99 protein-coding genes and 1 riboswitch (2 of these 100 only partly in view) are annotated in these 113,428 nt (G+C 70.1%); of the genes, 40 read left to right on the top strand and 59 right to left on the bottom strand.

Annotated features, from left to right (window positions below):
* Positions 1-343 carry the 3' portion of an enoyl-CoA hydratase gene (locus AC1RLW_RS26410; protein WP_493195674.1) on the top strand. 452 nt of this gene lie to the left of the window's left edge, so 343 of the gene's 795 nt are visible here — the last part of the coding sequence; its start codon lies off the left edge, out of view; the stop codon is at positions 341-343.
* A gap of 21 nt (positions 344-364) precedes the next feature.
* Here the strand turns inward: AC1RLW_RS26410 and AC1RLW_RS26405 are convergent, their stop codons facing one another.
* The 6 genes from AC1RLW_RS26405 to AC1RLW_RS26380 form a co-directional block, all read right to left on the bottom strand.
* Positions 365-1,147, bottom strand: coding sequence for an SDR family NAD(P)-dependent oxidoreductase (locus tag AC1RLW_RS26405; RefSeq protein ID WP_062478161.1), 783 nt, complete (start codon positions 1,145-1,147; stop codon positions 365-367).
* A 61-nt stretch (positions 1,148-1,208) separates the two neighbouring features.
* The gene (gene fadB / locus AC1RLW_RS26400) at positions 1,209-3,359 is read right to left on the bottom strand and encodes a fatty acid oxidation complex subunit alpha FadB (protein ID WP_493195672.1); all 2,151 of its coding nucleotides are present in this window, start codon (positions 3,357-3,359) and stop codon (positions 1,209-1,211) included.
* Between the two features lie 89 nt (positions 3,360-3,448).
* Positions 3,449-3,865 carry an EthD domain-containing protein gene (locus AC1RLW_RS26395; protein ID WP_095947981.1) on the bottom strand — a complete coding sequence of 139 codons (417 nt, stop codon included), beginning with the start codon at positions 3,863-3,865 and terminating at the stop codon, positions 3,449-3,451.
* The gene (locus AC1RLW_RS26390; RefSeq protein WP_493195670.1) at positions 3,862-4,689 is read right to left on the bottom strand and encodes an acyl-CoA thioesterase; all 828 of its coding nucleotides are present in this window, start codon (positions 4,687-4,689) and stop codon (positions 3,862-3,864) included. The genes AC1RLW_RS26395 and AC1RLW_RS26390 overlap by 4 nt, the downstream gene beginning before the upstream one ends.
* Positions 4,686-6,098 carry an enoyl-CoA hydratase-related protein gene (locus tag AC1RLW_RS26385; protein WP_493195669.1) on the bottom strand — a complete coding sequence of 471 codons (1,413 nt, stop codon included), beginning with the start codon at positions 6,096-6,098 and terminating at the stop codon, positions 4,686-4,688. The genes AC1RLW_RS26390 and AC1RLW_RS26385 overlap by 4 nt, the downstream gene beginning before the upstream one ends.
* A 29-nt stretch (positions 6,099-6,127) precedes the next feature.
* On the bottom strand, positions 6,128-7,336 hold the full coding sequence (locus AC1RLW_RS26380; RefSeq protein ID WP_493195668.1) for an acetyl-CoA C-acetyltransferase: 1,209 nt from the start codon (positions 7,334-7,336) through the stop codon (positions 6,128-6,130).
* 138 nt (positions 7,337-7,474) lie between these two features.
* Here AC1RLW_RS26380 and AC1RLW_RS26375 point away from each other — a divergent pair, with 138 nt between their 5' ends.
* Positions 7,475-10,213: a winged helix-turn-helix domain-containing protein gene (locus AC1RLW_RS26375; protein ID WP_493195667.1), complete on the top strand. Its 2,739-nt coding sequence runs from the start codon at positions 7,475-7,477 to the stop codon at positions 10,211-10,213.
* Between the two features lie 60 nt (positions 10,214-10,273).
* Here AC1RLW_RS26375 and AC1RLW_RS26370 read toward each other — a convergent pair whose 3' ends face one another.
* The 13 genes from AC1RLW_RS26370 to AC1RLW_RS26310 all read right to left on the bottom strand — a co-directional run bounded on the left by AC1RLW_RS26370 (position 10,274) and on the right by AC1RLW_RS26310 (position 28,221).
* Positions 10,274-14,107, bottom strand: coding sequence for an autotransporter domain-containing protein (locus tag AC1RLW_RS26370; RefSeq protein ID WP_493195665.1), 3,834 nt, complete (start codon positions 14,105-14,107; stop codon positions 10,274-10,276).
* 203 nt (positions 14,108-14,310) lie between these two features.
* Positions 14,311-15,204 (bottom strand): SDR family oxidoreductase, encoded by an 894-nt coding sequence (locus AC1RLW_RS26365; RefSeq protein ID WP_095746851.1) that lies wholly within the window; start codon positions 15,202-15,204, stop codon positions 14,311-14,313.
* A 41-nt stretch (positions 15,205-15,245) separates the two neighbouring features.
* Positions 15,246-16,037: an enoyl-CoA hydratase/isomerase family protein gene (locus AC1RLW_RS26360; RefSeq protein WP_493195783.1), complete on the bottom strand. Its 792-nt coding sequence runs from the start codon at positions 16,035-16,037 to the stop codon at positions 15,246-15,248.
* Between the two features lie 5 nt (positions 16,038-16,042).
* Complete coding sequence (locus AC1RLW_RS26355; protein ID WP_489062587.1) at positions 16,043-17,194, bottom strand: acyl-CoA dehydrogenase family protein; 1,152 nt, start codon at positions 17,192-17,194, stop codon at positions 16,043-16,045.
* Positions 17,195-17,233: 39 nt separating this feature from the next.
* Positions 17,234-18,793, bottom strand: coding sequence for a long-chain-fatty-acid--CoA ligase (locus tag AC1RLW_RS26350; protein ID WP_493195664.1), 1,560 nt, complete (start codon positions 18,791-18,793; stop codon positions 17,234-17,236).
* Between the two features lie 28 nt (positions 18,794-18,821).
* Complete coding sequence (locus tag AC1RLW_RS26345; RefSeq protein WP_493195663.1) at positions 18,822-20,405, bottom strand: acyl-CoA synthetase; 1,584 nt, start codon at positions 20,403-20,405, stop codon at positions 18,822-18,824.
* A 73-nt stretch (positions 20,406-20,478) separates the two neighbouring features.
* Positions 20,479-21,582, bottom strand: a complete 1,104-nt coding sequence (locus tag AC1RLW_RS26340; protein ID WP_062478197.1) for a CaiB/BaiF CoA transferase family protein — start codon at positions 21,580-21,582, stop codon at positions 20,479-20,481.
* Positions 21,583-21,688: 106 nt separating this feature from the next.
* A complete protein-coding gene (locus AC1RLW_RS26335; RefSeq protein WP_493195662.1) occupies positions 21,689-22,519 on the bottom strand; it encodes an enoyl-CoA hydratase/isomerase family protein in 831 nt (276 codons plus the stop codon).
* 20 nt (positions 22,520-22,539) lie between these two features.
* Positions 22,540-23,319, bottom strand: coding sequence for an enoyl-CoA hydratase-related protein (locus tag AC1RLW_RS26330; RefSeq protein ID WP_493195661.1), 780 nt, complete (start codon positions 23,317-23,319; stop codon positions 22,540-22,542).
* Positions 23,316-24,830 carry an acetyl-CoA acetyltransferase gene (locus AC1RLW_RS26325; protein ID WP_493195660.1) on the bottom strand — a complete coding sequence of 505 codons (1,515 nt, stop codon included), beginning with the start codon at positions 24,828-24,830 and terminating at the stop codon, positions 23,316-23,318. Before AC1RLW_RS26325 ends, AC1RLW_RS26330 begins: the two co-directional genes overlap by 4 nt.
* 4 nt (positions 24,831-24,834) lie before the next feature.
* Positions 24,835-25,986 (bottom strand): acyl-CoA dehydrogenase family protein, encoded by a 1,152-nt coding sequence (locus AC1RLW_RS26320; RefSeq protein ID WP_493195659.1) that lies wholly within the window; start codon positions 25,984-25,986, stop codon positions 24,835-24,837.
* Between the two features lie 12 nt (positions 25,987-25,998).
* Positions 25,999-27,201, bottom strand: a complete 1,203-nt coding sequence (locus AC1RLW_RS26315) for an acyl-CoA dehydrogenase family protein (protein ID WP_493195658.1) — start codon at positions 27,199-27,201, stop codon at positions 25,999-26,001.
* A 150-nt stretch (positions 27,202-27,351) separates the two neighbouring features.
* Complete coding sequence (locus AC1RLW_RS26310) at positions 27,352-28,221, bottom strand: UDP-2,3-diacylglucosamine diphosphatase (RefSeq protein WP_062482079.1); 870 nt, start codon at positions 28,219-28,221, stop codon at positions 27,352-27,354.
* Positions 28,222-28,315: 94 nt separating this feature from the next.
* Here AC1RLW_RS26310 and AC1RLW_RS26305 point away from each other — a divergent pair, with 94 nt between their 5' ends.
* On the top strand, positions 28,316-30,064 hold the full coding sequence (locus tag AC1RLW_RS26305) for a lysoplasmalogenase family protein (RefSeq protein ID WP_493195657.1): 1,749 nt from the start codon (positions 28,316-28,318) through the stop codon (positions 30,062-30,064).
* Between the two features lie 40 nt (positions 30,065-30,104).
* On the opposite strand, the gene dmeF is transcribed toward AC1RLW_RS26305, so the two are convergent.
* Entirely contained in the window at positions 30,105-31,061 is a 957-nt protein-coding gene (dmeF, locus tag AC1RLW_RS26300; protein WP_493195656.1) for a CDF family Co(II)/Ni(II) efflux transporter DmeF, read from the bottom strand.
* A gap of 10 nt (positions 31,062-31,071) precedes the next feature.
* Positions 31,072-32,136, bottom strand: a complete 1,065-nt coding sequence (gene ruvB, locus AC1RLW_RS26295) for a Holliday junction branch migration DNA helicase RuvB (RefSeq protein ID WP_062482092.1) — start codon at positions 32,134-32,136, stop codon at positions 31,072-31,074.
* Between the two features lie 168 nt (positions 32,137-32,304).
* Between ruvB and AC1RLW_RS26290 the strand changes: the two genes are divergently transcribed.
* From AC1RLW_RS26290 to AC1RLW_RS26260, 7 genes are all read left to right on the top strand, one after another.
* Positions 32,305-32,919 (top strand): CDP-alcohol phosphatidyltransferase family protein, encoded by a 615-nt coding sequence (locus AC1RLW_RS26290; RefSeq protein WP_492730744.1) that lies wholly within the window; start codon positions 32,305-32,307, stop codon positions 32,917-32,919.
* A gap of 38 nt (positions 32,920-32,957) precedes the next feature.
* Positions 32,958-34,724 (top strand): bifunctional alpha/beta hydrolase/class I SAM-dependent methyltransferase, encoded by a 1,767-nt coding sequence (locus AC1RLW_RS26285; protein ID WP_492730742.1) that lies wholly within the window; start codon positions 32,958-32,960, stop codon positions 34,722-34,724.
* A complete protein-coding gene (locus tag AC1RLW_RS26280) occupies positions 34,721-36,061 on the top strand; it encodes a phosphatase PAP2/dual specificity phosphatase family protein (RefSeq protein WP_493195655.1) in 1,341 nt (446 codons plus the stop codon). Before AC1RLW_RS26285 ends, AC1RLW_RS26280 begins: the two co-directional genes overlap by 4 nt.
* The gene (locus tag AC1RLW_RS26275; protein ID WP_062482724.1) at positions 36,054-36,494 is read left to right on the top strand and encodes a hypothetical protein; all 441 of its coding nucleotides are present in this window, start codon (positions 36,054-36,056) and stop codon (positions 36,492-36,494) included. Before AC1RLW_RS26280 ends, AC1RLW_RS26275 begins: the two co-directional genes overlap by 8 nt.
* Positions 36,495-36,565: 71 nt before the next feature.
* Positions 36,566-37,231 carry a lysophospholipid acyltransferase family protein gene (locus AC1RLW_RS26270; RefSeq protein WP_139704435.1) on the top strand — a complete coding sequence of 222 codons (666 nt, stop codon included), beginning with the start codon at positions 36,566-36,568 and terminating at the stop codon, positions 37,229-37,231.
* A gap of 5 nt (positions 37,232-37,236) precedes the next feature.
* Entirely contained in the window at positions 37,237-38,184 is a 948-nt protein-coding gene (locus AC1RLW_RS26265; RefSeq protein WP_172438312.1) for a phosphatidate cytidylyltransferase, read from the top strand.
* The gene (locus AC1RLW_RS26260) at positions 38,172-38,795 is read left to right on the top strand and encodes a YdeI/OmpD-associated family protein (RefSeq protein WP_083259329.1); all 624 of its coding nucleotides are present in this window, start codon (positions 38,172-38,174) and stop codon (positions 38,793-38,795) included. The genes AC1RLW_RS26265 and AC1RLW_RS26260 overlap by 13 nt, the downstream gene beginning before the upstream one ends.
* A gap of 25 nt (positions 38,796-38,820) precedes the next feature.
* On the opposite strand, the gene AC1RLW_RS26255 is transcribed toward AC1RLW_RS26260, so the two are convergent.
* Positions 38,821-39,444, bottom strand: coding sequence for a Crp/Fnr family transcriptional regulator (locus tag AC1RLW_RS26255; protein WP_493195654.1), 624 nt, complete (start codon positions 39,442-39,444; stop codon positions 38,821-38,823).
* Positions 39,445-39,716: 272 nt separating this feature from the next.
* Between AC1RLW_RS26255 and AC1RLW_RS26250 the strand changes: the two genes are divergently transcribed.
* The 10 genes from AC1RLW_RS26250 (at position 39,717) to AC1RLW_RS26205 (ending at position 53,632) form a co-directional block, all read left to right on the top strand.
* Positions 39,717-40,778 carry a porin gene (locus tag AC1RLW_RS26250; RefSeq protein ID WP_493195653.1) on the top strand — a complete coding sequence of 354 codons (1,062 nt, stop codon included), beginning with the start codon at positions 39,717-39,719 and terminating at the stop codon, positions 40,776-40,778.
* A gap of 23 nt (positions 40,779-40,801) precedes the next feature.
* Positions 40,802-42,913, top strand: coding sequence for an acetate--CoA ligase family protein (locus AC1RLW_RS26245; protein WP_493195652.1), 2,112 nt, complete (start codon positions 40,802-40,804; stop codon positions 42,911-42,913).
* A gap of 29 nt (positions 42,914-42,942) precedes the next feature.
* Positions 42,943-43,944, top strand: a complete 1,002-nt coding sequence (locus AC1RLW_RS26240) for a Bug family tripartite tricarboxylate transporter substrate binding protein (protein ID WP_493195651.1) — start codon at positions 42,943-42,945, stop codon at positions 43,942-43,944.
* A gap of 45 nt (positions 43,945-43,989) precedes the next feature.
* Positions 43,990-45,381, top strand: coding sequence for a DUF1254 domain-containing protein (locus AC1RLW_RS26235; RefSeq protein WP_493195650.1), 1,392 nt, complete (start codon positions 43,990-43,992; stop codon positions 45,379-45,381).
* A gap of 5 nt (positions 45,382-45,386) precedes the next feature.
* Positions 45,387-46,721 (top strand): DUF1254 domain-containing protein, encoded by a 1,335-nt coding sequence (locus tag AC1RLW_RS26230; protein ID WP_493195649.1) that lies wholly within the window; start codon positions 45,387-45,389, stop codon positions 46,719-46,721.
* Complete coding sequence (locus tag AC1RLW_RS26225) at positions 46,718-47,992, top strand: alkyl sulfatase dimerization domain-containing protein (RefSeq protein WP_070062866.1); 1,275 nt, start codon at positions 46,718-46,720, stop codon at positions 47,990-47,992. The genes AC1RLW_RS26230 and AC1RLW_RS26225 overlap by 4 nt, the downstream gene beginning before the upstream one ends.
* A gap of 25 nt (positions 47,993-48,017) precedes the next feature.
* Positions 48,018-49,016 (top strand): Bug family tripartite tricarboxylate transporter substrate binding protein, encoded by a 999-nt coding sequence (locus tag AC1RLW_RS26220; RefSeq protein WP_493195648.1) that lies wholly within the window; start codon positions 48,018-48,020, stop codon positions 49,014-49,016.
* A 126-nt stretch (positions 49,017-49,142) separates the two neighbouring features.
* Positions 49,143-50,105, top strand: coding sequence for a helix-turn-helix domain-containing protein (locus AC1RLW_RS26215; protein ID WP_062479263.1), 963 nt, complete (start codon positions 49,143-49,145; stop codon positions 50,103-50,105).
* 69 nt (positions 50,106-50,174) lie between these two features.
* The gene (gene tynA / locus AC1RLW_RS26210; protein ID WP_493195647.1) at positions 50,175-52,484 is read left to right on the top strand and encodes a primary-amine oxidase; all 2,310 of its coding nucleotides are present in this window, start codon (positions 50,175-50,177) and stop codon (positions 52,482-52,484) included.
* Entirely contained in the window at positions 52,481-53,632 is a 1,152-nt protein-coding gene (locus AC1RLW_RS26205; protein WP_493195646.1) for a serine hydrolase domain-containing protein, read from the top strand. The genes tynA and AC1RLW_RS26205 overlap by 4 nt, the downstream gene beginning before the upstream one ends.
* Before the next feature lie 34 nt (positions 53,633-53,666).
* Here the strand turns inward: AC1RLW_RS26205 and AC1RLW_RS26200 are convergent, their stop codons facing one another.
* From AC1RLW_RS26200 to ruvA, 4 genes are all read right to left on the bottom strand, one after another.
* Entirely contained in the window at positions 53,667-55,073 is a 1,407-nt protein-coding gene (locus AC1RLW_RS26200) for an aldehyde dehydrogenase family protein (RefSeq protein ID WP_493195645.1), read from the bottom strand.
* A 120-nt stretch (positions 55,074-55,193) separates the two neighbouring features.
* Positions 55,194-56,186 (bottom strand): helix-turn-helix domain-containing protein, encoded by a 993-nt coding sequence (locus tag AC1RLW_RS26195; protein WP_493195644.1) that lies wholly within the window; start codon positions 56,184-56,186, stop codon positions 55,194-55,196.
* Positions 56,187-56,221: 35 nt separating this feature from the next.
* Positions 56,222-57,118, bottom strand: coding sequence for a hypothetical protein (locus AC1RLW_RS26190; protein ID WP_493195643.1), 897 nt, complete (start codon positions 57,116-57,118; stop codon positions 56,222-56,224).
* The gene (ruvA, locus tag AC1RLW_RS26185; RefSeq protein ID WP_056577514.1) at positions 57,115-57,687 is read right to left on the bottom strand and encodes a Holliday junction branch migration protein RuvA; all 573 of its coding nucleotides are present in this window, start codon (positions 57,685-57,687) and stop codon (positions 57,115-57,117) included. The genes AC1RLW_RS26190 and ruvA overlap by 4 nt, the downstream gene beginning before the upstream one ends.
* A 20-nt stretch (positions 57,688-57,707) precedes the next feature.
* On the opposite strand from ruvA, the gene AC1RLW_RS26180 reads away from it, so the two are divergent.
* The 3 genes from AC1RLW_RS26180 to AC1RLW_RS26170 are packed head-to-tail and all read left to right on the top strand — an operon-like array spanning position 57,708 to position 59,766.
* Positions 57,708-58,658, top strand: a complete 951-nt coding sequence (locus AC1RLW_RS26180; protein WP_172438305.1) for a PhoH family protein — start codon at positions 57,708-57,710, stop codon at positions 58,656-58,658.
* Between the two features lies 1 nt (position 58,659).
* Complete coding sequence (ybeY, locus tag AC1RLW_RS26175; protein ID WP_062479245.1) at positions 58,660-59,127, top strand: rRNA maturation RNase YbeY; 468 nt, start codon at positions 58,660-58,662, stop codon at positions 59,125-59,127.
* Between the two features lie 15 nt (positions 59,128-59,142).
* Positions 59,143-59,766: a class I SAM-dependent methyltransferase gene (locus tag AC1RLW_RS26170; RefSeq protein WP_493195642.1), complete on the top strand. Its 624-nt coding sequence runs from the start codon at positions 59,143-59,145 to the stop codon at positions 59,764-59,766.
* Here AC1RLW_RS26170 and dtd read toward each other — a convergent pair.
* The gene (gene dtd, locus AC1RLW_RS26165) at positions 59,738-60,181 is read right to left on the bottom strand and encodes a D-aminoacyl-tRNA deacylase (RefSeq protein WP_062479238.1); all 444 of its coding nucleotides are present in this window, start codon (positions 60,179-60,181) and stop codon (positions 59,738-59,740) included. The genes AC1RLW_RS26170 and dtd overlap by 29 nt on opposite strands.
* The gene (locus AC1RLW_RS26160) at positions 60,178-61,092 is read right to left on the bottom strand and encodes a cation diffusion facilitator family transporter (RefSeq protein ID WP_390348432.1); all 915 of its coding nucleotides are present in this window, start codon (positions 61,090-61,092) and stop codon (positions 60,178-60,180) included. The genes dtd and AC1RLW_RS26160 overlap by 4 nt, the downstream gene beginning before the upstream one ends.
* A gap of 148 nt (positions 61,093-61,240) precedes the next feature.
* Between AC1RLW_RS26160 and AC1RLW_RS26155 the strand changes: the two genes are divergently transcribed.
* Together AC1RLW_RS26155 and AC1RLW_RS26150 are read left to right on the top strand one after the other, a co-directional pair.
* The gene (locus tag AC1RLW_RS26155) at positions 61,241-61,732 is read left to right on the top strand and encodes a FecR family protein (protein ID WP_493195641.1); all 492 of its coding nucleotides are present in this window, start codon (positions 61,241-61,243) and stop codon (positions 61,730-61,732) included.
* A gap of 4 nt (positions 61,733-61,736) precedes the next feature.
* Positions 61,737-62,354: an OmpA family protein gene (locus tag AC1RLW_RS26150; protein ID WP_390348430.1), complete on the top strand. Its 618-nt coding sequence runs from the start codon at positions 61,737-61,739 to the stop codon at positions 62,352-62,354.
* 54 nt (positions 62,355-62,408) lie between these two features.
* Here the strand turns inward: AC1RLW_RS26150 and tyrS are convergent, their stop codons facing one another.
* Positions 62,409-63,641, bottom strand: a complete 1,233-nt coding sequence (gene tyrS / locus AC1RLW_RS26145; RefSeq protein ID WP_493195640.1) for a tyrosine--tRNA ligase — start codon at positions 63,639-63,641, stop codon at positions 62,409-62,411.
* Positions 63,642-63,801: 160 nt separating this feature from the next.
* On the opposite strand from tyrS, the gene AC1RLW_RS26140 reads away from it, so the two are divergent.
* Positions 63,802-65,148 (top strand): M23 family metallopeptidase, encoded by a 1,347-nt coding sequence (locus AC1RLW_RS26140; protein ID WP_062479224.1) that lies wholly within the window; start codon positions 63,802-63,804, stop codon positions 65,146-65,148.
* 20 nt (positions 65,149-65,168) lie between these two features.
* A complete protein-coding gene (locus AC1RLW_RS26135) occupies positions 65,169-66,311 on the top strand; it encodes an anhydro-N-acetylmuramic acid kinase (protein ID WP_493195639.1) in 1,143 nt (380 codons plus the stop codon).
* A gap of 6 nt (positions 66,312-66,317) precedes the next feature.
* Here the strand turns inward: AC1RLW_RS26135 and mdtD are convergent, their stop codons facing one another.
* From mdtD to AC1RLW_RS26105, 6 genes are all read right to left on the bottom strand, one after another.
* Complete coding sequence (gene mdtD / locus AC1RLW_RS26130; RefSeq protein ID WP_493195638.1) at positions 66,318-67,751, bottom strand: multidrug transporter subunit MdtD; 1,434 nt, start codon at positions 67,749-67,751, stop codon at positions 66,318-66,320.
* A 90-nt stretch (positions 67,752-67,841) separates the two neighbouring features.
* Positions 67,842-68,207, bottom strand: a complete 366-nt coding sequence (gene erpA / locus AC1RLW_RS26125; protein WP_056577477.1) for an iron-sulfur cluster insertion protein ErpA — start codon at positions 68,205-68,207, stop codon at positions 67,842-67,844.
* A 197-nt stretch (positions 68,208-68,404) separates the two neighbouring features.
* Positions 68,405-68,797, bottom strand: coding sequence for a 30S ribosomal protein S9 (gene rpsI / locus AC1RLW_RS26120; protein WP_062479216.1), 393 nt, complete (start codon positions 68,795-68,797; stop codon positions 68,405-68,407).
* A 12-nt stretch (positions 68,798-68,809) separates the two neighbouring features.
* Positions 68,810-69,241 carry a 50S ribosomal protein L13 gene (gene rplM, locus AC1RLW_RS26115; RefSeq protein WP_062479213.1) on the bottom strand — a complete coding sequence of 144 codons (432 nt, stop codon included), beginning with the start codon at positions 69,239-69,241 and terminating at the stop codon, positions 68,810-68,812.
* A 205-nt stretch (positions 69,242-69,446) separates the two neighbouring features.
* Complete coding sequence (locus AC1RLW_RS26110; RefSeq protein WP_493195637.1) at positions 69,447-70,706, bottom strand: S1C family serine protease; 1,260 nt, start codon at positions 70,704-70,706, stop codon at positions 69,447-69,449.
* Positions 70,703-71,311, bottom strand: coding sequence for a hypothetical protein (locus AC1RLW_RS26105; protein WP_493195636.1), 609 nt, complete (start codon positions 71,309-71,311; stop codon positions 70,703-70,705). The genes AC1RLW_RS26110 and AC1RLW_RS26105 overlap by 4 nt, the downstream gene beginning before the upstream one ends.
* A gap of 162 nt (positions 71,312-71,473) precedes the next feature.
* On the opposite strand from AC1RLW_RS26105, the gene AC1RLW_RS26100 reads away from it, so the two are divergent.
* Positions 71,474-72,433, top strand: coding sequence for a 23S rRNA (adenine(2030)-N(6))-methyltransferase RlmJ (locus AC1RLW_RS26100; protein WP_493195635.1), 960 nt, complete (start codon positions 71,474-71,476; stop codon positions 72,431-72,433).
* A gap of 10 nt (positions 72,434-72,443) precedes the next feature.
* Here the strand turns inward: AC1RLW_RS26100 and AC1RLW_RS26095 are convergent, their stop codons facing one another.
* From AC1RLW_RS26095 to ahcY, 4 genes are read right to left on the bottom strand one after another with little or no spacing between them, the layout of a single operon-like run.
* A complete protein-coding gene (locus AC1RLW_RS26095; RefSeq protein WP_095746890.1) occupies positions 72,444-73,082 on the bottom strand; it encodes a septal ring lytic transglycosylase RlpA family protein in 639 nt (212 codons plus the stop codon).
* Positions 73,083-73,135: 53 nt separating this feature from the next.
* Positions 73,136-73,960 carry a methylenetetrahydrofolate reductase [NAD(P)H] gene (gene metF / locus AC1RLW_RS26090; protein ID WP_062482359.1) on the bottom strand — a complete coding sequence of 275 codons (825 nt, stop codon included), beginning with the start codon at positions 73,958-73,960 and terminating at the stop codon, positions 73,136-73,138.
* A 10-nt stretch (positions 73,961-73,970) separates the two neighbouring features.
* Positions 73,971-74,804 carry a TlyA family RNA methyltransferase gene (locus AC1RLW_RS26085; protein ID WP_493195634.1) on the bottom strand — a complete coding sequence of 278 codons (834 nt, stop codon included), beginning with the start codon at positions 74,802-74,804 and terminating at the stop codon, positions 73,971-73,973.
* Positions 74,805-74,809: 5 nt separating this feature from the next.
* Positions 74,810-76,249, bottom strand: coding sequence for an adenosylhomocysteinase (gene ahcY / locus AC1RLW_RS26080; protein ID WP_095947939.1), 1,440 nt, complete (start codon positions 76,247-76,249; stop codon positions 74,810-74,812).
* Between the two features lie 65 nt (positions 76,250-76,314).
* Positions 76,315-76,383: riboswitch (S-adenosyl-L-homocysteine riboswitch) on the bottom strand.
* Positions 76,384-76,634: 251 nt separating this feature from the next.
* On the opposite strand from ahcY, the gene phaP reads away from it, so the two are divergent.
* The 6 genes from phaP (at position 76,635) to AC1RLW_RS26050 (ending at position 81,952) form a co-directional block, all read left to right on the top strand.
* Entirely contained in the window at positions 76,635-77,132 is a 498-nt protein-coding gene (gene phaP / locus AC1RLW_RS26075) for a TIGR01841 family phasin (RefSeq protein ID WP_062482351.1), read from the top strand.
* Between the two features lie 22 nt (positions 77,133-77,154).
* Entirely contained in the window at positions 77,155-78,084 is a 930-nt protein-coding gene (locus tag AC1RLW_RS26070; RefSeq protein ID WP_493195633.1) for an alpha/beta fold hydrolase, read from the top strand.
* Positions 78,085-78,127: 43 nt separating this feature from the next.
* Positions 78,128-78,568: a hypothetical protein gene (locus tag AC1RLW_RS26065; RefSeq protein ID WP_493195632.1), complete on the top strand. Its 441-nt coding sequence runs from the start codon at positions 78,128-78,130 to the stop codon at positions 78,566-78,568.
* Positions 78,565-79,638 carry an alpha/beta fold hydrolase gene (locus tag AC1RLW_RS26060; RefSeq protein WP_307584315.1) on the top strand — a complete coding sequence of 358 codons (1,074 nt, stop codon included), beginning with the start codon at positions 78,565-78,567 and terminating at the stop codon, positions 79,636-79,638. Before AC1RLW_RS26065 ends, AC1RLW_RS26060 begins: the two co-directional genes overlap by 4 nt.
* Before the next feature lie 25 nt (positions 79,639-79,663).
* Positions 79,664-80,257 (top strand): GNAT family N-acetyltransferase, encoded by a 594-nt coding sequence (locus AC1RLW_RS26055; RefSeq protein ID WP_139706027.1) that lies wholly within the window; start codon positions 79,664-79,666, stop codon positions 80,255-80,257.
* Between the two features lie 66 nt (positions 80,258-80,323).
* On the top strand, positions 80,324-81,952 hold the full coding sequence (locus AC1RLW_RS26050; RefSeq protein ID WP_062482912.1) for a peptide chain release factor 3: 1,629 nt from the start codon (positions 80,324-80,326) through the stop codon (positions 81,950-81,952).
* Between the two features lie 4 nt (positions 81,953-81,956).
* Here the strand turns inward: AC1RLW_RS26050 and AC1RLW_RS26045 are convergent, their stop codons facing one another.
* The 5 genes from AC1RLW_RS26045 to AC1RLW_RS26025 all read right to left on the bottom strand — a co-directional run bounded on the left by AC1RLW_RS26045 (position 81,957) and on the right by AC1RLW_RS26025 (position 87,116).
* Positions 81,957-82,760: an ABC transporter permease gene (locus AC1RLW_RS26045; RefSeq protein WP_493195631.1), complete on the bottom strand. Its 804-nt coding sequence runs from the start codon at positions 82,758-82,760 to the stop codon at positions 81,957-81,959.
* 196 nt (positions 82,761-82,956) lie between these two features.
* Positions 82,957-83,997, bottom strand: a complete 1,041-nt coding sequence (locus tag AC1RLW_RS26040) for a DNA methyltransferase (RefSeq protein ID WP_493195630.1) — start codon at positions 83,995-83,997, stop codon at positions 82,957-82,959.
* Complete coding sequence (locus AC1RLW_RS26035) at positions 83,994-85,184, bottom strand: hypothetical protein (protein ID WP_493195629.1); 1,191 nt, start codon at positions 85,182-85,184, stop codon at positions 83,994-83,996. The genes AC1RLW_RS26040 and AC1RLW_RS26035 overlap by 4 nt, the downstream gene beginning before the upstream one ends.
* Positions 85,185-85,269: 85 nt before the next feature.
* The gene (locus AC1RLW_RS26030; protein ID WP_493195628.1) at positions 85,270-86,112 is read right to left on the bottom strand and encodes an ABC transporter permease; all 843 of its coding nucleotides are present in this window, start codon (positions 86,110-86,112) and stop codon (positions 85,270-85,272) included.
* Between the two features lie 8 nt (positions 86,113-86,120).
* Positions 86,121-87,116, bottom strand: a complete 996-nt coding sequence (locus tag AC1RLW_RS26025) for an ABC transporter ATP-binding protein (protein ID WP_159272795.1) — start codon at positions 87,114-87,116, stop codon at positions 86,121-86,123.
* Positions 87,117-87,211: 95 nt separating this feature from the next.
* Between AC1RLW_RS26025 and AC1RLW_RS26020 the strand changes: the two genes are divergently transcribed.
* Positions 87,212-88,036 carry an HAD-IIB family hydrolase gene (locus AC1RLW_RS26020; RefSeq protein ID WP_493195627.1) on the top strand — a complete coding sequence of 275 codons (825 nt, stop codon included), beginning with the start codon at positions 87,212-87,214 and terminating at the stop codon, positions 88,034-88,036.
* A 128-nt stretch (positions 88,037-88,164) separates the two neighbouring features.
* On the opposite strand, the gene AC1RLW_RS26015 is transcribed toward AC1RLW_RS26020, so the two are convergent.
* From AC1RLW_RS26015 to uvrA, 5 genes are all read right to left on the bottom strand, one after another.
* Positions 88,165-89,361: a porin gene (locus AC1RLW_RS26015; protein WP_062477373.1), complete on the bottom strand. Its 1,197-nt coding sequence runs from the start codon at positions 89,359-89,361 to the stop codon at positions 88,165-88,167.
* A gap of 226 nt (positions 89,362-89,587) precedes the next feature.
* Complete coding sequence (locus AC1RLW_RS26010; RefSeq protein WP_062477370.1) at positions 89,588-90,556, bottom strand: Bug family tripartite tricarboxylate transporter substrate binding protein; 969 nt, start codon at positions 90,554-90,556, stop codon at positions 89,588-89,590.
* Positions 90,557-90,662: 106 nt separating this feature from the next.
* Positions 90,663-91,709 carry a histone deacetylase family protein gene (locus tag AC1RLW_RS26005; RefSeq protein WP_493195626.1) on the bottom strand — a complete coding sequence of 349 codons (1,047 nt, stop codon included), beginning with the start codon at positions 91,707-91,709 and terminating at the stop codon, positions 90,663-90,665.
* A gap of 34 nt (positions 91,710-91,743) precedes the next feature.
* Positions 91,744-92,793, bottom strand: coding sequence for an ornithine cyclodeaminase (gene ocd, locus AC1RLW_RS26000; protein WP_307638102.1), 1,050 nt, complete (start codon positions 92,791-92,793; stop codon positions 91,744-91,746).
* A 117-nt stretch (positions 92,794-92,910) separates the two neighbouring features.
* Positions 92,911-98,661, bottom strand: a complete 5,751-nt coding sequence (uvrA, locus tag AC1RLW_RS25995; RefSeq protein ID WP_493195625.1) for an excinuclease ABC subunit UvrA — start codon at positions 98,659-98,661, stop codon at positions 92,911-92,913.
* A gap of 185 nt (positions 98,662-98,846) precedes the next feature.
* Between uvrA and AC1RLW_RS25990 the strand changes: the two genes are divergently transcribed.
* Entirely contained in the window at positions 98,847-99,977 is a 1,131-nt protein-coding gene (locus AC1RLW_RS25990) for an ABC transporter substrate-binding protein (protein WP_062477357.1), read from the top strand.
* A 16-nt stretch (positions 99,978-99,993) separates the two neighbouring features.
* On the opposite strand, the gene AC1RLW_RS25985 is transcribed toward AC1RLW_RS25990, so the two are convergent.
* From AC1RLW_RS25985 to AC1RLW_RS25965, 5 genes are all read right to left on the bottom strand, one after another.
* The gene (locus tag AC1RLW_RS25985) at positions 99,994-100,182 is read right to left on the bottom strand and encodes a hypothetical protein (RefSeq protein ID WP_056577413.1); all 189 of its coding nucleotides are present in this window, start codon (positions 100,180-100,182) and stop codon (positions 99,994-99,996) included.
* 131 nt (positions 100,183-100,313) lie between these two features.
* Positions 100,314-102,008, bottom strand: coding sequence for an MFS transporter (locus AC1RLW_RS25980; RefSeq protein WP_062477354.1), 1,695 nt, complete (start codon positions 102,006-102,008; stop codon positions 100,314-100,316).
* A 213-nt stretch (positions 102,009-102,221) separates the two neighbouring features.
* Positions 102,222-102,860: a 2-hydroxychromene-2-carboxylate isomerase gene (locus AC1RLW_RS25975; RefSeq protein WP_095746907.1), complete on the bottom strand. Its 639-nt coding sequence runs from the start codon at positions 102,858-102,860 to the stop codon at positions 102,222-102,224.
* Positions 102,857-103,126 carry a DUF1289 domain-containing protein gene (locus tag AC1RLW_RS25970; RefSeq protein WP_082818188.1) on the bottom strand — a complete coding sequence of 90 codons (270 nt, stop codon included), beginning with the start codon at positions 103,124-103,126 and terminating at the stop codon, positions 102,857-102,859. Before AC1RLW_RS25970 ends, AC1RLW_RS25975 begins: the two co-directional genes overlap by 4 nt.
* Positions 103,123-103,611: a YbaK/EbsC family protein gene (locus AC1RLW_RS25965; protein WP_062477348.1), complete on the bottom strand. Its 489-nt coding sequence runs from the start codon at positions 103,609-103,611 to the stop codon at positions 103,123-103,125. The genes AC1RLW_RS25970 and AC1RLW_RS25965 overlap by 4 nt, the downstream gene beginning before the upstream one ends.
* Before the next feature lie 449 nt (positions 103,612-104,060).
* Here AC1RLW_RS25965 and nirB point away from each other — a divergent pair, with 449 nt between their 5' ends.
* Genes nirB through AC1RLW_RS25945 form a run of 4 tightly spaced genes read left to right on the top strand, consistent with a single transcriptional unit; the run spans position 104,061 to position 109,573 of the window.
* Complete coding sequence (nirB, locus tag AC1RLW_RS25960; protein ID WP_493195624.1) at positions 104,061-106,580, top strand: nitrite reductase large subunit NirB; 2,520 nt, start codon at positions 104,061-104,063, stop codon at positions 106,578-106,580.
* Between the two features lie 24 nt (positions 106,581-106,604).
* The gene (gene nirD, locus AC1RLW_RS25955) at positions 106,605-106,946 is read left to right on the top strand and encodes a nitrite reductase small subunit NirD (RefSeq protein ID WP_062477342.1); all 342 of its coding nucleotides are present in this window, start codon (positions 106,605-106,607) and stop codon (positions 106,944-106,946) included.
* A 45-nt stretch (positions 106,947-106,991) separates the two neighbouring features.
* Positions 106,992-107,804 (top strand): formate/nitrite transporter family protein, encoded by an 813-nt coding sequence (locus AC1RLW_RS25950; protein WP_493195623.1) that lies wholly within the window; start codon positions 106,992-106,994, stop codon positions 107,802-107,804.
* A gap of 17 nt (positions 107,805-107,821) precedes the next feature.
* Positions 107,822-109,573, top strand: coding sequence for a bifunctional protein-serine/threonine kinase/phosphatase (locus tag AC1RLW_RS25945; RefSeq protein WP_493195622.1), 1,752 nt, complete (start codon positions 107,822-107,824; stop codon positions 109,571-109,573).
* Positions 109,574-109,586: 13 nt separating this feature from the next.
* Here AC1RLW_RS25945 and AC1RLW_RS25940 read toward each other — a convergent pair whose 3' ends face one another.
* The 5 genes from AC1RLW_RS25940 to AC1RLW_RS25920 all read right to left on the bottom strand — a co-directional run.
* Positions 109,587-110,507 (bottom strand): hydroxymethylglutaryl-CoA lyase, encoded by a 921-nt coding sequence (locus AC1RLW_RS25940; RefSeq protein ID WP_493195621.1) that lies wholly within the window; start codon positions 110,505-110,507, stop codon positions 109,587-109,589.
* 164 nt (positions 110,508-110,671) lie between these two features.
* Positions 110,672-110,968 carry an acylphosphatase gene (locus tag AC1RLW_RS25935; RefSeq protein WP_493195620.1) on the bottom strand — a complete coding sequence of 99 codons (297 nt, stop codon included), beginning with the start codon at positions 110,966-110,968 and terminating at the stop codon, positions 110,672-110,674.
* A 10-nt stretch (positions 110,969-110,978) separates the two neighbouring features.
* Entirely contained in the window at positions 110,979-112,148 is a 1,170-nt protein-coding gene (locus tag AC1RLW_RS25930) for an acyl-CoA dehydrogenase family protein (protein ID WP_493195619.1), read from the bottom strand.
* Positions 112,145-113,377, bottom strand: a complete 1,233-nt coding sequence (locus tag AC1RLW_RS25925; protein WP_493195618.1) for a CaiB/BaiF CoA transferase family protein — start codon at positions 113,375-113,377, stop codon at positions 112,145-112,147. The genes AC1RLW_RS25930 and AC1RLW_RS25925 overlap by 4 nt, the downstream gene beginning before the upstream one ends.
* A protein-coding gene (locus AC1RLW_RS25920) for a Bug family tripartite tricarboxylate transporter substrate binding protein (protein WP_493195617.1) crosses the window boundary here: on the bottom strand, positions 113,374-113,428 show its 3' end. Its footprint extends 959 nt past the window's final position; 55 of the gene's 1,014 nt are visible here — the last part of the coding sequence; its start codon lies beyond the right edge, outside the window; its stop codon occupies positions 113,374-113,376. Before AC1RLW_RS25920 ends, AC1RLW_RS25925 begins: the two co-directional genes overlap by 4 nt.

The raw sequence follows: 113,428 nt of genomic DNA, 5'->3' as shown, positions 1-113,428 counted from the left end.
ACTGTCGCGGCTCATCGGCATCGCGCGCGCGAAGGAGATGGCCTTCAGCGGCAACTTCGTCGGCGCCGAGCAGGCCGAGCGCTGGGGGCTGGTCAACCGCGTGACGACGCCCGATCAGTTGATGCCCCAGGCGCTGGCACTGGCCGCCGACATCGCGAGCGCGCTGCCCGAGATGCTGCCGGTCTACAAGCGCCTGATCGACGACGGCCATGCGCGCAGCTTTGCCGAAGGCATGGCGCTGGAGCAGGCCGCGACGCGCGACTGGGCCGCGTCGCTCACGCCCGAGGTGCTGCGCGCGCGCCGCGAGGCGGTGCAGGCGCGGGGGCGGGCGCAGAAGGGCTGACGACGGCCCTTCGCCCTGGCCTCAGCGCGGCGCCATCCGGATCGCGCCGTCCAGCCGCACGCTCTCGCCGTTGAAGTAGCCGTTGGTGATCATCAGCTCGGCCAGCGTCGCGTACTCGGCCGGGTTGCCCAGGCGCTTGGGGAAGGGCACCGAGGCGGCCAGCGCGGCCTTCACGTTGTCGGGCGCGCCCTGCAGCAGCGGCGTGTTGAAGATGCCTGGCAGGATGGTGTTCACGCGGATGCCCTCGCCCATGAGGTCGCGCGCAATGGGCAGCGTCATGCCGACCACGCCGGCCTTCGAGGCGGTGTAGGCGGCCTGGCCCATCTGGCCGTCCTGTGCCGCGACCGAGGCGGTGTTGACGATGGCGCCGCGCTCGCCGTCTTCCAGCGCATCGAGCGTGAGCATGCCGGCCGCCGACTTGGCGATGCAGCGGAAGGTGCCCACGAGGTTGATCTGGATGATGCGGTCGAAGTTGGCGAGCGGAAAGTGCTTGATCTCGCCCGAGGCCTTGTCGCGGCTCGCGGTCTTCACCGCGTTGCCGGTGCCGGCGCAGTTGACCAGCACGCGCTCCTGGCCGTGCGCGGCGCGGGCCTTGGCAAAGGCCGCGTCGACCTGCTCTTCCGACGTGACATCGACCTTGCAGAACACGCCGCCCAGCTCCTTGGCCAGGGCCTCGCCCTGCTCCACGTTGAGGTCGAACAGCGCGACCTTCACGCCGTGGCTGGCCAGGCGGCGCGCGGTGGCGGCCCCGAGGCCCGAAGCGCCGCCCGTGACGACGGCAGCAATGCTGGAATCGAGTTGCATCTCTTGTTGTCCTTGGATAGTGAGAGAGAAAGAGAAAAATGAAAACCGAAACGCCTGCCGTTCAGACCGGGTAGTAGCGCAACTTGCGAACCGCCATCTCGCGCATGCGCGCCGTGGGCACATACGGCGCGCCGAGCGCCGCATGTTTGTCGCACAGGGCGACCACGCGGTCCAGCCCCAGCCAGTCGGCGTACTTGAGCGCGCCGCCCGCGTAGGCCGGAAAGCCCACGCCGAGCAGCAGCGCCATGTCGAGCTCGGCCGGCGTGGCGACCACGCCGTCTTCGAGCGCGTGCGCGGCCTCGACCACCATCGGCAGCATCATGCGTTCGACGATCTCCGCGTCGGCGAAGTCGCGCCGGCCCTGCGGCTGCAGCGTGGCGACCAGCGCATGCGCCTCGGCCGCGGCCGACTTGCGCGGGCGACCCGTGGGGTCGTTCTCGTAGCGGTAGAAGCCGGCGCCGTTCTTCTGGCCGTAGCGCTTGTTCGCCACCATCAGCTTCACGGCGTTGCGTTCGATGGCCGGCATGCGCTGGGGGTAGCCCGCGGCGATCACGTCGCCCACGTGCGCGCCCACGTCCATGCCCACCACGTCCTGCAGGTAGGCCGGGCCCATGGGCCAGCCGAAGGCTTCCATCGCGCGGTCGACCGCCTCGAAGTCGGCGCCATCGGCCACCAGCTGCACGAAGGCGTTGATGTACGGCGTGAGGATGCGGTTGACCAGGAAGCCCGGGCAGTCCTTCACCACGATGGGCGTCTTGCCCATGGCCACGGCATAGCCCACGGCGGTGGACACGGCAGCGTCGCTGGTCTTCGCGCCCTGGATCACTTCCACCAGCTGCATCACCGGCACGGGGTTGAAGAAGTGCATGCCGACAAAGTCCTCGGGCCGCGCGAGCGGCTGGGCGATGTCGTCGATGCGCAGGCTCGAGGTGTTCGAGGCGATCACGGTGCCGGGCTTCACGCTGCCTTCCAGCGCGGCCAGCACCTTGCGCTTGACCTCGAGGTTCTCGACCACGGCCTCGACCACGCAGTCCACGCTGTCGAAGCCGGCCTCGTCGAGCTGCGGCACGATCGACGCTTGAATGGCATCGGCCTTGGCCTGCGCGAGCCGGCCGTTCTTCACCTGCTTGGCGAGCTGCTTGCCGGCCTCGGCCATGCCCAGGTCGAGCTGCGGCTGCGCGATGTCCTTCATGCGCACCGGCGTACCGCGCAGCGCGCTGGTGTAGGCGATGCCGCCGCCCATGATGCCGGCGCCGAGCACGGCCGCCTGCTTCACCGGACGGCCTTCGCGCGCGTGGCGCTTGTAGAGCTTCTTGAGCGCCTGGTCGTTGAGAAAGGCTTGCACCAGCGAGGCGGCGGCCTGCGTCTTGGCGACGCGGCCGAAGGCGGCCGACTCGAGGTCGAGCGCGCCCGCGCGGTCGCGGCCGGCGGCCTCGGCCATCATTTCGAGCGCGATGAGGGCTGCGGGCTGGTGCTTGCCACTGCGCGCCGCCACCTGCGTGCGCGCGGCCTCGACCAGTGCACCGGCCTCTTGCTTCGACAGCGCCAGCGGCGCACGCTTGCGTTGCTGCGCCGCCTGCCAGTCGATCTCGCCGCGCACCGCGCGCTGCAACAGCACGAGCGCACGGTCGCGCAGGGTTTCGGGCGCGGCGACCTCGTCGGTCACGCCCGCGGCCAGCGCGGCCGGCGCCTTGGCCGGCTTGCCGCTCGCGACCCAGTCGATGGCCGTGGCCAGGCCCGCCAGGCGCGACAGCCGCACCGTGCCGCCGAAGCCGGGGAACAGGCCCAGCTTCACCTCGGGCACGCCGACCTGGGCCGTGTCGGCCATCACGCGCAGCGGCGCGAGCATCGCCAGCTCCAGCCCGCCGCCGAGCGCGAAGCCGTTGATGGCGACCACGCTGGGCACCTTCAGGTCTTCGAAGGCGTTGAACAGCTCGTTGCTGGCACGCACGCCGCGCGCAATGTCGGCCTCGGCCTGCTGGAAGGTGGCGCCGAACTCGGTGATATCGGCACCGACGATGAACACGTCTTTCGCGCTCGTCACTAGCACGCCGCGCACCTCCGGTGAGGCCGCGATGCGCTCGGTGGCCTGGCGGAACTCATCGACGGTGCGCGCGTCGAGCTTGTTGATGGCCTCGCCGCGCCGGTCGAAGCGCAGCTCCACCAGACCGTCCTGCAACGGCAGGACTTCGATACTTTCGCCTTGGAACAAAGGGGGTCTCCTCGCGGCCGGCGACACGCCAGCCTGTGGGAAAAAGTTTAGGGACGCGCCCTGCGCGCAGGCATCGTCCGAAGCGACGATTACAGGCGGCCGCGCGCCTGCAGGTAGTCGCGCACCGCCTCGGCGGCGGGGTCGCCGACCACGGCGAATTCGTCGGTGAAGAAGATCGGCGAGGCGGCCAGGTCGATGAAGCGGCGCTCGTCCGCGAGCAGCTCGGCGCTCGCGCGGCGGGCTTCTTCGCGCCTTGCACCGGTGCGCGCTTCGAGGCTGTCCCACCACAGCTCGGCCACACCGTCGAAAGGCGCGGGGCTGCCGCGCGGCACGGCCAGCGGCTGCACCAGCGCGTCGTCGAGCGTGTGCGACTGCACGTAGCGCCGCAGGCCCAGCACCTCGGCACGTTCGGCAACGAGCGGTGCATGCACGTGGCGCCAGTGGTGCTGGAACTGCGCGCGGTCCAGGTGCGGCAACCGGCGCAGGCAGAAGACGAGCTTGATCATCGGCGCACCCGGATCAGGCCTTCCTGCGCGACCGAGGCCACGAGCCGGCCGGCGCGGTCGAACAGCGCACCACGGCAGAAGCCGCGCGCATGCTCGGCCGAGGGCGAGTCGGCGTCGTACAGCAGCCAGTCGTCGCAGCGGAAGTCGCGGTGGAACCACATCGCGTGGTCCAGGCTCACGCCCTGCACACCGGGTTGCTGAAACGCCAGGCCGTGCGGCTGCATCGCCACGCCCATGAAGCTGTAGTCGGAGGCATAGGCCAGCATCGCCTGGTGCAGCAGTGGGTCGTCGGGCAGCACGTCGGCGGTGCGCAGCCAGAGCTGGCTGTGCGGCGGGCGCGGGCCGGCCGTGGCCGGGTCGCGCGGGTCGACGTAGCGGAACTCGATGGGCCCCTCGACGCGCACGCGCGGGCCGGCGCGCGGCGTGAGGTCTTCGGGCGGCGGCGCCTCGGGCATGGCGCACTGGTGCGACACGCCCGCCTCGCGCCGGTGGAACGAGGCCGACATGTGGAAGATCGGCTCGCCATGCTGGATGGCGACCACGCGCCGCGTGGTGAAGCTCGCGCCGTCGCGGATGCGGTCCACGTCGTAGACGATGGGCGCGGCCTTGTCGCCCGCGCGCAGGAAGTAGCCGTGCAGCGAATGCGCCGCATGCCCGTCGACCGTGCGGGCCGCGGCCATCAGCGCCTGACCGAGCACCTGGCCGCCGAAGACGGCGGGCGCGCCGATGTCGGTGCTGGTGCCGCGAAACAGGTTCTTCTCGAGCTGTTCGAGCTGCAGCTGCGCGACCAGCGACTGCAGCGCTTGCGCGCGGCCTGCGCTCACGCGGCGTGCCCCACGGGATAGAACAGCGTGTTCGATTGCGCGCGCTGACGCAGTGCGGCCGTGGGGCGAAAGCGCTCGCCGTGGCGCTGCGCGAGTGCATCGCAGCGCGCGACGAAGGCCGCGAGGCCGACGGTCTCGATGTATGAGAGCGTGCCGCCGGTCCAGTCGGGGTAGCCCAATGCGAGCACCGCCCCGAGGTCGGCCTCGACCGGCTGCTTCAGCACGCCTTCTTCGAGGCAACGTGCCGCTTCGATTGCGAGCAGCGACAGCAGGCGTTCGCCGACGGCGCGTGCGTCGGGCTGCGATCCAGTGGCTTGTTCCGCCGTTGCATCGGCAGCCAGCGGACTCTCGCCCAGGCCGGCCTGCCGCGCGGCATTCGCAATCAACGCAGGCGACACACCTTCACTCAACAGCGCCGCGCCTTCACTGCGGTACAGCTGCCGCAGACGTTCGACATACGCAGCATTGACCGCGCTCAAGCCGCCCTTGCGCCGCAGCGCCGCGCCCCGGTTCACGAACAGCGTGCGCATCAGGTTGCGCGCCACAGGGCCGGCCAGCAAGGGGCCGAAGCACTGCGCCTCGACCGCCAGGCCCGCGTCCATCGGCAGCTGCGTGCCTTCGTACACGGCCGACAGGATGGCCAGCGGCGCGGGCAGCTGGTCGTGCGTGTCGCGCCGCACCTGCGCCAGCGTGGCGCCGAAGCTCGCGCCCGCGTGCGGCGCCAGTGCGCCCGCGCCGCCCGGCACCTGGAAGCCTTTCACGTCCCACGGCTGCTGGCCGGCATCGGGGTGGTCGAGCACCCAGCGGCGGGCCACGGCCACGAGCTGGTCGGCCGGCGCGAGCGCATCGACCATGCCCAGCGCCAGCGCCTCGGCCGGCGCCACATGCCGGCCCGACAGCAGCAGCGGCAGCGCGCGCGCAATGCCGATGAGGCGTGGCAGTCGCTGCGTGCCGCCGCCCACCGGTAGCAGGCCGACCGTGACCTCGGGCAGCCCGACCACCGCGCGCGCTTCGTCGAGCAGCACGCGGTGATGGCAGGCCAGCGCCAGTTCGAACCCGCCGCCCAGCGCCACGCCATTGATGGCCGCCGCCACGGGCTTGCCGCAGCGCTCCAGTTCGCGCAGCGCGCGCCCGCCGGGTGCGATCGCCTCGATGGCCTCGGCCGCGCCGCCGCCCGTGGCGTGAAAGCCCACGAGGTCCTTCAGGTCGGCCCCGGCCATGAAGCCGCTGGCCTTGCCCGAGGTGATGACGGCGCCGCGCACGTCGGCGCGCTGCGCGATCTGCGCCACGGCCTCGCGCAGCGCGGCCGTGAAGCCGGGCGTGAACACGTTCATCGGCCGCTCGGGCACGTCGAGGGTGAGGAGCGCGACGCCGTCGGCATCGACCTCGAATCGGATGTGGGAAGGCATAGGAAAAAAGGAAAGGGAAGACGTGCTGCTCAGACGCGCTCGATCACCAGCGCGGTCGACTGCCCCGCCGCGGCACACAGCGTGACCAGGCCCAGGCGCGCGTCGCGCCGCTCCAGCTCGTCGAGCAGCGTGCCCGTGAGGATCGCGCCGGTCGCGCCCAGCGGATGGCCCAGCGCGATGGCGCCGCCGTTCACGTTGATGCGCGCGGGGTCGATGTCGAAGTGGCGCGCATAGCGCATCGGCACCACCGAGAAGGCCTCGTTCACTTCGAACAGGTCGATGTCGCCGATGGCCAGGCCGCAGCGCGCCAGCAGGCGCTCGGTGGCGGGCATCGGGCCGCCCAGGCTCAGCAGCGGCTCGTCGGCGCACGAGGCGCTGCCGACGATGCGCGCGCGCGGCACGAGGCCGTTGCGCGTGCCGTAGTCGCGGTTGCCCAGCAGCACCGCGCAGGCGCCGTCGACGATGCCGCTCGAATTGCCGCCCGTGTGGATCGGCGCGATGTGCGACAGCTGCGGATAGCGCTGCAGCAGGATGGCTTCGTAGCCCTGCGCGGCCACGCCGGCAAACGCTGGCTTGAGCTTGGCCAGGTCGGCCATCGTGGTGCCGGGGCGGTTGGCCTCGTCCTTCGCGAGCACGGTGCGGCCGAGTCGGTCGCGCACGGGCACGAGCGAGCGGTCGAAGCGGCCCTCGGCCTGTGCCACGGCGGCGCGGCGCTGGCTTTCGACGGCGTAGGCATCGACCGCCTCGCGGTCCACGCCGTCGAGCATGGCCATGAGGTCGGCCGCCACGCCGTTGGGGATGTAGGGGTAGCGCTGGCCCACGGCGGGGTCGGTGTAGACCGCGCCGCCGTCGCTGCCGATGGTCACGCGCGACATCGACTCCACGCCGCCGCCGATCACCGCGTCGGCCTGGCCTGAGGCCACGAGGCCGAAGCCCATCTTCAGCGTGTCGAGCGCCGAGGTGCAGAAGCGGTTGAGCTGGAAGCCCACCACGCTGTCGCCATAGCCCGCCGACAGCAGCGCGACGCGCGCGATGTCGGCGCCCTGCTCGCCCACCGGCATCACCACGCCCAGGCCCACGTCCTCGATCTGCGTGGGGTCGAGCGCATGGCGTTCGCGCAGCGCCTGCAACACCTGCGTGGCCAGCTGCACCGGCGTGATGGGGTGCAGCGCACCGTCGGCGCGCCCCTTGCCGCGCGGCGTGCGCACGTGGTCGTAGATGAAAACGTCGTCGGTCATGGGCAGGGCGCTGCCCGGGTGCGCAAGGCCACCGGATGCAGGGGAATTCAGTTTGTCTGCGGCCAGTTTAGGAAGCAGAATCGGTTGCCGGAATCGTCGGAAGCGACGGAATTTCCAGGCACTCACTCCCCCTTCGCGATGCCTGCTCCAGCCCCCGTTCCCCCTTCTTCGCTCCGGATTCTCGAGACCAAGCTGAACCCGCCGGCCTTCGTGGCCACGCAGGTGCCGCGCACCGCCATCAGCGAAGAGATCGCCGCCGCCACCGTCAAGCTCGTGCTGGTGCGCGCGCCCGCCGGCTTCGGCAAGACCACCGCCATGGCGCAGATCCGCGAGCGCATGGACGCGCAGGGCATCGCCACCGCCTGGCTCACGCTCGACCGCGCCGACAACGACGTGTCGCGCTTTCTCAACTGCCTGGCCGAGGCCGTGCAGCGCATCGGCGTGGACGAGCCCGCAAGCCACGCGCCCTTCGACGCCGTGGCCGCGCTGGCCGCGCACGACTCGCCCTTCACGCTGTTCCTCGATGACTTCGAGGTGGTGCAGGAACCCGCCGTGCTCGGCCTCGTGCGCGAGCTGGTCGAACACCTGCCGCGGCGCGGCCAGATCGTGATCGGCTCGCGCAGCCTGCCCGACCTGGGGCTGGGCCGGCTGCGCGCGCGCGGCCAGCTCATCGAGATCGACACCGACCGCCTGCGCTTCTCGCTGGAAGAAACCAGCGCCTTCATCGGCCTGCGCCAGGCGCACGCGCCGCACGCCGCCGCGCAGCCGCCGCAGGCGCTGCCGGCCGACCTGCTCTCGCAGCTGCACCGCAAGACCGAAGGCTGGGTGGCGGCCATCTGGCTGGCGTCGATGGCGCTGGAGCGGCACGGCATCGAGACCGGCTTCATCGAACGCTTCTCGGGCTCCGACCGCGCCGTGGCCGATTACCTGGCCGAGGACGTGCTCGCGCACCAGCCGCCCGAGATCCACGACTTTCTGCTGCGCACCAGCATCCTGCGCCAGCTCGACGCCTCGGTGTGCCAGGCGCTCAACCCGCGCGGCGACAGCGCCGTCATCCTCGAGCAGCTGGCCGCGGCCAACCTGTTCCTCACGCCCGTGAGCGGCGATGCCGGCGGCGAGGTGCGCGCGTGGCGCTACCACAGCCTCTTTGCCGATTTCCTGCGTGCGCAGCTGGCGCGCGAGCGGCCCGGCGAACTCGCGCGGCTGCACCTCGCAGCCTCGGGCTGGTACGAATCGCACGGCCGACCCGTGCCCGCCATCGACCACGCCATCGAAGGCGGCGACCATCCGCACGCGCTCACGCTGCTCGACAGCTACGCCGAGCAGTTCCTCGAGCAGGGCCGCATGCGCATGCTGGCACGCTGGTTCTCGGCCATTCCCGAACACCAACTGCGCGAGCATCCGTTCCTGCAACTCATCGCGCTGTGGGCCACCTGTTTCACGCACGGCCCGTGGGACGCCATGCGGCTGCTCGAACAGTCAGGCTGCCTCGACAGCCCCATTCCCGAGGTGCGCGCCAACGCCCACACGCTCATCCCGCTGCTGCTGGCCATGGAAGACCAGCACGACGCCGCCTACGAGGCCGGCCGCGAGAGCCTCGCGCGCCTGCCCACCGGCCTGGCCTTTGCCGAGGGCGTGCTGCTCAATGCCATGGCGCACATCCTCGCGGTGCGCGGCGACCAGCGCGAGGCGCAGCGCCTGCTCGAGGCCGCGCGGCGCGAGCAGGGCAACAGCACCTTCAACCGCATGTACACCGAGTCGCTCGCGGGCCTGTTCGACCTCACCGAAGGCCGGCTGCGCCAGGCCACCGCGCGGCTGCGCATGGCGGTCGATTCCACGCATGCCGTGTCGTACAACCACAGCCACGGCAACGCCTGGGCCGGCGTGCTGTACGCGGGCGCCGTGTACGAGACCAACCAGCTGGTGCAGGCCGAGCACCTGCTGAACGTGTACCTGCCGCTGGCGCGCGACGTGGGCCTGCCCGACCACATGATCCTGAGCCACGTCATGCGCTCGCGCATCGCGTTCCACGCGGGCGACATCGACGCCGCGTTCCAGGCCCTGACCGAACTCGAATACCTGGGCCACCACCGCCAGCTGCCGCGCGTGGTCGCGGGCGCCAAGCTGGAGCGCGCCCACATGCTGCTGCTGCAGGGCAACGGCCCCGCCTCGCGCGACGAGTTGCAGCGCGCCGACGACCCCGAACTGTGGGAGCGCGAGCGCCGCCAGCGCCTGCCCGCGCACGACCTCGACTACCTTGCGCTCGCGCGGGCGCGCTGGGACATCGCCTTCGGCGACGCGCGCGCGGCCCTCACCGTGCTCGACGCCGAACTGCACGCCGCCGTGGCCGCCAACCGCAACCGCCGCGCGCTCAAGCTGCGCGTGCTGCGCGCACTGGCACTGCAGCGCGCGGGCGACCTCGCCACCGCCATCGAGGAGATCGGTGCCGTGCTGCAGGCCGCGAGCCAGGAGGGCTTCGTGCGGCTGATCCTCGACGAAGGCCCGGCCGTGGGCACGCTGGTGCACCGCTATGCCGCCGCCATGCAGCAAGAAGCGGGTGCCGTGGCGCCTGTGCTGCGCAGCGACCCGATCCTGGCCGACTACCTGCAGCGGCTGCTGCAGGTGCTGGGCCCGCCGCCCTCGCCGATCGATGCCGAGACGCCCTCGGGCGACGCCACCAAGGAGCCGCTCACGCGCAAGGAGATCCGCGTGCTGCAGCTGCTGGCCGAGGGCTACTCGAACAACGCGATGGGCGAGAAGCTGTTCGTGTCCGAGAGCACGGTGCGCACGCACCTGCGCAACATCCACATGAAGCTGGGTGCGAAGCGGCGCACGGAGGCGGTGGCGATTGCGCGCAAGCTGGGTGTGATCCGCTAGCCCGAAAAAAAGGGCCCGCCCGCCGACACATGGCAGACGGGCCCCAACCCTCGCCTTTCGTCAGAACGACACGTTCAGATTCGCCTTCACCGACTGGTCGCGCGCCTTGCCGCCGAACTGCCCGCCATACGACACGCCGAAGGTCGCGCGCGGCGAGAACGCGAAGTCCATGCCGAGCTGCAGCACCGCCGCGTTCTTCGCGACCGCCACACCCGCGATGTCCGAGAAGCCCGTGGCACCCGGCAATGCGACGCTGGTGAAGGGCGTCAGGTCGCCGTAGGCGCGGCGCCAGCCGACCATGCCCTTGAGCGTGGCGTCGACATTGCCCAGGCGCACCGCGGTCGATGCGCGCAGGCCCAGTGTCGACAGGCCGACGTTCGCGCTGCTGCTGCGCGCCTGCAGCGCCGCCCACGTGCCGCGCTCCGAGAACGCGTCGGTGTGCAGCGTGACGTGTGCCAGGTTGGCGAAGGGCTCCAGTGCCACATCGCCGGCCGCCAGGCTGTAGCCCACTTCGCCGAAGACCTGCGTGGTCGATGCGTCGTGGTTGCTCTTGAGCGAATCCGCCAGGCCCGCCACGCGCGCCTGGCGTGTGGTGTCCACGTCGTGCCGCGCGTAGGCCGCGCCGGCGCGCAGGGCCCACGGGCCGAGCGTGGTGCCGCCATACAGGCCCAGGTGGTAGCTGGTGGCATCGCCCGAGGACGAGCGCGCGTCCACGTCGAACTTGCTGCGGCTGTAGCCGCCGGTCACGCCCAGGCGCGCGTTGTCGCCCACGCGGGTGTCGCCGCCCATCAGCAGGCCGTCGACCGAGCGATCGAGCCGCGCGGCGTTGCCGTCGCCGCGCGCGCGGCCGGTCGAGTACAGGGCCTGGCTCCAGAAGACGGTCTCGCCCGTGGTCGGTGCGGCCATGTGCGACTGGCCGGCGCCATCGTTGATCTTGACTGGCGCCGTGGACGCACCCGCCGTGCCGGCCGAGGCGCGCAGGCGGTCCAGCGCGGCTTCGCGCACGAAGCGGCTGTCTTCGATGAGCGCTGTCTTCGCGGAGGCATGCACTTCACCCGACAGGCTGTCGAAGGCCGTGCGCGCGGCCGGCACGCTCTCCAGCTGCAGCGCAGCGGCCAGCGCCGGGCTCCAGGCGGCCGCGCCGTCGAGGTTCACGCCCATCGCACGCTGGTTGCCCGACTGCGCGACCGACGCGAACGACACGCTGTTGCGCATGGCTTCCGTGTAGACCTGCGTCGCGGTGTAGCCCAGCCTCGGCGAGAGGAAGAGGTAGTCCTTGGCCACGCTGAAGTCGGCGAAGGTACCGCTCACGCCGCCCTCGGCGTTGAGCAGCGTGTAGCGCGTGCCGAGGTTGTAGCCGCCAAGCACGCGCACCGTGCCGCCGTCGAGCGTGGCGTGGCCGCTGACATCGAGCCGGTCGGCCTGCGCGTCGGTGCCGCTCAGTTCGGCCTCGAAGGTCGAACCCGGCGCGAAGCGTGCGTTGCCGGCCACGTGCAGCGTGCCGATGGAGTTGCCCGGCGCCACGACACCGCCGGTGGCGATGGTGGTGCTGCCAACCGTGCCGGTGCCCTGCAGGCGACCGCCCGACAACACGGCCATCTCGCCGCCCAGCGTGCCGTTGACCGACAACATGCCCTGCGCCACCGAGGTCCTGCCGGTGAAAGCGCCCGAGTCGCCGGTGAGTTCGAAGCTGCCCGCGCCCGCCTTCACGAGGCCGCCGCTGCCGCTGAAGCGGCCCGCGAACTGCGTCGAACGGTCGTTGCCGCCGGTGGTCAACGTGCCGGTGCCCACGGCCACGTCGCCCGCGCCGGCGAGCGAACCGATGGTGGCGTCGAAGCCGTTGAGGTCGAGCCTGGCCTTGCCGGCCACCGTGAACGCACTGGCGCTCGACAGGCCGGTGGCCGAGCCCGCGCGCAGCGTGCCGCCCTGGACCCAGGTCGCGCCTGCGTAGCTGTTGGCACCGCTCAGCGTGGTGACGCCTTCGCCGGTCGTGCCGCCCGTGGTGCGCAGGTCGCCCGCGCCGGTGATGTTGTAGGTGAAGTCGTAGGCGTCGCTTCGGTCGATGGCGAAGCTGGCGCCCGCGTCGATGGCCACGTGGCTGGTGATGGAACCGGTGGTGCCGCCCTCGCCCAGCGCGAGCTCACCGGCCTGAATGCGCGTGTCGCCCGAGTAGGTGTTGGTGCCCGTGAGCACCAGCCTCCCGGCGCCGGCCTTCACGAGGCTGCCGCGGTAGTCTTCGTCGGTCTTGCTGCGCAGGTGGGTCAGGCGGTCCCAGTCGACGTTGACCGTCCTCGCCTTGTCCTCGACAGCCGTCATGATTTCCTCCACCGGGATGCTCAAGGCCAACGGAAGATCGCCCCACTGGGGACTTCCCGGCCCAAAGAGATTGCGCATTAGTTCGAACACCTCGGCGCTGGATTTCGCAAGCGCATTCGCCTTCGCGGCCGCCAGGGCATCAGCGTAGTCACCGCCGGAAAGCATGGCGGCGCGCAATGCATTGAGTAATGCAATGGCCTCCTCGCCCAGAGGTTTGAAGGAGTCCAGGGCCACCGGCCCCTTCACGAGCGCACCCAGGCGCACGATCTCGGCGGCTTCTTCCTGCTTGCGCTGGATCAGCCCCGTCTCCGAGATGTCGTTGCGCCACGTGTCGGCCGTGCCGCCGGGCATGTCGATGACCGTGCGCTTGAGCAGCTGGCCGGGCCCCTTCATGGCGTTCTCGAGGTTGACGAGGCCCCAGCCGATCACCGCGTCGGGCGCCGCCTGACGCGTGCCGTCGAGCTTCGTGGCCGTGGTGAGCAGCACCTGCAACGCCTGCTCGTTGGTCATGTACGGAAAGCGCTCCATGATGATGCCCAGGGCTCCGGTGGCATGCGGCGCCGCCATCGAGGTGCCGCTGTAGGCCGCATAGGCCCCGTCGAACACCGTGCTCATGATGTTGGCACCCGGGGTGGCCACGCACCAGTACTTGGCGATGCCGCATTTGTTCAGGCTGCCGCGCTGCTGGTAGCTCTTTCCGTCTGTCTGTATGCCCGTCACCGTCAACCAGTGCCCCTCCACGTCGGGCCTGAAATACGGCAGCGCCCCGCGCGCCGCCGGATTGGCCTGCCCCTGGTTGTCGGCGGCGAACACCTGGATGACCCCTTCCTTGCCATCGGCCTGGGGCTTCGTGGCGTCGATCGCGGCATCGACCCAGGACGGCCCGCGCAGGTACTGCAGGTAGTCGGCGGTGACCGCATTCTGTGTGCTGAAATTCCGATTGCTCGGATTGCCCCAGCTGTTGTTGATGACCCGCACGCCCGCGTCGCGCATGCCCTGGTAGAGGTTGCGGAAGTTCTCGGTCGTGGCGAGGGGGTAGCTGTCCGGACTCAACCCGGCACTCGAACTCAGCGCGTCGGGCGCATTGGTGTTGCCCACGACCACGTTGGCATTGAACGCTACGCCGTGCATGTTGTTCTTGACGTCCTGCCCGTCCCGGCTGGCGCCCACGGTGCCGGCCACGTGGGTGCCGTGAAAACCGTTGCCCACGTTGTTGCTGTTGAGCACGGACCCATCCGCCGCGAACTGGCTGTATGCCCCGTTGGACGTCGCCGTCACCAGCGCCGTGAAGCGCGTGAGCGGCAATTCGCGCGTGTGGCGCACGTCGAAGCCCGAGTCGATCACGCCCAGCTTCACGCCCTTGCCGGTGAAGCCCGCCGCGTAGGCGTACTCGGTCTTCATCGCCCCGAGCCCCCAGTCGGCCAGGAACTCCTTCGTGCGCCAGCTGGCCGGGTCGCCGATCATGCCGGGGTCGCCCGGATAGGCCTGTGCGCCGGCCGCGGTGGCCAGCATCGAACCCAGCACGCACACGGCGGCGCGGGCCACGGCCCTGCGCTTGAACTTCGGTGATCTCGTCATGACGGAACGAACCCTCTCTGTCTTGGTATGGAATGAAAAGACCGTCGCCCTGCCGGTGAAGCCACGTCGTGAAGACGTCGCGCACGGGCCGGTTAACGGTCGTTAAATTCTGGAAAGAGGGGTCGTTCTTTGTGATCTCGTCGGTGCTTGTTCCGATACTTTGGAATCCTGACGCTGGAGTTTTTCCCTAGGTTGCGGCGCTTTCAGGCCGCCAGCCGCTGCCGCTTGTCCTGCGCGTCGCGCCCCGCGATGTGTTCGCGCGCGCGTTTCCAGTCCTCGTCCTGCCACTGCGACATGCGCGAGAAATTCCCGCCCGTGGCCTGGAACTGCGCGCCGTCGATGGCGATGGTCTGGCCGTTGACGTACTCCGAGCCCGGGCCGAGCAGGTAGGCCGCGAGGTTGGCCAGCTCGGGCATGCGGCCGTTGCGCTCCATCGGGTTGCGCTCGGCCTTGTGCTCGCCGCCGCCGGGGTTCAGGCGCGCGCTCATGCCCTCGGTAGGGAACAGGCCCGGCGCGATGGCGTTGAAGCGGATGCCGCGCCCGGCCCACTCGACCGCAAGCGATTGCGTCATGGCATGCAGCCCGGCCTTCGACATGGCCGAGGGCACGGTGAAGGGCGAGCCGTTCCACACCCAGGTGGTGAGGATCGACAGCACCGACGCGGCCTTGCCTTCGGCGAGCCAGCGCTTGCCGCATTCGAGCGTCATGCAGAAGCTGCCGCGAAAGACGATGCTCGAGATGGCATCGAAGGCGCGCGGCGACAGGTCTTCGGTGCGGCTCACGAAGTTGCCCGCGGCGTTGTTGACGAGGCCGTCGAGCGCTCCGCCGTCGGCCCAGATTTCATCGAGCATCTCGGTGATCTGCGTGTCGTGGCGGATGTCGCAGGTCTTGGGCGTCACGCGCCCGCCGTGCAGGTGCATCAGCTCGGCCGCGGTTTCTTCGAGCACGGGCGCGCGGCGCCCGCAGATGTAGACGTGGGCGCCGAGCAGCAGCAGCGCCTCGCTCATCACGCGGCCCAGGCCGCTGCCGCCGCCGGTCACGAGGTAGCGGCGGCCGGCCAGCAGGCCGGGCTTGAACATCAGGTCGTCGAGGGTCATGAAAATCCTTGTGTGCGGTCCGTTGAAATTCGGGATGAAGCTCAGCGCCCCGTGTAGACGGGCGCGCGCTTCTCGAGGAAGGCGGTCATGCCTTCGCGGAAATCGCGGGTCTGGGTGCACAGCACCTGGTTGCGGTCTTCCATGGCAATCACCGCTTCCATGCTGCCGGCGTCCACGGCAATGCCCAGCGCCTCCTTGGTCAGGCGCAGCGCCACGGGCGTGGCATGGAGCATGTCGTCGGCCAGCGCCTGCGCCTCGGCCTGCAATGCGGGCAGCGCATCGACGCGGCTCACGAGGCCCAGTGCGTAGGCGCGCTGCGCGTCCATGAACCGGCCGGTGAGCATGTACTCGGCCGCGACCGAGCTGCCGACCATGCGCGGCAGGAAGTAGCTCACGCCCACGTCGCAGGCCGACAGGCCGATGCGGATGAAGGCGGCGTTCATGCGCGCGTCGGGCGTGGCCAGGCGCACATCGGACGCCAGCGCGAGCGCAAAGCCGCCGCCGCTGGCCGCGCCCTGCACCACGCTGACGATGGGCTGCGGGCAGCGCCGCATGGCCAGCATGATGTCGCGGATGCCCTTCTGCTGTTCGAGCATGTCGGCCACGCCGAGGTCTTCGCCGCCCAACTGTTCCTTCAGGTCGAGCCCGGCACAGAAGGCGCGGCCCGCGCCCTGCAGCACGACCACGCGCTCGGGGCTGCGTGCGTTCAGGCCTTCGAAGTACTCGCGCAGCGCGCGCACCAGCACCGGGTCGAGCGCGTTCAGGCGCTCGGGACGGTTCAGCGTGAGCCAGGCGACCTCGCCGCGCCGCTCGACCTGCAGCACCTCATTCATGATTTTCACAGCGCGCGCGAGATCACTTCTTTCATGATCTCGTTCGTGCCGCCGTAGATGCGCTGCACGCGCCCGTCGGCGTACATGCGCGCCACCATGTACTCGGTCATGAAGCCGTAGCCGCCGAACAGCTGCAGGCATTCGTCGACCACGCGGCCCTGCGTCTCGGAGCCCCAGAGCTTGGCCATGGAGGCGGTGGCGGTGTCGAGCTTGCCGGCCACGAGGTCTTCCACGCAGCGGTCGATGAAGGCGCGGCCGACCTTGATCTGCGTGGCGATCTCGGCCAGCTTGAACTTGGTGTTCTGGAAGTCGGCGATCGGCTTGCCGAAGGCCTTGCGGTCGCGCACGTAGTCGAGCGTGGCCTGGTAGGCGCCTTCCATGGTGGCCAGCGCGTTCACGCCGATGATGGTGCGCTCGTACGGCAGGTCGCTCATGAGCTGGAAGAAGCCCTGCCCTTCCTGGCCGCCGAGCAGCGCGTCGGCCGGCACATGCACGTCGTCGAAGAAGAGCTCCGAGGTGTCCTGCGCCTTCATGCCGATCTTGTCGAGCACGCGGCCCACGCGGTAGCCCTCGCAGCCCTCGGTCTCCACGATGAGGATCGAGGTGCCCTTGGCGCCCTGCGTCGGGTCGGTCTTGGCCACGACCAGCACCACGCCCGCAAGAAAGCCGTTGGTGATGAAGGTCTTGGAGCCGCGGATGCGGTAGCTGCCGTCGGGCTGCTTCTCGGCGCGCGTGCGCACGCCCTGCAGGTCGGAGCCGGCGCCAGGCTCGGTCATGGCGATGGCACCGACCAGCTCGCCGCGCGCCATGCGCGGCAGGTAGCGTTGCTTCTGTTCCTCGGTGCCGTGGTTCAAAAAGTAGTGCGCCACGATGGTGTGCACCGAACTGGCCATGCCGCTCAGCGCGCGGCGCGCCTTCTCTTCGTAGAACACGGCCTCGTGGCGGAAGTCGCCGCCCGCGCCGCCGTAGGCCTCGGGGATGTCGGAACACAGCAGGCCGAGCGCGCCGGCCTTGCGCCAGACCTCGTGGCCGACGTGGCCGCGCTTGCGCGCCTCTTCGTCGTGGGGCACGACTTCGGTCTCGACGAAACGCACGACGTTGTCGCGGTACAGCTCCAGTTCTTCGTCGCTCCACGAGCGGCGGAAATCGATGGGCATGGGGTGTCCTTCAGTGTCTTGAAATGAGGGGAATGGGGTTCAGCCGACGCGGCGTTCCTTGCCGGCCCAGAAGGGTTCGCGCAGCTGGAACTTCTGCAGCTTGCCCGCCGCCGACAGCGGCAGCGCATCGCGGAACTCCACGCTGCGCGGGCACTTGTAGTTGGCGATCTGGTCGCGGCAATGGGCGATGACGTCGTCGGCCGTGAGCGGCATGCCTTCGCGCAGCACGATCACGGCATGCACGCGCTCGCCCCACTTGTCATCGGGCACGCCGATGACGGCGGACATCAGCACCTGCGGCATCTGGGCGATGGCGTTCTCGACCTCGGCCGAGTACACGTTCTCGCCGCCGCTCACGATCATGTCCTTCATGCGGTCGACCACGAACAGCAGGCCGTGCTCGTCCATGTAGCCGCCGTCGCCGGTGTGCATCCAGCCGCCGCGCAGCGCCGCCTCGGTCTCGGCGGGCTTGTTCCAGTAGCCCTTCATGACCATCGGGCCGCGCGCGACGATCTCGCCGACCTGGCCGGGGGGCAACTCGTTGTCCTCGCCGTCGACGATGCGGATCTCGGCCACGGGCACCGGCGTGCCGGCCGCGCGCAGCAGGCGGTTGCGGTCGGGCCCGGGCAGGTGGAAGTGCGGCATCAGCACGGCCACGGTGGGCGACAGCTCGGTCATGCCGTAGGCCTGCGAGAAGCTCGTGGCGGGCAGCGCGGCCATGGCCTGCTCGAGCAGCGCCACGTCGATGGGCGCGGCGCCGTACAGAAGCATCTGCAGGCTCGACAGGTCGAACTCGGCAAAGCGCGGATGCTCGATCACGCGCTTGATCATGGTGGGCACCAGGAACATCTCGGTGGCGCGCGCGGCCTGGATGGCCTGCAGGATCGCCACCTCGTCGAACATCGGCACCACGTGCTGCGGCACCAGCCGCAGGATGCTCTGCAGCGACAGCCCGCAGCCGGCCACGTGGAACATGGGCACGGCGATGACCACGGCGGCGTTGCGCGTCTCGCGCGGCACGGCGGCCACCGAACTCAGCGCGTTGATGTAGAGGCTGCCGTGCGTGAGCATCACGCCCTTGGGCCGGCCGGTGGTGCCGCCGGTGTACATGATGGCGGCCAGCTCGTCGGCGCTGTGCGGCGCGTCGTCGATGGGCTGCGCGCCGGCCAGCAGCGCCTCGTAGCCGACCATGCCCTCGGGCACGGGGCCGTCGCCGCAGTACACCACGGTGCGCAGCGAGGTCGAGAGCTTGCGCAGCTCGCCGGCCATGGGCGCGAACAGGTCGTCCACCAGCAGGATGCGCGTGTCGCAGTCGTCCAGCGAGTAGGCGACCTCCTTCGGGTTCCAGCGGATGTTCACCGGGTTGATGACGCCGCCGCCCCACCAGGTGCCGAAGAAGAACTCGACGAAGCGGTGCGAGTTGAGGCTCATCATGCCGACGCGGTCGCCGCGCGCCATGCCGAGCTGCTGCAGCACGGCGCCCAGGCGCGCCACGCGGTCGGTGAGGGTCGCGAAGTCCAGGCGGTGGTTGCCGCAGACCACGGCGGTCTCGCGGGCCTTCTCGCGGCGGCCCTTGTGCAGGGGCTGGGTGAGGAACATGGTGTCGTCTCCTTGGTGGTTTTTTTCGTCAGGCAACCCGGCGTGCGTGGCCGGCCCAGTGCGGCTCGCGCAGGCGGTACTTCATGACCTTGCCGGCGCCCGAGATCGGCAGCGCGTCGACGAACGCGACGCTGCGCGGGCACTTGTAGCCGGCGATCAGTTCGCGGCAATGGGCGATGAGCGCGTCGGCATCCGCTTCGGCATCGGTGTTGGGCTTGCGCACCACCACCGCATGCACGGCCTCGCCCCAGCGCTCGTCGGGCACGCCGATGACGGCGGCGGCGGCCACGGCGGGGTGGCGCGCGAGCGCGCCCTCGACCTCGGCGCAGTAGATGTTCTCGCCGCCGCTCACGATCATGTCCTTGTAGCGGTCGACGATGAAGACGAAGCCGTCGTCGTCCATGCGGGCGGCGTCGCCGGTGTGCATCCAGCCGCCCTGCAACGCGGCGGCCGTCTGCTCGGGCAGGTTCCAGTAGCCCTGCATCACGCACGGGCTGCGCACCGTGAGCTCGCCGACGGTGCCGCGCGGCACCTCGCGGCCGTCGCCGTCGCACACGCGCAGGTCGATGCCCGAGAGCGCCTGCCCGGCCGAGGCCAGCTTGCCGAGCTTGCGGCCTTCGGGCGAGTGGTAGTGGCGCGTGAGGTAGCTCACGCCGGCCGACAGCTCGGTCATGCCGTAGCCCTGCGCGAACTCGGCCTGCGGGAAGGTGGCGAAGGCGCGCTCCAGCAGCGCCTCGGTGATGGGCGAGGCGCCGTAGCCGACGAAGCGCACGCTCGACAGGTCGGCCTGCGCGGTGCGCGGGTCGTCCACCAGCATCTGCAGCATCGCGGGCACGGCCATGAGGTTGGTGGCGCGGTCGCGCTCGATGGCGGCGAGCATGCCGTCCACCGAGAAGCCCGGCAGGATGATCTGCGCGCAGCCCATGAGCACGCCGCGCAGCAGGAACGACAGCCCCGCCAGGTGAAAGAGCGGCGCCACCTGCAACAGCCGCGCGCTGTCGTCGAAGAAGGCGCCGAGCATCGACACCTGCGCGTTGATCACCAGCGCCGCGTGGCTGAGCATCACGCCCTTGGGCCGGCCGGTGGTACCGCCGGTGTAGAACACGCCGGCCAGGTCGTCGCCGCCGCGCAGCGCGTCGGGCACGGGCGCGCTCTCGCGGACCAGCGCTTCGTAATCGGTCATGCCGGTGGGCGCCTGGCGCTCGCCCATGTAGACCCAGGTGGTGACGGCGCGCGCGGCGGTGCGCAGCGCGTCCGCCGTCGCCAGGAACTGGTCGTCCACGAACAGGATGTGCGTCGCGCAGTCGTCGAGCGAGTGCGCCATCTCGGCCACGCTCCAGCGCGTGTTGACCGGGTTGACCACGCCGCCGGCCCACCACACGGCCAGGTAGTACTCCAGCGTGCGGTCGGCGTTGAGCGCGAGCACGCCCACGCGGTCGCCGGGCTGCACGCCCAGGCGGCGCAGCCCGCCCGCCAGGCGCGCGACGCGCTCGCCGAGTTCGCCGTACGTGCGCGTGCGGCCCTGGAACACGGTGGCGACGGCGCGCGGGCTGCACTGCATGGCGCGGTGCAGGGCCTGCGTGAGGTACAGCGGCGGTGGCGTGGTGGGCATGGACAAGGCTCCTGTCGGTGCGGTGCGGAAATGCCATGCATGCGCGAACGCGCATGCCCGGGACACAAGGACGTCAGCGGGCTTCGGCCACGGGCGCTGCCGCGCCCCAGCGCTTCAGCAGCGCGGGCCCGTCGTCGGGCGACACGGCCGGCGGCACGACCGGCGCGGTGCGGCTGAAGCGCGGCGCGGGCGCGGGCTGCACCACGCCGCCCACGGTCGCGAAGGTGCCGCGCGCCACGTTGTGCGGGTGCTGCGGGGCCTCGTCCCAGTCGAGCACGGGCGCGAAGCAGGCGTCGCTGCCTTCGAGCAGCACGCACCACTCGTCGCGCGTGCGGGTGCGGAACACGTCGGCCAGGCGCAGCTTGAGCAGCGGCCAGCGGTCGGCGTCCATCTGGGCGTCGAAGGCCGGGTCGTCGACCAGGCCGCAGCGCTCGCGCAGCAGGGCGTAGAACTGCGGCTCGATGGAACCGATGGCCACGTACTTGCCGTCGGCGCAGGCGTAGGTGTCGTAGAAGTGGGCGCCGCCGTCGAGCAGGTTCTCGCCGCGCTGGTTGCTCCACTGGCCGGCCGACTTGAAGCCGTACATCATGGCCGACAGCAGGGCGGCGCCGTCGGTCATGGCGGCGTCGACCACCTGGCCCTGGCCCGAGGCCTTGACCTCGTGCAGCGCGGCCAGCAGGCCGAAGGCCAGCAGCATGGCGCCGCCGCCGAAGTCGCCCACGTAGTTCAGCGGCGGCACGGGCGCCTCGCCCGAGCGGCCGATGGCGTGCAGCGCGCCGCTGATGGCGATGTAGTTGATGTCGTGGCCGGCCGCGTGCGCCAGCGGGCCGTGCTGGCCCCAGCCGGTCATGCGGCCATAGACCAGGCGCGGGTTGCGCGCCAGGCATTCAGCCGGGCCCAGGCCCAGGCGCTCCATCACGCCGGGGCGGAAGCCCTCGATGAGGATGTCGGCGCGCGCGATGGCGTCGAGCACCGGCGCGGCGGCGTCGGGGGCGCGCAGGTCGACCTCCCAGGTGCTGCGCCCGCGCGCCAGGATGTCGTGGGGGTCGCGCCGCGTGCCGGGGCGCGCGATGCGCAGCACCTCCGCGCCCATGTCGGCGAACAGCATCGCGCAAAAGGGGCCGGGGCCGATGCCGGCCATCTCGACGACCCGAAGTCCTTTCAGGGGTCCTGCCATGTGTGTCTCCTCTGGCGCGCACCCGGCGGCCTGTTGTGTGAAGGCATCTTGGCGCGCGGGCGCCGGCGTCGCATCGTCGGAAGCGACGAAAGCGCGGAAAGACCGTTCAGCGCCCCGTGAAGACGGGCGCGCGCTTGGCCGCGAAGGCGGCGGCGGCCTCGCGGAAATCGGCTGTCTTGAGCGCCAGCACCTGGGCGCGGTTCTCCACCTCGAGCGCGGCGTCGAGGCTCGGCGCCTCGAGGTTGGCCCACATGAGCTGCTTGGTGTGGCGCGTGGCGTAGGGGCTGTTGCGCAGCACGTCGGCGGCCAGGGCGAGCGCGCGCGGCAGCAGGGCCTCGTCGTCCACCAGCGCGGCGACCAGGCCGATGCGCTCCGCTTCGTCGGCCGGCACGGGGCGGCCCGTGAGCATGAGTTCGAAGGCGCGCGAGGCGCCCACCAGGCGCGGCAGGTGGTAGCTGATGCCGCACTCGCCGGCCGTGAGGCCGATGCGCACCGCGCCCACATGGAACGACGCGGAGCGCGCGGCCACGCGGATGTCGGCGCCCAGCGTGAGCGCAAAGCCCGCGCCCACGGCCACGCCGTTGACGGCGGCGATCACCACCTTGTCGAGCGCGCGCAGCCGCCGCACCATGCCGGCGAACAGCTCCTGCCCCGCCATCAGGTCGGCCACCGAGGGCTCGCCGTCGAGCGGCTGGTCGTCGCGGCGCGTGAGCGGCGTCGTGAGGTCCCAGCCGGCGCAGAAGCCGCGCCCGGCGCCGGTGAGCACCAGAACGCGCACGCTGTCGTCCTGTGCCAATGCGTCGAGCGCGGCGCACAGGCGCCGCACGGTGGGCTGGCTCAGCGCGTTGAGGCGCGCCGGGCGGTTCAGCGTGAGCAGTGCGATGCCTGCGCGGCTGCGGTCGATGAGGATGTCGTCGTCTGCTTCGCTGTCGGGCATGGCGGTCTCTTTCTCGGCGTTCAGCGACCGGTCCAGCGCGGCGCGCGTTTTTCGATGAAGGCGCGCGGGCCTTCCTTGAAGTCTTCGCTCGCGGCCACGCGTTCGAAGGCGTCGCGCGTGAGGGCGCGCAGTGCGGCTTCGTCGAGTCCGCTGTTCGCCTCGCGCGCCACGCGCAGGCTCTGCCGCACTGCCACCGGGCCGTTGCGCGCGATCTCGGCGGCCAGCGCCAGCGCGGCTTCGCGCAGCCCCTCGACGTCGGGCACGAGGCGGTTGACGAGGCCGAAGCCGTGCGCGCGCTCGGCATCGAGCTGGCCGGCCGTGAGGATCAGCTCGAGCGCGATGTTCGGCGGAATGGCGCGCGGCAGCCGGTACAGCCCGCCCGCTGCGGCGATCAGCCCGCGCAGCACCTCGGGCAGACCGAAGGCGGCCTGCCGCACGGCCACGACGAGGTCGCAGGCCAGCACGAGCTCGGTGCCGCCGGCCAGCGCCTTGCCGTTGACGGCGGCGATCCACGGCTTGCTGCGCTCGCGGTACACGAAGCCCGCGAAGCCGCCGCGCTCGGTGCGCAACGCGCTGCCGCGCCCGGCCGACACTTCCTTCAGGTCGGCGCCCGCGCAGAAGGCCTCGCGGCCGGCGCCGGTGAGCACCACGGCGCGGATGTCGTCGTCGGCCTCGGTGGCATCGACGGCGGCTTCGAGGCCCGACGCCACGTCGCCGTTGACGGCGTTGCGCGCCTCGGGGCGGTCGATGGTGACGAGGGCGACGTGGCCCGGCAGACGTTCGACAGTCACTGCGCTCATGACACGCTCCAGTTCAAAAGATCGTCCGCACCAGCCGTCACCATGCCGCCGCAGCCGACAGGGCTGCGGTCGAGGTCGGTCAGCACCTTCAGCGAAGCCGCATCCGTGGCCTCGACGCGCGCCATGAGCCGTTCACCGGCCGGCGTGCGTGCGATCACGATGCCCTGCGAAGGCTGGCCGTCGCGGCCGTAGACCACGGTGAAGGTCTCCAGCGTGGCGGCGCCCGCGTACTGCAGCACCAGCGGCGGCACCGGGCCGCGCCGCGCATCGGCGGCAGCCTGCACGTCGTAGTCGGGCTTCGGAAGCCCTTGCGGCGGCGGGCTGGAGCCCAGCACCAGCGCGTGGTGCTTGGTGACGTACTCGCCCTGCCCGTAGAGCAGCGCGGCCTTGCCCTTCGGCGCGGCGCGCAGCGCGCGCACCAGGCCGGCGGCGGCGTGCGTCATGTAGTCGTTGAGCGGCGCGCCGAAGAAGCTCAGGCCGCCGGTGGAGGTCATGCGCGCCTCGGGCGCCAGGCCCAGCGTGCGGCGCGCCATCTTGGGCACGATGGGGAAGCAGCTGTACAGCTCCAGCATCTCGAAGGCCGAGGCGTCGCCGCCGACCTGCGCGAGCACGGTTTCCATCACCAGGTCCTGCGCGTGCGAGCGGTGGTACTGGTCGCGCTGCAGGTAGTCGCGCGGTTCGCGCGCGGCGGCGCCGTCCCACACGTAGACCCAGCGGTCTTCGGGAATGCCGAGTGCGCGCGCATGGCCCACGCTGGTGAGCAGCACGGCCGCGCCCATGTTGACCAGCGGATTGGCCACCATGTGCTTGGTGTACGGCCAGGCGATGAGGCGGTTGGCCGCGTCGACGCGCGCGATGTCTTCGGGCGTGAAGGGCTTGCGCAGCCAGGCATAGGGGTTGGCGGCGGCCACCTCGGAGTAGCGCGCCCACAGGCGCGACGACTCGTCCTGCGCCTGGCGCGGCGTCTGACCCCAGTGGGCGAGCGCGGCGTTCTCGTAGAACGGGTAGATGGTGGTCGGCATGGCCGCGCCGAGCTGGATCGCCACCGGGTGGCAGATGTCGGTGCCGCGCACCAGCTTCACGCTGTCGTCGCGCGGGGTCCAGGCCAGCGGAATGCCGAGCTTGGCGGCGGCGTCCACCGTGTAGCGCGCTTCGGCGCCGGTGATGGCGGCCACTTTGCTCTCGCCGCGCGCGATGCGCAGCGCGGCTTCGTGGATGTAGCGCACCGGCGCTTCGCCCCCGGTGACGCCGTAGACGCTGCGCGCCGGGTTGCAGCCCAGCCGCGCGTTGAGCAGCGCGGGCGCGTCGGTGTAGGGCCACGAGTACTCGCAGACGACGTCGAGCGAATCGAGGCCGGCCAGCAGCGCGGCGGCGCCGCTGTCCTGTGCGGCGGCGCGCATGGCGCGCGCCATCAGCTCGATGGGTTCGAGGCCTTCGGCGGCCTCCTTGGTGCGGTGCGTGATCTCGCCGACGCCGACGATGACCGGCGTGCGGTCGTCCAGTGCTGTCATGGGGTTAGTGCTGTGAGAGGGGTTGTTGTTGCTGAAGTTGCGCCACGCGGCGCAGGTGCCACGCGGGCGGGCCGAATTGGCCTTCGATGAGGGTGGCGCGGCGCACGTAGTGGCCGACGGCGAGTTCTTCGGTCATACCCATGCCGCCGTGCAGCTGCACCGCGCCCTGCCCCACGGCGCGGCAGGCCTTGGCGACCGCGACCTTGGCGGAGGACACGGCGCGTGCGCGCGAGGCCGCGTCGGCGCCCGCGGCCAGCGCCTCGCCCACGCTGGCGGTGAGCGCGTCGGCCTGCTCGAGCGCCATGTGCATGTCGGCCAGCCGGTGCTGCAGCACCTGGAAGCTGGAGATCGGCACGCCGAACTGCTTGCGCTGGCGCACGTAGTCGAGCGTGTCGCGCATCAGCCGGCGCAGGATGCCGATGGACTCGGCGCAGACCGCGAGCGTGGCTTCGTCGAGCGCCTGTTCGATCTGCGGCAGCGCTGCGCCTTCCTCGCCGAGCAAGGCATCGGCGTTCAGGCGCACCGCGTCGAAGGCGATGTCGGCCGCGCGGCCGCCGTCGCGCGTGCGGTAGGCACGCAGCCGCACGCCGGGCGTGTCCTTGGGCACGACCAGCAACGACAAGCCCTTGTCGCTGCGCGCCGTGACGATGAGATGGCTGGCCCACGGCGCGGCCTGCACCACGGCCTTGCGGCCGTCGAGCCGCAGCCGGCCGTCGGCCTCGCGCACGAGCGTCGTGCGCACGTCGTCGCGGGCATGGCGGCTGTGCGGCTCGTCGTGCGCGAAGGCCAGCACGGCCTGCCCCGCGACGACGCGCGCGAGCAGCGCATCGGCCATCGCGCCCGGGTGGCGCTGCAGCAAACCGGCGCCGATCACCAGTGTCGAAAGATACGGCTCGGCCGCGAGCGCACCGCCCAGCGTGGGCAGCAGCGCGAGGTGCGCGGCCAGGCCGAGGCCCAGTCCGCCCTGCGATTCGGGCAGGGCCGCGCCCAGCAGGCCCAGGTCACTTGCCAGGCCTTGCCAGAACGGCGGCGGTGCATCGTCGGCGGCGGCCAGCGCCTGCAGTCGCTGCTCGAAGCCGTGCTGATCATCGAGGTAGCGCGCGAGGCTGTCGCGCAGCATCGCGAGGGTGTCGTCTTGGTCGGTGAGGGTGGTCATGGCAAGCGGGCCTCAGCGGGATTGCAGCAACTGGGCCGCGATGATGTTGCGCTGCACTTCGTTGGAGCCCGCGTAGATCGACGCGGCGCGGTCGTTCAGGTAGGCCGACATCGAGAACACCGCCTCCTCGGGCACGGCCAGCGCGCCCTGCAGGCTGTCGTCCAGCGGCAGGTCGGCCGCCGCGTAGTGGGCGGCAATCTCCACACCGAGTTCCGTCAGGCGCTGGCGCAGCTCGGAGCCCATCACCTTGCCCATCGAGGGCCGGATGCCGTGCGGCTCGCCGCGGGCCTGGGCGCGCAGCGACTGCAGCTCGGTGGCCTCGACCGCGTCGATGGCGCAGTCCATCTCGGCCAGGCGCAGCGCCATCTCGCGCGCCTCGTCGGCGGCGGTGTCGCCCGCGGCGGTGAAGGCACTGTCGGCCGCGGCGCGCAGCCGGCGCAGGCGCGCGCGCAGCATCGGCGCCCAGGCCCCGCCGCGCTCGTGCTGCAGCAGGTACTTGGCCACCGTCCAGCCCTGGTTCTCCTCGCCGATGAGGCCGCTGGCGGGCACGCGCACGTCGTCGAAGAACACCTGGTTGAGTTCGTGGTCGCCCGAGATGCTGATGATCGGTCGGATGGTCAGGCCGGCCTGGGGGATGTCGAAGCACAGGAAGCTGATGCCCTGCTGCGCCTTGCCGCCCGAGGCCGTGCGCACAAGGCAGAACATGCGGTTGGCGTACTGCGCGTGGGTGGTCCAGATCTTGGTGCCGTTGATGACGTAGTCGTCGCCGTCACGCACCGCCTTGCATTGCAGCGAGGCCAGGTCGGAGCCCGACTGCGGCTCGGAATAGCCCTGGCACCAGTAGTCCTCGCCCGAGCGGATGCCCGGCAGCCAGGCCTGCTTCTGCGCCTCGGTGCCGAAGGCGATGATCACCGGCGCGACCATGCCGGGGCCCATGGGCGCGCGCGGCGGCGCGTCGGCCGCGGCCAGCTCGCTCGCGAAGAGGTAGTGCTGCATCGGCGTCCAGCCGGTGCCGCCGTGTTCCACCGGCCAGTGCGGCACGCTCCAGCCGCGCCGGGCCAGCACGCGGTGCCAGCGGTTGCCGTCGGCGTAGTCGGTGAAGATGCCGGAGCAGCGGCGCCCTGCGGCACGCAGCTCAAGCGTCAGCTCGCGCGCGAGAAAGTCGCGAACCTCGTCGCGAAACGCGGTCTCCGCCGCGCTGAGGGTCCAGGCCATGGTGTTGTCTCACAGGGGTTCACACCCGGCAAGTGTGCGGCGCGCGGGCCGGCGCGGCATCGTCGGATCGGACGAACGTGGGCGCCCCACCGCGGCGGTGAGCGCTTTTTTCTTCAGTTCTTGCGTCGGGGCCCGTGCAGGGCCGGACGTTCAGGCCGCGACCGCTTCGCGCGCCGGCACCGCTTGCGTCCCGACGGGCATGTGCTGCGCCCAGTCGATGATCTCGAGCGTGCCGTCTGCATGCTCGGCCAGCGCCGTGAGGCTTTCCACCCAGTCGCCGTCGTTGCAGTACAGGATGCCGTCGATATCGCGCATTTCGGCGTGGTGGATGTGGCCGCACACCACGCCCTGCGCGCCGCGGTTGCGGGCCTCGCGGGCCACGGCGTTCTCGAAGTCGCCCACGTAGCTCACGGCGCGCTTGACCTTGCCCTTGAGGTACTTCGAGAGCGACCAGTACGGCAGCCCCATGCGCGCGCGCAGCGAGTTGAGGTGCCGGTTGAGCTTGAGCGTGAACTCGTAGAGCGAGTCGCCCACGTAGGCGAGCCACTTGGCGCACTGGATCACGCCGTCGAACAGGTCGCCGTGGATGATCCACAGCTTGCGACCGTCGGCGGTCTCGTGAATCCACTCGTCGGCCACGTCGATGCCGCCGAAGTTGTGGTTCAGGTACTTGCGGGCGAACTCGTCGTGGTTGCCCGGAATGAAGATCACGCGCGTGCCCTTGCGCGCCTTGCGCAGCAGCTTCTGGATCACGTCGTTGTGCGCCTGCGGCCAGTACCAGTGGCGCTTGAGCTGCCAGCCGTCGATGATGTCGCCGACCAGGAACAGGGTCTCGCACTCGGTGTGCTTGAGGAAGTCGAGCAGTGCCCGCGCCTGGCAGCCGGGCGTGCCCAGGTGCAGGTCGGAGATCCAGAGGGTGCGATAGCGCAGCGCCGGACGCGCCGCATCGTCGTCCTCCGGCTCGGGAGGCTGGATCGCGGTGTCGCGCCAGGCGCGAAGGAAAGCGTCGTCGCGTTGCATGGTCCGGCAGGTTCGCAGCCGCGCGTGACCGCACGATGGCGACTCCGTGACATCCCGGTGACGCGTGGCACCGGGGCAACGCCACAATCGGACGATGCGCTCTGGCCAGATCATCGTTCTCGTGTCCCCTGTGTTCTTTCTGCTGATCGCGATCGAGTTCGCGGTCGGCCGCGCGCGCGCCCGGCGCGGCACCGGGCAGGACACCTACCGCCTGGCCGACGCCGTGAACAGCATCGGGCTGGGCATGCTGAGCCAGATCAGCGCGGTGCTCACGGGGCTTTTGCGCATCGGCATCTACACGGCCGTGTATTCGGCGGTGGCGCTCTTTCCGCAAGAGGCGGCGCGCGAGTTCTGGACCACCTGGTACGGCTGGCTGCTGGCGCTGGTGTTCTACGACTTCTGCTACTACTGGCTGCACCGCATGGGCCACGAGTCGGCCGTGCTGTGGGCCGCGCACGTGGTGCACCACCAGAGCCAGCACTACAACCTGTCGACCGCGCTGCGCCAGACCTCGAGCGGTGCGCTGCTGGGCTGGATCTTCTATTTGCCGATGGCCGTGGCCGGCGTGCCGCCGCTGGTGTTCGTGGTGGTGGCGCTCATCGACCTGCTCTACCAGTTCTGGGTCCACACCGAACAGGTCGGCAAGCTCGGCTGGTTCGACCGCTGGTTCTGCTCGCCCTCGAACCACCGCGTGCACCACGCGGTGAACGACACGTATCTGGACCGCAACTACGGCGGCGTGCTGATCGTGTGGGACCGCCTCTTCGGCACCTTCCGCGAGGAGGACGAGCGCTGCGTGTACGGCACGCGCGGCGAGCTGAAAAGCTGGGACCCGCTGTGGGCCAACGCCGAGGTCTACTGGGCGCTCGCCAGGGATTCATGGCATGCGCGCCGCTGGTCCGACAAGCTGCGCGTGTGGTTCAAGCCGCCCGGCTGGCGCCCCGACGACGTGGCGGCGCGCTACCCGAAGCCCGCCTTCGACATCGCGAAAGTCACGCGCTACGAGCCCGTGGTGAGCCAGGGCGTGCAGTGGTTCGCGGGCCTGCAGTTCCTCGCGCTGCTGGCCGGCGTGACGGTGTTCCTCTGGTACTCCGACGCCGTGCCGCTGCCGCAGGCCGCCGTCTGGCTGGCCGCGCTCACGGCCGGGCTGTGGGCCGTGGGCGCGGTGCTGCAGGGCCGGCTGTCGGTCACCGAGGTGCTGCTGGTCGAGGCCGCCGCGCTGGCCACGGCGAGCGCGGCCTTGGGCATCGGCTGGCTGCACCTCCTCTTCAAGCCATTGGCGCTGGCTATCGCGATCGCCTTCGCGGCCCGCCGCGCGCAACGCCAGCCCGGCGGCATCGCGCGCTTCGATGCGCTGCTGCTGGCCGGCCTGGTCTTCTCGCTCGCAGGCGACGTGCTGCTCATGGGGTCGGCGAACCTCTTCGTGCCCGGGCTCGTGTGCTTCCTGCTCGCGCACCTGGCGTACATCGCGCTGTTCCGCATCGGCGTCGGGCTGTTTCCGCGGCCCCGCGCGCTGGCGGCCACCTTGCTGATCGGTGCGGGCATGTACGCCTTCCTGTGGCAGGGCGGCCTGCCGGTGGCGCTGCGCATTCCGGTCGGGTTCTATGTGGTGGTGATCGCCTGCATGGCGGCGCAGGCCATCGGGCGTGCGGCAGTGCTGCGTTCCAGCGACCCGGCCGCGCTGTGGGTGGCGGTGGGCGCCTGCTTCTTCATGCTGAGCGACGCGCTGCTGGCGATCAACCGCTTCGTGTCGCCGCTGCCGCTGGCGTCGCTGTGGGTGCTGGCGACGTACTACACGGCGCAGATGCTGATCGTGCGGCACGTCCGGCGGCCGACGGCCTGACTTTCTCCCGTCCCCGCAGGGGAAGGAGCAGGCCCTCGACCTAGTCAGCGCAGCGCTGAATCTCCACCGTCGAGTGCCGGATCTCCTCGTGCATCGAGAAGCACGCCCGCACCTGGTCCGCCGTGAGCGTGGCCGAATGCGTCACCACCGTGAGCGCGCAGGCGTACGCATCGCGGCCGACGCGCCAGACGTGCAGGTCGGCCACGCGGGTTTCGGAGTCGGCCAGCATCGTCTCGACGCCTTCGCGGATTTCGGCGGTGACGGGGTGGTCCATCTCGCGGTCGAGCAGGACCTTGCCGGTTTCCTTCAGCAGGCCCTTGGCCCAGACGGCGACGAGCACGGCGCCGACGATGCCCATGGCCGGGTCGAGCCAGGACCAGCCGTAGAACCAGCCGCCCAGCAACGCCGCGATGGCGAGCACCGAGGTGGCGGCGTCGGCCACCACATGCAGGTAGGCGGAGCGCAGGTTCAGGTCGTGGCCATGCGCGTGGTCGTGACCGTGGTGGTCATGGCCGTGCCCGTGGTCATGGCCGTGATGGTCATGCGAATGCCCCAAGAGCCGCGCGCAGACCAGGTTCACCACCAGGCCCAGCACCGCGATCGAGATGGCTTCGGGGTAGTGGATGGCCACGGGCGACCACAGCCGCTCCAGCGAACCGACCACCATGAGCGCGGCGACGCCGAGCAGCAGCAGCGCGCTCGCGAAGCCGCCGAGCACCTCGATCTTCCAGGTGCCGAAGGCAAAGCGCGGGTCGCGGGCGTAGCGCCGCGCGGCGGCGTAGGCAAAGGCGCTCAGGCCGATGGCCAGCGCGTGCGAGCTCATGTGCCAGCCGTCGGCCAAAAGCGCCATGGAGTTGAACCACCAGCCAGCGCCGATCTCGACCACCATCATGGCGGCGGTGATCCACATCACGAGGCGGGTGCTGCGTTCGGCGGCGGCGTTGCCGGCGCCGAAATGATGGTCGTGCTGCCAGGCGCTCAGGTCGTGGGTGTGCATGGGATTCTCTTCAGGCGCCGAAAAGGTCCGGGCCGTCGGCGCGGCCCGAGGGCGGCACCACGCCCAGGTGGCGGTAGGCCGCGAGCGTGGCGATGCGCCCGCGCGGCGTGCGTTGCAGGTAGCCCTGCTGGATGAGGTAAGGCTCGATCACGTCCTCGATGGTGTCGCGCTCTTCGCCGATGCTGGCGGCCACGTTGTCCAGGCCGACCGGGCCGCCGTCGAAGCGGTGGATGACGGCCTCGAGCAGCTTGCGGTCCATGAGGTCGAAGCCCTGCGGGTCGACGTCGAGCATGGCCAGCGCCTTGTGCGCGATGTCTTCGGTGATGCGGCCGTTGCCCTTGACCTCGGCGTAGTCGCGCACGCGGCGCAGCAGGCGGTTGGCGATGCGGGGCGTGCCGCGCGAACGGCGCGCGATCTCGAAGCCGCCGGCGGCGTCGGTCTCGACCTTGAGCAGGCCCGCGCTGCGGCGCACGATGAGCGCCAGTTCTTCGGGCGTGTAGAACTCCAGCCGCGCCACGATGCCGAAGCGGTCGCGCAGCGGGTTGGTCAGCATGCCGGCGCGGGTGGTGGCGCCCACCAGCGTGAAGGGCTGCAGGTCGAGCTTGATGCTGCGCGCCGCGGGACCCTCGCCGATCATGATGTCGATCTGGTAGTCCTCCAGCGCGGGGTACAGGATTTCCTCGACGACCGGGCTCAGGCGGTGGATCTCGTCGATGAAGAGCACGTCGTTGGGCTCGAGGTTGGTCAGCAGCGCCGCCAGGTCCTTGGGCTTTTCGAGCACGGGGCCCGAGGTCTGGCGCAGGTTGACGCCCAGCTCGGCCGCGATGATGTGCGACAGCGTGGTCTTGCCCAGACCCGGCGGGCCGAACAGCAGCACGTGGTCGAGCGCCTCTTTGCGCTTGCGCGCCGCGCCGATGAAGATCTCGAGCTGCTCGCGCACCTTGGCCTGGCCGACGTACTCGTCGAGCAGCTTGGGCCGCAGGGCCCGCTCGATCGCCTCCTCGTTGGGCGAGGCGGGGGCGGCGGACACCACGCGTTGCGGGGCGGGGGCGAAATCGTCGGTCTGGATGGTCATTGGGGGTGGGTCTTCGGGGGCAAGTTTAGTCCGAGCGCTGCGCCGGGCCGCCCCCAGCGAGCGAGCGCCCCCTCGGGGGGCCGCGAGAGCGCGAAGTGCCGAGCGTGGGGGCCATGTTTCACACTGGCAGAATGCCTGCAGAACATAACAAGAGAGGGAAGTCAGAACGTGTCCATCTACGAACTGAAACCGCGTTTCCAGGCCTTGCTGCGACCGCTCGTGGTCCGGCTGCATGCGATGGGCGTGACGGCCAACCAGGTGACGCTGGCGGCCTGCGCGGTGTCGGTCGGGCTCGGGCTCTGGCTGTTCTTCGCCGCGCCCTCGCTGGCGGCCTTCGGCCTGATCCCCGCCTGGATGTTCCTGCGCATGGCCTTCAACGCCATCGACGGCATGCTGGCGCGCGAACACCACCAGCAAAGCCGGCTGGGCGCCTTCCTCAACGAACTCACCGACGTGGTCTCCGACGCCGCGCTCTACCTGCCTTTCGCGCTGGTGGCGCCGTTCGCGCCGTTCTGGGTCGGCACGGTCATCGTGCTGGCCGGGCTGAGCGAATTCGCCGGCGCGCTGGGCCCGACGGTGGGCGCCTCGCGCCGCTACGACGGGCCGATGGGCAAGAGCGACCGGGCCTTCGTGTTCGGCGCACTCGGGTTGTATGTCGCCCTCGGCGGGCCGCTGCCGGGCTGGACCGCCCTGCTGATGCCGCTTGTGGCCGCGCTGGTGGCCTGGACGGTCGTCAACCGCATCCGCCGCGCCCTGGCCGAAGCCGAAGCGCCCGCCGCCTGAAACACCCCCATACAAATAAATAAAGAAGACCCTTCTTCATGACCCTTTCCACACCCCGCGTCGCCGCCGAGCACCACTTCCGCACGCACGACGGCGAATCGCTGTTCTACCGCTACTGGCCGGCCACGGGCGCCGCGCGGCGCGGCGCCGTGCTGCTGTTCCACCGCGGCCACGAGCACGGCGCGCGCATGGCGCACCTGGTGGACGAGCTGAACCTGCCCGACTTCGACTTCTTCGCCTGGGACGCGCGCGGCCACGGCCTCTCGCCGGGCCAGCGCGGCTACAGCCCCAGCTTCGGCACCTCGGTGCGCGACGTGCAGACCTTCGTGCAGCACATCGCCGCCGCCCACGGCGTGCCCGAGCACGACATCCACGTGGTGGCGCAGAGCGTGGGCGCGGTGCTGATCGCCACCTGGGCGCACGACTACGCCCCCAAGGTGCGCGGCCTCACGCTGGCCTCGCCGGCCTTCAAGGTCAAGCTCTACGTGCCGTTCGCGCGGCCGGGGCTGGCGCTCATGCACAAGCTGCGCGGGCTGTTCTTCGTGAACAGCTACGTGAAGCCGAAATTCCTCACCCACGACCCCGCGCGCATCGAGAGCTACAAGAACGACCCGCTGATCTCGCGCCCGATCGCCGTCAACATCCTGCTGGGCCTGTACGAGGCGGCCGACCGCGTGGTGGCCGACGCCAACGCGATCACGCTGCCGGTGCAGCTGCTCATCTCGGGCGCCGACTGGGTGGTGCACCACAAGCCGCAGCACCAGTTCTTCGAGCGGCTGGGCAGCGCCGTGAAGACGAAGACGGTGCTGCCGGGCTTCTTTCACGACACGCTGGGCGAGAAAGACCGGGCGCCCGCGGTGGCGTCGATCCGCGAATTCATCCTGCAGCGCTTCGACGAGCCGGCCGTGCCGGTCGACCTGCGCGAGGCGCACCTGCGCGGCAACACGGCCGACGAGTCGCGCGCGCTGGCCGAACCGCTCTCGCCGCTGTCGCCGCGCGGCGCCTACTGGGCGATCACGCGCGGCGGGCTGCGTGTGGGCGGCGCGCTGTCCAGCGGCATCGCGCTGGGCCACGCCACCGGCTTCGACTCGGGCAGCACGCTCGACTACGTCTACCGCAACCAGCCGCAGGGCAAGGGCGCGCTGGGCCGCTCGGTCGACCGCACCTACCTCGACTCCATCGGCTGGCGCGGCATCCGCCAGCGCAAGATCCACGTCGAGGAGCTGCTGCGCATCGCGATGGAGCGGCTGGTCGAGATGCACCGCGAGGTGCGGCTCATGGACATCGCCGCCGGCCACGGCCGCTACGTGCTCGACGCGGTGCTGGCCAGCCCGGTGAAGGCCAGCTCGATCCTGCTGCGCGACTACAGCGACATCAACGTGCGCGACGGCACGGCCCTGATCGCCGAGAAGGGCCTGGAAGACGTCGCCCAGTTCGTGCAGGCCGACGCCTTCGATCGCATCAGCCTGGCGAGCGTGACGCCGCGGCCCACGCTGGCCGTGGTGTCGGGCCTGTACGAGCTGTTCCCCGACAACGAGATGGTGCGCCGCTCGCTCGCGGGCGTGGGCGACGCGGTGGAAGACCGGGGCTACCTGGTCTACACCGGCCAGCCCTGGCACCCGCAGCTCGAAATGATCGCCCGCGCGCTCACCAGCCACCGCCAGGGCGAAGCCTGGGTGATGCGCCGGCGCACGCAGGCCGAGATGGACCAGCTGGTCGAAGAGGCGGGCTTCCGCAAGATCGACCAACGGGTGGACGAGTGGGGCATCTTCACGGTGTCGCTGGCGGTGCGCGTCGCGCAATGACCGCCCGGCGCGCGCCCCGGCCGTGGAAACGCGCCGCCGCGTGGCTGGTGCTGCTGGGGCCGCTGTTCTACGCGACCTACGGCTTCGCCAACTGGTGGGCCACCACGCGCGCCAGCGTGCCCTCGATGGCCTTCGACTGGGAACGGCAGGTGCCCTTCTGGGCCTGGACGATCTTTCCGTACTGGACCATCAACGTCTTCTACGCGCTGTCGCTGTTCCTGGCGCGCGACCGCCACACGCTCGACCGGCATGCGCTGCGGCTGGTGAGCGCCACGCTCATCGCCTGCACCTGCTTCATCCTCTGGCCGCTGCACTTCAGCTTCGGCCAGCCGCCGGTGGAGGGCGCGCCGGCCTTTCTGTTCAACGCGCTGCGCGGCTTCGACCAGCCCTACAACCAGGCGCCCTCGCTGCACATCGCGCTGGCCGTGATCCTGTGGGACTGGTACCGGCGCTTCATCCGGCCGCTGTGGGCGCGGCTCGTGCTGCATGTGTGGGCCTTCGCGATCTGCGCCTCGGTGCTCACGACCTGGCAGCACCACTTCATCGACATCCCGACCGGCGCGCTGCTGGGCATCTTCTGCGTGTGGCTGTGGCCGATGGCACGCCGGGTGTCGATGCTGCGCGCGTGGCGCCTGGCGCGCGATCCGCAGCGGCTGAAGCTCGCGGGCTTCTACGCCGTGGGCGCGGCGCTGTGCCTGTTCGCGGCGCTGGCGACCGGCGGCGTGGCGCTGTGGCTGGCGTGGCCGGCGGCGGCGCTCGCGCTGGTGGCGCTCAACTACCTCGGCTTCGGCGCGCGCGGCTTCCAGATGGACGGCCACGGCCGCATGGGCTGGGCGGCGCGCTGGCTGTTCGCGCCCTACCGCCTGGCCGCGGCCTTCAATGTGTGGCTCTGGACGCGCAAGCTGCCGGCCTCGGTCGAGGTGGTGCCCGGCCTGCGCCTGGGCCGTCGCCCCACGCAGGCCGAATGGCTCGCCGCCGGCCAGCCCCGGCTCGTGAGCCTGTGCGCCGAGCTGCAACTGCCGGCCGGCGTGCCGCCCGCCCGTGCGCGCTGCGTGCCGCTGCTCGACCTCGTGGTGCCGCCGCCCGTGCGCCTGCGCCGCGCCGCGGCCGTCATCGAAGGCCAGCGCCGTGCCGCGGCGGCCGACGGCTCGGCCGTGTGGGTCTGCTGCGCGCTGGGCTTCTCGCGCAGCGCCGCCGCCGTGATCGCCTGGCTGGGCCGCGACCACGGCCTGGCGCAGGCCGAAGACGCCGTGCGCCGCGCCCGCCCGCAGATCGTGCTGCACGCCGCCTGGCGTACCGCACTCGAACCCCTTGGAACACCTGCCCGCCATGACTGACAACGAACGCGCCACCTGCACCACCCTGGCCGGCCTGCTGCGCGCGGCGGCCATGCTCGCCCTCTGGGGCTTCGCGCTCACCTGCATCGCCGCCCTGGTGCTGGCGCTCACGCTGCGCGGGCTCTCGAACACCGCCATCCTGGCCTTTGCCGCGGTGATGGTGCTGGGCGTGCTCGAACGCTACTTCGCCTTCCGGCTGCGGCTGGACCAGGCGCTGTTCGAAGGCCTGGCCAACGGCCAGATCGCCTCGCTGGGCGCGATGGACAACGCCCTGTCGGTGCTCGGGCTGCGCGACCCGCCGCCGCAGCCCAACGCCCGCGCGCTCGCCGACCGCGTGCAGGGAACCCGCCAACTGATGCAGCGCCACGCCATCGTGATCGCCTGCCAGAACGCGCTCTTCCTGCTCGCCCTCATGACACAGGAACTCGCTTGAACAACGACAACGGCAACAACAAGAACGACAGCAGCAGCAGCGACGACAACGACAGCGCCCGCCCCGGCGCCATCGTGCGCCGCGGGCTCGCGGTGGTGGCGGGCCAGCTCATCATCGGCGCGGCCGGCCTCCTGACCGGCGTGCGCGCCATCTGGTCGGGCACCACGCCCAAGGCCGAGCAGACGCTGTACTTCGCCAACCACACGAGCCACGGCGACTTCGTGCTGCTGTGGGCCACGCTGCCCTCCGACCTGCGCGCGCTCACGCGGCCCGTGGCGGGCCAGGACTACTGGGAGGCCTCGAAGCTGCGCAACTTCATCGGCAAGGACGTGTTCAACGCGCTCATGATCCGGCGCGACGGCTCAGGCCAGGGCGGCAACCCGGTCGACCAGATGAAGGAAGCGCTGGAAGGCGGCGACTCGCTCATCATGTTCCCCGAGGGCACGCGCAACACGGGCGACGACATCCTGCTGCCGCTGAAAAGCGGCCTCTTCCACCTGGCGCGCGCCTGCCCCACCGTGCGGCTGGTGCCGGTGTGGATCGAGAACCTCAAGCGCGTGCTGCCCAAGGGCACGCTGGTGCCGATCCCGCTGGCCTGCACGGTGCGCTTCGGCGCGCCGATCCAGCTCGAGGAAGGCGAAGACAAGACGGCGTTCCTCGCCCGCGCACGCACGGCCATGCTCGACCTGCGCCCGGAGTACGACCGCATCGAACAAAACGGAGGGACCGCCTCGTGATCGAAATGTCCCCCTTCGCCTGGACCACCTTCAAGCTCTTCGGCGGCGTCTTCGGCGTGCTCGTGCTGGCCTCGGCCATCGGTGCGCTGCTCAAGTGGCGCGTGGCGCACGGCCAGCCGCACTCGGTGATCGACAACCTCAACTCGCGCGTCAACGCATGGTGGGTGATGGTGGCGGTGATCGGCCTGGCCTTCGCCTTCGGCAAGGGTGGCGTGATCGTGCTGTTCTACCTGATCTCGTTCTATGCGCTGCGCGAGTTCATCAGCCTGGCCTACACGCGGCGCGGCGACCACGGCGCGATCGCGCTGGCCTTCTTCGTGGCGCTGCCGGGCCAGTACTTTCTGATCTGGATCGACTGGTACGGGCTGTATTCGATCTACATCCCGGTCTACGCCTTCCTGCTGCTGCCCATCCTGGCGGCCGTGGGCGGCGACACGCAGCGCTTCCTGGAGCGCACCTCGAAGATCCAGTGGGGCCTGATGGTGTGCGTGTTCTGCATCAGCCACGTGCCGGCGCTGCTCACGCTGCAGATTCCGGGCTTCGAGGGCCGCAACCTGCTGCTGATCGCCTTCCTGGTCATCGTGGTGCAGGGCAGCGACGTGCTGCAGTACGTGTGGGGCAAGCTGTTCGGCAAGCGCAAGGTCGCGCCCGAGCTCTCGCCCTCCAAGACCTGGGAAGGCCTGATCGGCGGCGTGGCCAGCGCCACCGCCATGGGCGCGGCGCTGTACTGGGCCACGCCCTTCAACCCGTGGCAGGCGGCGCTCATGGCCTTCATGATCTGCCTCCTGGGCTTCTTCGGCGGGCTGGTGATGTCGGCCATCAAGCGCGACCGCGGCGTGAAGGACTGGGGCTCCATGATCGAAGGCCACGGCGGCATGCTCGACCGGCTCGACTCGGTGATCTTCGCGGCGCCGATCTACTTCCACGCATTGCGCTACTGGTGGGTGCCGTGAGCCCGGCGGCGAAGAAGACCGCGGTCAAGGTGGACCGCATCGTCGACGACACGCCACTGGAATGTGCCGACGCCGCCGCGCTGCTGCGTTGGTACAAGAAACACCATGCGAGCCACGCCGGCGTCTGGCTGCGCATCGCGAAGAAGGCCAGCGGCATCGCCTCCGTCGACCACCCCGAGGCGTTGGAGATCGCGCTGTGCTTCGGCTGGATCGACGGCCAGCGCAAGAGCCAGGACGCGCAGTTCTTCCTGCAGCGCTTCACGCCGCGCACCGCGCGCAGCATCTGGTCGAAGATCAACCGCGACAAGGCCCTGAAGCTCATCGACGAGGGCCGCATGCAGCCCGGCGGCCTGGCCGAGGTGGAGCGCGCCCGCGCCGACGGCCGCTGGGAGGCGGCCTATGACGCCCCGAGCGTGGCCACCGTGCCACCCGACCTGCAGGCCGCGCTCGACGCCAACCGCAAGGCCAAGGCCTTCTTCGCCACCCTCGACGCGCGCAACCGCTTCGCCGTGCTGTTCCGCACGCAGGGCGCGAAGAAGCCCGAGACGCGCGCCCGGCGCATCGCGCAGTTCGTCGAGATGCTCGCCAAGGGCGAGAAGATCCACCCCTGAGCCTGCGCGCAGCGGTGCGCGCCGCTCACTGCGGCCCGGTGCCGGTCGCGATGACCGCGAGCTGGTCTGGGTTCACGATGCGGATGCGCTTGTAGCTCATGTCGATCACGCCTTCCGCGACCAGCCGCCCCAGCTCCTTGTTGATGGTCTGGCGCGACAGCCCCAGCATCGCCGCGAGGTCGTTCTGCGACAGCCGCACCGGCAGGCTCGCCGCCGCCTCCACCTGCATGCCGTAGAAGTGGATCACGCTCATCAGCGTGGCGGCCACGCGCCCGCGCACCGAGTTCAGCATCTGGTTCTGCAGCAGCACCACGCTCAGCCGCTGGCGCTTCAGGCCCAGCCGGGCCACGCCGCGCCACAGCGCGGGCTCGGCGTCGAGCACCGCGATCACGGCGTCGCTGGGCAGGTGGACGATCACCGAGTCTTCGTGCGCGTGGTAGTCGTAGGGCAGCGGCACGTCCTCGAGCAGGCGCACCAGCGGCGCCACCTGGCCGGGCCCGAGCAGCGCGTTGACGTACTTGCGCCCCTGCGGGCTCATGCTGCTGATCTCCAGGCAGCCTGACACCACCGCCAGCAACTCGCGCTTGTGGCGGTCGCGCGCCAGCACCTGCGTGCGGCGGCGGTAGCGCACCAGCCGCGCCGACTTCATGAGCTCGGCGCGGCGCGCGTCGGGCCATTGGGAAAACAGCTCGTTCCAGCGCAGCGCGCGGTCGAGCAGCTCGGCGCTGTCTTCGGCGTCGGGAGGGGTGGTTGCAGGTGGTCGGGTCAGCGGGTTCTCCCTGCCCTGGTGTTCACGAATCTGTCAAAGCGTTGACAGATTCGGGGGCCCTTCATTTCTATCGTAAGCCCCGGACATCGACAAGCACACAGGCGGCACCGCCCTGCACCCGCAGGCGACCGGCCACACCGGAGACAACCCAAATGAAGAAGACAGCCACCGCGGCCCTCGCGCTCGCGGCCTGCGCCCTTGCGTCCGCGCAAAGCACCGTGAGCGTCTACGGCACGCTCGACCTGTACGTGGCGCACGCCAGGTCGGGCCCCGCCTCCTCCACGCGGCTGGAGGACGGCGGCCAGACCGCCTCGCGCATCGGCTTTCGCGGCACCGAGGACCTGGGCGGCGGCCTGGGCGCGCACTTCACGCTGGAGAGCGGCTTTGCGCCCGACACCGGCAACGGCACGCTGCCCGGCCCCGCGATGTCGTTCAGCCGGCAGTCCTTCGTCGGCTTCTCGGCGCCGTGGGGGCAGATCGACGCGGGCCGCATGTACACGCCGATGTTCTACGCGCTGTTCAAGGCCGATCCCTACGGCCTGAACTCGGTGTTCTCGCCCATCAACCTGGTGGCCGCCACCGACGCGCAACCGGGCCTCACGCCCTTCGCGGCCCGCGCCAGCAACATGGTGCGCTACCGCACGCCGGCCAGTATGGAATTCTTCGCCGACCTGGCCTACGCACCGGGCGAATCGAGCGCGCCGAGCCACCAGAGCGGCAACGTCTACGGCGGCAACATCGGCTGGGCGCGCAAGCCGTACTACATCGCCTACGCCTTCCAGCGCGCGCGCTCGGGCTCGGCGGCGGCGCCCGTGGCCTCGCCCGCCACCACGACCTACCAGGCGCTGACCGGCTCCTACGAGCTGCCCTCGATCGGCCTGCAGCTGTACGCCAGCTACGTGCGCAACGCCTCGAGCCTGCCCAACGTGCCGACCGCGAAGCTCGTGAACCTGGGCGCCACCTACAACGTGACGCCGGCCTCGAACCTGATCTTCGGCGCCACGCAGCGCAAGGTGGCCGAGAGCGAACGCTCGCAGCTGGCCTGGACGCTGGGCTACGACTACTACCTGAGCAAGCGCACCGTGGTCTACGCGCGCTGGCTGCGCCTGCTGAACCGGCACGGCGCCTCGGCATCGCTCGCGACCATCCCGGTGATCGCCAACAGCGGCAACGACGTGCGCGTGCTCGCCACCGGCATCCGCCACAACTTCTGACTTCCGAACCCTCCGCCATGCCCATGGACTTCTTCTCTTCGCAAGCCGAATCCCTCTCGGCGCTGTTCGCGCCGCGTGCCATCGCGGTGGTCGGCGCCTCGTCCAACGCGCAGAAGATCGGCGGCATTCCCGTCGACTACCAGCGCCGCTTCGGTTTCGAGGGCGCGCTGTACCCGGTCAACCCGAACGCCGACCGCATCCAGGATCTGCCGGCCTACCCCAGCCTGCGCGCCATCGGACAGCCGGTGGACCTGGCCATCCTCGCGGTGCCGTCGGCGCTGGTCGGCGGCGCGCTCGACGACGCCATCGCGGCGGGCGTGAAGGGCGTGGTGCTGTTCTCCTCGGGCTTCGCCGAAGTGGGCGCCGAGGGCGCGGCGGCGCAGGCGCGGCTGGGCGACAAGGCGCGTGCCGCGGGCGTGCGGCTGGTCGGCCCCAACTGCCTGGGCTTCATGAACATCGCACGCCACGTGTACGCCACCTTCTCGCCGGCGCCCGGCGTGGGCCGCGTGATGCCGGGGCGCATCGGGCTGGTGAGCCAGTCGGGCGCGTTCGGTGCCTACGCGTACGCGATGGCGCGGGCGCGCGGCGTCGGCCTGTCGCTGTGGGCCACCACCGGCAACGAGGCCGACGTGCAGGTCGCCGACTGCCTGGCCTGGCTCGCGCAGGACCCCGACACCGACGTGATCATGGCCTACATGGAAGGCTGCCGCGACGGCCCCCGCCTGCGCGCGGCGCTGGCCCTGGCGCAGGCCAACGGCAAGCCGGTGGTGATGGTCAAGGTCGGGCGCACCGCGCTGGGCGCCGAGGCCGCGGCCTCGCACACCGCCGCGCTGGCGGGCGACGACGCGGTGTACGACGCCGTGTTCCGCCAGTACGGCGTGCTGCGCGCGCGCAACCTCACGGAGTTCTTCGACCTGGCCCACAGCGCCGCCGTGGCGGGCCGCCCGCGCGACCGCTCGATCGGCCTGTTCACGCTCTCGGGCGGCGTCGGCGCGCTGATGGCCGACGAGGCCTCGGCCCAGGGCCTCGATGCCCGGCCGCTGAGCGAGGCCGCGCAGGACACGCTGCGCCGCTGGGTGCCCTTCGCGGCGCCGCGCAACCCGGTCGACATCACGGGCCAGGTCACCAACGACATGACGCTGATCGATCGCACGGCGCGCGTGATGCTGGACGACCAGGGCTTCGCCTCGTGGATGGGCTTCCTGGCCGCCGCGGGTGCGTCGGATGCGTTCTGGCCGGTGCTGCGCTCGCTGGTGACTTCGCTGCGCGAGGCCTACCCCGACACGCTGCTGGCGGTGAGCACGCTGCTGTCGCCCGAACGTCGCGCGGAGCTCGAAGCGATGCGCTGCCTGGTGTTCGCCGATCCGTCGGACGGCATCCGCACGATCGCCGCGCTGGCGGGGCTGAAGCCTGCGGCGGCGGTGGCTGCGGCGCCCGCATCAACCAAGGCGCCGTTGACGCTCGCGCCCGGCACGATGTCCGAACCCGACGCGCTCGCGCTGCTGGCCGACGCGGGCGTGCCCGTGGTCGCGCACCGCGTGGTGCGCAGCGCCGACGAAGCGGCAACCGCCGCCGAGGCGCTCGGCGAAGCGGTGGTGGTGAAGATCGTCAGCGCCGACATCCCGCACAAGTCGGACGTCGGCGGCGTGGCGCTCGGGCTGCGCGGCGCGGCGCAGGCGCGCGCGGCCTTCGAGCGCACGCGCGACCTCGCGCTCACGGCGCGGCCCGAGGCGCGGCTCGACGGCGCGCTGGTGGCGCGCATGCTGACCGGCGGCGTCGAGTGCATCGCGGGCGTGCACCGCGACCCGGTGTTCGGGCCGGTGCTGATGTTCGGCCTGGGCGGCATCCACGTCGAGACGCTGTGCGACGTGTCGCTGCGCGCACTGCCGATCACGCGCGACGACGCGCTGGCCATGGTGCGCGAACTGCGCGCCTTCGCGATCCTGAACGGCGCGCGCGGCCGGCCGCCGGCAGACCTCGATTCGATCGCCGACGCGCTGTGCGCGCTGGCCGACTTCGCGCAGCGCGCAGGCGACTCGCTCGACAGCGCCGAGATCAACCCGCTGATCGCGCGCCCGCAGGCCGAGGGCGGCTGCGTGGCGGTCGATGCGCTGGTCGTCGGCCGCGCGCCCTGAAGCACAACAACAACCACCGGAGACATCGCATGACGACGACATCGAAGAACGGACTCGGGCGCACGCTCGGCGCGGGCGCGGCACTGGTGCTCGCCGCAAGCACGGCGGCGGCAGCCACGGAGGCCCCCTTCCCCTCCAAGCCCGTGCGCATCATCGTGCAGTACCAGGCGGGCGGCTCGACCGACATCCTCGCGCGGCTCGTGGCCGAGGGCCTGTCGAAACGGCTGGGCCAGCCGGTGGTGGTCGAGAACCGCAGCGGCGCGGGCGGCATCATCGGCACCGACTACGTCGCCAAGAGCCCGCCCGACGGCCACACGCTGCTGCTCACGGTGCCGGGGCCCGTCACGGCGAACCTGGTGCTCTACAGCAAGCTGCCCTACGACCCGCGCACCGACCTGCGCATGGTGTCGGACATCGCCACCACACGCACCGTGCTGGCGGTGCACCCTTCGGTGCCGGCGACCGACTTCAAGAGCCTGATCGCCGCCGCGAAGGCTTCGCCCGGCAAGTATTCGATGGGCTCGTGGGGCCCGGGCACGCAGCCGCACCAGGTGCAGGTCTACATGGACAAGGCCTACGGCCTGCAGACGATGCACGTGCCCTACAAGGGCGAGAGCCCGATGGCGATCGACCTGATCGGCGGCGTGATCCAGATGACCGTGGGCTCGGTCACCACGCTGCAGCCGTACATCAAGGCCGGAAAGCTGCGCCCGCTGGCCGTGGCCGGCCCGCGGCGCGCCCGTGCGCTGCCCGACGTGCCCACCTTCGCCGAGCAGGGCTACGCCGACGAGGTCTACGCCATGACCGGCCCGACCTCGCTGATGGCGCCGGCCAGGACGCCCGACGCCATCGTCGAACGCCTGGGCCGCGAGGTCAGCGCGGTGGTGCGCCAGCCCGAGGTGAGCCGGCGCATCGAGGAGCTCGGCGCCGAGCCCGTGGGCAACCTGCCGCCCGAGGCCGCCGCGGCCTACAAGGCCTTCCTGCCCGTGACGCTGAAGCTCACGCAGGCCACGGGCGTGAAGCTCGACTGAACCGCCTTCCCCCTCCTCTTCTTTCCGAACCCCGAGGTCTTTCCCATGAACGCTCCCGCTCCCGTGCCCGACATCGCCGCCGCCCGCAAGGCGCTCGCCCGCTCCATCGGCCTGGCCGCCTTCGTCTACGGCTATCCGCTCACCGAGACCTACCGCACCTGCGCCATGCAGACCGCGCCGCGCGCCGAACGCCGCAGCGGCGCCTCGGCCGGCTCCGACGTGCGCGCGCCGCTGAACACGCTGCACCACGCGCCGCGCCCGTCCACCCACGAAGACCGCGACGTGGTCACGCCCGCCAACGACCTGCTCTACACCATGGCCTGGCTGCATCTGGCGCACGGGCCGATGCTGCTGACCGTGCCCGCGTCGTCGCGCCATCCGGGGCGCTACTTCGTGCTGCCGCTGTACGACGCCTACACCGAGAACTTCGAGAACCTGGGCCCGCGCAACTGCAACCCCGAGGGCGAGACCGTGGTGCTCGTGGGCCCCGGCGGCACCGTGCCGGAATCACTCGCAGCCGCCCACCGCGTGGTGCGCTGCCCGACCGACCTGGTCTGGCTCATCGGCCGCATCCTGGTGGGTGATGAAAGCGACTGGCCGGCCGCGCGCGCGCTGCAGTCGGAGATCCAACTGAAGCCCGCGCCCGGCACCGTGCTGCAGGGCCGCCCGGCCGCCATCGAACAGTGGGCCGGCCCGCACGAAGACGCCATGGCCGCCGCCTTCGAGCACGGCGAGCCGGCCGCAGACGTGGCGCCGCGCTTCTTCACCAACGTGTGCCATGCGCTGGCCGAAGCGCCGGGCCGCGTGGAAGACCGCGCGCTCGTGGCGTGGTTCGGCCAGGGCGGTCTGCTGGCCAACGCCGCGTTCTCTTGGGACGCGCTGGAGGCACCGCTGCGCGAAGGCCTGATCGAAGGCTTCGCCGAGGGCGTGCAGCTGGTCGGCGCAGTGGGCCGCAACCGCCGGCCCAAGCCCTGGTCGATGACGCCGGCCACCGGCCGCTACGGCAACGAGTTCCTCGGCCGCGCGCGCACCGCCTACCTGGGCCTGGGCGCGCTGGCCACCAGCGAGGCGGTGTACGCCGCCGCGCACCACGACGCCACCCAGGAACCGCTGGACGGCCAGCGCCGCTACACGATGCGCTTCGAGGCCGGCGACCTGCCGCCCGCCGACGCCTTCTGGTCGGTCACGCTGTACGACAGCGACCGCTTTCTCTACCCCAACGAGATCCGCCGCCACGCCATCGGCGACCGCACGCCCGGGCTGAAGCGCAACGCCGACGGCAGCCTCGAGCTGGCGGTGAGCCACGCACGCCCCGCCGACGCCGCCAACTGGCTGCCCGCGCCGGCCGGGCGCTTCTACCTGATCCTGCGCATGTACTACCCGCGCGAAGGCGTGCAGGGCTGGCGCATCCCGGCGCTGCAGGCACAACAGGGCTGAACGCGATGCAGCCGCACACCGACACCCTTCACGCCCTGGCCGAAGAGGCCGTGGTCTACGCCTACCCGCTGTACGAGATGTGCCGCATGCGCGCAGCCACCTCGCCGCAGCGCACCGACGCCGCCGGCGAGGCGCCCAAGCCGCTGCGCTGGTGCAACGTGTTCACGCACGCGCGCCAACTGCTGGGCGCGGGCAAGAGCCGCGTCGTCACGCCGAACAACGACACGCTCTACACCAACGCCTGGCTCGACCTGGGCGAGGGCCCGCTCGTGATCGACGTGCCCGACACCGCCGGGCGCTACTACGTGCTGGGCCTGCTCGACTTCTTCACCAACCCCTTCGCGCACCTGGGCCAGCGCCTCACGGGCACGGCGGCGCGCGCCTTCGTGGTCACGCCGCCGGAATGGCGCGGCACGCTGCCCGCGGCCTTCGATGCACCGGGCGCGCGCATCGAGGCGCCCACGCGCTGGCTGTGGATCATCGGGCGCCTGCTGGTCGACGGCCCGCAGGACGTGCCCGCCGTCAACGCGCTGCAGGACGGCTTTCTCGTGCGCACGCTGGCCGACTGGGAGGCCGGGCGCCGCTCGGCGCCGCGCGCCTTCGATCCGGCCTGCGACCCGAAGGCGCCGCTCACCGCGGAGCACTTCGCTGCGCAAGTGAACGCGGCGCTGCGCGACAACGCACCGCCGGCTGGTGATGCCGCGCAGCTCGCGCGCTATGCATCGCTCGGCATCGGGCCTGCTGCAGGGGCACTCGACGACGGCCAGCGCGCCGCGCTGCAGGCTGCGCTCGACACCGTGCTGCCGCGGCTGCGCGAGGCGCAGTCGGGCCGCACCACGGCCTCGGGCTGGGTGCAGATGCCGCTCGTGGAAGGTTCCTTCGGCGACGACCACCTGGCGCGCGCGCTGATCGCGCTGAAGTACATCGGCATGCTCGAAAGCCGCGAGGCCACCTACCCCATGGCCTGGCACGACGCCACCGGCGAAGCCCTCACCGGCCAGCGCCGCTACATGCTGCGCTTCCCGCCCGACGCGCTGCCGCCGGTCGACGCCTTCTGGTCGCTCACGATGTACGACACGCGCGACTACATGCTGGTCGACAACCCGATCGACCGCTACGCCATCGGCGACCGCACGCCGGGGCTGCGGCGCGACGCGGACGGCGGGCTCACGCTGCACATCCAGCACGCACGCCCCGAAGGCGAGGCCGCATTCGCCAACTGGCTGCCGGCGCCCGAAGGCAGCTTCTACCTGTGCCTGCGCGCCTACGTGCCGCGCGCCGAACTGCTCGACGGCCGCTACCAGCTGCCGCCCCTCACCGTCACCAAGGATTCCGCATGAGTGCCACCGCTGAAAAACCCCAAGCCACAGAAGAAGAAAAGCCCTTCCTCATCGTCGGCACCGGCACCGAGACCGTCGCGCCGGGCCTGCACATCCTGCGCGGACAGGGCCAATCGTTCGTGGCCGAGACCAACGTGGGCCTGGTCGTGATCGACGCCGGCCCGGGCGGCTCGGTGACGCAGGGCATGATCGACGCGCTGCGCCAGCTCAGCGACGCGCCGGTGCATGCGCTGTGCTTCAGCCACGGCCACATCGGCTACAACGCCGGCGTGCCGATGTGGCTGGCCCATGCCGCCGCACGCGGCGATGCGCCGCCGCGCATCATTGCGCACCGCAACGTGCCGCGCCGCCTGGCGCGCTACCGCGAGACGCTGGCCCTGCAGCACCGCATGGCCGAGATCCAGTTCAACCGCCCCGCCGGCTTCTTCGACCACCGGCTGGTGACGCACCCGCCCACCGAGACCTTCGACGACGTGCTGCAGATCGGCAGCGGCGAGCGCCGCATCGAGCTGCGCTGGGCGCCCTCGGAAACCGACGACGCGATCGCGCTGTGGAGCCCGGCGCAGCGGGTGCTGTACGGCGGCGCGGCGCTGATCGATTCCATTCCCAACATCGGCACGCCCTTTCGCACGATGCGCGACACGGTGCGCTGGGCCGACACGCTGGAGGCGCTGGCGGCATTGAAGCCGCGCAAGGCGGTGCGCGAATTCGGCGCCACGCTCGAGGGCGAAGACCAGGTGCAGCACGTGCTCGTGCACACGGCCCGCGCGCTGCGCTGGGTGCGCGCCGAGGTGGTGCGGCTCATGAACGAGGGGCTCAACGAGCGCGACATCCTGGCGCGCATCCGCTTCCCCGACGAGCTGTTCGCGGTCGAGTGGATGAAGCCCACCTACGGCGACCCGGGCTACATCGTGCGCGACATCTACCGCTCGGAGAACGGCTGGTGGGACCGCAACCCGACCTCGCTGCACCCGGCCGCGCCCGAGGCCATCGGCCGGGCGGTGGCCGACGCCATCACCGACAAGCGCGGCGTGATCGACCAGGCACGCGCGCTGGCGGCAGGCAGGCAGTGGCAGCTCGCGCTGCACGTGATCGACCTGCTGGCCACCGCCGAGGGCGAGGCCAGCGAGATCGCCGAGGCGCGCTCGCTCAAGGCCGAATGGCTGCGCGAGCGGGCCCGCGAAGTGCCCAGTTACGTCTCGCGCAACCTGTATCGCGTGGGCGCGGACATGATCGAACAGGGCACGCAGGCGCGCTTCGGCATCCGCTGAGGCCTTTCCATCGGAGACACGGACCATGACAACCACAAGACCCTTCCGCTTCGGCCTGCGCACGCTGCTGGCCGCCTGCTCCCTGACCGCACTGGCAACGGCCAGCCACGCACAACAGGCCGACGGCTACCCCGACAAGCCCGTGACGCTGGTGGTGCCCACCGCGGCGGCCGGCGGCACCGACACCATCGCGCGGCTGATCGGCGACGGCCTCGGCAAGATCCTGAAGCAGCCCTTCGTGGTCGACAACCGCCCGGGCGCCAACGGCATCCTCGGCAGCGAGGTGGTGGCGCGTTCCACGCCCGACGGCTACCGGCTGCTGTTCACCTACGCCGCGACGATGGTGGTGAACCCCAGCCTCTACAAGAAGCTGCCCTACGACCCGCTGAAGGACTTCATGCCGATCGCCCAGGTCGGGCGCGGCGGCAACCTGCTGCTGGTGCGCAAGGACCTGCCGGTGAAGACCATCCAGGAGTTCGTCGCCTACGCCAAGGCGCGCCCCGACAAGCTCAGCTACTGCTCGTGGGGCAACGGCTCGGGCGGCCACCTGGCGATGGAAAGCCTGAAGAAGCAGGCCGGCCTCGTGATGACGCACGTGCCCTACAAGGGCAGCGGCCCCTGCGTGCAAGACTTGGTGGGCGGCCAGGTCGATGCGGCTTTCGCCGACATCTCCTCGACCGTGGAGATCGTGCGCGCCGGCCGCATCCGCGCGCTGGCCAACAGCGGCCCCTCGCGCATCCCGATGCTGCCCGACGTGCCCACCATGACCGAGAGCGGCTACCCCTTCACCACCTACGCCTGGTACGGCCTGCTGGCACCGGCCAAGACGCCGCCGGCGATCGTGAAGAAGCTCAACGAGGCCGTGAACCAGGTGCTGCGCGACCCCGCGGTGGTGCGCCGCATGTACGAGCTGAACTTCAACGACCTGCCGCAGAACACGCCCGAGCAGTTCACCGCCACCATCCGCAGCGACCTGCGGGACTGGGGCGCGCTGGTGAAGGACATCGGCCTGACGCTCGAATGAACGCCTGAGCGCCCCTGACCAAGGGTAAGCAACATGGTCGGGCGGCGGCGCTTCCCACACACTGCGCCGTGACAGGCACGGTTTCTGCTCATCGGCTGCGCGATGGCAACTGCGCCAGCGCGCACCATGACCGAGCTTCTTCACTTCAGCCGACAACTCACCGCCGAAGCCCAGGCGCAGGCCTCGGGCGTGGGCGCCTGGGACCAGCACTACGAGCAGCTGTCCAACGGCCGCTTCGAGGGGCTGGCCGAAGACCTGCACCTGGACTTCGTGCAGGTCTTCCACGAGCGCGCCAACCAGACCGTGCTGCAGCGCGGCCGGGGCCGCCCCGGCGCCATCGCCTTCGCGCTCACCGAGACGGCCGCCCCGGGCAGCTGGTACTGCGGCCACGACCTGGGCGGGCGCCAGCTCAGCGCGCTGCCGCCGCGGGGCGAGTTCGAGCTGCTGGCCGGCGCCGGCATGGACCTGATGGCCGTGTGCGTCGACACCGAACCGCTGGCCAAGCTGGCCACCACCCTGTTCGGCCCCGACTTCGAGCTGCGCATGCCTGCGCCCGCGCCGGTGCAGCACCCCGGCTTCGACGAAACCGCCTTCACCCGCCTGCTGGGCGCCGCCCTGTCGCTGGCGCGCGACAACCTCGCGCAGCTCGAACAGCCGGCCGCGCGCCACATGCTGTCGCTGTCGCTGGCCGACGCGGTGCTGCAGTGCATGGGCTCGAAGGCCTTCGAGGCCCGGCTGCCCGCCAGCACGGCGGCGCGCCGCCACATCGTGGCCAAGGCGCGCGAGTACATGCAGGCGCACGCCGACGAGCCCATCAGCGTGCCCGACCTGTGCGCGGCCACCGGCGTGTCGCGCCGCTCGCTGCAGTACGCCTTCGAGGACGTGCTGCACCTGAGCCCCGTCACCTACCTGCGCGTGATGCGCCTGAACCGCGTGCGCTGCGAGATGCAGGCCTGCCGCGACGACACCATCGGCGACATCGCCGCGCGCTGGGGCTTCTGGCACCTGTCGCGCTTTGCCATCGACTACGCACGCCTGTTCGGCGAGCTGCCGTCCGCCACGCGCGCGCGGTGGTTTGCCAAATCTTGATAACGCCCGCGCCGGCGGCGCTCTTACCTTCGCGGTTGTCCACCACAACACGCGAAGAAGGATGCAGCCATGCGCAGCAGCTACCACCGAACGCCCGGCCGCGGCGCCGCACGGCGTCTCCTGGGCACCGCCCTGGCCTCTGCCCTGGCGCTCGCCCTCGGCCCCCTGAGCATTGAACCGGCCCTGGCCCACGGCGGCGCGGCCCACATGGTGCCGCTGAAGAAGACGGTGGAAGACTTCGGCGGCACGCTGCGCTGGGACAGCTTTGCCAACGTGTTCACCGTGGCGCGCAACGGCACGCTGGTGCGCCTGAAACCCGGCTCGAAGACGGCGCTGGTCAACGGCCAGCCGATGCAACTGGACGTGCCCGTCGTCATGCGCAAGGGCGCGGCCTACGTGCCGCACGACTTCGTGAACCAGGTGTTCCAGTCCAGCCTGGACAAGACCTTCGTGGTCGAGCGCGTGCCCAACCCGCTGAACCCGCTCACCGAGGCCGAGATCCAGGCCACGCTCGAGGTGCTCAAGGCCTCGGGGCGCCACAAGGCCGGCCTGCGCTTCACCGAGATCAGCGTGAAGCGCCCGCCCAAGGACGAGGTCTGGAACTTCGCGCTCACCGGCCAGCCCGTGCGCGCGCCGCGCCAGGCGGCCTTCGTGGCGCTGGACGGCAAGAAGGTCATCGAAGGCACGGTCGACCTCGCGGCGCGCACGCTCACCGCATGGAAGCCGATCGAGGGCGCGCACGGCATGGTGCTGCTGGACGACTTCGCCACCGTGCAGACCGCCATCGAGGCCAGCCCCGACTACGCCAAGGCGCTCGCCACGCGCGGCATCGCCGACGTGAAGAAGGTGGTCGCCACGCCGCTCACCGTGGGCTACTTCGACGGCAAGGATTCGCTGCGCCAGGAAGACCGCCTGCTGAAGGTCGTGAGCTACCTGGACGTGGGCGACGGCAACTACTGGGCGCATCCCATCGAGGGCCTGGTGGCGGTGGTCGACCTGGAACAGAAGAAGGTCATCAAGATCGAGGACGGCGGCCTGGTGCCCGTGCCGCTCAAGCCCACGCCCTACGACGGTCGCGACCGCGCGGCCACGCCGGCGCCCAAGCCGCTGGAGATCACCGAGCCCGAAGGCAAGAACTACACGATCACCGGCCACACGATGCACTGGCGCAACTGGGACTTCCACGTGCGGCTCGACTCGCGCGTGGGCCTGGTGCTGTCCACCGTCACCTACAACGACAAGGGCACCAAGCGCAAGGTGATGTACGAAGGCTCGCTGGGCGGCATGATCGTGCCCTACGGCGACCCCGACACCGGCTGGTACTTCAAGGCGTATCTCGACTCGGGCGAGTACGGCATGGGCACGCTCACCTCGCCCATCGAGCCGAACAAGGACGCGCCGCAGAACGCCGTGCTGCTGGACGCCACGCTGGCCGACTACACCGGCGCCCCCACCAAGGTGCCGCGCGCCATCGCGGTCTTCGAGCGCTATGCCGACCCCGAATTCAAGCACCAGGAAATGGGCAAGCCCAACATCAGCACCGAGCGGCGCGAGCTGGTGGTGCGCTGGATCAGCACGGTGGGCAACTACGACTACCTGTTCGACTGGGTGTTCGCCGAGAACGGCACCATCGGCATCCACGCCGGCGCCACCGGCATCGAGGCCGTGAAGGGCGTGAAGGCGCGCACCATGCAGGACCCGACGGCCGCCGAGGACACGCGCTACGGCACGCTGCTGGACCACCACATCGTCGGCACCACGCACCAGCACATCTACAACTTCCGCCTCGACCTGGACGTGGACGGCGAGCAGAACACGCTCACCGAGGTCGACCCCGTGGTGCTGCCCAACACGCGCGGCGGCCCACGCACCAGCACCATGCAGACGGTGCAGCGCACGGTGCGCACCGAGCAGCAGGCGGCGCAGAAGTTCGACCCCTCGACCATCCGCCTGCTGAGCAACCCGTCGCGCAACAACAAGGTCGGCAACCCGGTGTCGTACCAGCTGGTGCCGTACGCGGGCGGCACGCACCCGATCGCCAAGGGCGCGAACTTCGCGAAGGACGAGTGGATCAACCACCGCCTGAGCTTCATGGACCGCCAGCTCTGGGTGACGCGCTACGACCCCGAAGAGCTGTTCCCCGAAGGCAAGTACCCGAACCGCTCCAACAAGGACACGGGCCTGGGCCAGTTCACGGCCGACAACCAGGAGATCGTGAACACCGACAACGTGGTGTGGCTCACCACCGGCACCACGCACGTCGCGCGCGCCGAGGAGTGGCCGATCATGCCCACCGAGTGGGTGCATGCGCTGCTCAAGCCCTGGAACTTCTTCGACGAGACGCCGACGCTGGGGCTGAACCGGCCTGCTGCGAAATGACTACATCCGACGAGGCCATCGGCCGCTACGAAGACCTGATGACGCTGGCGCCCGCGCTACAGGCGCCGACCTACCGCCAGATGGACCGGCTCTACGCGACGCGCGCGATCCGGCGCGGCACGCAGGTGCATCCGCTGCCCGAGGGCAGGCCCATCGACGCGCAGCGCTTAGGCATCGACGGCTTCATGGCGCGCAACCACACGGCCGGCCTGCTGGTGATCAAGGACGGCCATGTCGTGCTCGAGCGCTACGCCATGGGCAACGACGCGGCGACGAAGTGGCTGTCGTTCTCGGTCGCGAAATCGCTGACCTCCACGCTGGTCGGCGCGGCCGTGAAAGATGGCCACATCGCCAGCCTCGACGACCCGGTGGTGCGCTACCTGCCCGCATTGAGTGGCTCGGCCTACGACGACGTGACGGTGAAGCAGGTGCTGCAGATGAGCTCGGGCGTGGCCTGGAACGAGGACTACCTCGACGCCGACTCCGACCGGCGCCAGCTGATGCGCGTGCAGCTCACGCGCGAAAAGGGCGCGGTGCTGGCGTTCATGGCACAGCGCCCGCGCGTGGCGCCGGCGGGCACGCGCTTCAACTACAGCACCGGCGAGACCTGCCTGGTCGGCGAGATCCTGGCCAGCGCGATCCGCCGGCCGATCAGCGACTACCTCTCGGAAAAAATCTGGGCGCCCTTCGGCATGGAGGCCGATGCGTACTGGCAGCTCGATGCGGTCGATGGCCAGGAGTTCACCGGCAGCGGCGTGAACGCCACGCTGCGCGACTTCGGGCGCTTCGGCCTGTTCGTGCTCGGTGGTGGCGTGGCCGGCGGCCGGCAGGTGCTGCCCGACGGCTGGGTGGCCGACGCCACGCGCGTCGATGCGGCCAGCCACCTCGCGCCCGGCACGCTCGCGGGCTTCGAACCGATGGGGTACGGCTACCAGTGGTGGACCTTCCCGACCGGCGCGAAGGCACTGCCCGAACTCGACGGTGGCCTGTTCGCCGCGCTCGGCATCTTCGGCCAGCAGGTCTACATCCATCCGAAGGAACGGCTCGTGGTCGCGATCCACAGCACCTGGCCGGCGCCGATCCACCCGCCGAGCCTGGTCGAGACCGATGCGCTGCTCGGCGCACTGACCGCCGCGCTGCGCTCGTAAACAGAGCGTGGCGCACGCCACGCCCTGCAATGCGTCAGGAGAAGATCACCTGCGCGTCGGTGTACTCCTTCAACCCTTCTTCCGCGAACTCCACACCGAGCCCCGAGCCCTTCACGCCGCCGAAGGGCGCGTTGGGCTGGATGGCGCCGTGCTTGTTGATCCACACCGAGCCGCATTCCAGGCGCGACGCGATGCGCCTGGCGTGTTCGATGTCCTTGGACCACACGGAACCGCCGAGGCCGTTCTCGCTGTCGTTGGCGGCGCGGATGGCCTCTTCGACGTCGGTGTAGCGGATGACGGGCAATGCGGGCCCGAACTGTTCTTCGTCGACCAGCGCATCGCCGTTCTTCAGGCCCGCGACGATGGTCGCGGGGAAGAACAGGCCCTCGCCCGGCTCGCCGCCCGTGAGCACCTGGCCCTTCTTTTTCGCGTCGGCCACGAGCCGTGCGACCTTGTCGAACTGCATGCGGTTCTGCACCGGGCCGAGCACGTTCTTCTCGTCCATGCCGTCGCCCATCGGCACCTGCTTCGCAAAGGCCGCGAGGTGCTCGCACACCTCGTCGTGGATGCTGGCGTGCACGTACAGCCGCTTCATGGCCGCGCAGGTCTGGCCGTTGTTGAGGAACGCGCCCCAGAACAGGCCTTCGGCGATGGCCTTGGGGTCGGCGTCGGGCAGCACGATGCCGGCGTCGTTGCCGCCGAGTTCGAGCGTGAGCCGCTTCATGGTGCTGGCGGCCGACTGCATCACCTTCTTGCCGGTGGCGCAGGAGCCGGTGAACACGATCTTTCGGATGACGAGGTCGCTCGCCATGTCGGCGCCGAGGTTGGAGGTGCGATCGTCGCAACTCACGCTGTTGACCACGCCTTCGGGCAGCACCTCGTTGAGCAGCTCGACAAAGCGCAGCGTGGCCAGCGGCGTGTAGGGCGAGGGCTTGATGACGACCGTGTTGCCCGTGCGCAGCGCCGGCAGCACGTGCCACACGGCGATCAGCACGGGGAAGTTCCACGGCGTGATCGAGCCGACCACGCCCACGGGCTTGCGGAAGATCTCGACGTGGCCCTGCGCGTTGTCCTGCAGCACGCGCGGCGGCAGCGAGAGCGCCGCGGTGGCGCCGGCCCAGGCCGCGGCGCCGCCCAGCTCCCAGCGCGACCCCAGGCCGTTGAGCGGCTTGCCCTGCTCCAGCGTGAGCAGGCGCGCGAGTTCTTCGGCATGCGCGCCGATCTTCTCGGTCACGGCGCGGCAGGCCGCGGCCAGTTCGTCGTCGGATTGGCGCGACCAGCTCCTGAAGGCTTTTTGCGCGGCGGCCACGGCGGCGGCGAGGTCGTCGCGCGAACCGTTCGGCGCGGTGCCGATCACCTGGCCATTGGCGGGGTTGCGCACTTCGAAGGAGGCCGTGCCTGGCACTGCGCGACCGCCGATCGTCATTCTTGTCTCTTGCATTGCTTTGTCCTGGTTGGGTTGACGCTGGCGCGCGCCGCCGCAGGGTGGGCGCGCCGGGTCACTGTAGGAAAAGCAGGGGCCGGCGTCTTGGAGCCAGGCGTCAGCGAATGGACTCAGGCGTCAGTGCGTCAGGGGTCCGAGTGCCAGGCGCCCCGGCGGCACGCCGTAGCGCTTGCGGAACTCGCGGTAGAAGAACGACAGGTCGTTGAAGCCGCAGTCGTAGGCAACCACCGCGATGGCCGGCGCGGGGCCGCCCTGCCGGGCCGCCGCATCGAGCGCGGCGCGCGCCGCCGCCAGCCGGGTGTCGAGGATGTGCCGGCTCGGCGAAACACCCAGCGCCTCGAAGGCCCGCTGCAGCAGCCGCGGCGACACGCCCAGGTGGCGCGCCAGTTCGCCCGCGTGGAAGGCCGGGTCGTGGAACTGCAGCGCCACGTGGTCCATCGCGCGGCGCAGCACGCCCTCGCCGGCGCTGCGCGACAGCAGCGCGGGCGCCTGCCGCGCACGCTCGACCAGCACCGAGCCGAACACGCCGAGAAAGGCCTCGACCAGGTGCGCGTCGTCGGACTGCCCGCTGTCGAGCAGGCGCGCGAGGATGGCGCGCATCGCGAAGCCCAGCGCGTCGCCGCGCCGCACGCACACGCCGCCCTGCAGCGTGGGACCGAAGCGCGCGAGCATGTCGGCGCGCGGCAGGTGCACCGACACCTGCTGCGAGCTGGCGCCGTCGTAGACGAACTCCGAGGGCCGCGCCGAATCGATCAGCACGATGTCGCCGGCCTGCACCGCGATCTGCTGCGCGCCCTGGCACATGAGCGCGCCGCCGTGGTCCTGGAACACGAGGAAGAAATGCTCGCGGTCGTCGCGCCGGATGGCCTGCGCATCGCGGTGCACGCGCTGCAGGTTCTGGCCGATGAGCGCCACGTCGACACCGCCGGCGCGCCGCACCTCGATGCCGCCCGAGACGGTCTGCTGGCGCGGCATGGGCACGGGCGTGAAGTTGCCGCACACGGCCTGCAGGCGCGGGCCGACGAGCTCGAACGGCATCTCGGCGCGCATCCGCGGCGTCAGCGGGCCGCCGCTCAGGTGCGCGGGCGAATCGAAGAAAGAAGCGCTCACAGAGGGTGTCTCCTTGCAGGGCGCCGGGCCAGCGCTCAGTCCTCGTCCATGACCCGCGAGCGGCCGAACCAGAAGCCGAGCACCAGGCCGACCGTGCCGGCACCGATGCCGCCCCACAGGCTCAGGAAAGTGTAGACGTTGTAGCGCCCCGGATGCTGCGCGAGCGCACTCGCCAGTGCGGGTTCGTTCAGGCCGCCGAGCCCGCGCGCGGCGGCGTAGTCGAAGCCCGCGGCGCCCAGGAAATGCGGCGCCACGAGGATCGGCAGCGCCGTGAAGAACGGAAACCACGCGCCGCGCATCCGGCGCCAGCGCATGAAGATCGCCGCGACGAGCAGCACCGCGCCGACCGCGACGGTGCCCAGCGCGAAGGGCTGACGCGCGAGCGGCAGCAGCCAGGGCCAGATCCATGGCAGCGGGTACAGCGGCCATTCGGCGCGCGGTGCGAGGCCGCCCGGTCGCGCGACGACCGACCAGCCCAGCGTGTCGAGGCCGCTGAACACCAGCGCCGACACGCAGGCCACGGCCGCGACGAGCAGGCACACGCTGCGAAACGGCGAGGCGCTGCCCTGCAGGAAGCCGGGCGAGGGCTCGGGCGGCAACGCCGGCGACCGGGGCCAGCCCGACTGCCAGTGCCGCACGACGATCGACGTCGGCACCGGCGGCGGTGCCAGGTCACCGCGCACCAGCCAGTCGATGAACAGGACGCCGACCGAGAAGGCCATGACCGCCGTGAGCCATGCACAGACGCCCGGCATGTCGACGAAGCCGGCCGGCGTCAGCATCGGCAGCTGGCCGTAGGCCACGCCCGCGAAGCCGTAGAGCCAGATGATCGGCACCGACAAAGCCATGGCCGTGTGCATCAGCACCGCGTCGGTCTCGGCCGACTCGTGGCGCAGCGCCTGCGCGCGCGACCACGCCTCCCGCCAACTCACTTCGCCAGGGCTTTCAGTGCCATCTTGATGCCGTCGCTCACGCTCGCGTCCTTCGGCAGCGCCTTCAGCGCGAGCGCGGCTTCCTTGTCGCTGTAGCCCAGCGCCACCAGCGCCTGCAGGATGTCGGCCTGCGCGTCGGACGCGGCATGCGCCGGCAGGCCGATGTCGGCGCCCAGCTTGCCCTTGAGCTCCAGCAGCAGCCGCTCGGCGGTCTTCTTGCCGATGCCCGGGATCTTCACGAGCCGGCCCAGCTCCTGCGTGGTGATGGCCTGCGCCAGCTCGCCCACGCTCATGCCCGAGAGCAGGCCCAGCGCGGTGCGCGGGCCCACGCCGGTGATCTTGATGAGCTGGCGGAACGCCGCCCGCTCCTCGGCGGTGCCGAAGCCGTAGAGAATCTGCGCGTCCTCGCGCACGACGAAGTGCGTGAGCAGCGACACCTTCGCGCCGACGTTGGGCAGGTTGTAGAACGTGCTCATCGGCACGTCGACCTCGTAGCCGACGCCGTTGCAGTCCACCACCACCTGCGGGGGGTTGCGCTCTGCGAGCGTGCCGGTCAGTTTGCCTATCATGGGTGCCCTTTTTCCTTGAAATGTCCGGCGTGATTCTGCGACACACCTTTACCCCCCTGAACAATTCGCGCCTCGGCCACCTGTGCGGCCCGCTGGACGCGCACCTGCGCCGCATCGAGGACGCCCTGGGCGTGAAGATCGCGCACCGCCACGAGCAGTTCAAGGTCGACGGCCCCAAGGCCCCGGCGCAGCGGGCCATGGAGGTGCTGCAGGCGCTGTACGAGATCGCCCAGCGCGCCATCGACCCGGCCGTGGTGCAGCTCACGCTGGCCGGCGACGGCTCGATGAGCGACGAGGACGCGGCCATGCTCGTCACGCGCCGCGCCGACCTGCGCGCGCGCACGCCCACGCAGGCGCTGTACCTGGACAACATCGCCAAGCACGACATCACCTTCGGCATCGGCCCGGCCGGCACCGGCAAGACCTACCTGGCCGTGGCCTGCGCGGTCGATGCGCTGGAGCGCGCGGCGGTGCAGCGCATCGTGCTCACACGCCCGGCCGTGGAAGCGGGCGAACGCCTGGGCTTTCTGCCGGGCGACCTGACGCAGAAGGTCGACCCCTACCTGCGCCCGCTGTACGACGCGCTGTACGACCTCATGGGCTACGAGAAGGTGCAGAAGGCCTTCGAGCGCAACGTGCTCGAGATCGCGCCGCTGGCCTTCATGCGCGGGCGCACGCTGAACAACGCCTTCGTGATCCTCGACGAGGCGCAGAACACCTCGGTGGAGCAGATGAAGATGTTCCTCACGCGCATCGGCTTCGGCGCCAAGGCGGTGGTGACGGGCGACGTGAGCCAGATCGACCTGCCCAAGCAGCAACTCAGCGGCCTGATCGACGCCGAGCGCGTGCTCAAGCGCGTGGCCGGCATCGCGACCACGCACTTCACGAGCGCCGACGTGGTGCGCCACCCGCTGGTGGCGAAGATCGTCGATGCCTACGACGGCCAGCGCAAGCGCTCGGGAGGCCACTGAGATGGCGGCCTCCTTGCTTCCGGCCCTGTCGCTGTCGCTGCAGTTCGGGCGCTTCAAGGGCGTGGAGCGCCACCGCGCCGCGCTGCCGCGCCACAGCGTGAACCGCTGGATCCGCCACGCGCTGGACATCGACGGCGAGATCACCGTGCGCATCGTCGATGCCGAGGAGGGCCAGCGCCTGAACCGCGAGTTTCGCGGCAAGGACTACGCGACCAACGTGCTCACCTTCGACTATGCGCAGGGCCCGGTCGTGATGGCCGACCTGGTGCTGTGCGCGCCCGTGGTGGCACGCGAGGCCAAGGAAAACCGCAAGACGCTCGCCGCGCACTACGCGCACCTGCTGGTGCACGGCACGCTGCACGCGCAGGGCTGGGACCACGAGACCAGCGAAGCCGACGCGGACGAGATGGAAGCGTACGAGATCGAGATCCTCGCGGGCCTGGGCATTCGCAGCCCGTACGGGCGCTGAGCGGAGGCCGCGTCAGTGTCGGACACCGATCCCTGGTTGCCGCGCTGGCTGCCGCTGCTGCGCGCATGTGCCGGCGACGGGCCGGTGCTCGAACTGGGCTGTGCGGCCGGTCGCGACACCGCCACGCTGGTCGACGCCGGCTTGCGGGTGGTGGCGGTCGAGCTGTCGTCCGATGCCCTGGCGCAGGCGCGGCAACACGTGCCGGCAGGCGCCGAGTTCCACTGCGGTGATTTCCGCGACGCCTGGCCGCTGGCGGAGGGCGCCACGGTCGGCGCCGTGCTCGCCAGCCTGTCGCTGCACTACTTCGCGTGGGACGAGACGCTGGCGCTGGTGCGGCGCATCCACCGCGTGCTGCGGCCCGGTGGCGTGCTGTTGTGCCGCCTCAACTCGGTCAACGACCGGCATCACGGCGCGCGCGGCCCGTCGGCCAGCGGGCGGGACGAGGATTTTTTCTACACGGTGGACGGCATTCCCAAGCGCTTCTTCGACCGCGCCGCGGTCGAGCGGCTGTTTGCCGACGGCTGGCAACTGCAGCACCTCGAGGAGGTGCGCGTGCTGCGCTACGACGAACCGAAGGTGGCGTGGGAAGCGGTGATCCGCCCCGCGCCGTTCACGCCGTCATCTGCAGCGGGATCGTGACCGGCCCGTCGTTCAGCAGGTGCACCTGCATGTCGGCGCCGAATTCGCCCGTTGCCACCACCGGGTGCGCGCCGCGCGCCTGCGCCACGAAGTACTCGTAGAGCCGGCGGCCCTCGTCGGGCGGCGCCGCGAGCGTGAAACTGGGGCGGTTGCCGCCGCTCACGTCGGCGGCCAGCGTGAACTGGCTCACGACCAGCAGGCCGCCGCCGATGTCCTGCACGCTGCGGTTCATCTTGCCGGCCTCGTCCGAGAAGATGCGCAGCTTGAGGATCTTGGCGAGCAGGCGGTCGGCCACGCTGTCGCCGTCGCCGCGTTCGGCGCACAGCAGCACCAGCAGGCCGGCCTCGATGGCGCCGACGGTCTGGCCCGCGATGTCGACGCGGGCGTGGGCGACGCGCTGGAGCACGGCTTTCATGGGTGGTGGTCCTCGAGTCGGGTGGCGCGCGCTTCCATGGTGAGCGGCAGCAGTTGAATGGTCACGCGCAGGCCGGGCACGGCGTCCATGAGCGACTGCTCCAGCTCGTCGCGCAGGTTGGCGGCGCGCTGCAGGGTCCAGTCACCGGGCACGTGCATGTGCAGGTCGGCAAAGCGGCGCTGGCCGGCGCCGCGCGTCACCATGTCGTCGAAGCGCAGGCGGTCGCCCTCGGCATGGTTGGCGGCGAAGGCGTCGAGCGTGGCGCGCACGGTGGCGAGCGTCTCGGCGTCGAGCGCCTCGTCCATCAGGCCCTGCGACGAGCGCCACACGAGCTTGAAGCCCTCGCGCACGATGTTGAGCGCCACGCCGATGGCGATCAGCGGATCGAGCCAGAGCCAGCCGCTGAAATGCACGGCCACGATGCCGACCAGCACGCCGACCGAGGTCCAGACGTCGGTCATCAGGTGACGCCCGTCGGCCTCCAGGGCGATGGAGCGGTGCGCGCGCGCCGCGCGGAACAGCACGAACGCCAGCGCCGCGTTGAAGCCCGAGCTGATCACCGACAGCGCCAGGCCCCAGCCCAGCTGCTCCAGCGGCTGCGGCGACAGCAGCCGCAGCACCGACACCCACAGGATGGCGACGGCGGCGGCCACGATCAGCAGGCCCTCGAAGCCGGACGAGAAGTACTCGGCCTTGTGGTGGCCGTAGGGATGGTCCTCGTCGGCCGGGCGCTCGGCGATGGTCACCATCGCCAGCGCGAACATGGCGCTCGCGAGGTTGACGCACGATTCCATGGCGTCCGAAATCAGGCCCATCGAGTTCGTCAGGTAGCCGGCCCATCCCTTCAGGAGGATGGTGATCAGGGCCACCGCGACAGAGACGCGAAGCAGCGTTTTAGGGGTCAACGTCATGCAGAAAGAACAAGATCAGGTAAAAAGGGCCTGTGCGGGCGGGCATTACGTCGCAGGAATCGGCTGAATTATCAGCCGCGTGACCATATGTAACGCCTTCGCCTTAATATTTGCGCTCATTGCGAAGCAATCAGTCACAGAGAGGCAAATGATGAAGAAATTTTTGACCGCCGCCCTCGGGCTCGCCATCGTCGGCGCAGCCACCCTGGCCCAGGCCCAGGCACCCGCTGCGGCGCCCGCAGCAGCAGCCGCGCCCCAGCAGGCCGGCTTCGTGAAGACGGTGCGCGGCAACGTCCAGCTGCTCGACAGCGCCGGCGCCACGCGCATGGCGGCCCCCGGCGACGCGCTGGGCGCGGTCGATCGCATCGTGACCGGCCCGGATTCGTCGGCGGCCGTCGTGCTGCGCGACAACACCACGCTGATGGTCGGCCCGTCCTCGCGCATGGACCTGAAGGAATTCCACTTCGACGGCACCACCCGCGACGGCGGCATGCTCGTGTCGCTGCTGCGCGGCTCGATGCGCATGATCACCGGCCTCATCGGCAAGACCAACCCCGACGCCGTGCGCGTCGAAACCCAGACCGCCACCATCGGCATTCGGGGCACGGACTTCATCGTGCAGACCGACGGCCAACCCTGAAAAGATGCAGACACCGCCACGCCGCTCCCCCCTTCTTCCCGCGACCGCGCTGGTCGCCCTTTTGTTGGCCGCCTGCTCCTCGCCGGGCACGCGCGTGGTGCTCCTGCCCCAGGCCGACGGCACACCCTCCGCCGTGGTGGTGCGCGCCAAGGACGGCGAAGAAGTGCTCTCCAAGCCCTACCAGCGCGCCACGGCGGCGGTGGGCGCGAGCGGTGCGCCGGTGGTCGACCAGGCCGACGCGGCCAAGGTCCAGGCCGAAAACAAGCCCCTGTTCGACATGCGCCCGCCGATTCCGCAGCGCTACACGGTGTTCTTCGAGGTGGGCACCACCACGCTGACGGCGGCGTCGCAGCAGATCATGACCGAGGCGCTGGCCGCCGCGCTGGCCCGCAGCGGCGGCGACATCGTGGTGACCGGCCACACCGACACCAAGGGTGCCGGCGAGCAGAACGACCAGCTGTCGCGCCGCCGTGCGCAGGAAGTGGTGCAGTTGTTCGTGGAACGCCAGTTCCCCGCGAACCGCATCGAGGCCGTGGGCCGCGGCGAACGCGACCTGGCCGTGCCGACCGCCGACGAGGTGGACGAGCCCCGCAACCGGCGCGTGACCATCGAGGTCCGCTGACCCCGCCGCCCTGCCCCCATTGAAAAAGGCCCCGAGGGGCCTTTTTTCTTGCGATCAGCTCAGGGTCACCCGCGCGAACTTGCGCTTGCCGACCTGCACCACGTAGCTGCCCGCGGGCAGCTTCAGGCCCTTGTCGGACACCACGACCGAGTCGATGCGCACGCCGCCGCCGTCGATCAGGCGGTTGCCTTCCCCCGACGAAGCCGCCAGGTTGGCCTGCTTGAGCAGCTGGCCGATGCCCAGCGGGGCGCCGCTGAGCGCCACCTCGGGAATCTCGTCGGGCACGCCGCCCTTGCTGCGGTTGATGAAGTCCTGCTCCGCCGCATCGGCCGCCGCCGCGCTGTGGAAGCGCGCGGTGATTTCCTTGGCCAGCGCCACCTTGGCGTCCTTCGGGTTGCGGCCGGCCGCGATCTCGGCCTTCAGCGCCTCGATCTGCGCCACCGACTGGAAGCTCAGCAGCGTGTACCAGCGCCACATCAGCGTGTCGGAGATCGACAGCACCTTGGCGAACATGCTGTTGGCGTCCTCGCTGATGCCGATGTAGTTGCCCTTGCTCTTGGACATCTTCTCGACGCCGTCGAGCCCTTCGAGCAGTGGCATAGTGAGTATGCACTGCGGCTCTTGGCCGTATTCCTGCTGGAGATGACGGCCGACGAGCAGGTTGAACTTCTGGTCCGTGCCACCCAGTTCGAGGTCGCTTTGCAGCGCCACCGAGTCGTAGCCCTGCATCAGCGGGTACAGGAACTCGTGCACCGAGATCGACTGGCCGGCCTTGAAGCGCTTGTTGAAGTCGTCGCGCTCCATCATGCGCGCCACCGTGTACTTGGCCGCCAGCTGGATCATGCCGCGCGCGCCCAGCGGGTCGCTCCACTCGGAGTTGTAGCGGATCTCGGTCTTCGACTCGTCCAGCACCAGCTTGGCCTGGGCGAAGTAGGTCTCGGCGTTGGCGCGGATCTGCTCGGCCGTGAGCGGCGGGCGGGTGCTGTTGCGGCCCGAGGGGTCGCCGATCAGGGAAGTGAAGTCGCCGATCAGGAAGATCACGCGGTGCCCCAGGTCCTGGAGCTGGCGCATCTTGTTGAGCACCACCGTGTGTCCGATATGAATATCCGGTGCGGTCGGGTCCAGGCCCAGCTTGATGCGCAGCGGCTTGCCGCTGGCTTCCGCCTTCTGGAGCTTCTTGACCCACTCGTCCTGCGGCAGCAGCTCGTCAGCGCCTCGGAGGGATATTTCGAGGGCTTGTCTTACACCATCGGAGAGGCTGGTGGATGTAACAGATTCGGCGTTCATGGGCTTTTTTGGCGGTTTTTCCGGTGGCCGAAGCTATACTCAGCCCGACTTTTCAAGCGCCGGATTCTAAGCGGCGCTTTTTTCCGCACCGTCTCCTGCCGCCCTGAACGCACTGGGCCTTGCAGCACGGACCTGCAGAACCTGAGTTGGAATCCACAGTTTGATCAACGGCATTCTCGCCGCCGAGGAGCTTCTCGCTTCCCGCGTGGCCTACACATTCCGGACGTACCCCAAGCAGATCACCGCAGCGATCGCTGCGATGCTGCTCAGCGCCGGCACCCTCGCGGTCGCCTCGCTCGGTCCCGACGCGTCCGACCTCCCCATCCAGCAAGTGCTCGAAGCCACCGCGCCGGTGTCTTTCGCCGACCAGTCGGCGTCGCTCGAGAACTTCAGCTTCACGCTGTTCCGCACCGACGTCTCGCGCTCCAGCGACACGGCGGAGGCGCTGATGAAGCGCCTGGGCATTTCCGACCCCGCCGCCACCGCCTTCGTGCGCGGCAACGCCGAGGCGCGCATGGCGCTGTTCGCGCGCGTGGGCCGCACCGTGACGGCCGAAGCCACGCAGGAAAACCAGCTGCAAAAGCTGAGCGCCCGCTGGATTCCCGACGCCGACGGCGGCTTCAAGCGTTTCGTCGTCGAGCGCACGCCCACCGGTTTTGTCGCCCGCACCGAGCGCGACATGCTGACGCCGGGCACGCGCCTGGCCAGCGGCACCATCCGCAGCTCGCTGTTCGCCGCCACCGACGACTCGCGCATTCCCGATGCGGTGGCGAGCCAGCTGGCCGACATCTTCGCGGGCGACGTCGACGTGCGCTCGCTGCGCAAGGGCGACCGCTTCGCCGTGGTCTACGAGACCTTCGAAGCCGACGGCCAGGCGCTGCGCAGCGGCCGCGTGCTCTCGGCCGAGTTCGAGAACAACGGCAAGGTCCACCAGGCCGTCTGGTTCCAGCCCCCGGGCGCGGGCCAGAAGGGCAGCTACTACCGCCCGAACGGCGACAGCCTGCGCAAGGCCTACCTGGCTTCGCCGGTCGAGTTCTCGCGCGTGTCCAGCGGTTTCGCGATGCGCATGCACCCGATTTTGAACAGTTGGCGCCAGCACAACGGCATCGACTACGCGGCGCCCACGGGCACCGCGGTGCGCACGGTCGGTGATGGCACGGTCGATTTCGCCGGCACGCAAAGCGGCTACGGCAACATCGTCATCATCAACCACCGCAACAACCAGCAGACGGCCTACGCCCACCTGAGCCGCATCAACGTGAAGGCCGGCGAGAGCGTGAGCCAGGGCCAGACCATCGGCGCCGTCGGTTCCACCGGCTGGGCCACCGGCCCGCACCTGCACTTCGAATACCGCGTCGGCGGGGCCTACCAGGACCCGACCACCATCGCGCAGGAAGGCGGCGCACCGATCACCGCCGCCCTGCGTCCGGCCTTCGAACGCATCGCCGTGGGCGCGCGCACCGAACTGGCTGCTGCCTTCTCGGTGATCCAGGCCAGCGCCGACTGAGCCTCGACGCTCCTTTCGGCATGGCCGCCGCGCTGCAACCGCAACGCTTCATCGGCCTGATGTCGGGCACCTCGCTCGACGGGGTCGACGGCGTCATCGCCGATTTCTCCGACGACGGCCACCTCGCGGTGATCGGCCACGCCAGCGCCGACTTCCCCGCCCCGCTGCGCGCCGAACTGATGGCGCTCAACACCCCCGGCGACAACGAACTGCACCGCGCGGCCCTGGCCGGCAACGGCCTGGCGCGGGTGTATGCCGACGTGGTCGCGCAGCTGCTGGTCAGCACCGGCACGGCACCCAGCGCCGTCACCGCCATCGGCGCCCACGGCCAGACCGTGCGCCACCGGCCGCTCGAATTCGACGGCACCGGCTACACGCTGCAGGTCAACAACCCCTCGCTGCTGGCCGAACTGAGCGGCATCGACGTGGTCGCCGACTTCCGCAGCCGCGACCTCGCGGCCGGCGGCCAGGGCGCCCCGCTGGTGCCGGCCTTTCACCAGGCCCTGTTCGCCAGGCCCGACGCGCCCGTCGCCGTGCTGAACCTCGGCGGCATCTCCAACCTGAGCCTGCTGCCCGCCACGAACGCGCCGGCCGGCACCGCGCCCCTGCTGGGCTTCGATTGCGGCCCCGCCAACGCGCTGATGGACCACTGGTGCCAGCGCCACCTCGGCCAGCCCTTCGACCGGGGCGGCCACTGGGCGGCCAGCGGGCGCGTGCTGCCCGAGCTGCTGGCCCGGCTGCAGGCCGAACCATATTTCGCCAAGGCGCCGCCGAAGAGCACGGGGCGCGATTTATTCCATCCGGACTGGCTGGCCGGCCACCTGGGCACGGCCGCCTGGGCGCCTGTCGACGTGCAGGCCACGCTGGCCGAACTCACCGCCAGCACCTGCGCGGCAGCGTTGCGAAGCTATCAAAAAGAGAGCGCCTTGCTGATCGTCTGCGGCGGCGGCGCGCTCAACGACCACCTCATGGCCCGCCTGCGGGCCCTGCTGCCCGGCGTGCAGGTGCAGGCGTCGTCCGAACACGGCCTGCCGCCCCAGCAGGTCGAGGCGGCCGCCTTCGCGTGGCTGGCCCGGCGCACCGTCCGGCGCGAACCCGGCAACCTCGCGAGCGTGACCGGCGCGCGCGGGGCGCGGGTGCTCGGCGCGATCTACCCCGCCTGAAATCCGTCAGCCCTGGCCGGAGACCTCCGGCTGCGCAGGCTGCGCCGCCCGCACTTCTGCCGGCAGATGCCAGAAGATGAGCGCCGAAGCCACCGTGATGAGCCCCATGGTCGCGAACGTGGCCTGGAAGGCATCGAGCGTCTGCACCGCCGTGGCCGAGCCGAACACGCCGTTGTAGCCCGCCAGCACCGCGCCGGCGGCCGCCACGCCCAGGCTCATCGCCAACATCTGCACCATCGACAGCAGGCTGTTGCCGCTGCTGGCCATGCCGCCGTCGAGATCCTTCAGGGTGATCGTGTTCATCGCCGTGAACTGCAGCGAATTGACCGCGCCGAACACCAGCAGCTGCAGCAGGTGCAGCGCCACCGGCTGCCCCGGCGCCGTGAGGCCGAAGCTGGCCATGGTGCAGCCGACCAGCACCGTGTTGGCGACCAGCACGCGGCGGTAGCCGTGGCGCGTGATCAGCGGTGTGGCAAAGCGCTTCATCGCCATGCCGGCCAGCGCGACCGGCAGCATCATCAGCCCGGCGCGCACCGGCGAATAGCCCATCGACACCTGCAGCAACAGCGGCACCAGGAACGGCATGCAACTGCTGCCCAGGCGCGAGAACAGGTTGCCGAGCAGGCCGATGCTCAGCGTCGGAATGCCGAACAGCGCGGGCGAGAACAGCGGCTCCGGCGTGCGCGCCGCGCGCAGCCAGTAGGCGACCACGGCGGCGAAGCCGAAGATCAGCACCGCCATCACCCCGCCCTGGCGCAGCCCGAGCCCCGACACGCCGTCGACCGCCAGCGAGATCGCCACCATGCCGAAGGCCAGCAGCGCGTAGCCCACGCCGTCGAAGCGCTTCTGGAGGGCGCCGCGCAGGTCCGGCATGTAGCGCAGCGTGGCGATGCAGCCGGCCAGCCCCACCGGCACGTTGATCAGGAAGATCCAGTGCCAGGAGGCGTACTGCACCAGCCAGCCGCCCAGCGTGGGCCCCAGCAGCGGCCCGATGAGCCCCGGAATGGCCACGAAGCTCATTGCCTGCAGGAACTCGCCGCGCGGCACCGTGCGCAGCAGCGCCAGGCGCCCCACAGGCAGCAGCAGCGCCCCGCCCAGACCCTGCACCACCCGCGCCGCCACGAGCTGCCCCAGCCCCTGCGAGAGCGCGCACAGCACCGAGCCGGCCGCGAACAGCACGATGGCGCAGAAGAAGACGCGCCGCGTGCCGAAGCGGTCGGCGATCCAGCCCGAGGCCGGGATCAGCATCGCCATCGTGAGCGCGTAGGCCACCACCACCGACTGCATGCGCAGCGGGCTCTCGCCCAGGCTGGCAGCCATCGCGGGCAGCGCCGTGTTGATGATGGTGGCGTCCAGCGTCTGCATGAAAAAGCCCACGGCCACGAGCCACAGCAGGCTCTTGCGGGCGGGATCGACGGGGACGGCGGTGTCGGGGCTCATCGGGAAGGCGCGGGTTCGGACAAACGACAGGCAGCAAAAAGCCGCCCGGAGGCGGCTTTTTCGAGGGGGCTGGTCAGCAGCATCCAGGCATCAGGCCGAGAAGCTGGAACCGCAGCCGCAGGTGCTGGTGGCGTTCGGGTTCTTGATGACGAACTGGGCGCCCTGCAGGTCTTCCTTGTAGTCGATCTCGGCGCCGAGCAGGTACTGGTAGCTCATGGCGTCGATCAGCAGCGACACACCGTTCTTGGTCATGGTGGTGTCGTCTTCGTTGGTGATCTCGTCGAAGGTGAAACCGTACTGGAAGCCCGAGCACCCGCCGCCCTGCACGAACACGCGCAGCTTCAGGTCGGGATTGCCCTCTTCGGCGATCAGGTCGGCGACCTTGGCGGCCGCGCTGTCGGTGAAGACGATCGGCTCGGGCATCTGGGTCTGGATGTTTTCGGCAACAGCGCTCATGGGGTGAAACTCCTTGGGGGGCCGCTTGGGCGGCCAATGGGACGGATGCTACTGCAATGCCGCATTTTCGGCAGGCCGACTGTGGCGAGCACCCATCGCAAGTGGGGTCGGGCGCCGCATCCACCAGGGGCACCTGGGGGACGCGGCCACGAAAAAGCCGCCCGAGGGCGGCTTCTTGTCTCGCAACGAGCAGGGGATCAGCGCTTGCTGAACTGCTTGCGGCGACGGGCGGAGTGCAGACCGACCTTCTTACGCTCGACTTCACGTGCGTCGCGCGTCACGAAGCCGGCTTGGCTCAGGACGGGCTTCAGCGAAGCGTCGTAGTCGATCAGGGCACGGGTGATGCCGTGGCGCGTGGCGCCGGCTTGACCCGATTCGCCGCCGCCGTTCACGTTGACCATCACGTCGAAAGCTTCGAGGTTGTTGGTCAGCGCCAGGGGCTGCTTGGCGATCATGATCGAGGTTTCACGGCCGAAGAACGCTTGGATGTCCTTGCCGTTGACCGTGATCTTGCCGGTGCCTTTTTTCAGAAACACGCGGGCGACGCTGGATTTGCGACGGCCGGTGCCATTGTTCCATTCACCAATCATTCTCAAGGCTCCTTACAGTTCCAGCACTTTGGGCTGTTGGGCGGTATGCGGGTGCTCTGCACCACCGTACACCTTGAGTTTCTTGATCATCGCGTAACCAAGCGGGCCCTTGGGCAGCATGCCCTTGACAGCCTTTTCCAGGGCGCGGCCCGGGTGCTTGTTCTGCATGTCGCGGAAGTTCGTCGCCGTGATACCGCCCGGGTAGCCCGAGTGACGGTAGTACACCTTGTCGATCGACTTGGCGCCGGTGACGCGCAGTTGCGCGGCGTTGATGATGACGATGTAGTCACCGGTATCGACGTGAGGCGTGTAAATGGCCTTGTGTTTGCCGCGCAAACGGAGAGCAACTTCGCTGGCTACTCGTCCGAGGACCTTGTCGGTCGCGTCAATCACAAACCACTCGTGCGTCACGTCAGCGGGCTTGGCGCTGAACGTTTTGGTCATGAGTTTTTCTCTTGAAAGAGGGTTTGGCGAGCCCTTTTCCACGGTCGGCGTTCCTCTGATGGGAATCTCTTAGGTGGGTTTTCACGCCTTCCGCCCAATGAAAGGGTGGCTGGCATGCCTTCGCCGCGGGGCTACAAAAACGCTGCGAAGCCCGCGATTATATGAAGAAATGGCCAAACGGCCAATTTCCGGGCTTCCGGGGGCCTCAGCGCTGGATGCGGACCAGCTCGAGGCTCTCGTTCGCCCCCGAGGAGACCCCGCGCTGGTATTCGCCCTCGAAACGGACGACGCGGCCCAGCTCGGGGCTGTACCAGGCAGCGCCCCGAAACCGCGTGCTGGCGCCGCTCAGCGGCAGGCTGGTGGTGCTGGAGGCGAAGATCCAGCCCTCATAGCCGATGCGCATCACGTTCAGCTCCACCCCGTCCACGCGCATCGCGTGCTCGCCGCCCACCGAGGCGGTGAGTTCATGCCGCAGCCGGTCGCCGGTGGTCGTCACGTAGTCGAGCTGCCAGCGCATGCCGGGCTGGATGTCGTCCTTGCGCAATGCCCAGCCGCCCGGCGGCGACGCAGTGTCGAACAGGCCGCCGGCTGGCGACGTGATCGACACCACCTGCCCGTTGGTCTTCTCGATCCGGCTGCCGGCGTTGAACGACACCTCGTCGCCGCTGACCCGGTCCACCCGGTAGATCACCGGCGCCCGGTTGCCCGTCAGCCGGTCGGTCCGCACGTACTCGAGCGCGTCGCCGGCGCGCAGCGGCTCCGCCAGCGCCACGCCGGTGCTGCGCCGGGCGCCGCCTTCGGGCTCACGCGCCCGAGCCGCCAGCTGCGCCTGGGCGCGGGCCGGCAGTTCCGCCAGGAACTCGGCCGGCATCGCGAAATTCAGGTTGCCGCCGTCGCGGGCGGCGAAGGTGGTGATGCCCAGCAGGCGGCCGTCGCTGTCGAACAGCCCGCCGCCGCTCGATCCGGGCGCAATCGCCGCCGTGGTCTGCAGCAGCCGCGCCTCGCCGTCGCCGCCGCGCAGGCCCGACAGCAGGCCTTCGCTGAGCGTGTTTTCCAACCCGCGCGGGTTGCCGATGGCGTACACGCGCTGCCCCACCCGCGCACCGCCGGCGGGCGCCAGGGTCACCGGGGTTGCCGTGAAGTTGGCGACCTTGATCTGGCACAGGTCACGCCCCGGGTCCGGGTATTCGAGCGTGGCGCCGTAGGTGACGTTGTCGCGCTTGACCACGAAATTGCTGGCCTTGGCGAGCACGTGGCAGTTGGTGACGAGCCGGCCGGGCGCGATCACCACGGCGCTGCCGGCGCGCAGCGGGCGCTCCTGCGCGTCGAAGGTGCGCACGGCCCAGACGCTGCCGGTCAGCTTGGCGAACAGGGCGTCGGGCTCCAGCGCGGCGGCCGGGCCAGCGGCCAGCAGGGCGCCCGCGGCGCACAGCCACGGCGCGGCGTTCTTCCAGATCGGCTTCACGGCTTGGCGGGCAGCAGGCCGCGCAGGTCGTCCATCGAGACGCGGGCGTCGGGCGCGGCGGGCGGCGCTGCGGGCGCGGGGCGCGCCGGAGCGGGCGGTGCGACCGCCACGGGAGGTGGCGGTGGCGCCACCACAGCGGGCGCGGGCGCGGGCACAGGCACAGGCGCTGCCACGGCCGTCTTCGGCGCCGGCGCGGCCGCCATCTCGGTCGTGCCGATCTTCATGCCGACCGTCGCCTCGTCGCCGGTCTGCGCGCTGCGGTCGAAGCTGCGCACCTCGCCGAAGATCAGCTGGATCCAGCTCGGGTAGTTGAAGCCCGCCCCGGTGCCGGTGTCGATCGCCACGCCGACCAGGCCGCCGATCATCACGTTGCCGACCAGGCCCACGTTGACGCGCGAAATCGCCTGGCCGCGGGCCGGCGGCAGGCCGGACTGGGTGCATTCGATGTTCAGGTTCTCGCCCGAGCGCCGCACCGGCAGGGTCAGGCCCGAGCGCACCACCGCATCATTGCGGTCGTTGGAGACCCGGCAGCGGGCGCCGTCGACCACCTTGCCCTCGGGCGACAGGGTCTCGACCTTCACGTTCTGCGTGGTGCCGTGGGTCACGGAGGCGCAGCCCGTCAAAATAGACAAAACACCCGCGCCGACGCACAGGCCCCAAAATCGCCATCCGGCTCCTAGCATTGCTGCCCCTCGTTGTGTTTTGTAAATCAATGTAGCGCCGCGCGAGTCTAGCGCTCCCCTTTCCACTTTTTCAGGCCTCATTCCATGTTCAGTTACCGCCACGCGTTCCATGCCGGCAACCACGCCGACGTGCTCAAGCACACGGTCCTGATTGCCACCCTCGACCACCTGCTTGAAAAAGACGCCGCGCTGACCGTCGTCGACACCCACGCCGGCGCCGGCCTGTACCGGCTCGACGGCGACTACGCCGGCACCAGCGGCGAAGCGGCCGACGGCGTGCTGCGCTTCTTCGCCGCGCCGGACAAAGCCCCCGACACGCCCGCCCCCGCCGCCAAGTCGACGGGCAAGAAGCCCGCAGCCCCCGCCGAAGACAAGCCGGTCGCCGAAGCCATCGCCCGCTACCTGAGCGTGATCCACGACTTCAACCCCAAGGGCGGCGCCCGCGTCTACCCCGGCTCGCCGTTCATCGTGCAGCACCTGCTGCGCGACCACGACAAGCTCAAGCTGTTCGAGCTGCACCCGACCGACGCCCGTACGCTGGACGCCAACATCGCCCAGCTCGAGGCCGGCCGCCGCATCGCCGTGCTGCGCGACGACGGCTTCGGCAGCGCCACCAAGTTCCTGCCGCCGCCCTCGCGCCGCGCGCTGGTGCTGATGGACCCGAGCTACGAAATGAAGACCGACTACGGCCGCGTGCTCGACTTCGCAGCCGAGGCGCTCAAGCGCTTCGCCACGGGCACGTATGCCGTCTGGTACCCGATCATTCCGCGCCCCGAGGCGCACGACCTGCCACGCCGCCTGAAGACGATGGCGACCAAGGCCGGCAAGCCGTGGCTGCACGCCACGCTGACGGTCAAGTCGAGCAAGATCACGAAGGACGCCGCCTCGGGCGAAACGCAGCGCCCGGGCCTGCCGGCCAGCGGGATGTTCCTGATCAACCCGCCCTACACGCTGAAGGCGCAACTGGCCGAGGCGCTGCCGCAGCTGGCCGAGCGCCTGGCCCAGGACCGCAACGCCGCCTACTCGCTCGAGAGCGGCGGCTGAGGCCGGCCGCTCAGCGGCGCTTGCGCGGCGGCACGATCACCCGCTTGCGCGCAGGGGCCGGCGCACGCACGCGCGAGGTCGGCGCCTCGGGCAACAGCGCGGGCTGCAGATCTTCCGCCGCCACGGCCTGGCCGCCGCAGCGCATGCCCTCGCGGTCGATGACCGACAGCGCCACCTGCTTGATGCCCATGCTCGTGAGACCGATGCGGTCGGCCGCGGCGCGGCTCAGATCGATGATGCGGCCCGGCGTGAAGGGCCCGCGGTCGTTGACGCGCACCAGCACCTCGCTGCCGTTGACCAGGCTGCGCACGCACACGCGCGTGTTGAAGGGCAGCGTCTTGTGGGCCGCCGTCATGGCGCCCATGTCGAAGCGCTCGCCGTTGGCGGTCTTGCGCTGGTGGAACTGGATGCCGTACCACGAGGCGCCGCCGCGCTCGAAGATCTCGCGCGGTTCATCGCCGGGCACGCCATCGTCCAGCGATTCGCCGGTGCCCGACACCGCGAGGTCGTAGCGCACCGACGGCACGGCCGAGCGCGGCGCGGCGCCGGGCGGCACGGCCAGGCCGCGTCCCAGCGGCTGCAGCCGCTTGCCGGACGCCGCCGGCGCAGCGGCGGTGTCCGCGTCTTTCTCCTGCGTGGCAGGCGGCATGGTGCACCCTGCGAGCACGCAGGAGACCGCGACGGCGACCGCGCGCAGCCCTCTCAATCCAGGCGCTCCAGGATCGCCAGCGTGGCCGCCGACTGGTTCATCGTGTAGAAGTGGATCGCGGGTGCGCCGCCCGCTTGCAGGCGCGCGCACAGGTCGGTCACCACGTCCAGGCCGAAGGCCTTGATGGAAGCCGTGTCGTCGCCGAAGCCCTGCAGCCGCAGGCGGATCCAGCGCGGGATCTCGGCGCCGCAGGCGTCCGAGAAGCGCATGAGCTGCGTCGAGCTCGTGATGGGCATGATCCCCGGCACGATCGGCGTGTCGAGCCCCAGCTTGCGCGCGTCGTCGACGAAGCGGAAGTAGGCCTCGGGGCTGAAGAAATACTGCGTGATGGCCGAGTCGGCGCCGGCCTTCATCTTGGTCGCGAAGGCCTGCAGGTCGGCTTCGGGCGAGCGCGCCTGCGGATGCACTTCGGGGTAGCAGGCCACCTCGATGTGGAAGTCGCGGCCGGTCTCCTCGCGGATGAAGGCGACGAGGTCGCTCGCGTACTGGAACTCGCCGCCGATGCCGTAGCCGCTGGGCAGGTCGCCGCGCAGCGCCACCAGGCGCTTGACGCCCATGGCCTTCAGCTCGGCCAGTTGCTCGCGCACGGTGGCGCGCGTGGCGCCGATGCACGAGAAGTGGCTGGCGGCGTCCACGCCCTCGGCCAGGATCTCCTGCACCGCACCGAAGGTGCCCTGGTGCGTGGAGCCGCCCGCGCCGTAGGTGACGGAGCAGAACTGCGGCTTGCGCGCATACAGCTGCTGGCGCACGGCGCGCAGCTTGACCGCGCCTTCGGGCGTCTTGGTCGGGAAGAATTCGAAACTCAGCGGAAGGCGCACCTGCGTCTCCTTAGGAACCGTCGCCCGCCTTGGCAGCAGCACGAACGGCGTGAATGAAAAACTCGCGGTTGCCGTCGCCCCCGGCGATCGGGCTGTCGAACCAGCGCAGCACCTTCAGCTCGAGCGCCGCGCAGGCGTCGTGCAGGCGCTTCTCGACCACAGCGTACATCGCCTCGTCGCGCACGATGCCGCCCTTGCCGACCTGGCCGGGCTGCAGCTCGAACTGCGGCTTGACCAGCATCAGCAACTGGCCGTCGTCGGCCAGGAACTGCACCACGGCCGGCAGCACCAGCGTGAGCGAGATGAAGGACAGGTCGCCGACGATGAGGTCGAAGCGCGGCTCGGCCGGGGCTTCGACAACTTCGAGCGCCTCACCCACCTCGTCGTCCTCGCCGTCGTCCACCTGCAGATCGGCCGGCGACAACGCCCGCGCATTGACGCCTTCGATGGCGACCACGCGTTCGTCCTCGCGCATGCGCGGATGCAGCTGCCCGTGGCCCACATCGATGCCCACCACCTTGGCAGCACCGTGCTGCAACAGGCAGTCGGTGAAACCGCCGGTCGACTGGCCGATGTCCAGGCACAGCCTGCCCGTCGGGTCCACGCCGCTGGCTTTCAGCGCACCTTCGAGCTTGAGGCCGCCGCGCGACACGTAGCGTGCCTCGGCGGCGTCGGCGAGCTCGAGCTCGGCCGACTCGGGCACTTCGTCCTTGTTCTTGACGACATTGCGCCACGCGTCGCTCGTGCCCGCGTCACGCCAACGCATGCCGCCGGCGATGAGCCGGACAGCTTGCGAACGCGAGGCGGCCATGCCGCGCTCCACCAACAGTTGATCGGCGCGCACGCGGATCAATAGCGGTAGGTGTCCGGCTTGTAAGGGCCGTTCTTGCTCACGCCGATGTAGGCGGCCTGGGCGTCGGTCAGCTCGGTGAGCATGGCGCCGACCTTCTTCAGGTGCAGGCGCGCGACCTTCTCGTCCAGGTGCTTGGGCAGCACGTAGACCTTGCCGGCTTGATACGCATCGGGCTTGGTGAACAGCTCGATCTGGGCGATGGTCTGGTTGGCGAACGACGACGACATCACGAAGCTCGGGTGGCCCGTGCCGCAGCCCAGGTTCACGAGGCGGCCCTTGGCCAGCAGGATGATCTTCTTGCCGTCGGGGAAGGTGATGTGGTCCACCTGCGGCTTGATCTCTTCCCACTCGTACTTCTCGATCGACGCGACGTCGATCTCGTTGTCGAAGTGGCCGATGTTGCAGACGATGGCCTGGTCCTTCATCTTGACCATGGTGTCGTGCGTGATGACGTCCTTGTTGCCGGTGGTGGTCACGAAGATGTCGGCCTTGTCGGCGGCGTACTCCATGGTCACGACCTTGTAGCCTTCCATGGCGGCCTGCAGGGCGTTGATGGGGTCGATTTCGGTGACCCACACCTGGGCGCTCAGGGCGCGCAGGGCCTGGGCCGAGCCCTTGCCCACGTCGCCGTAGCCGGCCACGCAGGCCACCTTGCCGGCGATCATCACGTCGGTGGCGCGCTTGATGCCGTCCACCAGCGATTCGCGGCAGCCGTACAGGTTGTCGAACTTGCTCTTGGTGACCGAGTCGTTCACGTTGATGGCGCGGAACAGCAGCGTGCCCTTGGCGCTCATCTCGTTCAGGCGGTGCACGCCGGTGGTGGTCTCTTCGGTCACGCCGATGATCTCGGCCGACTTGCGGGTGTACCAGGTGTCGTCCACGGCCAGCTTGGCCTTGATGGCGGCGTACAGAATGCGTTCTTCTTCGCTGGTCGGGTTGGCGAGCACGCCCAGGTCCTTTTCAGCGCGCTGGCCCAGGTGCATGAGCAGCGTGGCGTCGCCGCCGTCGTCCAGGATCATGTTCGGGCCTTCGCCCTTCGAGCCCTTGGGACCGAAGTCGAAGATGGCGTGGGTGTAGTCCCAGTAGTCCTTCAGCGACTCGCCCTTGATGGCGAACACCGGCGTGCCGGCGGCGGCGATGGCGGCGGCGGCGTGGTCCTGCGTCGAGAAGATGTTGCACGAGGCCCAGCGCACTTCGGCGCCCAGGGCTTGCAGCGTCTCGATGAGCACGGCCGTCTGGATGGTCATGTGCAGCGAGCCCGTGATGCGCGCGCCCTTCAGGGCCTGGCCCTTCGAGAACTCTTCACGGATGGCCATCAGGCCGGGCATCTCGGTTTCGGCGATCTTGATTTCCTTGCGGCCCCAGGCGGCAAGGGACAGGTCGGCAATCGCCTGGTCGGCGGTCGAGACGGGGGTGGGCTTGAGTACAGCGCTCATGTGAACTCCAAAACTGGTTTGAAAGATGCCACTGCGTACGGGGAAGAAAGACTCACCGCGAGAACAGCGGGTGAGCGTGGTTGCGATGTGGTCCGAGCCTCACGCCTGACGGCGCTGCAACGCTCCTCGGAGCGCCGGATTGTAGTCGCGGCCGCCCGGCCCGCCAATCGACCGGGGCATCCCACATCACGGAAAGCGCGAGCGCCCGCCAGGCCGGGCCGGGCGGCGCGGGGCACCCCGGGAAACTCCGCAGGCAAATCCGCGCTTGGAGCGCCCTGAGCCGCGCCGGCCCGGCGTATCGTGGCGGCGGGCCCCGGCCGCCCGGCCGCTGCCTGCATCCACCCGTTCGATTGTTTTCATCACCCGACACAGGAGATTCCGCACCATGGCCACTGCCAAGAAAGCCGCCGCGAAAAAAACCACCGCCAGCAGCGCCGGCGCGAAGCAGGCGGCGCCGTCCGCCGCGGACATGCTCGATCCGATGAAGAACCTCAAGGGCATGGCCGAGCGCCTGCAGAACCTGAACCTGACCGGCGGCGCCGGCAAGCTGCTCGACAGCGGCCGCAAGGACCTGCAGGCGCTGATGCAGGCCAATGAAAAGTCCTACCAGGGCCTGCAGACCGTGGTGCAGCGACAGACCGAAATGATCAAGACCGCCATCGCCGAATGGCAGACCGCCGCCAAGGCGATGCCGGGCAAGGACCCGAAGGAAAACCTCGCCAAGCTCGACGAGCTGGGCCGCCAGTCGTTCCAGCGCGCCGTCGACGACATCAAGGAACTGGCCACCCTGGCCGCCAAGTCGCAGGCCGACGCCTTCGACGTGGTGCGCCAGCGCATCCAGGCCAACGTGGACGAGGTCACGAAGCTGCTGCAGCGCAAGTAACAAGAAGAAAAGAAAGGCCCGCATGACCGCCGTCGCGCCCCGCACCGAACGGCGCACCCGCGCCAACGGCATCGAACTGGCCTGGGACAGCTTCGGCGACCCCGAGGCGCCGCCGCTGTTGCTGGTCATGGGCCTCGGCGCCCAGATGGTCGCCTGGGACGACGCGTTCTGCGCCGCCCTGGCGCAGGCCGGCGGCCACCACGTGATCCGCTTCGACAACCGCGACATCGGCCACTCCACCCACCTGCCGCACGCCGGCGTGCCCGACATCCAGGCGCTGATGCTGCAGGCCATGGCCGGGCGCCCGCTGCAGGTGCCCTACACGCTGCGCGACATGGCCGACGACTGCGCCGGCCTGCTCGACGCGCTGGGCATCGCGCGCGCCCACGTCGTGGGGGCGTCGATGGGCGGCGCCATCGGGCAGGAGATGGCCATCCATCACCCGGGGCGGATGCGCTCGCTCACCAGCATCATGTCGAGCACCGGCGACCCGGCCCTGCCGCCGCCCACGGCCGAGGCGCTGGCGGTGCTGTTCGCGCCCGCGCCGACGAGCTTCGAGGCCTACCTGCCGCACCACGCCAAGCTGTGGCGCGTGCTGCGCGGCCCCGACGCCTTTCCGCTCGACGAGGCGCGCGACGCCGAACGCGCGCAGCTCGCCTTCCTGCGCGGCCTCAACCCGGGCGGCGTGGCGCGGCAGTTGGCGGCCGTGTTCGCGTCGGGCAACCGCAAGCCGGCGCTGCGCGCGGTGCAGGTGCCCACGCTGGTGATCCACGGCGATGTCGATCCGCTGGTGCCCGTGGCCTGCGGCGTCGACGTGGCCGAGGCCATTCCCGGCGCGACGCTGCTGCGCATTCCGCGCATGGGCCATGCGCTGCCGATCGCGATGTGGCCGCAGATCATCGAGGCCATCGCCGCGCACACCGCACGGGCGGCGCGGCGCGACGATCACTGAAGAAAAAAGAGACACGACAACGAACCCAGACGGAGGTGTTTTCATGAACCAGTTTCCGTCCCTCGATCCCATGGCCCTGTGGCGCGAGCTCACGGCCCAGTGGGAAAAAAGCACCAACGAATTCGCCAACGAAGCCATGGCCTCGGACCCGTTCCGCCAGGGCATGCACGGCGGCATGAACGCCTCGCTCACCGCGCAGAAGGCGGTGGGCGACCTGATGGCGCGCTACCTCACGCTGCTGAACCTGCCCACGCGCACCGACCTGCAGGCGCTGGGCGAGCAGCTGCACCGCATCGACGACCACCTGGCGGGCATCCGCCGCGCGCTGGAAGGCGGGGCCGGGCCGGCCGCGCGGACCGCCGATACGGCCACTGCACCGCCACGGCCGCGTCGCACCAAGCAACCGCCGGCGGCGGCAGTGCCCGCACCTGCCGCCAAGACCGCCGCCCCCAAGAAACGCCCCACTGGAAAGCGCCGCCCATGAGCGCGCCGCCCGACACCTTCCAGCTGCCCGACATCCGCGGCGAGATCGAGCGCACGATCCAGCGCAACATCAAGGGGCTGGACTTCCTGACCTCGACCGCGCCCGCTGTCGGCCTCACGCCCAAGGACGAGATCCACCGGCGCGGCACGCTGAGCCTGTACCACTACCGCCCGATGGTCGACGAGATCTACCGCGTGCCGGTGCTGATGGTGATGGCCACCACCAACCGCGCCTACATCTTCGACCTCGCGCCAGGCCAGAGCATGGTCGAGTATTTGCTGCTCAAGGGCTACGACGTCTACGTGATGGACTGGAACGCGCCGCGCCCCGACGAGAAGCGCCTGCGCATCGAGGACTACGTGCTCGACTTCATTCCCGATTCGATCCGCCGCGTGCAGGAAGACTCGGGCGAGGAAGACGTGACCATCGCCGGCTACTGCATGGGCGGCGTGCTCTCCACGCTGTACGCGGCGCTGCACCCCGGCGGGCCGATGAAGAACCTCGCGCTCTTCACCACGCCGATCGACTTCAGCCGCATGAAGCTGTTCCACGCGTGGTCCGACCGGCGTTATTTCGACGTCGACCGCCTCATCGACACCGTGGGCAACGTGCCGCCCGAGATGCTGTTCGCCTCCTTCGACATGCTGCGCCCCGCCGGGCGCGGTGCCGGGCTGGTGCAGCTGTGGGACAACATGGCCAACGACGAGTTCGTCAAGTCGTACCGCATGTTCGACCGCTGGGGCGCCGAGATGCTGCCGCTGGCCGGCGAGTACTTCCGCCAGACCGTGAAGGAGCTCATGTGGGACAACAAGCTCCACAAGGGCGAGCTGGTGCTCGGCGGGCGCCCCGTGCTGCTGAAGAACATCACCGTGCCGGTGCTGCACGCGCTGGCGCAGCACGACCACATCGTGCCCTACGAGGCGGGCCAGCCGCTGATCGCCGGCATCGGCTCCACCGACAAGGAAGAGGTGGTGCTCAAGGGCGGCCACGTGAGCCTGGCGGCCGGCACCAACGCCGTGCGGCGGCTGTGGCCCAAGCTCGACGAGTGGCTGGGCGTGCGCTCCACCTGACGAACACAACCATCCCCCTACGCTCATGACCGCCTCTTCTTCCCGCACCTACCCGCGCACCGTTTCCCACGCGGACGGCGACATCGCCCTGCGCCTGATGACCGGCGCCGACGCCCCCGCCGTGCTGGCCTTCGCGCAGGCGCTGCCGGCGCACGACCTGCTCTTTCTGCCGCGCGACATCACCGAGCCCAAGGTGATGGCCGCCTGGGTCCGCGCCATCGAGCGCGGCGACATCGACAGCGTGCTCGCCGTGCGCGACGGCGCCGTGCTGGGCTGCGCCGCCGTCATCCGCGACCCGCATTCGTGGTCGGGCCACGTGGCCGAGCTGCGCGTGCTGGTGTCGCCCGCGCTGCGCGGCGGCGGCCTGGGCCAGCAGCTGGCGCAGGAGGGCTGCGCGCTGGCCTTCGCCCACGGGCAGGAAAAGATCGTCGCCCAGATGACCGTCGACCAGCGCGGCGCCATCGCCGTCTTCCAGGCCCTGGGCTTCCGGCCCGAGGCCCTGCTCACGCGCCACGTGAAGGACCGCGAGGGCAAGGCGCACGACCTCGTGGTGCTGAGCCAGGACGCGGCGCAGGTCGAGGCGCAGATGCGGGCGTACGGGGTGACGGAGGCGTTTTAGGCCTACAGCCCGGGGTTGGCGGGGCGGCCTCCTAAAATCGGGGGATTCCCCTGCAGATTGCCCACCTTGTCTTTTCTCGCCGAAACCCGCCGCCGTCGCACCTTCGCGATCATTTCCCACCCTGACGCCGGCAAGACCACGCTGACCGAAAAACTGCTGCTGTTCTCGGGCGCGATCCAGATCGCCGGCTCGGTGAAGGCGCGCAAGGCCTCGCGCCACGCCACCTCCGACTGGATGGAAATCGAGAAGCAGCGCGGCATCTCGGTGGCCTCGTCGGTGATGCAGATGGTGTACCGCGAGCACGTGATCAACCTGCTCGACACGCCCGGCCACAAGGACTTCTCGGAAGACACCTACCGCGTGCTCACCGCCGTCGACTCGGCGCTGATGGTGATCGACGCGGCCAACGGCGTGGAAGCGCAGACGCGCCGGCTGATCGAGGTCTGCCGCCAGCGCGACACGCCCATCATCACCTTCGTCAACAAGATGGACCGTGAAGTGCGCGAGCCGCTGGACATCCTGGACGAGGTGGAGCGCGAGCTCGGCATGCCCTGCGTGCCCATGACCTGGCCCGTGGGCCAGGGCAAGAGCTTCCGCGGCATCATGAACCTGCGCACGCAGGCGATGACGGTGTTCGAGTCGGGCAGCGAGCGGCTGCCGCACGACTTCGAGACCATCCCGCTGAGCGAGCGTGACACGCTCGTCAAGCGCTTCGGCGCCGACTTCGAGCACGCCATGGAAAGCATGGAACTGGCCACCGGCGCCTCGCCCACCTGGGACCGCGAGGCCTTCCTGGCCGGCAAGCAGACGCCGGTGTTCTTCGGCTCCGGCGTGAACAACTTCGGCGTGATGGAAGTGCTCGACGCGCTGGTCGACCTGGCGCCCTCGCCGCAGTCGCGCACCAGCACCACGCTGGTCAACCGCCAGCCGGTGGTGAAAGAGATCCAGCCCGAGGACAAGGACTTCGCGGGCGTGGTCTTCAAGGTGCAGGCCAACATGGACGCCAACCATCGCGACCGCATCGCCTTCGTGCGCATGGCCTCGGGCAAGTACACGCCGGGCATGAAGCTGAAGGTGCAGCGCACCGCGAAGGAACTGCGCCCCACCAGCGTCGTGACCTTCATGAGCCAGCGCCGCGAGGCGGTGGAAGAGGCCTACGCCGGCGACATCGTGGGCTTCACCACCCACGGCGGCGTGCAGCTGGGCGACACCATCACCGACGGCGCGAACCTGCAGTTCACCGGGCTGCCCTTCTTCGCGCCCGAGCTGTTCATGACCGTGATTTTGAAGAACCCGCTGCGCACCAAGCAGCTGCAGCAGGGCCTGGCCCAGCTCGGCGAAGAAGGCGCGATCCAGGTCTTCCGCCCCGAGGTCGGCGGCCCGATGCTGCTGGGCGCGGTCGGCCAGCTGCAGTTCGAAGTGGTGCAGCACCGCCTGAAGGCCGAGTACGACGCCGACGTGCGGCTCGAAGGCTGCCAGTACACGGGCGCGCGCTGGATCACGGCCGACACCCCGGCCGAGCTGCGCGAGTTCGTCCACGCGTACCCGGTGCGCATGGCCAAGGATGCGGCCGACACGCTGGCCTTTTTGTGCACCTCGCCCTACGACGTGCGGCTGGCGCAGGAGCGTTTTCCGAAGATCCACTTCCATCCGCTGCGCGAGCACGCGGGCCTGGCGCTGCAGAGCGCCGGCTGATCGGCTAGCTGCCCGACGAGGTGTAGTGGCGCAGCCCCATGCGCCACGCACCGAACGCCGCCGCGAGGAACACGAAGCCTGCGAGCGGCGACACCCACCCCACCCAGGCCGGCGCGCCCAGCGGGTCGGGCTTGCCCAGGATCGCCAGCACCGGGTAGTACGCCACGCAGGCCAGCGGCACGATGAAGGTCAGCACGCGGCGGAACCACTGCGCATAGAGCGCCAGCGGGTACTGCGCCGCCTGCACGCCGCCATAGGTGAGCACGTTGGCGATCTCCAGGCTTTCGACGGTCCAGAACGACAGCGTGCCCTGTAGCACCAGGATGCCGAGGAACAGCGCGATGCCGCCGGCCAGGGCGAACGTTGCGATTGCCACGGCGCTGGGGGTCCATGCGATGTCGGCCTGCACGGTCGCGAAAGCCAGCACGAGCAGGCCCTGCAGCAGACGGCCGAGGCGGCTGATGCGCACATCGTGGCCCATGAGCTGCAACGCGAGCGGACGTGGGCGCAGCAGCAAGCGGTCGAAGGTGCCGGTGCGCAGGAACTCGGTGCCCAGCACGTCGAAGCCGCGGCCCAGTGCGTCGGCGAGGGCGAACATGCAGTTCACGAGGCCATAGAACAGCGCGACCTCGCCAATGCCCCAGCCCTGCACCTCGCCGAAGCGATGGAACAGCGCCCAGACGGCGACGACCTCGATGCCTGTGCCGAGGAACTGGCCGAGGGTCAGCAGCAACGCGGACGCGGGGTACCTGGCCTGGCCGCTGATGGAGGCGGCCATGAGGCGGAAGAAGAGAGGGAGGGCGCCCATCTTCAATGGCCCTCGCGGCCTGTGTCGCCGTGGTTCAGGGCGCGTGCACAGGCCACCGGGTACTTCCCTCCGCGAATGTCCCCCGGGCTTCGCCCTCCTCCTTGATTTCGCTGCGGGAAGCACCCAGTGTCCTGCGCACACCGAGCGCGGTCGTTGTGCCGGTCGATCCACCGCTGTGCGAATTGCGTCATGCCACTCATTGCTCGTAGCAGATGTCGAGCCTGATCAATGCGCCGCGGGCATCGATGCGGTCGGCTCGGAAGTAGAAGCGGTCGCGGTAGCTGTCGAGGCGAAGGGGCGCGGTGACCGGGTCGCCCCAGCTCGTCACCGAGAAGCCCTGCCCTTGCAGCCATCGCAGCAGGGTGTCCAGGCGCTGCGGGTCGGCGTCGACGCGGATGTCGGCGTCTGCGGGCGGCGTGCCCTGCGGGTCCTGCTGCCAGCGCGCGAAGCTGCCGAACAGCGTGAAGACGTGTCCTGCGGCGCGCATCGCATCGAGCAGCGCAGCGGTGGCCGACAGGTCGATGCGCTCGCGCTGCTTGCGAAAAACCAGCGCGTGTTCGTGGCGCCGGTCGGTGCGGGCATCAGTGTCGTTGTCTGCCGCGTCGTGCGGATAGACCAGCACGCGCTCCTCCTCCATCGTGAAGAGCGAACCCAGGATGCGGGCGAGATCGAAGGCCAGCGGCAGCACGCGATCGCCGATCCGGAGGTTCTCCACCATCGCGATGCAGGCGCCGCCCTCGCGCAATCCGGCGCGGACGCGGTGAAAGACATTGCGCAGGCCGTCGAGGTGCTGCGCGTAGCTCGGGCTGTCGTAAAGCTGGGACGTTGCCTGCGCACCGGTCCAGCGGCAACCGAAGTAGGGGACGTTCGTCAGGCACAGGTCGAAGGGCGGGAGCGCTGCGTCTTCGAGCGCATCGCACGAGGCGTGCAGGAGCGTCGTGCCGTGGGCGAGGCCGTGGCGTGCCAGCCGCTCGCGGATGAGGTCGAGGCGGCCTGCATCGACTTCGCAGCCCAGGGCCTGGCGCTGCTCGAGGCGCGCCGCGAGCAGCGTCGTGCCGAAGCCGGCGAACGGATCGAACACCGTGTCGCCCGGTTGCGAGAACCGGCGCACGAAGGGCAGCATCTGCTCGACCCATCCGCAATCGCGCCCGCCCATCGGGTCCCGCGCGCGCAGGTCGTCCGGCAGGCGGTAGCGCGGCGATTCATGGTCGAGCATCAGCCAGCTGTGACTGGTCATGGACAGGCCTTCGCGGTGCGCGTGTCGAGCAGCACGTCGTGCCCCGGCTCCCAGCCGGCGCAGAGCTGTCCGTCGGCAAAGTAGACGAGCTTGTAGACGTCGCCGGTCGCGTGGCGCGCGTGCATGGCGCCGTAGTCGGCGCTTTCGAAGACGACCGTCAGGCCGCTGTCGGTGCGCAGGCGCAGGTTCCAGAAGTAGTAGCCCTCGGTGAGGCTTTCGAGGGTCCACCCGCGCGAGATGTCGGGGGCATCGAGGCAGGCCGTCAGCAGCGCGTCCATCGAGACCCGCTGCGTGCGCAGATAGCGCGCGGTGGCGTTGTCGCGATAGCCGTCGTCGAGCCGCGAGAACTCCCGGAAGACGACGGTGCCGGCGCCGCATTGCCGTGCCCACGCGAGGTACGCGGCCACGTCGGTCGGCTGCGCGACGCCGCCGCGCTGGAGGATGCACACGAGCCGCAGCGCCACCGCATCGGCGAGCTGGCGCGCGGTGCGTTCGAACACGGCGGCATCGCCGATGGCCACCTCGGGCCGGAACCGCATGATGGCCTGGTTGACCGCGCCGTCGTGGTGGTGGCGGGACAGCTCCAGCCAGCTCATTCCGAAGCCTTGCAGCGCGCGCCGCAGCACCTCGCCCTGCGGTCCGGCAAAGCCTGCGCCGTTGGTATAGAGCACACGGTCTTCGACCACCGGGCCTTCGCTTTCGCCCGCGGCCAGCGTGTGCAGCAGCCGGAGCATCCAGTCGGCGTCGTCGCTCGTTTCCAGGCCCGAGAGCGACCACGACAGCGGCACGTCGCGCAGGGCCCGCAGCGCGCGGAACAGGCCGTCGAAGTAGTCGGGCGCCGGACGCAGCCGGGACGCCGAGGTTCCGCCGTCGGTCTTGCGCAGGTTTTCCGAGCAGAAGCCGCAACGAGCCGAACAAGGCTTCACGGAGGCGTACGGCGTGAACGTGAGGGGCTGCGCAAGGCGCCGCGCGACGCCGCCGATCGTGTGCGTGTGCCAGCGCGCGGCCTCGTTCGAAGGCGGCGTGCGAAGGGTCACCCCGCGCACGGAGCGGCGAAGGCGTTCGAAGAGCGGGGAACTCGCGCTGCGCGGCAGATCGGCCACGGCGATCTGGTCGATCGCGCAGGTCACGGTCCGTGCAGCGGGGGGCGTCGGCGTATCGGCTTCGACGGGAATGACGGGGCACATGGCAGGGGCGGGGTTGTCGCACCCGCCACCATACGACAGCGCTGCCTCCGAGGGCGGGAGTGGCTCCCTGCGCGCGCCCATCACCCTAGCCACCTTGCACCTGCAGACTGCGCATCGTGCGCCCCATCGCCATCCGCCCGAACGCGACCAGCGCGACGATCCAGAAGCACTGCAGCCCCAGCGCGGCCAGCGCATGCCAGCCGCTCAGGTGCCCGAAGTACAGCCGCGCCGGAATATCGAACAGCCCCGCCAGCGGCTGCACCAGCAGCGCGGTCTGCCAGGCGTCGGGCAGCAGCACCAGCGGCAGCAGGTTGCCCGAGAACACGATGACCACGGGCGTCGCCACCGCCTGGATGCCGCGCTCGTTGAGCGCCGCCGTGGTCGCCACGTTGAGCAGCATCACCATCGCGGTCGAGAGCAACAGGCCCAGCACCACCGACAGCAGGAACGCCGCGCCGGCCACCGCGTTCGCGGGCAATTGCCAGGCCCAGTCGCCCAGCCCCACCAGCGGCAATGCGACCGCGGCGAAGGCCGCCATCAGTGCCACGCGCGGCAGCAGGCGCGCCGCGATCCAGCCTGCGGTGCGCGCGAACCACAGCGCGTAGGCGTCCACCGGGCGCAGCCGGTCGTAGGCGACCGCGCCGGTGCGCGCGGCCTGCGCCACTTCGGGGTCGCCGAGCCAGGGCATCAGCACCAGCAGGCCCTGCGCGAGCCAGGTGTAGGTGATGGCCTGGGCCAGCGACATCGACGAGGCCGCGCCCGCGATGGCGCTGCCGCTGTAGAACGCGGCGAACACCATCACCTTGATGCCGCCCCACCAGCACTGCGTGGCAAAGCCCGCGAGCGCCGCGGTGCGGTACTGCAGCATCTGCAGGAAGCGCGAGACGAACGCCGCGACATACGGCCGGGCGAGGTCGCGCGGGCCCATGGCCGGCCTCACGCCTCGGCCGCTCCGTGCATGGCGTAGAAGCGCGCGATCACGGCTTCGATCGCGAGGCCTTCGAGGCGAATGTCTTCCACGGCGTGCGCGCCGGCGATGCGGGCGATGAGCGCGGGCGCGGGGGTCTGCTTGGGGTCGAAGTCGAGCACCAGCGTCTGGCCGTCGCGCGAATGCACGGTGGCGCCGTCGACCTGCGCGGGCAGCGTGGCATCTTGTGCAAAGTCGACCACCAGCCGGCGCTCGGCCATCACCTGCGCGCGCAGTGCCTCGACCGGGCTGTCGGCCAGCACGCGGCCGTGGCCGATGACGATCACGCGCTGGGCCAGGGCCTCGATGTCGTGCATGTCGTGCGTGGTCAGCAGCACGGTGGTGCCGCGCTCGCGGTTGGCGCGGCGCACGAAGTCGCGCACGGCGAGCTTCGAAGGCGCGTCGAGGCCGATGGTCGGCTCGTCGAGGAACAGGATGTCGGGCTCGTGCAGCAGCGCCGCTGCAATCTCGGCGCGCATGCGCTGGCCCAGCGACAGCTGGCGCACCGGCTGGTCGAGCACGCGCTCCAGGTGCAGCAGCGCGACCAGCTCGTCGCGCGTGCGGCGGTAGCGTTGCGGATCGACGCGGTAGATGTCGCGCAGCAGGTCGAAGCCGTCGCCCACGGGCAGGTCCCACCACAGCTGCGTGCGCTGGCCGAAGACCACGCCGATGCGCGCCACGTGCCGCTCGCGGTCGGCAAAGGGGTCGCGGCCGTCGACTTCCACGCGCCCGCCGTCGGGCCGCAGGATGCCCGAGAGGATCTTGATGGTGGTCGACTTGCCCGCGCCGTTCGGCCCGATGAAGCCCAGCAGCTCGCCGCGCTCCAGCGCGAACGACACGCCCGACAGCGCCTCCACCGTGCGGTGGCGGCGCTGCAGCAGGCCGCGCAGCGCACCGCGCAGACCGGGGTCGCGCTCGGACACGCGGTAGGTCTTGCGCAGGTTGTCGACGAGGATGTGAGGCATGGTGGACGGTGCCGCGCCGGCCTGAAAGCGCGGCGGGGGCGGGATGCTACACGAAAGCGCCGGTACGATCACGGGCCCTTTCGAGAATCCTGTCCATGTCTTCGCCTCCCCTGCCCGCCTCGCCCCACCACCTGCTGCCGCTCACGCGCTGGCCCGCCGACGCGCGCGCGGCGCTGGTCGGCGTGTTCACCGACATCGACGACACGCTCACCACCGACGGCGCGATCACGCCCGATGCGCTGAAGGCGCTGTCCGACCTGAAGGCCGCGGGCCTCGCCGTGGTCGCGATCACCGGCCGGCCCGTGGGCTGGAGCCTGCCCTTCGTGAACAGCTGGCCGGTCGATGCCATCGTGGCCGAGAACGGCGCGGTGGCGCTGCGCCCTGCGGCCGGTGGCGGTGTCGAAAAGCGCTACCAGCAGGACGCCGCCACGCGCGCCGCCAACTTCGCGCGCATGCAGGCCGTGCTGGCGCGCATCGAGCGCGAGATTCCGGGCGCCGGCCGTGCCACCGATTCGCCGGGGCGCGAGACCGACATCGCCATCGACCACAGCGAGTTCGTGACGCTGAGCGACGACACCATCGCGCGCGTCGTCGCGCTGATGCGCGGCGAAGGCATGCACGCCACCGTGAGCAGCATCCACATCAACGGCTGGTACGGCGACAACGACAAGCTCGAGGGCGCGCGCTGGATCGTGCGCGAGCTCTGGGGCCGCACGCTCGACGACGAGATGGAGCGCTGGGCCTACGTGGGCGATTCCACCAACGACCAGCTGATGTTCCGCAGCTTCGCGCACAGCATCGGCGTGGCGAACGTGGCGCGCTTCGTGCCGCAGCTGGAGCACCTGCCGCGCTATGTGACGCAGGGCGAGCGCGGCGCGGGGTTCGCGCAGGCCGCGCAGGCGGTGCTGTCGGCGCGCTGAGCCGCGCGCCGCGCGGGCGTCGCGCACGAAAAAAAGGCCCGCGCAGGGCGGGCCGAATGGACCGGTTGAACGACCCTTGGAGAAACTTGCAGGGGTGAGGGTCGCGCGATGCGCGACCCTTCAGGACATCAGAACGTGTGGCGGATGCCGAACTCGTAGCCCATCGAGCTCTTGGCCTGCAGCGCGGTGCGGTTGAACGTGGTGGCGTACGACGGGCCTGCACCCACCGTGAGCGCCGCGCCGTTCTTGTTGCTGACGCGCGCGACCGTGCCGTACAGCGCGGTGCGCTTGGACAGGTTGTGCACGTAGCCCAGCGCGAGCTTGCTGGCCTTCGGATCGGCGTTGTTCACGCCGAACACGGGCACGCGGTTGAAGTCGTACTTGACCTGCGAGTACGACGCGCGGATCACGCCCGGGCCGACCGGCACGGTCACGCCCAGCAGGTAGCCGGTGAGGTCCACGTCCTGGCCGGGCGTGAAGATGTTCAGCGCGTTGCGCTCGTCCTTCGAACGCGAGATTTCGCCGAACAGCTTGGCCACGCCGAAATCGTAGGTCGCGCCGAGGTTGAAGGTCTTGACCTTGCCCGGGCGTGCCACGGCGGCGGCGCCGCTGCCGGTCGTGAAGCTGGTGTCGTTCTGCGCGTAGCTGGCGGCGATGTCGAACGGGCCCGTCGTGTAGCCCAGGCGACCGCCGATGTGGCGGCCGGTGTTGGTGCTGGCGGCGGTGTCGGGCGACAGGCGCGTCTGCTCGGCCAGGCCGTAGGCCACGTTGCCGTAGAAGCCGCCCAGGCGCGGCAGGAAGTACTGCACCATGTTGCTGGCGCGCTTGTAGGTGCCGTTGCTGCCGTAGCCGCTGCCCGGCACGCTGGCTTCGTTGGCGTCGATGATCAGCGAGCCGCCGATGCCGGTGTCGCCGAACGGGTCGAACTGTTCTTCGTTCATCACCGTCGCGGTCTTGTCGCGGCCCAGGCGCAGTTCGCCGAAGCTGCCTGCCAGGCTCACGGTCGAGCGGCGGGTGAAGTTCGAGACGCCGGTGGCGCCGTCGTCATTCGTGATCGGGGCTTCGAGCCAGAAGCTGGCCGACAGGCCGCCGCCCAGGTCTTCCACGCCGCGGAAACCGAGGCGGCTCGAGCTCAGGCCCGAATTCGCCAGCTCGGTGCGGCTGGCCTTCACGCTGTAGGCGGGGCCGAAGGGGGTGGTCGAAACGCTCTTGTTCGCTACGTTGCGGTAGGCGGCATCGACCACGCCGAACAGGGTCACGGTCGATTGCGCCGACGCGGCGCCGCAGGCTGCGATGGCAGCCAGAACAAGCAGGGATTTTTTCATTGGTGTCACTCCAGGAGGGGGATGCCGCTGCGCCGAGACCGGGCGCGACTTTGGGACGTCCGGGCCTTGTTGCCGCGAGACTGGGTCCGAGTTTTCCTTCACTGGAAGACAAAGGGATTACATAGGGTTAACGCCTAGATTGCGGAGGGGTATAGGGGGTGAGTTCAGGACAGCGGTCGCAGATCGGGGTAGGCGCAGCGCACGCCTCCCCCTTTTTCGGTGGCGCTTACTTCTCCTTCGCCAACCCCAGCTTGTCGATGATCACCTTCTCGCGCACCACCGTGTCCTGCGCGAACTTGGTGTACGTGGCCGAGCTCATGTAGTTGGGCAGCATGTCGTAGCGGCCGAGCGAGGCCACGTAGCTCGGTTCTTCCATCGCCTGCTTGAAGGCGTCGTGCAGCTTCTTCACGACCTCGGGCGGGGTGCCCTTGGGCGCGCCGATGCCGAAGGGCGAGTTCTGCACCACGTCGTAGCCCAGCTCCTTCAGCGTGGGCGCGTCGGGGAACTTGGCCAGGCGCTTCTCGCCCCAGGTGTTGAGCACGCGCAGCTTGCCGGCCTCGACCTGCGGCGCGAAGCCGGTGCTGTCGGCCGCCGCCATGAGCTGGCCGCTGACCACGGCCAGCATCAGGTCGGCGCTGCCCTTGTAGGGCACGTGCTGCAGCTGGATGCCGGCCTTCTGCGCCACGATCTCGGTCGTGAGGTGCGGGCTGGTCAGGTTGCCGGTCGAGCCGTAGGTGAGCTTGCCGGGGTTGGCCTTGGCGTAGGCGACGAAGTCGGCCCAGGTCTTGAAGGGGCTGTCGGCCGGCACGACGATGCCGAAGGCATAGCCGGTGACGTTCAGCACGTAGCTGATGTCCTTGAGCGGGTCCCAGTTGATCTTGGTGGTGTAGCCCAGGCGGAACACACCCAGCGGAATCTGCGCGACGGTGTAGCCGTCGGGCTGCGCGGTCTGCAGCGCCTGCGCGGGCAGCGTGCCGCCGGCGCCGGGCTTGTTGTCGATGATCACGGGCTGGCCCAGGATCTTGCTGGCGTTGTCGGCCAGCTGGCGCATGGTGATGTCGGTCGGGCCGCCCGCGGGAAAGGCGATCACGAGCTTGATGGGCTTCGCGGGAAAGGCCTGTGCAAGCACCGCCAGCGGCGCGGCGAGGCCGCAGGCGGCCAGCGTGGCGGCACGGAGAAGGGAACGGCGAAACATGACGGAAGGCTCCTGAAGCGTGGATCGAGCCGCGCATTGGGCCCTGCCCCGCCCGGTGCAGCAATCGGGGCTCACCCGACTGCTGTCGCCAGGGCTACTCGCCCCCTCAGCCCGCGGCTTGCGCGAAGCCTTCGAGAACGTTGACCGCGTTCACACCCACCTCGGCCACCGCATAGCCGCCCTCGAACACGAACACCGTCGGCAAGCCAGCGCGCGCGAGGTCTTCGCCCATGCGCAGGTAGTCGTCGCTCTTCAGCTTGAAGCCCGAGATCGGGTCGCCCTCGAAGGTGTCGACACCGAGCGAGACCACGAGCGCGCCGGCCTTGACCTTCGCGATGCCGTCGAGCGCTGTGCGCAGCGCCGCGCGCCAGGCCGTGAAGCCGGTGCCGCGCGGCAGCGGCAGGTTGTGGTTGAAGCCTTCGCCTTTGCCCGCGCCGCGCTCGTCGGCGTGGCCCAGGTAGTAGGGGTAGTCGGTCAGCGGGTCGCCGTGCAGGCTGGCGAAATGCACGTCGCTGCGCTCGTAGAAGATGGCCTGGGTGCCGTTGCCGTGGTGGTAGTCGACATCGAGCACGGCCACGCATTCGACGCCCGCATCGCGCAGCGCCTGCGCGGCGACGGCGGCGTTGTTGACGAAGCAGTAGCCGCCGAAGAAGTCGGCGCCCGCATGGTGGCCCGGCGGACGCGTGAGCGCGAAGGCACTGCGCTCGCCGCCGAGGACGCGCTGCGTCGCCGTCCACGCACAGGCCGCGCCATGGCGCGCGGCGGCCCAGCTGCCGGCCGTCAGCGGCGTGCCGGCATCGAACGAAAAGAGGCCCAGGCGCGCGGGAAAGCTCTTCGGCAGCACGTCGGTGCGCATGCCGCGTGTGGGCCAGTACGAGGGCAGCGCGTCGCGCGTGGCGTTGGCGGCATCGAGCGCCACCCACTCGTCCCAGGCATGCGCGATGAAGTCGAGGTAGCGCGGTGCGTGCACCTTCGCCAGCAGCGCCTCGTCAAACGCGTCGGGCGCCTGCAGCGGGCCAAGGCCGCGCCGCTCGAGCTCGTGCCTCACATGGTCGACGCGGGCGGGCACCTCGAAGCAGGGCACCAGCTCGCCCCGGAACATTTCGACTTGGCCTTGGTGCAGTGCGTGCTGGTCGTTGTAGATGGTGAGCATGAAGCGGCGAAGGGCGTGGCGACAGGGCCTGCCATCATGCCGCACGCCGCAGCACCGCCCGGCGCCGCCCCGAGGCGGTGAGGCCGAACAGGTCCTTCGGGTCGTCGAGCTCGGGCACCAGCGCGATCTGCCGGCCCACCCCGCGCTCCAGCGCCAGCTGCTGGATGCAGCGCAGCGCCGTGTAGTCCTCCAGCGCGAAGCCGACCGAGTCGAACACCGTCACCTGCTCCGGCCGCTCGCGGCCCGGCACTTCGCCCAGCAGCACGCGCCACAGCTCGTGCACCGGGAAGTCGGGCGCCAGCTGCTGGATCTCGCCCTCGATGCGCGTCTGCGGCTCGTACTCGACGAACACGCGCGCGCCGCGCAGCACGTCGGGGTGCAGTTCGGTCTTGCCGGGTGAATCGCCGCCCACGGCGTTGATGTGCATGCCGGGCTCGATCATCTCGGGCGTGAGCACGGTCGCGTGGCCCTGGTAGGCGGTGATGGTGGTCACGATGTCGGCGCCGCGCACCGCCTCGGCGGTGGAGTCGGCGCGCACGATCTCCATCGGCGTGCAGGCCGCGAGGTGGCGCACCAGCTTGTCGGTGGCGCGCGGGTCGATGTCGAACACGCGCACCTGCTCGATGCCCAGCAGCGCATGGAAGGCCAGCGCCTGGAACTCGCTCTGCGAGCCGTTGCCGATCAGCGCCAGGCTGCGCGCATCGGGCCGCGCCAGCGCCTTGGCGGCCATGGCCGAGGTGGCGGCCGTGCGCAGCGCGGTGGTGAGCGTGAGTTCGGACAGCAGCACGGGGTAGCCCGTGTCGACCTCGGCCAGCACGCCGAAGGCCATGACCGTGGGCAGGCCGACCTGCGTGTTGTGCGGGTGGCCGTTGACGTACTTGAAGGCATAGGCGCCGTCGTCGGCCACGGGCATGAGCTCGATCACGCCCAGGTGCGAATGGCTGGCCACGCGCGCCTTCTTGTCGAACTCGCGCCATCGCAGGAAGTCGTCGCGCAGCGCGTCGGCCAGCGTGACGAGGAATTCCGGGACGCCGGTCTCATCCACCAGGCGAACCAGGCTGTGAACATCGATGAAGCGGGTCATGGCGCGGCTCCTTGCGTAGCCCCCGGCACGGCGCTTCATCCGTTCACACGGTCTCCACCATGGCTGATTCAGGATGCGCCTGCGCCAAGGGTTCAAGCCATTGTGCGCCTGTGCGCGTCAACGTGCCAACACGGCCTTAAGAGCTACGCCAGTGTGCGTACCCAATCGCACCACCTCCTCCGGCGGCGCCGCCGCCACGATGCGTCCGCCGGCGTTGCCGCCTTCGGGTCCGAGGTCGAGAATCCAGTCGGCTTCGGCGATCAGGTCGAGGTCGTGCTCGATCACCACCACGCTGTGGCCGCCGTTCACCAGCCGGTGCAGCACGTGGATCAGCTTCTCGACGTCGGCCATGTGCAGGCCCACGGTCGGCTCGTCGAGCACGTACAGCGTGTGCGGCGCCTTCTGGCCGCGGCGGGTGATGTCGTCGCGCACCTTGCTGAGTTCGGTCACCAGCTTGATGCGCTGCGCCTCGCCGCCCGACAGCGTGGGCGACGGCTGCCCCAGCGTGAGGTAGCCCAGGCCCACGTCCTTCAGCAGCTGCAGCGGATGCGCGATGTTGGGCATGCTGGCAAAGAACTCCACCGCCTCGTCGACCTCCATCTTCAGCACGTCGCCGATGCTTTTGCCGCGCCAGCTCACGGCCAGCGTCTCGGGGTTGAAACGCGCGCCGTGGCAGACCTCGCACGGCACCTTCACGTCGGGCAGGAAGCTCATCTCGATGGTGCGCACGCCCGCGCCTTCGCAGCCCGGGCAGCGGCCTTCGCCGGTGTTGAAGCTGAAGCGCGCCGGGCCGTAGCCGCGCGCCTTGGCCTCGAGAGTGTCGGCGAAGAGCTTGCGGATGGTGTCCCAGAAACCGATGTAGGTGGCGGGGCAGCTGCGCGGCGTCTTGCCGATGGGCGTCTGGTCGACCTCGAGCACGCGGTCGATGACCTCGTAGCCGTCGACGCCGCGGCAGCCGACCCAGGCCGGGCGCTTGCCCGCGGCATCGGCGTCGCGGCCGGCCTTGGTCATGCGCTGCACCACGATGCCCTGCACGCTGGCCAGCAGCACGTCGCGCGCGAGCGTCGACTTGCCCGAACCGCTCACGCCGGTGACCACCACGAGGCGGTGCAGCGGCAGCGTGGCGGTCACGTCCTGCAGGTTGTGCAGGTCGGCGCCGTGCACGGTCAGCCAGTTGCCGCTGTCCTCGGCCTTCGGGTCGGGCGAGGGAATGAGGCGGCGCGCCTGCAGCGGATGCTTGATGGCGTCGCGCAGGTAGCGGCCGGTCTGCGAATCGCCGGCCTTCTGGATGTCGGCCACCGTGCCCTCGGCCACGAGGCGGCCGCCGCGCTTGCCGGCGCTGGGGCCGATGTCGATGATGTGGTCGGCGCGGCGGATGGTGTCTTCGTCGTGCTCCACCACCACCAGCGTGTTGCCCTTCTCGCCGAGCTTGTGCAGTGCGTTCAGCAGGATCTGGTTGTCGCGCGCGTGCAGGCCGATGGTCGGCTCGTCGAGCACGTAGCACACGCCCTGCAGGTTGCTGCCCAGCTGCGCCGCCAGGCGGATGCGCTGCGCCTCGCCGCCCGAGAGCGTGGGCGCGCCACGGTCGAGCGTGAGGTAGCCCAGGCCCACCTCCTCGAGGAATTCGAGGCGGCTCTTGATCTCGGGCACGAGGTCGCGTGCGATCTCGGCTTCGCGGCCGTTGAGCACCAGCCCTTCGAACCACTGGCGCACCTCGGTCACGCTCATGCGCGCCAGCTGCGTGATGCCGATGCCGCCCGAGCCGTCGGCCGCGGTGCCGAAGCCCACGGCGCGCGCGGTGGCGTTCAGGCGCGTGCCTTCGCAGGTCGGGCAGGCCACGTCGGCCAGGTCTTCGACCTCGGGCTCGGCGAAGGTCTGCTCGCGGCCCTTGCTGTCGTCGTCGCGGATCGAATCGTCGAAGACCTTGCGCTGGTCCTTGCTGAGCTTCACGCCCGTGCCCACGCAGTCGGGGCACCAGCCGTGCTTGCTGTTGTAGCTGAACAGGCGCGGATCGAGCTCGGCATAACTGGTGCTGCACACCGGGCAGGCGCGCAGCGTGGAGAACACCTGCACGCGGCCAATGCCCACGGCGGACACGCCGGCCATCATGGCGGCGCGCAGGCCGTCGAGTTCGCTCAGCACGTGCACCACGCCCTTGCCGTGCTCGAGCGCCTTGGTGAGCGCCGCGCGCAGCTCGTTCTCCTGCGAGGGCAGCACGTCGAGGCTGGCCACGGGCAGTTCGATGCTGTGTTCCTTGAAGCGGTCGATGCGCGGAAAGCCCGTGGTCGGCAAAAAGTCGCCGTCCACGCGCAGATGCGTGAAGCCGCGCGGACGCGCCCAGTCGGCCAGCTCGGTGTACACGCCCTTGCGGTTGCTCACCAGCGGCGCGAGCAGGCCGATGTGCTGGCCCTTGAAGTTGCGCATGAGCTGCGCGGCGATGCTGTCGGGCGTCTGGGGCTGCACGGCCGCGCCGTCGTGCACGCAATGCTGGATGCCCAGCTTCACGTACAGCAGGCGCAGGAAGTGCCACACCTCGGTGGTGGTGCCCACCGTGCTCTTGCGGCCGCCGCGCGACAGGCGCTGCTCGATGGCCACCGTGGGCGGAATGCCGTACACCGCGTCCACCTCGGGCCGGCCCGCCGGCTGCACGATGCTGCGCGCATAGGCGTTGAGCGATTCGAGATACCGGCGCTGGCCTTCGTTGAAAAGGATGTCGAACGCCAGCGTCGACTTGCCCGAGCCGCTCACGCCCGTCACCACGCTGAACTTGCCGCGCGGAATGTCCACGCTGAGGTTCTTCAGGTTGTGCTCGCGCGCGTTGACGATCTCGATGGCGTTGCCGCCGGGCGCCGTCTTCGCGTTGGCGATGTAGCGCCGCGCGGCGCGCTCGGCCACCTTGTAGGCGCCCGGACCGACGGCGAGTTCGTAGTCGGCCAGCGCCGCGCCAGTGAGCGAGGCGCGGTTCTCGCGCAGCTGCTCGGGCGTGCCCTCGGCCACCACCTGGCCGCCGGCGTCACCGCCTTCGGGGCCGAGGTCGATGAGCCAGTCGCTGGCGCGGATCACGTCCAGGTTGTGCTCGATGACGATGAGCGAATGGCCCGCGTCGAGCAGCTTGCGCAGCGCGCGCATCAGACGCGCGATGTCGTCGAAGTGCAGGCCGGTGGTCGGCTCGTCGAACAGGAACAGCGTGCCCTTGCGCGCCACCATCTGGCGGCTCGCGGTCGCGCTCTTGGCCGCCTCGGCCAGGAAGCCCGCCAGCTTCAGGCGCTGCGCCTCGCCGCCCGACAGCGTGGGCACGGGCTGGCCGAGCTTCACGTAGTCCAGGCCCACGTCGACGATGGGCTGCAGCACGCGCAGCACGTCGCGGTCGGTATCGAACAGCGCCGCAGCCTCGGCCACGGTGAGCTCCAGGATGTCGGCCACGTTGTAGCCGCGGCCCTTGCGCTCGATCTTCACTTCGAGAATCTCGGGCCGGTAGCGCTTGCCGTCGCAATCAGGGCAGCGCAGGTACACGTCCGACAGGAACTGCATCTCGACGTGCTCGAAGCCCGAGCCGCCGCAGGTGGGGCAGCGCCCGTCGCCGGAGTTGAAGCTGAACTTGCTCGCGGTGTAGCCGCGCTGGCGCGACAGCGCCGCGGTGGCGAAGATTTCGCGGATGGCGTCCCACGCGCCCACGTAGCTCGCGGGGTTGGAGCGCGCGGTCTTGCCGATGGGCGACTGGTCGACGAACACCACGTCGCCCAGGTGGTCGGCGCCGAGCATGCGGTCGTGCGCGCCCGGCGTCTCGGTGGCCTTGCCGAAGTGGCGCATGAGCGCGGGTGCCAGCACGTCCTGGATGAGCGTGGACTTGCCCGAGCCGCTCACGCCGGTCACGCACACGAGGCGCGCGAGCGGAAAGTCGACCGTGATGTTCTTCAGGTTGTGCTCGCGCACGCCTTCGAGGATGAGCCGGTGCGTGTTCTCGCTCACGAGCCGCTTGAAGCCCATGCCGATCTTCTTGCGTCCGCCCAGGTACTGGCCGGTGAGCGTGTCGGCGTCGCGCAGCTGGTCGGTGCCGCCGTCGAACACGATCTGCCCGCCGCGCGCGCCGGGGCCGGGGCCCATGTCGATCACGCGGTCGGCCGCGAGCATCACGGCCGGGTCGTGCTCCACCACCACCAGCGTGTTGCCCGCATCGCGCAGGCGCAGCATGGCCTCGGTGATGCGGTTCATGTCGCGCGGGTGCAGGCCGATGCTGGGCTCGTCGAGCACGAACAGCGTGTTCACCAGCGAGGTGCCCAGCGCCGTGGTGAGGTTGATGCGCTGCACCTCGCCGCCGCTGAGCGTGCGGCTCTGGCGGTCGAGCGTGAGGTAGCCGATGCCCACGTCGTGCAGGTAGCGCAGGCGCGTGGTGATTTCCTCGAACAGCAGCTTCAGCGCCTGCGCCTCGCCTTCGCTGGCAGGGCTGCCGTTGCCGTGGTGCTCCACGCGGTCGAAGAACTTGCGCAGCCGCTCGATGGGCAGCAGCATCAGGTCGTGCAGGCACAGGCCGGGCAGCGCCTCGAGCTGCGCGCGGCTCCACTTCGCGCCGGTGGGCAGGAAGCGCTTTTCAGGCGGCAGCACCGCGTCGGCGTCGTCCTTGCTGCCGATGCGCCACAGCAGCGGATCGAGCTTCAGGCGCGCGCCGCTGCACACGGGGCACGGCGTGTAGCTGCGGTACTTCGACAAGAGCACGCGGATGTGCATCTTGTAGGCCTTGCTCTCCAGGTAGCCGAAGAAGCGGCGCACGCCGTACCACTGCTTGTTCCAGTTGCCGTCCTTGTAGTTGGGCGTGCCTTCGATCACCCAGTGCTTCTGCTCCTCGGTGAGCTTGTTCCACGGCGTGTCGCGCGGAATGCCGGCGGCCTCGGCGTGGCGCATGAGGTCGTCCTGCGCCTCTTTCCACGCGGGCGTCTGGATGGTCTTGATGGCGCCGGCGCGCAGCGTGAGCTTGTCGTTCGGGATCACGAGCCCCAGGTCGACGCCGATCACGCGGCCGAAGCCGCGGCAGGTGTCGCAGGCGCCCACCGCCGAGTTGAACGAGAACATCGACGGGATGGGGTCGGTGTAGCGGATGTCGCTTTCAGGGCAGTGCAGCCCGGTCGAGAACTTCCACACGTCGGTGGGTGCGTTCTCTTCCGCGCCGGTCGCATGCACGGTGACGCGCCCGCTGCCGCGCTTGAGCGCCACCTCGATCGCCTCGACCACGCGCGCGCGCTCCGCGCTCGAGATGCGGAAGCGGTCGGCCACCACATCGAGCACCTTGCGCGGGCCGGTGGGCGTGGCCACCTCGCGCTCGGCCTGCACGCGCGTGAAGCCGCTGGCGGACAGCCACTGCGTCACTTCGTCCGCCGTGGTGCCGGCCGGCAGCTCGACCGGGAAGGTGATGACGATGCGCGGGTCGCCCGCGGCGGCCGCGCGCTCGGCGATCTGCGCATAGATGCTGTCGGGCGAGTCGTGGCGCACCGGCAGCGCGGTCTCGCGGTCGAACAGCTGGGCCGCGCGCGCGTAGAGCAGCTTCAGGTGGTCGTTCAGCTCGGTCATCGTGCCGACCGTGGAGCGCGAGGAGCGCACCGGGTTGGTCTGGTCGATGGCGATGGCGGGCGGCACGCCCTCCACCTTGTCGACGGCCGGCTTGTCCATGCGGTCCAGGAACTGGCGCGCGTAGGCGGAAAAGGTCTCCACGTAGCGGCGCTGGCCTTCGGCGTAGAGGGTGTCGAACACGAGGCTCGACTTGCCCGAGCCGCTGGGCCCGGTGACCACGGTCATCTCGCCGGTGCGGATGTCGAGGTCGAGGTTCTGGAGGTTGTGCTGGCGCGCGCCGCGAATCCGGATGGAGCCCTGTGTCATGAGTGCCTTGGGGGGTGGGGCAAACATTCTAGGGAGTGCTTCGTGACGCTTCGGCCCACGCCGGCGCATGGGCGGCGCCCGCGCAGGGGTTTGTCTGGATGCGTCCAAAGACACTTTATGAAACAAATGCGACATTTGTTTTCACAATTGTTCAGCGAGTCTCCCGAAGGCTCCGAAAGGCTTTCATGACGAAGAAGAAAGTGGCAGGTTCACGGCACGCGCTCGGCGTGGCGGCCCTGCTGGCGCTGTGCGCAATGGGCGCTTCGGCCCAGATCGTGATCGGCCAGACCGCGGGCATGACCGGCTCGGTGGCCGCCAGCGTGAACGAGACCATCGGCGGCGCGCAGCTGGTGATCGACGCGGCCAATGCCCAGGGCGGCATCCACGGCGAGAAGATCGAGGTCATCCGCATGGACGACGCCTTCGACGTCAAGCGCGCGGGCGATAACGCGCGCGTGCTGATCGAGGACAAGAAGGTGCTGGCGCTCTTCATGAGCCGCGGCACGCCGCACTCGCAGGCCATCATCCCCTACCTGGACAAGAACGAGGTGGCGCTCATCGGCCCCTCGACCGGCGCGATGGTGCTGCACAAACCACTGCAAAAGCACGTGTTCAACGTGCGCGCCACCTACCAGCGCGAGGCCGAAAAGGCGGTGCAGCACCTGCTGACCATCGGCCTGACGCGCATCGCCGTGGTCCACGTGACCGACTCGTTCGGCGCCGACGCGCTGCAGGGCGCGATGAACGGCTTCACCAAGGGCAAGGCCCAGCCGATCGCGACCGTGCCGGCCGACCGCGAGAAGCCCGACTACAAGACCATCGTGCCCGCCATCATGAAGGCCGACGCGCAGGCGGTGGTGTGGATCGGCTCGGGCGTGGCGGTGGTCGACGGCATCAAGGCGCTGCGCGCCGCGGGCTCGGCGGCGCAGGTGGTCACGCTGTCGAACAACGCCTCGTCGGGCTTCATCAAGCAGCTGGGCGACGCCAGCCGCGGCGTGATCGTGACGCAGGTGTTCCCCAGCGAACGCTCGATGGGCCAGCCGATGGTGAAGGAGGCGCTGACGCTCGCCCGCGCCAAGGGCCAGGGCGAGCTGTCGCCGGCCGCGCTCGAGGGCTTCGCCTCGGCCAAGGTGCTGGTGGAGGCATTGCGCCGCGCGGGCCCCAAGCCCACGCGCGCCAAGGTGCTCGCGGCGCTCGAAAGCCTCAAGGGCTACGACCTGGGCGGCGGGCTCGAGGTGAGCTACTCGCCGCAGGACCACAGCGGCATCGACTTCGCGGACCTCGCGATCATCAGCGAAGGCCGCTTCAAGCGCTGACGCGCGCCCCGTTGCGTTACTTCGCGGCGGAGGCCGCGGCAGCCGGTGCCGACGCGCCAGGCGCCGGCGTGGCCGCCGGTGCGGGGGCGTGCGTCGTGTCGCCGCCGTGCTTCTCGCCGGACATGTCGATCTTGTCGCCGCCCATCGAAATCACATACAGGGCAATGGCGGCGAAGATGACGAAGCCGACAACGATTTTCCACATGGGTACTGTCTCCTGAGAAGATGAAACGGGGGATGAAGAGGGTTCAAGAAAAAGGCCTCATGCCGCGGGGCATGAAGCCTCTTTGTTGAACGGAGGGCAGCCGCCGCGCGGCCCCCTCCAGATGCCGCCGATCAGTCGTTGGCGTAGATGTCCACGTCCTTGGTCTCGCGGATGAACAGCGTGCCGATCACCAGCGTGATGCCCGCGATGATGATCGGGTACCACAGGCCGTTGTACATGTTGCCGGTCGAGGCCACGATGGCGAAGGCGGTGGTCGGCAGCAGGCCGCCGAACCAGCCGTTGCCGATGTGGTACGGCAGGCTCATCGAGGTGTAGCGGATGCGCGTGGGGAACATCTCGACCAGCATCGCGGCGATCGGGCCGTAGACCATGGTCACCAGCAGCACCAGCCAGAACAGCAGCACGATGGTCAGCACCTTGTTGATCTTGGCGGGATCGGCCTTGGACGGGTAACCGGCGACCTTCAGGTCTTCGGCCACGCCCTTCTTGAAGGCGGCGATGGCCTTGACGCTGGTCTCGTCGAACTTGGAGTTCGCGACCACGCCGGTGGGCGCCTCGACGGTCTTGTCGCCGATCTTCACGACGGCCGCGGAGCCGGGCGCGCCGGCCACGTTCTCGTAGCTCACCGAGTTCTGCACCAGGTAGCGCTTGGCGATGTCGCACGAGCTCTTGAAGTCGATCTCGCGGGCCACCGGGTTGCCCTGGAACGAGCAGGTCTTCGGGTCGGCCGTCACGGTGACGCCGGCCGTGGCTTGTGCGCGGGCCAGGTCGGGGTTGGCGGCTTCGGTCAGCATCTTGAAGACCGGGAAGTAGGTGACCACGGCCAGCAGGCAGCCGGCCATGATGATCGGCTTGCGGCCGATCTTGTCGGACAGCGTGCCGAACACCACGAAGAAGGGCGTGCCGAGCAGCAGCGCGGCGGCGATCATCAGGTTGGCGGTGGTCGCATCGACCTTGAGCTGCTGTGTCAGGAAGAACAGCGCGTAGAACTGGCCCGAGTACCAGACCACGGCCTGGCCGGCCGTGAGGCCGATCAGCGCCAGGATCACGATCTTCAGGTTCTTCCACTGGCCGAAGGATTCGGCCAGCGGTGCCTTCGAGGTCTTGCCCTCGGCCTTCATCTTCTGGAAGGCCGGCGACTCCGACAGCGTCAGGCGGATCCACACCGAGATGGCCAGCAGCAGGATGGAGACCAGGAACGGAATGCGCCAGCCCCACTCGCCGAACGCCTGCTCACCGAGCCAGGTGCGCACGCCCAGGATCACGATCAGGCTCAGGAACAGGCCGAGCGTGGCCGTGGTCTGGATCCACGAGGTGTAGGCACCGCGCTTGCCGTGCGGCGAGTGCTCGGCCACATAGGTGGCAGCACCGCCGTACTCGCCGCCGAGCGCCAGGCCCTGCAGCATGCGCAGCGCGATCAGGATCACCGGCGCCGCGACGCCGATGGTCGCGTAGCTGGGCAAGAGGCCGACGATGAACGTCGACAGGCCCATGATCAGGATCGTCACCAGGAAGGTGTACTTGCGACCGATCATGTCGCCCAGGCGGCCGAACACGATGGCGCCGAACGGACGCACCAGGAAGCCGGCGGCAAACGCCAGCAGCGCGAAGATGAAGGCCGCGCCCGCATCCAGGCCGCTGAAGAACTGTTTCGCGATGATCGCGGCGAGCGAACCGTACAGATAGAAGTCGTACCACTCGAACACGGTGCCGAGCGAGGAGGCGAAGATGACCTTCTTCTCCTCCGCGGACATGGGCCGGGGGGCCGGATGCGGCACTCCCCTTGAATCTAGCGTGGCTGCCATCGTCGTCTCCTGGTGTGTATGTATGCGTCCATCGGTTCCCGGCATTCGGGACCGTGGGGCATTCTTGGAGGCGCGACTGACCCGAGGCTTTCGCGAAACTGAACGGGCGCTTACGGTTTAGGGTGAAACCCGCGCTGCTCGTTTCAGCTTGTAAGAAACAAGGACCCTGCGCGGGTTTGTCCTCAGTCCTTGCTGCGAAGCAGCAAAAAAGCCTCAGCTCTTGCGCAGCAACGAGGGGCGCTGGTCGGCACCGGTCCATTGCGGACCGTCGAACCAGGCATCGCCCTGCAGGTAGGCGCGCAGCATCGCGAGGCCGTCGAAGCCCCAGAACAGGCGCCCGTCGACCACGTAGCACGGCACGCCGAACACGCCCTGTGCCACCGCCTCGTCGGTGTTGCGCTTGAGCAGGGCCTTGTTGTCGTCGCCGTTCACGTCGCGCTTCGGTTGCAGCTGCGCGGTGAGCGCGGCCAGCCGCGTGGCATCGCCCGCCTCTTCGCCGCCGCGCCACACATGGCGAAAGAGGGTCTCGGCCGCCAGGCGGCTGATGCTGCCGTCGTCGCCCGTGGCCACGGCCAGGCGCAGGTGCGGCAGCGGGTTGTAGGGGTGCGAGGCCGGCATCTCGATGGGGATGCCGTGCGCCTGGCCCAGCCACAGCACGTGGCGGTAGGTCCAGCTGCGCTTCGAAGGAATCTCGGCCGGCCCGAGCTGGCCGTGGTGCTTGAGCAGCGCGCCCAGCAGCACGGGCTTGTAGGCCACGCTCACGCTCAGGCCTTCGAGCGCCTCGGGCAGGTGCTCGAACGCCAGGTGCGCGTAGGGCGAGATGAAATCGAGATAGAAGTCGATGTGCTTCATGCGTCGTGGTCTCCTGTGGTGGGTTCGGGCACGCGCCAGATGCCGGCCTGGGCCCGCAGTTCGATCGCGCGCCACACCTGGCGGCGGCTGTCGTCTTCCATCTTGCTCCAGCCGGCGATCTCGGGAATGGTGCGCAGGCACCCTTCGCAGAAGCCGCTCAGGCGGTCCATGCGACACACCGACGAGCACGGCGAGGGCACCTCGCCGTCCATGCGCTGCACGGTGCCTGCGCGCTCGGCAAGCGCATGCGCTTCGTCGAAGTTCACACCACGTCGGCCACCGGCGCGCCGGTGAGCTTCTCTAAATCGGTCGGGTGCAGCTGGAACACCGCGTGCGGATGGCCCGCGGCGGCCCAGATCTCCTCGAAGCGGAACAGCTCGCGGTCGATGAGCACCACGGGCTTGGTCACATGGCCCACCGGCGACACGCCGCCGATGGTGAAGCCGGTGCGCGCCTTCACGAAGTCGGCGTCGGCGCGGCCGGTCTTGCCGACGATGGCGTCGACTTTCTTCTCGTCGACGCGCTTGTCGCCCGAGGTGATGACCAGCACCGCCGCCTCGTCGCTCTTGCGCCGGAAGATGATGCTCTTGGCGATCTGACCGACCGAGATGCCGAGCGCGTCGGCGGCCTGCTGCGCGGTGCGGCAGGCGTCGTCGAGCATGCGGGGCGCATGGGGATGGCCGGCGTCCTGCAGCACGCGGGAGACGCGCTGGACACCTTCAGGGAGGGAATGGAGTTCGGAGCCGCACATGGCAAGTTCTTCGAGGTTCGTGGGGGCGTTCGCCCTGCGTTGCAAGGCCCCGAGCATACGGAAAAGCCCCGCGCACCGGCGCCGCCGCCCCCTTGCGCCCCTGCACCCCGGCGCACCAATGCGGAGAGCGCCGGCGCACGACGCCCGTGCGCGGCGTGCCGGCCCCGGTCCGATTTCGGTGCGCCATCGGCCGACAAGGCCCGCCACACGGGCTTTTGAGCGCGGCACGCTTATTGCTGAACACGGTGGCGACCCACCGGCCTCTGCGGCGGGTTCGCAATGCCTCCGCTAACGACGGCGGGGTTCAAGCGCACCGATGGCCGCCCGCCGCCGGTTCGTCTGCTCCAACCCATTTCGCATCCGTTCCGTCGCGGGGGCCCCAACGACGCTGTCTGTTCGACAGCGGCTGCGGGGGCGCCTTCCAGGGCCGGTTGCGTGCAGGACCCCCAATGAAGATCGCAGTCATCGGCCACGGCATGGTCGGCCACAAGTTCCTCGAGCAACTCCACACGCTCGGCATTCCCGACGCACAGGTCACCGTGCTGTGCGAAGAGCCACGCCCGGCCTACGACCGGGTGCACCTGTCCGAATACTTCTCCGGCAAGACGGCCGACGACCTGTCGCTGGTCGAGCCCGGCTTCTTCGAGCGCAGCGGCTTCACGCTGCGCCTGGCCGCGCGGGCCGTGGCCGTCGAGCGGCGCAACAACACCGTCACCACGGCCGACGGCGAGGTGATCGCCTACGACAAGCTGGTGCTGGCCACCGGCTCCAACCCCTTCGTGCCGGCCGTGCCGGGCCGCGACCGACCGAACTGTTTTGTCTACCGCACCATCGAGGACCTCGACGCCATGAAGGCCTGCGGCGCCAAATCGCGCAGCGGCGTGGTGGTGGGCGGCGGCCTGCTGGGCCTGGAATGCGCCAAGGCGCTGCGCGACATGGGCCTGGAAACGCACGTGGTCGAGTTCGCACCGCGCCTGATGGCGGTGCAGGTCGACGAAGGCGGCGGCCGTGCATTGCGCGGCAGCATCGAGGCGCTGGGCCTGCACGTGCACACCGGCCGCAACACGGTAGAAATTACCGACGGCGCGAGCGCGCGGCACCGCATGGTGTTCGCCGACGGCACGCACCTGGAGACCGACATGATCGTGTTCTCCGCCGGCATCCGCCCGCGCGACGAACTCGCACGCCAGAGCCTGCTGGCCGTGGGCCCGCGCGGCGGCGTGGCGATCGACAGCCACTGCCGCACCAGCGATCGCAACGTCTACGCCATCGGCGAATGCGCGGCGTGGAACGAACAGACCTTCGGCCTCGTCGCACCGGGCTACGACATGGCGCGCGTGGCCGCCCGCCACATCGCCGGCCAGGACGACGCCGCCTTCACCGGCGCCGACCTGAGCACCAAGCTCAAGCTGATGGGCGTCGACGTCGCCAGCATCGGCGACGCGCACGGCAAGACGCCGAAGTCGCGCGCCTACCAGTACATCGACGAGCGCAAGCAGGTCTACAAGAAGATCGTCGTCAGCGAAGACGGCAAGCAGCTCTTGGGCGCGGTGCTGGTCGGCGACGCCAGCGAGTACGGCACGCTGCTGCAGCTGGCGCTCAACGGCATCGCACTGCCCGACGAGCCCGAGTTCTTGATCCTGCCGTCGAGCGACGGCAAGGCCAAGCCGGGCCTGGGCGTCGAGGCCCTGCCCGACAGCGCGCAGATCTGCTCCTGCAACAGCGTCACCAAGGGCCAGATCTGCGAGGCCGTGGGCCAGGGCGTGTGCACGCCCGCCGAGATGAAGGCCTGCACCCAGGCCGGCGCCACCTGCGGCGGCTGCGTGCCGCTGGTCACGCAGGTCATGAAGATGGAAATGGCCAAGCGCGGCATGGCCGTGAACAACCACCTGTGCGAGCACTTCCCCTACTCGCGCCAGGAGCTGTACCACCTCATCCGCGTGGGCGAGATCCGCAGCTTCGCCGACCTGCTCGCCAAGCACGGCAAGGGCCTGGGCTGCGACATCTGCAAACCGACCGCCGCGAGCATCTTCGCCTCGTGCTGGAACGAGTTCGTGCTCAAGAAAGACCTGGCCGGCCTGCAGGACAGCAACGACTACTTCCTGGGCAACATCCAGAAGGACGGCACCTACTCCGTGGTGCCGCGCATGCCCGGCGGCGAGGTCACGCCCGAGGGGCTGATCGCCGTGGGCCAGGTTGCGAAGAAGTACGGCCTGTACACCAAGATCACCGGCGGGGCGCGCGTGGACATGTTCGGCGCGCGCGTCGAGCAGCTGCCGGCCATCTGGGAAGAACTCATCGCCGCCGGCTTCGAGTCGGGCCATGCCTACGGCAAGTCGCTGCGCACGGTGAAGAGCTGCGTGGGCTCCACCTGGTGCCGCTACGGCGTGGACGACAGCGTCGGCCTGGCCGTGGAACTGGAGAACCGCTACAAGGGCCTGCGCGCGCCGCACAAGATCAAGTTCGGCGTGTCGGGCTGCACCCGCGAATGCGCCGAGGCGCAGGGCAAGGACGTCGGCATCATCGCCACCGACAAGGGCTGGAACCTCTATGTGTGCGGCAACGGCGGCATGAAGCCGCGCCATGCCGAGCTGCTGGCGAGCGACCTGAGCAAGGCCGACCTCATCCGCATGATCGACCGCTTCCTGATGTTCTACGTGCGCACGGCCGACCGCCTGCAGCGCACCAGCACCTGGCGCGAGAACCTCGAGGGCGGCCTCGACTACCTCAAGGGCGTGCTGCTGCAGGACACGCTGGGCCTGGGCGCCGAGCTCGAGGCGCAGATGCAGCACGTGGTCGACACCTACCAGTGCGAATGGAAGACCGCGGTGAACGACCCCGCCACGCGCCAGCGCTTCCGCTCCTTCGTGAACAGCGAGAAGCCCGACGAGCACATCGTCTTCGTGCAGGAGCGCGGCCAGAACCGCCCCGCACGCCCCGAGGAACGCCGCGAGACCAGCGCCGCCTGAGCGACCGACAACGAAGGAAACCCCATGACCACCGACACCCTGAACTGGACCGCCGTGTGCGCCGCCGGCGACATCCTCCCCGACACCGGCGTGTGCGCGCTGGTCGACGGCGTGCATGTCGCGATCTTTCGCGTCGGCCAGGAGCCCTCGCTCTTCGCCATCGACAACGTCGACCCGAAGGCCGGCGCCAGCGTGCTCTCGCGCGGGCTGGTCGGCAGCCTGGGCGAGCGCATCGTCGTGGCCTCGCCGCTCTACAAGAACCACTTCGACCTGCGCAGCGGCGAATGCCTGGAGGCGCCCGAGCACTCGGTGCGCGCGCATGCGGTGCGCGTCGAAGACGGCCGCGTGCTCGTCGCGCTGGCCTGACGCCGCCCTCTTCCGATTTTTTCAGCCTCTCTCCAAGGACCCCGAATGGCCTACCTCGCCCCTGCCGAATTCGTGACCAAGATGGTCGACGCCGGTGAATCCAAGCTGCTGATGTCCACGCGCGACACGCTGATCCGCTCGTACATGGCCGGCGCCATCCTCGCGCTGGCCGCGGCCTTCGCCGTGAGCATCACCGTGAACACCGGCAATGCGCTGGTGGGTGCGATGCTGTTCCCGGTCGGCTTCATCATGCTGTACCTGCTGGGCTTCGACCTGCTCACCGGCGTGTTCACGCTGGCGCCGCTGGCCGTGCTCGACAAGCGCCCCGGCGCCACCTGGGCCGGCGTGATGCGCAACTGGAGCCTGGTGTTCGTGGGCAACTTCGCGGGCGCGCTCACGGTCGCGGTGTTCATGGCGATCATCTTCACCTTCGGCTTCAGCGAGGCGCCCAACGCCATCGGCGAGAAGCTCGGCCACATCGGCGAAGGCCGCACCGTCGGCTATGCGGCGCACGGCGCGGCCGGCATGCTCACGCTGTTCATCCGCGGCGTGATGTGCAACTGGATGGTCTCGACCGGCGTGGTCGCGGCCATGATGTCGACCACCGTGTCGGGCAAGGCCATCGGCATGTGGATGCCCGTGATGGTCTTCTTCTACATGGGCTTCGAGCACTCCATCGTCAACATGTTCCTGTTCCCCGCCGGCCTGATGCTGGGCGGCAAGTTCACCTTCATGGACTACCTGATCTGGAACGAACTGCCCACCGTGATCGGCAACCTCGTCGGCGGCCTGACCTTCGTGGGCCTCACGCTGTACGCCACGCACTACAAGACGGCGGCCAAGCGCGTCGCCAGCTGAGCCACCGCATCGTTCGCATGCCCGCGCCGCCGCGCAAGCAGCTGCGCGTGACGCTCGGCCAGCATTCGCTGGCGGGGCTTCACGCGCCGGTCAACCAGGACTTCCACGGCGCCATGCTGCCCGAGGGCGCGCTGCGCGTGTCCAAGGGCATCGCCGTGGCGCTGGCCGACGGCATCGGCTCCAGCCGCGTGAGCCAGGTGGCGAGCGCGGCGGCCGTGCGCGGCTTTCTCGACGACTACTACGCCACCTCCGACACCTGGTCGGTGCAGCGCGCGGCGCAGCGCGTGCTGGGCGCCACCAACGCCTGGCTGCATGCGCAGACGATGCGCAGCGACGCGCGCTTCGACAAGGACAGCGGCTACGTCTGCACCTTCAGCGCGCTGATCCTCAAGGGCCGCGACGCGCACCTGCTGCACGTGGGCGACGCGCGCATCCACCGGCTGCATGCCGGCGCGCTCGAACAGCTCACCGAGGACCACCGCGTGCGCGTGTCGTCGGTGGAGTCGTACCTCGGGCGCGCGCTGGGCGCGGGCGCCCATGTCGAGATCGACCACCGCTGCTGGCAAGCCGAGGTCGGCGAGGTCTACCTGCTGGCCACCGACGGCGCCTACACGCACCTGGACGCCGCCGCCGTGCACGAGGCGCTGGCGCTCCACGCAGACGACTTCGACGCGGCAGCGCGCTGGCTCACCGAGGCCGCGCGCACCCGGGGCAGCACCGACGACATCACCGTGCAGCTGCTGCGCATCGACGAACTGCCCGACGCCGCCGCGCCGCCCGCGCAGCTGCAGCGCGAGGGCCTGGCGATGCCGCCGGCGCTGACGCCGCGGGCGCGCTTCGAGGGCTTCAGCCTCGTGCGCGAGCTGCACATGAGCGCGCGCAGCCACGTCTACCTGGCCACCGACGACGCCACCGGCCAGCCCGCCGTGCTGAAGCTGCCGTCGGTCGACCTGCGCGACGACCCCGGCTACCTCGACCGCTTCGTGCTCGAGGAATGGGTGGCGCGGCGCATCGACAGCCCGCACGTGCTCAAGGCCAGCGCCGTCCAGCGCCCGCGCGCGCACCTGTACGTGGCCATGGAGTACGTCGACGGCCACACGCTCGCGCAGTGGATGGTCGACCACCCCCGGCCCGACCTGGACAGCGTGCGCGGCATCGTCGCGCAGCTGGCGCGCGGGCTGCAGGCGCTGCACGGCAAGGAGATGCTGCACCAGGACCTGCGGCCCGAGAACGTGATGATCGACCGCACCGGCACCGTGAAGATCATCGACCTGGCCGCGACCCACGTGGCCGGCCTGGCCGACGGCAGCGGCGAGGCCCGCGCGCTCGCCATCGAAGGCACGCTGCAGTACACCGCGCCCGAGTACTTCACCGGCCACGGCGGCAGCGCGCGCTCCGACCTGTTCTCGCTGGCCGCGATCGTCTACCAGATGCTGTGCGGGCAGCTGCCCTACGGCCTGCAGGTGTCACGCATCCGCACGCAAGCCGACGTGGGGCGGCTGCGCTATGTGCCCGTGCGCCACCTGCGGCCCGAGCTGCCCGCGTGGGTCGATGCCGTGCTGCAGAAGGCGCTGCACCCGCAGGCCGCGAAGCGGCAGCAGGCGGTGTCGGAGTTCGCGCACGACCTGCGCGCGCCGGGCCCGGAGTTCTGGAGCGCGCGGATGCCGCCGCTGATCGAGCGCCGCCCCGTGCTCTTCTGGCAGTGCACCACCGTGCTGCTGGCCGCGGCGGTGGTGCTGCTGCTGGGGCTGCGCGCCTTCGGGCGCTGAGAAATAAGAAGGCTCAGCCCGCGCGCTTGGTGCGGATCGCCTTCGAGGCGCGCGAGTTCGGCTCGCGCCCCAGCGCTTCGCTGATGTACACGCCCGCGTCGATGAGCTTGTCCAGGTCGATGCCGGTGGCGATGCCCATGCCGTGCAGCATGTAGACCACGTCTTCCGTCGCGACGTTGCCCGTCGCGCCCTTGGCGTAGGGGCAGCCACCCAGGCCGGCCGAGGACGACTGGAAGTTCCACACGCCCAGCTCGAGCGCCGCCAGCGTGTTGACCAGCGCCTGCCCGTAGGTGTCGTGGAAGTGGCCGGAGATGGCGTCGACATCGAAGTGCGCCAGCGTGGCCTCCATGGCCGCCTGCACCTTGCGCGGCGTGCCCACGCCGATGGTGTCGGCCACGTCCACGCGCTGCACGCCGATGCCCTTCATCAGTTGCGCGAGGTAGCCGACCTTGGCCGGCGCGATCTCGCCTTCGTAGGGGCAGCCCACGGTGCACGACATCGCGCCGCGCACGGCGATGCCCTTGGCGCGCGCCGCTTCGACCACGGGTGCGAAGCGCTCGATGCTCTCGGCGATCGAGCAGTTGATGTTCTTCTGGCTGAAGGCCTCGCTCGCGGCGCCGAACACCACGATCTCGTCGGGCCACTCTTCGCGCGGCGCGGCAATGGCGGCCTCGAAGCCCTTCATGTTGGGCGTGAGCACCGAGTAGAGAACGCCCGGCTTGCGCTGGATGCCGTGCATCACTTCGGCGTTGTCGGCCATCTGCGGCACCCACTTGGGCGAGACGAAGCTGGTGACCTCGATCTCTTTCAGGCCGGCGTCCTGCAGGCGGTGCACGAGACCGATCTTGACCTCGGCGGACACGGGTTGCTTTTCGTTCTGGAGGCCGTCGCGCGGACCGACGTCGACGAGCTTGACCTGGGTGGGGAGTTTCATGGGATGTCTCTGGTGTCGCTGTCGCGGGAGGGGGATGAAAAACCGGCTTCGATTGTCCGACACATGGGCTTGCGCTGCTTGGTACACAAGTCGCGGAAGGTAGCAATGCGCGCCTGTGGGGTTGCAAATGGTGCCAACCGGCCGGCCCCGCAGGAAAACAGCCGCTAGACGGTTTCGCGCTGCGCGAAGCCGTCGGGCAGATCGCTCGCGGCTTCGGCCTCGCTCACATCGACCGCCTCCACGCGCGCACCGGCCGGCCCCTGGCGCGCCCAGTGCACCAGCGCCTCGACCGCATCGGCCTCGCCGGCCACGAGCGCTTCGACCTTGCCGTCGCGCCGGTTGCGCACCCAGCCGCGCACGCCGAGCCGCTGCGCGGCCTGCACCATCGACCAGCGATAGCCCACGCCCTGCACGAGCCCGTGGACGACGAGATGGCGGGTGATGGTGGCGTGGGCGTTCATGGAAAGTGGGTCAGTACGACTTCGGCAGCCCCAGTGCTTTTTCGGCGATGAAGTTCAGGATCATCTGCGGGCTGACCGGCGCGATGCGCGGAATGTAGCTCTCGCGCAGCAGGCGCTCGACATGGTATTCCTTCGCGTAACCCATGCCACCCAGTGTGAGCACGGCGTTCTGGCAGGCGTCGTGCGCCGCCTCGGCCGCGAGGTACTTGGCGGCGTTGGCCTCGATGCCGCAGGGCTCGCCCGCGTCGTACAGCGTGGCGGCCTTGAGCATCATCAGGTCGGCCGCCTCCAGGTTGGCCCAGGCCCGCGCGAGCGGGTGCGCCACGCCCTGGTTCTGACCGATGGGCCGGCCGAACACGACACGCTCCTGCGCGTACTGCGCCGCGATGCGCAGCGCGGCGCGGCCGATGCCGATGGCTTCGGCCGCGATCAGGATGCGCTCGGGGTTCAGGCCGTGCAGGATGTATTCGAAGCCGCGCCCTTCCTCGCCGATGCGGTCTTCCTCGGGCACTTCGAGCCCGTCGATGAAGAGCATGTTGGAGTCGACCGCCGCGCGGCCCAGCTTGTGGATCTCGCGCACCTCGACCTTGTTGCGGTCCAGCGCCGTGTAGAACAGCGTGAGGCCTTGCGTGGGCTTCTTCACCTGATCGAGCGGCGTGGTGCGCGTGAGGATCAGCATGCGGTCGGCCACCTGCGCGGTCGAGATCCAGATCTTGCGGCCGTGCAGCAGGTAGCTGCCGCTGGGCTGGCGCACCGCCTGCGTCTTGAGGCTCGTGGTGTCAAGCCCCGCGTCGGGCTCGGTCACGGCGAAGCAGGCCTTCTCGGTGCCCGCGATCAGCGGCGGCAGGAAGCGCTGGCGCTGCGCCTCGGTGCCGAACACCACCACCGGGTTGAGGCCGAAGATGTTCATGTGCACCGACGACGCGCCCGACATGCCCGCGCCCGACGCGCTGATGGCACGCATCATCAGCGCCGCCTCGGTGATGCCCAGCCCCGCACCGCCCTGCGCCTCGGGCATGGCGATGCCGAGCCAGCCGCTGTCGGCGACGGCGCGGTGGAATTCGTGCGGGAACACGGCGCGGTCGTCGTGGTCGCGCCAGTAGTCGATGGGGAAGTCTTCGCACAGGCGCTCGATGGCCGCGACGAGCGAGCGCTGGTCTTCGTTCAGGGAGAAATTCATTCGCTGTCTTTCGTGGGTTCCGGCTGCAGCGTGACGCCGCGCGCGAGCATGCGGTCGATGGCGTCGTCCGCATAGCCCGCTTCGCGCAGCAGCTCGACGCTCTGTTCGCCGATGCGCGGCGCGGGCCGGCGGATCGCCGCGGGCGTGGCGCTATAGCGGCCGACGGGCGCGAGCGTGCGGATGCGGCCTTCGCTCGGGTGGTCGAACTCGGGGAAGAAATCGACGGCGCGCAGGTGCGGGTCGTCGAGCAGGCTCTCGGTGGTGTGCAGGCGCGCAACGGGAATGTCGGCGGCTTCGAGCAGCGCCATCCATTCGTCGCTGCCGCGCGTGGCCATCACCTCGGCCACGAACGCGTAGACCGCGCCGATGTTCGCGGCGCGCGCCGTGTGCGTGCCGAACATCGGCGAGCTGCGCAGCTCGGGCCGGCCGATCACGTCGAAGAAGGCTTGCCAGTGCTTGTCGTTGTAGATGAGCACGCCGAGGTAACCGTCGGCCGTGGCGTAGGGCTTGCGGTGCTCCGCGAGCAGGCGCGCGTAGCCGGTGGGCCCGAGCGGCGGCTCGAAGCTGTGGCCGCCGAGGTGGTCGCCCATGACGAACTGCGAGAGCGCCTCGAACATCGGCACTTCCACGGCCTGGCCTTTGCCGGTGCGCTGCGCGCTCAGCACGGCGGCGAGCAGCGCGATGGCGGCCTGCAGCCCCACGGCGCGGTCGGCCAGCGTGACGGGCGCGTAGCGCGGCGCGCCGCCGCTTTGCTGCGCGAAGAGCGAGGCGACGCCGGCCGCGCCCTGGATCAGGTCGTCGTACGCGGGCTTGCCGGCATAGGGGCCTTCTTCGCCGTAGCCGAAGGCACCGAGGTAGACGATCTTCGGATTGACCGCGGCCACGGCCTCGTAGCCGAGCCCCAGCCGCGCCATCGCCTGCGGGCGCGTGTTGTAGATGAGCGCATCGCAGCCCGCCGCGAGCCGCAGGCAGGCCTCACGGCCTTCGGGCTGCTTGAGGTCGAGCACGATGGAGCGCTTGTTGCGGTTCAGGTGCATCGCCATCGCGCCCATGCCGGCATGGCGCATCGGGCCGACGGCGCGCAGGTTGTCGCCCGACGGCGGCTCGACCTTGATGACGTCGGCGCCGAGGTCGCCGAGGGTCTGCGTGGCGTACGGGCCCATCACCACGGCCGTGAGGTCGAGGATGCGGATGCCTTCGAGGGGGCCGAGAGAACCGGTCGCGCTCATTCGGGTTGGATGCCCGCGGCCTGGATCAGCTTCTTCCACTTCGCCAGCTCG

The sequence above is a fragment of the Variovorax sp. GW822-FHT04A09 genome, assembly GCF_058801005.1.
The sequence above is the reverse complement of the archived record's forward strand: the minus strand, read 5'-3'. Positions and strand labels throughout refer to the sequence as shown.

Bases quoted from the DNA above. Each gene is read 5' to 3' on its own strand.
- AC1RLW_RS26405 (WP_062478161.1), bottom strand. From the start codon at position 1,147: ATGCAACTCGATTCCAGCATTGCTGCCGTCGTCACGGGCGGCGCTTCG.
- AC1RLW_RS26395 (WP_095947981.1), bottom strand. From the start codon at position 3,865: ATGATCAAGCTCGTCTTCTGCCTGCGCCGGTTGCCGCACCTGGACCGC.
- AC1RLW_RS26385 (WP_493195669.1), bottom strand. From the start codon at position 6,098: ATGCCTTCCCACATCCGATTCGAGGTCGATGCCGACGGCGTCGCGCTC.
- AC1RLW_RS26380 (WP_493195668.1), bottom strand. From the start codon at position 7,336: ATGACCGACGACGTTTTCATCTACGACCACGTGCGCACGCCGCGCGGC.
- AC1RLW_RS26375 (WP_493195667.1), top strand. From the start codon at position 7,475: ATGCCTGCTCCAGCCCCCGTTCCCCCTTCTTCGCTCCGGATTCTCGAG.
- AC1RLW_RS26370 (WP_493195665.1), bottom strand. From the start codon at position 14,107: ATGACGAGATCACCGAAGTTCAAGCGCAGGGCCGTGGCCCGCGCCGCC.
- AC1RLW_RS26365 (WP_095746851.1), bottom strand. From the start codon at position 15,204: ATGACCCTCGACGACCTGATGTTCAAGCCCGGCCTGCTGGCCGGCCGC.
- AC1RLW_RS26360 (WP_493195783.1), bottom strand. From the start codon at position 16,037: ATGAATGAGGTGCTGCAGGTCGAGCGGCGCGGCGAGGTCGCCTGGCTC.
- AC1RLW_RS26355 (WP_489062587.1), bottom strand. From the start codon at position 17,194: ATGCCCATCGATTTCCGCCGCTCGTGGAGCGACGAAGAACTGGAGCTG.
- AC1RLW_RS26350 (WP_493195664.1), bottom strand. From the start codon at position 18,793: ATGTTCCTCACCCAGCCCCTGCACAAGGGCCGCCGCGAGAAGGCCCGC.
- AC1RLW_RS26345 (WP_493195663.1), bottom strand. From the start codon at position 20,405: ATGCCCACCACGCCACCGCCGCTGTACCTCACGCAGGCCCTGCACCGC.
- AC1RLW_RS26340 (WP_062478197.1), bottom strand. From the start codon at position 21,582: ATGGCAGGACCCCTGAAAGGACTTCGGGTCGTCGAGATGGCCGGCATC.
- AC1RLW_RS26335 (WP_493195662.1), bottom strand. From the start codon at position 22,519: ATGCCCGACAGCGAAGCAGACGACGACATCCTCATCGACCGCAGCCGC.
- AC1RLW_RS26330 (WP_493195661.1), bottom strand. From the start codon at position 23,319: ATGAGCGCAGTGACTGTCGAACGTCTGCCGGGCCACGTCGCCCTCGTC.
- AC1RLW_RS26325 (WP_493195660.1), bottom strand. From the start codon at position 24,830: ATGACAGCACTGGACGACCGCACGCCGGTCATCGTCGGCGTCGGCGAG.
- AC1RLW_RS26320 (WP_493195659.1), bottom strand. From the start codon at position 25,986: ATGACCACCCTCACCGACCAAGACGACACCCTCGCGATGCTGCGCGAC.
- AC1RLW_RS26315 (WP_493195658.1), bottom strand. From the start codon at position 27,201: ATGGCCTGGACCCTCAGCGCGGCGGAGACCGCGTTTCGCGACGAGGTT.
- AC1RLW_RS26310 (WP_062482079.1), bottom strand. From the start codon at position 28,221: ATGCAACGCGACGACGCTTTCCTTCGCGCCTGGCGCGACACCGCGATC.
- AC1RLW_RS26305 (WP_493195657.1), top strand. From the start codon at position 28,316: ATGCGCTCTGGCCAGATCATCGTTCTCGTGTCCCCTGTGTTCTTTCTG.
- dmeF (WP_493195656.1), bottom strand. From the start codon at position 31,061: ATGCACACCCACGACCTGAGCGCCTGGCAGCACGACCATCATTTCGGC.
- ruvB (WP_062482092.1), bottom strand. From the start codon at position 32,136: ATGACCATCCAGACCGACGATTTCGCCCCCGCCCCGCAACGCGTGGTG.
- AC1RLW_RS26285 (WP_492730742.1), top strand. From the start codon at position 32,958: ATGACCCTTTCCACACCCCGCGTCGCCGCCGAGCACCACTTCCGCACG.
- AC1RLW_RS26280 (WP_493195655.1), top strand. From the start codon at position 34,721: ATGACCGCCCGGCGCGCGCCCCGGCCGTGGAAACGCGCCGCCGCGTGG.
- AC1RLW_RS26275 (WP_062482724.1), top strand. From the start codon at position 36,054: ATGACTGACAACGAACGCGCCACCTGCACCACCCTGGCCGGCCTGCTG.
- AC1RLW_RS26265 (WP_172438312.1), top strand. From the start codon at position 37,237: ATGTCCCCCTTCGCCTGGACCACCTTCAAGCTCTTCGGCGGCGTCTTC.
- AC1RLW_RS26255 (WP_493195654.1), bottom strand. From the start codon at position 39,444: ATGAAGTCGGCGCGGCTGGTGCGCTACCGCCGCCGCACGCAGGTGCTG.
- AC1RLW_RS26250 (WP_493195653.1), top strand. From the start codon at position 39,717: ATGAAGAAGACAGCCACCGCGGCCCTCGCGCTCGCGGCCTGCGCCCTT.
- AC1RLW_RS26245 (WP_493195652.1), top strand. From the start codon at position 40,802: ATGGACTTCTTCTCTTCGCAAGCCGAATCCCTCTCGGCGCTGTTCGCG.
- AC1RLW_RS26240 (WP_493195651.1), top strand. From the start codon at position 42,943: ATGACGACGACATCGAAGAACGGACTCGGGCGCACGCTCGGCGCGGGC.
- AC1RLW_RS26235 (WP_493195650.1), top strand. From the start codon at position 43,990: ATGAACGCTCCCGCTCCCGTGCCCGACATCGCCGCCGCCCGCAAGGCG.
- AC1RLW_RS26230 (WP_493195649.1), top strand. From the start codon at position 45,387: ATGCAGCCGCACACCGACACCCTTCACGCCCTGGCCGAAGAGGCCGTG.
- AC1RLW_RS26225 (WP_070062866.1), top strand. From the start codon at position 46,718: ATGAGTGCCACCGCTGAAAAACCCCAAGCCACAGAAGAAGAAAAGCCC.
- AC1RLW_RS26220 (WP_493195648.1), top strand. From the start codon at position 48,018: ATGACAACCACAAGACCCTTCCGCTTCGGCCTGCGCACGCTGCTGGCC.
- AC1RLW_RS26215 (WP_062479263.1), top strand. From the start codon at position 49,143: ATGACCGAGCTTCTTCACTTCAGCCGACAACTCACCGCCGAAGCCCAG.
- tynA (WP_493195647.1), top strand. From the start codon at position 50,175: ATGCGCAGCAGCTACCACCGAACGCCCGGCCGCGGCGCCGCACGGCGT.
- AC1RLW_RS26205 (WP_493195646.1), top strand. From the start codon at position 52,481: ATGACTACATCCGACGAGGCCATCGGCCGCTACGAAGACCTGATGACG.
- AC1RLW_RS26200 (WP_493195645.1), bottom strand. From the start codon at position 55,073: ATGCAAGAGACAAGAATGACGATCGGCGGTCGCGCAGTGCCAGGCACG.
- ruvA (WP_056577514.1), bottom strand. From the start codon at position 57,687: ATGATAGGCAAACTGACCGGCACGCTCGCAGAGCGCAACCCCCCGCAG.
- AC1RLW_RS26180 (WP_172438305.1), top strand. From the start codon at position 57,708: ATGTCCGGCGTGATTCTGCGACACACCTTTACCCCCCTGAACAATTCG.
- ybeY (WP_062479245.1), top strand. From the start codon at position 58,660: ATGGCGGCCTCCTTGCTTCCGGCCCTGTCGCTGTCGCTGCAGTTCGGG.
- dtd (WP_062479238.1), bottom strand. From the start codon at position 60,181: ATGAAAGCCGTGCTCCAGCGCGTCGCCCACGCCCGCGTCGACATCGCG.
- AC1RLW_RS26160 (WP_390348432.1), bottom strand. From the start codon at position 61,092: ATGACGTTGACCCCTAAAACGCTGCTTCGCGTCTCTGTCGCGGTGGCC.
- AC1RLW_RS26155 (WP_493195641.1), top strand. From the start codon at position 61,241: ATGATGAAGAAATTTTTGACCGCCGCCCTCGGGCTCGCCATCGTCGGC.
- AC1RLW_RS26150 (WP_390348430.1), top strand. From the start codon at position 61,737: ATGCAGACACCGCCACGCCGCTCCCCCCTTCTTCCCGCGACCGCGCTG.
- tyrS (WP_493195640.1), bottom strand. From the start codon at position 63,641: ATGAACGCCGAATCTGTTACATCCACCAGCCTCTCCGATGGTGTAAGA.
- AC1RLW_RS26135 (WP_493195639.1), top strand. From the start codon at position 65,169: ATGGCCGCCGCGCTGCAACCGCAACGCTTCATCGGCCTGATGTCGGGC.
- mdtD (WP_493195638.1), bottom strand. From the start codon at position 67,751: ATGAGCCCCGACACCGCCGTCCCCGTCGATCCCGCCCGCAAGAGCCTG.
- erpA (WP_056577477.1), bottom strand. From the start codon at position 68,207: ATGAGCGCTGTTGCCGAAAACATCCAGACCCAGATGCCCGAGCCGATC.
- rpsI (WP_062479216.1), bottom strand. From the start codon at position 68,797: ATGATTGGTGAATGGAACAATGGCACCGGCCGTCGCAAATCCAGCGTC.
- rplM (WP_062479213.1), bottom strand. From the start codon at position 69,241: ATGACCAAAACGTTCAGCGCCAAGCCCGCTGACGTGACGCACGAGTGG.
- AC1RLW_RS26100 (WP_493195635.1), top strand. From the start codon at position 71,474: ATGTTCAGTTACCGCCACGCGTTCCATGCCGGCAACCACGCCGACGTG.
- AC1RLW_RS26095 (WP_095746890.1), bottom strand. From the start codon at position 73,082: ATGCCGCCTGCCACGCAGGAGAAAGACGCGGACACCGCCGCTGCGCCG.
- ahcY (WP_095947939.1), bottom strand. From the start codon at position 76,249: ATGAGCGCTGTACTCAAGCCCACCCCCGTCTCGACCGCCGACCAGGCG.
- phaP (WP_062482351.1), top strand. From the start codon at position 76,635: ATGGCCACTGCCAAGAAAGCCGCCGCGAAAAAAACCACCGCCAGCAGC.
- AC1RLW_RS26070 (WP_493195633.1), top strand. From the start codon at position 77,155: ATGACCGCCGTCGCGCCCCGCACCGAACGGCGCACCCGCGCCAACGGC.
- AC1RLW_RS26065 (WP_493195632.1), top strand. From the start codon at position 78,128: ATGAACCAGTTTCCGTCCCTCGATCCCATGGCCCTGTGGCGCGAGCTC.
- AC1RLW_RS26060 (WP_307584315.1), top strand. From the start codon at position 78,565: ATGAGCGCGCCGCCCGACACCTTCCAGCTGCCCGACATCCGCGGCGAG.
- AC1RLW_RS26055 (WP_139706027.1), top strand. From the start codon at position 79,664: ATGACCGCCTCTTCTTCCCGCACCTACCCGCGCACCGTTTCCCACGCG.
- AC1RLW_RS26045 (WP_493195631.1), bottom strand. From the start codon at position 82,760: ATGGGCGCCCTCCCTCTCTTCTTCCGCCTCATGGCCGCCTCCATCAGC.
- AC1RLW_RS26040 (WP_493195630.1), bottom strand. From the start codon at position 83,997: ATGACCAGTCACAGCTGGCTGATGCTCGACCATGAATCGCCGCGCTAC.
- AC1RLW_RS26035 (WP_493195629.1), bottom strand. From the start codon at position 85,184: ATGTGCCCCGTCATTCCCGTCGAAGCCGATACGCCGACGCCCCCCGCT.
- AC1RLW_RS26030 (WP_493195628.1), bottom strand. From the start codon at position 86,112: ATGGGCCCGCGCGACCTCGCCCGGCCGTATGTCGCGGCGTTCGTCTCG.
- AC1RLW_RS26025 (WP_159272795.1), bottom strand. From the start codon at position 87,116: ATGCCTCACATCCTCGTCGACAACCTGCGCAAGACCTACCGCGTGTCC.
- AC1RLW_RS26020 (WP_493195627.1), top strand. From the start codon at position 87,212: ATGTCTTCGCCTCCCCTGCCCGCCTCGCCCCACCACCTGCTGCCGCTC.
- AC1RLW_RS26015 (WP_062477373.1), bottom strand. From the start codon at position 89,361: ATGAAAAAATCCCTGCTTGTTCTGGCTGCCATCGCAGCCTGCGGCGCC.
- AC1RLW_RS26010 (WP_062477370.1), bottom strand. From the start codon at position 90,556: ATGTTTCGCCGTTCCCTTCTCCGTGCCGCCACGCTGGCCGCCTGCGGC.
- AC1RLW_RS26005 (WP_493195626.1), bottom strand. From the start codon at position 91,709: ATGCTCACCATCTACAACGACCAGCACGCACTGCACCAAGGCCAAGTC.
- ocd (WP_307638102.1), bottom strand. From the start codon at position 92,793: ATGACCCGCTTCATCGATGTTCACAGCCTGGTTCGCCTGGTGGATGAG.
- uvrA (WP_493195625.1), bottom strand. From the start codon at position 98,661: ATGACACAGGGCTCCATCCGGATTCGCGGCGCGCGCCAGCACAACCTC.
- AC1RLW_RS25990 (WP_062477357.1), top strand. From the start codon at position 98,847: ATGACGAAGAAGAAAGTGGCAGGTTCACGGCACGCGCTCGGCGTGGCG.
- AC1RLW_RS25985 (WP_056577413.1), bottom strand. From the start codon at position 100,182: ATGTGGAAAATCGTTGTCGGCTTCGTCATCTTCGCCGCCATTGCCCTG.
- AC1RLW_RS25980 (WP_062477354.1), bottom strand. From the start codon at position 102,008: ATGGCAGCCACGCTAGATTCAAGGGGAGTGCCGCATCCGGCCCCCCGG.
- AC1RLW_RS25975 (WP_095746907.1), bottom strand. From the start codon at position 102,860: ATGAAGCACATCGACTTCTATCTCGATTTCATCTCGCCCTACGCGCAC.
- AC1RLW_RS25965 (WP_062477348.1), bottom strand. From the start codon at position 103,611: ATGTGCGGCTCCGAACTCCATTCCCTCCCTGAAGGTGTCCAGCGCGTC.
- nirB (WP_493195624.1), top strand. From the start codon at position 104,061: ATGAAGATCGCAGTCATCGGCCACGGCATGGTCGGCCACAAGTTCCTC.
- nirD (WP_062477342.1), top strand. From the start codon at position 106,605: ATGACCACCGACACCCTGAACTGGACCGCCGTGTGCGCCGCCGGCGAC.
- AC1RLW_RS25950 (WP_493195623.1), top strand. From the start codon at position 106,992: ATGGCCTACCTCGCCCCTGCCGAATTCGTGACCAAGATGGTCGACGCC.
- AC1RLW_RS25945 (WP_493195622.1), top strand. From the start codon at position 107,822: ATGCCCGCGCCGCCGCGCAAGCAGCTGCGCGTGACGCTCGGCCAGCAT.
- AC1RLW_RS25940 (WP_493195621.1), bottom strand. From the start codon at position 110,507: ATGAAACTCCCCACCCAGGTCAAGCTCGTCGACGTCGGTCCGCGCGAC.
- AC1RLW_RS25935 (WP_493195620.1), bottom strand. From the start codon at position 110,968: ATGAACGCCCACGCCACCATCACCCGCCATCTCGTCGTCCACGGGCTC.
- AC1RLW_RS25930 (WP_493195619.1), bottom strand. From the start codon at position 112,148: ATGAATTTCTCCCTGAACGAAGACCAGCGCTCGCTCGTCGCGGCCATC.
- AC1RLW_RS25925 (WP_493195618.1), bottom strand. From the start codon at position 113,377: ATGAGCGCGACCGGTTCTCTCGGCCCCCTCGAAGGCATCCGCATCCTC.